We start from the raw sequence: 113,150 nt of genomic DNA, 5'->3' as shown, positions 1-113,150 counted from the left end.
GGTGCAGGGAGCTGGCGCTCCTGTGCGCCGCGCAGTTCATCGTCATCCTCAACAAATCGACATCGATGTCGCGCTTCCCGTCAGTCAGGCCGATCTCGGGTTCACCGATGACAGGCTGAGCTAGATCTAAATTGCCCATGTGAAAACTTTCGGCGATCTTCTTCTGCTCGTTGGCAAGCTTGCCGAGCCTTGTCTATCGCGAGTGGCCAATCCGGAGCGAAGGCTCAGCATTCGCTGCCCGCGCTGTGCCACAGTTCGCAACCAAGCGCTTTACGAAGAATTCCACTGGGCCTTGATGGGCATGAACTACCGGGCCGAGGAAGCAACGGTTACGCGGATTGTCGAAGTTGCAGGGCTTGATCTCGAGCAACTCCGAAGGGATATGAAAGAGTTGCAAATCGAGACGCTCATTGAAACGTCTGAGCGCTTTAGCCAAGCCTTGGGGTTCAACGGAACACCGTCTTTCGTGACCGGCGATGCGCATGTACCAGATTTCGTCGACGTGGAAGATTTGCGGGCCCTGGTCGCGAACGTGCGGGACGAAAATGAATGACGTTGGAAAATCGAACTACCGATATGAGATGGGCGCTATGCGGACGCGCGGCCATGTGGTCATATCTGCGGCTGAGGACCTGTTCGCTACAGGGGCAATAAACCCAAGGCTTTTTTGGCCGCACGCCGGTTCCGGCCAGTTAACGCTCGCATTCCTCGTTCCCATGAAAAGCTCGGTCTGCAGGACGACATCGTTCTTCAAAACGATGACAATCCAGATCCTGTGTGGCGTCATTGCGTAAACAGGCTGTTGTTTCGATGGCCTCACCACGCAAAACGATGGCTCGCCACGCAAAACTATATTGCTGACCTACACCCAATAATGTATCCAAAATTTATGAATAAGATGTGCAGAATAGCAGCTTGCTTGGTCGCGACTTTTTTCGCGGTCTTTGTGTTGCTTTATCCTGCGAAATTGGTTGCAGGAGTGGTGTGCCAAGAACCATCGTCGATGATCGCTTTGTCTTCGGCCGTTCTCGATCATCATGCAGTGCACACACACCTTACGGCAGGATCGCTCGATCATCATGCCGCAGGCGAACCCAAGCAGCATTCTGATAGCCACTGCGAGCTTCATTTCTGTGCGGTCACTTTCGTGGACCTGCAACATGGGACAGAGATTTCGACAGATTTCCGCATCTCGGATGGCAAAACGTACGCACGTTCCATGACGGAACAGGCCAGTCCCGAAGGCCTGCGTCGCCCGCCGCGTGCTTGATCGTTTCTCTCCTAGGGCAACGCGCTAGCGCGCCCTGAAACGATCAATCCAACGCGAGTCAAACTTCTATGAGAATTCTATTTGCGGCTCTCATGCCGCTGGCGATTGTGGCGTGTGCGCCGCTTGAGCCACTTCCACTGGGCTCAGAGCGTGACAGCTCTGCGGCCCCGTCTTCCCAGGTTACGTCAGGCCCGGCGGTCCGGTACGGCGGGTACAGTGTGGTCGAGCCCGCGGACTGGCGCGGCGTGAACGATGCGCAGACGGGAAACTGAGCATGAAGACCAAACTTGTTTCCTCTTTGGCGCTCGTCGGTGTTCTGGCGGCTTGCGCCGACATGGACACCATAAACGAGGTCAGCGCGCCACGTGCGGGTCTTGACGTGGTAGCCAACCGTACCCAGCAGGCTCAGGCCGGGACACCGGCATGGCACCTAAACGCTTCAGAAATCAATGCCGCCGAATCCAGAGCCTTATCCAAGATCCAGGGCAAGACCGTGAGTTCGGATACCGCTGTTCAGGTCGCCTTGCTGAATAATCGAGGGCTTCAGGCAACCTATTCCGATCTGGGTCTGTCTGCTGCCGACGTCTGGGAGACTGCAATCGGGCCTGTACCTTCAATCGGCGTATCGATCACGGGTCTTGCCGGAGACGTTACTCGAACCCTTGAAGCTGCCTTGATCACGGCCTTGGTGGAGGCAGCCACGGTGAAGCCCAGAACCAAGGTCGCCGAGCTTCGCTTCGAACAGGCGCAGCTTGCCGCTGCCGGTGAAACCATTGCGCTGGCCGTGGAAACGCGCCGTGCCTGGATCGAAGCCGTGGCGGCGTTTGAGGCAGCGGCCCTGATCGCCCGCACACAGAACGCCGCCGATGCGGCCTCTGAACTGGCAACAGAACTCGGCAGGACCGGTGCCCTGGGAGTAGCGGACCAGGCACGCGAACATGCGTTCAATGCCGAGCTCGCCGCGGAGCTTGCTGATGCCAGGCTGGAAGCCGAACTGGCCAAGGGGCGCCTGGCGCGGCTGATGGGCGTGTCCTTGGGACAGGCCAGGTTCTATGTGCCAGATGCGCTGCCCGGCTTGCCCGGGCAGCCGCGATCCAGCGCGGATATCGAGCGGCTGGCCTTGGAAAACCGGGTCGATCTCGCCGCTGGTCGGCTTGAGCTGGAGGCGATCGCGGCCGAGTATCGCCTAACCGGCCAGACACGGGTGTTTTCCGATCTCGAGATTGCGTTGGGCGCAGAGATCGAGCGTGACAGCGGCGATACGTCGGTCGTCCCGGTCATTGATTTTGAGATCCCACTTTATGACAGCAGCAAGTTAATCTCGCGCCGCGGCTCTCTTACCTATCTGAAGGCAGCGAACCTGCTGGCCGAAGCGGCTATCGGTGCCCGAACCGAGGCCCGCGCGGCCCATATGGCGGTAACGGGCAAACATTCGGTTGCGCGCCATTGGCGTGACACCGTTCTGCCACTCAGGCGAACGATCGATGAGGAGGCCCTGAAATCCTACAACGGCATGATCACCTCCACGTTCGAACTGTTGGAAGACGCCCGTGACGGGCTTGAAGCAGAGCTTGGCGCAGCCGAGGCGAAACGGGACTACTGGCTGGCCGAAACCGATGTGACTGCGGCGATCTGGGGTGGGTCCGCAAGCGCAGGTAGCCAAAAGGGAGATGACGAATGATAAACCGCAGACAACTTCTGGGTGCTGGCTTGACCGCAGGTGCCGGCGCTGTTCTGGCAAATGCGGGCGCCGCTCAGACCCGGTTCAGGGATCTGCCTGAGGCGGCGTTCACGGACAGCCCATATACCCAGGTACCGCCACGTCCGACCGACAGGTTCGACTACAACCCGGTCGTGACCCTGAATGGCTGGTCATTGCCATACCGGATGAACGGCGATGTGAAGGAGTTCCACCTTGTAGCCGAACCCGTCGAACGGATCATGGCTGATGGCATGATCGCCCGCCTCTGGGGATACAATGGCCAGTCGACCGGACCAACCATCGAGGCCGTCGAAGGTGAACGGGTGCGGATCTACGTCACCAACCGTTTGCCCGAGCACACTTCGGTCCATTGGCACGGCTTGATTCTGCCCTCGGGCATGGATGGCGTCGGCGGGCTGAGCCACCCCGGTATTCCGCCGGGAAAAACGTTTGTCTACGAGTTCGACCTCGTGAAATCCGGCACCTTCATGTACCACCCGCATGCCGACGAGATGGTGCAGATGGCGATGGGCATGATGGGTTTGTTCATCGTGCATCCCCGCGACCCGGCCTTCATGCCGGTGGACCGGGACTTTGCCTTTCTTCTGGCCGCATATGACATCGATCCGGGAACCTATATTCCTCGGATCATGGAGATGACGGATTTCAATCTGTGGACATGGAACAGCCGGATTTTCCCCGACATTGATCCGTTGGTGGTCAACAAGGGTGATCGGGTGCGGGTACGCTGCGGCAACCTGACGATGACCAACCACCCCATCCATATGCATGGTTACGACTTCCAGGTGACCTGCACTGACGGCGGTTGGGTCCCGGAAAGTGCGCGCTGGCCGGAAGTGTCAATCGACATTCCCGTTGGCGCCATGCGGGCTTACGAATTCGACGCGATCCATGAAGGCGACTGGGCGATCCATTGCCACAAGTCGCACCACACGATGAATGCCATGGGTCATGACATCCCGACCTTCATCGGCGCGAACAAGACACGGGTCACAGAGAAAATCCGCCGCCAGCAACCAGGTTATATGCCCATGGGCACGGCCGGCATGGCAGACATGGGCGAGATGTCGATGGAGATTCCTCACAACACAGTGCCGATGATGGCCGGTTGGGGGCCGCATGGCCCGTTGGAGATGGGCGGGATGTTCTCGGTCGTGAAGGTCCGCGAGGGCATAGCGCCGGACGACTACTCCGACCCGGGCTGGTACCAGAACCCTCCTGGCACCCAAGCCTATGAGTGGACGGGCGAACTGCCTGAGCATGCGAGCAACATCAACCCCCGGACGATCCTGACACCTCGCGGTGGCACCCGTTTGGGATGAAAGAAAAGATCACCAAAGGAGAACAACCCATGAAAACAGCCCTTACAGCCCTTGCAATTGTACTTGCGCCAACCTTGGCGCTGGCTGTTGGCACGCATTCCGGCGGCCACGGTCACGAAAAAGCCATGGCCGTTGGCAAACCCGCCGAAACTAATCCGACACGGACCGTGAAAGTTGTTATGAAAGAGGACTACGACGATGAGAACGTGTACGTCTTCGACCAGAAGGAACTGAGTTTTTCCGTCGGGGAAACCGTGCGCTTGCATATCGTGAACGAAGGAGAAGAAGTGCACGAGTTCGTCATGGATACGATGCATGCGAATGCCGAGCATAAAGAAATGATGGCACGGTTTCCTGAAATGGAGCACGACGATCCAAATGCCGTCAGACTGGAACCTGGCCAAGAGGCCGAAATCCTGTGGACCTTCGTCAATCCTGGCACCTTTGAATTCGCGTGCCTGCTGCCCGGGCACTACGAAGGCGGCATGCATGGCGCGCTTGTAGTCAACTGAACCTCGGAGAAACCCAACATGAAACTTCTGTCTTTTGCCGCCATTGCTGCAATCGCGGCTTCCGGCGCGCTTTCGGCCGGGGAACACCCGATGGCGACTGGTACCGTGACCAAGGTGGACACCCAGTGGAACAAGGTCACGATTGACCACGGGCCTCTCGAAAACCTCGATATGCCGGCAATGAAAATGGTGTTTGTCGTCGCAGATCCGTCCATGCTCGAAGGCCTGTCCGACGGAACTCAGATCCGGTTCACCGCAGATCGCGTGAATGGCAAGCTGACAGTGACCGAGATCGAGGTGCAGTAAGCCGAAGCCGCACGCCGATGTGTCGGCGTGCGGCTTTTTTTTGACGGAGGTTCATGATGCGCCCTTGGGTCTGGATTTCAGCTGTTTCCGCTGCTGTCGCTGCCGTGGCTCTGGCTTGGCCTCGAATGAAGGGGCCTGATCTGTCCCGTGGTGCCGCCGTCTACGCCGAGGCCTGCGCCTCGTGTCATGGCGCGAAGCTCGAGGGCCAACCAGACTGGCGCTCGCCCGGCCCCGACGGCCGTCTGCCCGCCCCGCCGCACGACGAGACCGGTCATACCTGGCATCATCCCGACGATGTGCTGTTCCGCCTCGTGAAGGAAGGCACGGCCGCAGTCGTCGGGGGCGGCTACAAGAGCGATATGCCGGGGTTCGGAGGCGATCTGAGCGACGCGGAAATTCGCGCGGTAATCGCCTACATTAAGAGCACTTGGCCGGAGCGCGAGCGGAGCTTTCAGGAACGCGTCTCAAAGGGAAACTAGAGCCTCCGAGCAGCCCTGATGCAGGGCGTGGCCGCTGAGTCAATGGTGGACGGAGGGTCTAGAAAAACGTTTCAAAACCAACAACTTAAGGTGGAGAGGGTTGTCTTTCAGGCCCATCCCCTCCGCCACCATTTTTTTATAAGTTATTGATTTATTGCGAAAATTTTACGAAATAATTGAGCGCGTCCCCCGCTAAATCCCCCACATTGACGCGGCTTACCTCGGATTTTCACGGAACTTACCTAACTAGCTATCCCAACAAACGCGCCTGCAAGTAACCAGCCATGAACGTTGAATGGCACGCAGTTGGAAGCTTTCATTCTCTAAAGTGGACGGAAAATCTTGTGCTTCCGACTGCACAGATGGAACCAATAGATCAATGTCTGTAGTCCAGCCCGAACCGGTCATCCGACAAAAAACATCAGATGACGGCTCGGAGCCCAAAGCGGACGCCCAACTGCGGCATACGTCCAGCCGGGGGAACTCATTCCTTGGAAGCGATCGCCTGTACTTTGATCTTGCCCCCGAAGGGTAGTCGGGCAGCTTGATAAATGGTGCGAGCAGGTCGGCGTCCGGCTTCAAACAGCGAAGCGTAGAGTTCATTGACTGCGCCGACGTCGCCGAGATCAGAGAACGCAATATCGACATAGACAATATCCGTAGGCTTGAACCCTGCCGCTTCGGCGATCCTGAACACGTGTGCGAACGCAGTTTCGGCTTCCTCACGTGCAGTGCCCTCTACGTAACCGTCTGGTCCAACAGAGAGTTGCCCACTTATCCAGCATGTGTTCCCGACAACTACGGCATTACTAATCGGCGAAGGAGACGCTGGCACGCCTTCCACGTCGACAATGTACTTCCTGGACATCGTCTTTCCTCAACAGCTGGGTCCGAAAGCGTCCGGACGAAGGTCATGCGACAGGCCAGACGCGCGACCTGAACCCTTGCCACGATACAGTTTGCGCCCAGAACTTCGCTTCCAATGCGACCGGCAAATGTCGATTTTGTCGGCCGAGCCAAAGTTCGCGTGTGAATATCGTCTGCTCAGCCTGAGCGAAGTCGCCAGCTTTCTGCTCTGAGCTCGAACCGGAACTAAGAGATACGTTAGCGAACAAAGAGAATCGTCGCAGAGAATTTCCGGTTTCGGTATCCTCATTCAAGTGAGGTACGCGGACGCTGATCATGTTCATAAAGACGGTAGAGCCGGAAGAGGCGACAGGAGAAATCGCAGGACTGTACAGCGCGGAAAACGCCTCAATGGGGATTGTTATGCAGGCCACGCAGTGCTGGTCTGCTCGACCAGATGTCATTCTTCCAATCGAGAACCTCCTGCACCAGATCCGCGACGGGTTCTCGCTCGGCATCCTCAATTTCCGACTGATAACATTCGTAGCCGCAAAATTTGTGCCATCGAGCTACTGCTCTCACGTGTATTTTCGGGCCTTGTCCCAAGCCCTGGGCCGGGACAAGACGCTCGCCATCATCAGAGATCACAGAAATGCCGGGCTTACAGACAAGGAAGTTGCGATGCTCGATTACGCCGCGCAAATCAGCCAAGACGCCTCACGGGTAACCGAGGTCGACATACAGCGACTGCGTGGATTTGGTTTCAGTGATCTCAACATCGCCGATATCGCGCTTGCCGCATCGTTTCGCGCTTTTGTGAGCCGATATTTCGATGCGGTTGGAGCGACCGTGGAACCCCAATTTCTAGACGACGACCCCGCGATTAGGGAAGAACTGTCAGTAGGACGAAAACTTGACGGTACGGAAGCTACAATATGAAGGGTCCCTGGATCGTCGCCTGACAGAGTCACACTGCGGGGAGGGAGCACCATATGCCCGCCTATCTCATCACGGACGAAACCATTACAGACCCTGAAGTCTTTCAAGAGTATAAGCGCGCGGTCCTTCCACTGATCACCAAGTACGGCGGGCGTTTCCTCTCTCGCGGAGGAGAACTGGAGGTGCTGGAGTCCGGCAAGGAATGGTCTCCGGGGCTTATGGTAGTCATTGAGTTTCCGAGCATGGCAGCGCTCACAGACTGGTATAACAGCGATGAATACGCGCCGGTTCGGGATATTAGACTTCGCTCCGCAAGAAGTACTTTGGTGGCCTTGGATGCAGGCTCTGCCGCGCGAGGGAGTTAAAGGCGAGAGCTTAGCGCCCCAATCGGACGCGCAGCGGCGATAGCCTGGATTGAAACCATTTGCGACTGCCGGATGCAGTCGGTGAACGATGCAAACTCCACTTCCGCACTGCCGTGGTTTCGTGTGAATAGAATTTGGAGTGTACGCGCAGAAACGGGGGAGAGCACAGGAGCACATGCGCATCAAGAGCATCTATCGGTATCCCGTGAAGGGTCTCAGCCCCGAGGGTCTTCGGCAGGTGATGCTGGAGCCACATGAGGTGCTTGCCTACGATCGCCGCTACGGCTTGGCGAGACCCGACTGCCAGTTCGACCCCGACATCCCGCAATACCTGCCAAAGACGCAGTTCTATATGCTGATGCGGGAAGAAAAACTTGCCGAGTTGCGTACGAAGTTCGATCCCGAAGAGGATCGGCTGGAAATCTGGCGCGAGGGCCTTCTGCTCGAAGCAGGTGTTCTGCACGACCCGGAAGAACGGGAGCGGTTGGAACGCTTTATCAGCGGCTTTCTGTCGGACACCGGGATGGTGGAGCTCCGCATCGTAGGAGGCAAGGGGCATGCCCTGACAAACGCCAGCGAGAAACCAGGGTCGACAACTTACAAATATGTCTCGCTGATGAACCTCGCGACGATCGGCGCGCTTGAAAGGGCCATGGGCATGACCCTGGACCCGATCAGGTTCCGGTCCAATTTCTATATCCAGGACATGCCGGAATGGGTCGAATTCGACTGGGTCGGCAAGCTGCTGCAAATCGGCGACGCGCGGCTAAAAGTCGTTGCGCGCACGGTTCGTTGCGCCGCCACGATGGTCAAACCGGCCACTGGCGAACGCGATCTCAATGTTCCTGTCGCATTGAAGAAGAATTTCGGCCACCTGGACCTTGGGGTTTACGCGGAAGTCCTGGAAGGCGGTGAGGTCACCGAAGGGGCGTCGGTTACTGTCATTGCCTGACCGGGACCTGCGCGATCTTACGGCTTCGCCGGGTGGCTGAATTGTCCGCATGTGAGACATCCGACGCCGGTGCGGCAAACGACCGGTTCCAATTCGGGCCATTTTGGCGGCGTTCAATGACCGCTTCGGGGAAGTTGTGCCGCGCCGCCGCGACGGGCACAGAGATGTGGTCGTCGTCTGTCGCGAAGTCTTGCTGCGCCGGCATCAGGCAGGTTTGTCCGCATATGAGACGTCGAAAGCAGCCGTGATGAATGACCGGTGCTGATAGGAACGGTCGTTCAGGCCCTAAAGCGGAGGTCGCCGCGCGGTCCCGTCATCTCGATTGGCTTCTGAACGCGGCTTTGCGGACATCTGACCGAAACGAGCAGATGTCGACGTCGAGCCCAAAGTGAAGGTGAATATGGCACCCTAAAAGCAGCGATCTACTCGTTCCAGCCAATCCAAAAAGAGCGAGTTGAAAACGTCAGGGCGCTCCCAAGCCAAACCGTGTCCAGCCGCGTCAAGAACCGCCAGCGTAGAGCGGGTGAACTGCGGTAGTATGTCGACTGCATCCAAGTATCCGGACATACTGTCCTGCCGTCCCGCGAGGATGAGACTTGGGCCATCAAATGTTGTCGTCTCGCCGTCGACATGAAACGAGAAGTCAAATGCACTGTTGATGCGAGAGGCCTGTTTCCGGTCCCATAAGGCTCTCGCGGGATATTTGCTGCGACGGGCTTTCTCAAGGATGTCTCGCCGCTGCACCACATAGAAGTTGTCGAAGCGTTCAACTTCTTCATCCGTCATATCGTCCCGAATAGACAGGTCGACTTCCAGCACCGAATGTGCAGGCAGTCTAGCAGGGTCTGCGGTTGGGCTGCCACCAGGAACAATCAAAGCAACACCGCTGACACGCTTTGGGTTCGTGTGAACCATACCACGGGCGATGTAGCTTCCTCTAGACTCACCGACAATCGCAAAGGTCTGGCCGGGAAGCACGTCTCGTGAAAACTCTAAGACCGCTGCAAGCAGATCATCTTGTGTGGCAATGTCATCTTTTGGCGGACTTTTGCCGTGCCCGGGCATATCCACATAAATGCGCCTCCATCCGTTCAGTTTCTCGAAAATCGGCTCCAAAGTCTCCATCACGTGTCGATGGTCCAAAGTTGAACCATGTAGCACCAAGACCGGTTTACCCACTCCGAAAATGACGTGGTTGAGCATTGCTGACGCCTCCTCCCTTAAAGGAACGCTAACTTTATTCGCAGAGACAAGCCACTCTTGGTGCAAAAAGATGCGAGAGGTCGCTGACAATACCAAGGCAGGATTAGCAGAGCCTGAGCCGAGCGGCTCGACTGTTTCCACCGCCACGCAGCGAACGGCTGAATTGTCCGCATCTGAGACGTCGGAGGCCTCAGTGCCGAATGGCAGGTGCTGGGAGAAGCGGTCGTTCGGGCGCCAAAGCGGACGTCGCCGGTCGGTTCGGTCGTCTCGAAAGGCTTCTGTAAGCGGCTTTGCGGACATCTGACAGAAGCGGTCAGATGTCTCAGAAGAGCCCGAAGGCGACTCTTTCAGATTTCGGCGCCGACATGTAGACTTCGGTCCATGAGTGGCTATCCCCAAAAGCGAACGGCCTTCCTGCGAGAGTATCTTGCCGGAGTTCAGTCTATGGACCCGGAACGCGCCATGCGTGCGGCTGCGCCTGGATACCTGTGGTACGACGGATTGGTTGCCGAGCCGATTACCAAGGATCGCTTCGCAAGCTACCTTTTGGGCTGGGAAGACAGAATGAAGGCGATTGGAGGTACCGGTCGCTACGAGGTTTCTGACGAGTTATCCGCAGATCAAGATGGGCATATACTCCGATGGGCATGGTGGCGGTTCGTCGGCACGGATGTGGGCGGATCAGCCCTACTTAAAGTCGGAGACGAAGGCGTGATCTACGAGAAGATCGCGTACTTCAAGCCGGTTGACCCAGCGAAGGTCTGATGACGCTACTCGGCGGTCAGTGAGGCTGATCGGCGTCATGCCCGCAAAGTTCGGCACTTGGGACATCTGACCAAAACGCTCAGATGACGGCATCGAGCCCATTGTGGCCGTTTGTTTGGAGAAAAAACCGCTGCACTAGCTTTCAAGAACTGATTGCAAATTGTTTTTGTGTACGGCCTCGTAGGCGTCGCAGTATATGAGCGAACCGCTCTCGAAGCTTTCTTTTGCAAATTCCAGCAATGTGAGCTTCGCTAACTCGGTGTCTGTCCTGCTCCGCAGAAGCTTCGTCACATAATGTTTGGTGGCCGTTATGAACGAAGGATCGTATCCGCCCCGCGCAATTCTGTCGGCGTCTCCGTGACAAGGTAATATGTGTGCTATGTCCCAGGTAAGCAATCGTTCAAGTTTGTTCAGATGGAACTCCAGCCTGTTAGGCTCTGCCACATAAGTCACACTGTCCTCCAGTGCATCACCGGCCAAGAGGAGCCGTTGTTCGGGAAGATAAAGAGCAACTCCGTCGTGACTGTGGATGTCCAACGGTCGAAGTTTGACAGTGACGGAACCCACTTGGATCGCCAAATCGCCGTCAAATACAGTTGTTGGCATGGTCAGAGGCGCGATTGGCGGATTACTCTTGCCATAGCTGTCCCTTTTTTGGGCCAAAGCCACAGCCTTTTTTCGTCCTGCGATGATTTGGCAATCTGCGAATACCTCAGTTCCCGCGACGTGGTCTTTATGATGATGGCTAAGTACCACTGTTATCGACGTTGCCCCACGGCGCATTAGTTCTTGTCGAACAAAGCGCGCATGATCGATCGAGATATTTGTGTCGTAGACCAAGGCATCGCTTCCGTCGAGGACCGCGTAACTGGCCACACCGAGAGCATAAGCTGCATCGTCGAGCCAATTCCACTCCGCAGAGTGTAGCCGAGTGCCGCTGATACGGCCGTCATAGAAAGCCAGTACGTTCGGCGCAGGTTCCAACACCCGCAAGGTTGAAGTGGAAACCATCGTTCCTTGCCCTCGTGTCTGGCAATAGACGATAGGGCGCGACGACGATTTCAGCAAGAAGAGGAAAAAACGACACCCTCGGCCTCATGACGGTTAGAATTCGTTTGACGCAAAGGCTTGCTTCGTCCGCATCTCAGTCGTCGGAAGCAACAGTCGTGAATGACCGGTGCTGATAGGAGCGGTCGTTCGGACACCGACGCGGACGTCGCCACGCGGTCCCGTCGTCTCGAAAGACTACTGAGCGCTGCTTTGCGGACATCTGACCGAAACGCTCAGATGTCTCAGAAGAGCCCAGAGCAGCCGTTCGTATGCGGTTTCCACGCTTTCCCGCAGCGAATGGCCTCTACGAGCCCGAATTTGCCCGTTTCGCCAGAGTCCTTAGCGTGAAACTTCCAGTTCTTGCGCCTTTGACAGGTAGGATGTGTATGCAAGATTGTAGCGCGAGTTGCAGGCCCGGAGAATTGCGTTGGAGAGAGGACGCGCGGCGGTTTTGGCAGCCGATATCGTAGGCTACAGCGCCATGATGGGAGCGGACGAAGAAGGCACCTTGCATCGGGTGCGGGGTTGGCACGAAGGCATCTTCACGCCGATCGTGAAGCAACATGGCGGTCGCATCTTCAAGACCATGGGCGACGGTGTCCTGGCGGAATTCACATCCGCTGCGCAGGCCGTAGCGTGTGCCATTGCCTCGCAACGGGCCATGGAAAAGCTCGAAGATGGCAATCCCGACTCCAACCTGCTGCAAATCCGCATCGGCATCAACCACGGAGACCTGATCTACCAGGACGGAGATGTCTTTGGTGATTGCGTCAACGTCGCCGCGCGCCTCGAGGGAATGGCTGTGCCGGGTGGGATCCTGGTTTCCGACGCAGTGATTGTGGGCCTGGCACAAGCAGAGGCGCAGGGGTTCCACGACAATGGGAACCGGAAATTCAAGAACATTGCGCGCCCGATCCGCGTCTGGTCGTGGCCGGACAAGCTGCCGTCGCTTCGTGCGGCGACCAAGCCGCGGCTGCTCATCAAAGGGTTTTCATTCCGCAGTTCAGTCGAAGACGAAGCAGGCGGCATTCTGATCGACGAACTTTACCGGCACCTGGCCCGTCTGACCGGGTTCGAGGTGGTGCAAGACGAAGAGTCGGCGCACTACTTCGTCGACGGGGCGGTGCGGTTAACCGGAGATCGGTGCCGGCTGAGCGTCAGACTTGTCCGGGTCGATGAGGGGCGCCAGATATGGGCCATCCGCTACGACGGCGCCGGGGACCCCTTCGATTTTGCCGACCGGTTTGCACCGCGTCTGGCCATGAGCCTACGCAGGCGCGTGGCCGCCGACTATGGCGAACGTCTGAGAGCGCAGCCGCTTGATGAAATGTCGTTGGAAGACCTTATGGCGCTGGCTGGTGCAAGCTTTTTCAACCCGACATACGAAGGCTGGCACGGCGCAGGTGTGATCGCCGAGCAGGCACTGGAACTTGATGCAAATGCATTCATGGCGCTCGCCATGGCGGCGGCGGGCCTGGGGCTTGCAAACGCGCTGTATGCCTTCGACCCTGTGCCCGGCCCAGTCCTTGAAAAAGCCATGGCGCGTATCAAGCAGGCGACCCGGCTAAACAACCGATCTGACATGATCCACACCGTCCATGCCGGCTTGTTGCTGCACGGATACCGCAGGCATTCCGAGGCCAGAGTGGCGGTAGCACAGGCGCTTCAGATCAATCCGGACTACAACATGGCGCTGTGGGTGCTGGGCGAGATACAGATCTTCTCGGGCGATCCGGACGCGGGAATTGAAAACGCGCGTCGGGCGATCGACATCGCCCCGGATGACCCCTACGTGCACCTTTACAGTCGCGCCGCGGGCTATGGCTACTTGATGGCTGGACGACCGGACAGCGCAATCGAATGGTTTCGTCAAGCCGACCACCTGGCGCCCGACCTGGCGCCCAACCTGCTCGGATTGGCGATCTGCGCGGGTATTGCCGTTGATGACGGTGAAGCGACGCAGGCGCGCGATGCCTTTCTTCGCCTGGCACCCGCGTTTCGCGTGTCGACGTTCGATGCACTGCCGTTCCGGGACGTTGCCCAACGAGACCGGCTAAGAACGCTTCTTATCGATGCAGGGCTGCCGATATAGTGCCGGCGAGGTCAGGCAGGACTACTCGGGCAGCATTTCTCCGGATCCGCCAATCTCTGCCGGTAGATCCCTGAACTTGGGCAGACCATCACGTATCGGGATCATCCTTGATCCATAGTGGACATGCATCGACGGCTGATACGCGAAGTCGCGCAAAAGCGCCGGATAGACGTCGATCAATTGAAACGTGGGGTGATCGGTCATGATTGATCCACCGCAAACCGAACATGATTTCCGGATGCTGTGTTCGCTTCGAGAATAACTCGTGACATAGTCCTCTCCAGTCGTGATCCGGACAGCTTCCGGCACCCAGAGACTGAAGGCATTCACCGGCGCGCCCATCCATTCCCTGCAATCGTTGCAATGACAAAAACCCATGACCTGCGGTGTTCCTGTCACCTCGAACTCCACCGCGCCGCAGAAACACTTTCCCTTGTAGCTGCTTGTCATCACGATATCCCCCAAGACATCCCAACCGGGAAACAGACTAGCACAGTTTGGATCTACCGTGACAGGGATCGGCAGGCGATCCGGTTTTCGGACGATGGCCGTTCCGTCTGCGGAGCGGTCGTTCAACTGGCGCCTGAGTGCCGCCCTGCAGTGATAGGCGGCTTCGTTCGCATGTGAGACGTCAGAAGTAGCAGTGGTGAATGACCGGTGCTGATAGGAACGGTCGTTCAGGCACAAAAGCGGACGTCGCCGAGCGGTCCCGTCGTCTCGAATGGCTACTGAGCGCTGCTTTGCGGACATCTGACCGAAACGCTCAGATGTCTAAGGAGAGCCCGAAGCGGTCTTCGAAGACAAGGGCTGACGGTATCGGCGCTCGCTCCAAGCCCAAAAATCGGTCCAAAGTGACGTTTGGCAAAAGACCGGACCAAGATCAGTTCAGTTTTTTGCGTTTCTGAAGTATTTTTCCGCCAAACTAGTGGGGCATGAAATGGTCAGCGTGCCGCTCGATTGCGTCATCATTGGTGCGGGCTGGGCAGGCCTTTCCGTAAGCGCGGAATTGAAGGCTCGCGGCATCGACCATGTCCTGTTCGAGCGCGCGCGTATCGGCGAGACCTGGCGAACGCAGCGCTGGGCGTCCTTCCTTCTCAATACACCTAGGTACCAGACGGTAATGCCGGGCGACGTCGACACCAGCGACGATCCCGACGGTGCGATGCAGATCTCCGAGTTCATCGAGATGCTGGAGAGATATGTCCGACGCAAGGAGCTTCCGGTTCAGTGTGGACGGACGGTTCACAGCGTTGAGCCGCACGAAACGGGCTTCCGGCTGGAGGTGGACAGCGAGGTTCTCGTCGCCCGAAGCGTGGTCGTAGCAACAGGGGACCAGAACGTGGCCGTCATCCCGCCTTTCGCTTCGGAGGTTTCGGCCGGCGTGGCGCAGTTCGACACGACGACCTACCGAGACCCCCAGTCGCTGCCGGAGGGTGCGGTGCTCGTCGTCGGATGCGCCCAGTCCGGCGGACAGATTGCCGAGGACCTCGCCCTCGGCGGCCGGACGGTCTATCTCTCGACCAGCCGGGTGGCGCGCCTGGTGAAGCAATACCGCGGGCGCCACGTCTTGGCGTGGATGGTCGATACAGGAATCCTCGACATTCCCAGGACAGAACTGCTGCAAGCCGGGCCTATTGCGACTCGCGGCCTTGTCGGTGCGGACCATACGATCAGCCTGCAGTCCCTCAGCGCCCTCGGCGTTGTGCTGCTCGGGCGTCTCCAAGGGATCGAGGGAGAGATCGCGCGGTTCGATGACGGCGTGCGGGAAAACATCCGCCATGGCGACAGGACGGCCTCGGACCTCAAGGCGCGGATCGACGCCTGGCTCGCGGCAAATGGCGTCAAGGCTCCACCAGCGCAACCGGACCCGGCCGAAACAGTTGAGCCGGTACTGCCGTCGGTGCCGATACGGGAGCTCGATCTGTCCCAGGGCTTCGGAGCGATTGTCTGGTGCACCGGTGTCCGCGGCGACTACCATTTCCTGCGCGTGCCGGGGGCGCTCAATGATCGCGGCGCGCCTGTCGAGACCGGAGGCGTAACCCGAGTGCCCGGTCTCTGCATAGCGGGCGTGCCCTATTCTATCTCACGGCGGTCGGGGACGATCCTTGCGGCCGAGATGGACGCCGTGCGCATGGCAGATCACATCGAGGAATTCCTTTCTCGCTCCAACGTTTCCACCGGCTGTAGAGCGTCTTGTGCGGACCATAGGCGGCAGGCGCGTCCCGCCAGCGCAACCCATTGCGATTGATGAAGATAATCCCACTCAGAACCAGCCTGTCATCAACCCGCGGCTTGCCGTGAGACTTCGGGAAGAAAGGGGCGAGCTTGGCCATCTGCTCGTCAGTCAGCCAGTAAAGGTCGCTCATGTCACCGCTCCATTTTCTGAGCCGTGAATCACGCCGTGCGACCGAAATCAATGCATCCTGACCCTAATTTGGGACGGATGGCGAGGGCCTGCTGGACGTACCGTTCCGCCGCACCGTAACGCCCGATGCTGACATTGGCGAGAGCGCCGCGTAGATCGGTGAGAACCAGTCGACATTTGCGGTGGCGGCGGCGACCTCCATCGGTTCACGGACGACATGTTCTTCGTATGCTTTCTTTTCGGCGAGTTGTACGGGGCGGAAGGCAGGCGATATCTTCATCCGCCGATTTACTCTACCATGCCAGCGGGGAGGGACCGCTATGGCGGACCGGTTACGTGACTGGCTCGACGCGCTCGATCTCGGCAAGTACGCGGACGCCTTTGCCGAGAACGAGATCGTGTTCGGCGATCTTGCGCATCTGACCGAGGACGATCTTAGAGAGATGAGCCTGCCGATCGGCCCGCGGCGACGGGTGCTGCAGGCGATCGCCATGCTCGGCGCGAACGACGCGCCGGCGGCCCCGAGCGAGGCAGCCGCCCCCGGTCCTGCCGCCGAGCGGCGTCAGCTCACGGTGATGTTCTGCGACCTCGTCGGCTCGACCGCGCTGTCCGAGAAGCTCGACCCCGAGGACCTGCGGCTGGTGATGCGGCGCTACCAGGACACGGTGACGGGCTCGGTCGCGCGCTATGGTGGGCATGTCGCCAAGTTCCTCGGCGACGGGGTGCTGGTCTATTTCGGCTGGCCGCGCGCCTTCGAGGACCAGGCCGAGCGGGCGGTGCGGGCCGCGCTCGACGCTATCGCCGCGGTCGCGGGCCTGAGGCACGACGACGGCGCGGCGCTGGCGGCGCGGATCGGCATCGCCACCGGGCTGGTCGTGGTCGGCGAGACCGAGGGCGACGACGCGCGCGATGTCGACGCGGTCGCCGGGGCGACGCCCAACCTGGCGGCGCGGCTGCAGGCACTGGCCGGGCCCGGCGAGGTGGTCATCGCCGCGGCGACGCACCGGCTGATTGGCGGCATTTTCCGCACCGAGAGCCTGGGGCCGCACACGCTCAAGGGCTTCGCCGAGCCGGTGGCAGTCTGGCGGCTTGTCGGCGAGGGCGAAGCGGTGAGCCGGTTCGAGGCGACGCACGGCGCCCAGCTCCCCCGGCTGGTCGGCCGTGACAGCGAGCTTGCTATGCTGACCGACCGCTGGCGGCTGGCGGCCGGTGGCGAGGGCCAGATCGTCGTGATCTCGGGCGAGCCCGGCATCGGCAAGTCGCGACTGATGCAGGCGCTCGGCGAACGGGTCGCCGAGGGCGAGGCGATCCGGCTGCGTTACCAGTGCTCGGCCTATCACGCGACGACCGCGCTCTACCCGCTGATCCGCCAGGTCGAGCACGCCGCCGGGTTCGAGGCCGGCGACGGCGAGGCGGCGCGGCTCGACAAGCTCGAGCGGCTGATCGGCCGGCCCGAGCGCTTCGCGGCCTTCGCCGACCTCATGTCGCTCGCCCATGCGGCAAGCTATGGCGAGGGCGAGATGACGCCGCAGCAGCGCAAGGCGCGCATCCACGAGGCGGTGACGGGTGAACTGATGGACCTGGCGGGCCTGCAGCCGGTGCTGTTCCTGTTCGAGGACGCGCACTGGATCGATCCGACGACTGAGGAGTTCCTCGAAACGGTGGCGCCAAAGATCGCCGGTGCGGCCGTGCTGATGGTGGTGACGCACCGGCCGGAATGGCAGGCGGGCTTCGTCACCCTGCCGCACGCGACCATGCTGACGCTGAACCGGCTGGGCCGCCGGCAGGGTGGCGACATCGTCCGCGAGATCGCCGGGCCGGCGCTGCCGGACGAGTTCGTCGCCCGCATCGTCGAGCGGGCCGACGGGGTGCCGCTGTTCATCGAAGAGCTGACGAAAACAGTGGCCGAGCGCGGCGCAGGGCTCGATGATCTTGACATCCCGGCAACTCTGCAGGCCTCGCTGATCGCCCGGCTGGACCGACTGGGGACTGAGGCGAAGGAGGCGGCCCAGGTTGCCTCGGCGATCGGGCGCGAGTTCGGGCATCGGTTGATGGCACGGGTCTGCGAAGGCAGCGGGTTCGACCTCGACGCAGCGCTCGACCGGCTGGCCGAGTCGGAGTTGGTTTTCCGGTACGGCAGTGGGACCGAGGCGCGTTATACCTTCAAGCACGCGCTGATCCAGGACACCGCCTATGACAGCCTGCTGCGCGAGCGGCGGCGCCATCTGCACGGGCGGATCGCCGACGCACTGGCGGTCGAGGCCGGCGAGGGCCGGCAGACCGCGCTGGCCGACCGGGCGATGCATCTGAGCCGGGCCGAGCGTCAGGCCGAGGCAGCCGGGGAGTGGTGCGCCGCAGGCGAGCAGGCAGCGCGGGTCTTCGCGCTGAAGGAGGCGGCGGCGCATTTCCGCAGCGGGCTGAGCGCGCTCGACGGAGTCGAACCGGGCGCCGAACGCGACGCGCTAGAGCTGAGGCTGCGCCGCGGCCTGAGCATGCCGCAGATGATGCTCGAAGGGATCGCCGCACCGATTGTCGAGGAGAACCTGCTGCGCGCGAGCCGGCTCAGTCACGAGGTCGACAGCAGCGCCGATTCGGTCCGGACCGGCTGGGGCCTCTTCCACATCTACGAGAACATGGGGCGCTGGCGCGAGGCCTGCGGCCATGCCGACGAAATCTGGAGTCTCGCCAACACCGATGGTGATGAGGACCTGATCTACCAGGCACGGCATGCGCAATGGAGCTATCGCGGACTGGTCGGCGATTTCGAGAATGCGCTGACGTTCGCCGAGACCGGCTGGGCGGCCTATGACAACCGCCGGCACCACGCGCAGGCCTACGAATTCGGCTGGCACGATCCGGGCTGCTGTGCAGGGAACTACATCGCTTGGTGCTCGGCTAATCTCGGCTTCGCCGACCGCTCGAAGCGGCAGATCGCCGAAAACGAGAGCTTCAATGCCAGCCTGAGCCACCCGGCGTCGGAGGCTTTCGGCCATGCCTTCGCGGCGATGTCGCACCTCGCTTTGCGCCGGTTCGAGGCGGCCGAGCGGCACGCGGCGACGGCCAGCGCGATCGCTGACGAGTACGACCTGCGAGCGATCGGCGCGATGTCGATGATTTTCCGGGCCCGTATCGGGCTCGACCGTGGCGAGGCTGAGGCGGCGATCGACACCATCGAGCGCCTGGTCGGGCGGCGGCGGCGCAGCGACCGGCCGTGCCTGTTCCTGCCGATGCATCTGAGCTTTGCGGCCGAGGCCCATCTGGCGCTGGGGCAGCACGGCGACGGGCTGGCGGCAATCGCCGATGCCCGGCGGTTTGCCGACATGGAGGACGAGCGGGCGTGGTGGTCGGAGATCCTGCGCACCGAGGCTGGGCTCGTGCTGGCGCGCGACGGCGCAGCCGATGGCAGGGCAGAGGCGCTGTTGCGCGAGGCGATGGCGTTCGCGGCCGGGCGGGGCATCCGGCTGCAGGAGCTGCGAGCGGCGCGCGATCTCGCCCGGCTGATCGGCGAGCGCGGCGACCGGGAGGGGGCACAGGCGGTGCTGGCGCCGGTCTGCGACTGGTTCACCGAAGGATTCGACACGGTCGACCTCGGCGAGGCGCGGGCGCTGCTGGACGATCTGGCGTGAGAGGCTGAAGCATAGGCGTGCCTTTGGATTGACGCTGTCAAGCCGGCATCGACTCTTCTGCGGCCATCTAGGCTCCAGACCCACTGATTTTGGTAATCTGCCGTGATTCAGGGTCCGCAAGGAGACCTGAACGATAAGCAACCTTTTTTGGCTGAGCGAGGCGCAGATGGAGCGTCTGAAGCCCTTCTTCCCGAAGTCGCACGGGAAGCCTCGCGTTGATGACCGGTGCGTTCTGAGTGGAATAATTTTCATCAATCGCAATGGCTTGCGATGGTGCGATGCACCGAGGGAATATGGCCCGACGAAGACGCTCTACAACCGCTGGAAGCGTTGGAGCGATCCCTCACAGGATTTGCGCAACAGAGCCGGTCTCCGAAAATGGTGATTGGCGAAATGGGTGCGACTCCGGATCAAGTCGGCAGCCCCCGCGCCTCGGCGAACGTCACGAGCCGCCCCGCGGATTCATCCCATAGAGCAAGGCGCACGCAGCCCAGGCTTTCCCGCAAGGTGACCCGGTTGGAATTCGCAAGCGCGTCATGGTCACGAAGCACTTCGGGCAGGCGATAGAACGGGATCCGGCTTGCCAGGTGGTGGACGTGGTGGACGCCGATATTTCCCGTGATCCAGCGCAGGATCGGCGGAAGATCGTAGTGGGAACTGCCCTCCAGCGCCGCGTCTTGGACATCCCAGTCCGCTTCGCTTTTCCAGCTGGTGTGCTCGAACTGGTGCTGGACGTAAAAGAACCACATCCCCGTGCTTGCCGCCAGGAGCATCGTCGGAAAGAAGATGAAGAGCACCACGTTCCATCCGCCGAACCAGACCAGCGCGGTCAGAACCGCGGCAATTGCGGCGTTCGTCGCCATGGCGCTCAGCCAGTATCTCCATCCCGACCGCATCAGACCGACAGGAAGCCGGTTCTGAAGGAAGAAGCTGTAGAAGGGCACGACGCCGAAGAGGAACAGCGGGTGCCGGACAAGGCGATAGAGTCCCCGCCCCACAGGCCCCTTCGCGCGATACTCGGCGACCGTCAGGGTGGGCATGTCGCCGATCCCGCGCCGGTCAAGGTTACCGGTGGTGGCGTGGTGGATGGCGTGCGTCTCGCGCCAGACATCGTATGGCGTCAGCGTTACCACGCCAATCGCGCGACCAAGCCAGTTGCACAGCCGCTTGCTGCGGAAGAACGATCCGTGGCCGCAATCATGCTGGATCATGAACAGGCGCACGAGAAACGCCGCATTGCCCAGCGCAAACAACATCGCGAGGGCTGTGCTGTAGGAGAGCAGCCACCAGGCTACGGCCCATGTCGCCAGGAAGGGCGCAAGCGTGACGATCAATTCCAGGACGCTGCGCGCAGGGTCCGGCGCACGGTAACGGGTAAGGACCCGCGACCAATCTCGGGCATTGGCCGGATGTTCGGCATTGGAACGGGGATCGGTCACGGTGATCGGGCGCTCCGTGGGGAGCGCCCGCGCGGCGCGGTCAGGCGAGTACGAGATTGGTCGCGCTTTCGCGGCCATCGCGGCCAGTTTCCACATCGAACGTCACCTTCTGCGCGTCCGAAAGGCCGGTCAGGCCGGCGCGTTCGACGGCGGAGATGTGGACGAAGACGTCCTTGCCGCCCGTATCCGTCTCGATGAAGCCGAAGCCTTTTTGGGTATTGAAAAACTTCACGGTGCCATTGGCCATATCCGTGGTCTCCTGTTCATGTGCTGCCCACAACATGCGGCAGCCCGGCAAAGTCAGACTGAATCGATCAACTGAGAGCCGGATGAACGGAAGCAGCGGTTTCGAAGCGAACAACGATGACTGGCCAGACATGCGCCTTCTGGACTCGACTTACAAGGGTTGTCGCGCCAGATTGCCAAATTGGCCCTTCGGGTGCAGTTGCTCACAGCGCCTCATTGACATGTGCCGGACGCGCCCCCATCTGTATTTGGTGTTATCGCTCTGCCGCGTGAGCAGGTGGGTTCACTCCCGCCCCCGGTCGTGACGCATCGTTTTCCCACATCACGAAGGGGGGACGCCGCCCAAGGCGGCTCCGGACACAATGCGGTGCCGGAGTGTTCGTCGCGGGTGCACCCCGACCGACTGCGCGCATTTGCGTTCGTCGGTGACGCCGGACGAAAGGTCCGGTCAAGGATTGACATGACTTTCAACGAACTCGGGCTCAATGCCCGCATGGTCTCGCGGCTCGACGCCCTGGGGCTGACGAAACCCACCCCCATTCAGCAAGAGGCCATCCCGCAGGCGCTGCACGGCCGTGACATTTTGGGCATCGCCCAGACCGGGACCGGCAAGACCGCCGCCTTCGGCATCCCGCTGGTCGTGTCGCTGTCGAAAAGGCAGGAGCGGCCCGCGCCGCATTCGGCCCGCGGTTTGGTGCTTGCGCCCACGCGGGAACTGGCCGGCCAGATCGTCCAGAGCCTTCAGGGGATGACGGCCGATCTGCGCATCACGCTTGTCGTCGGCGGCAAGTCGATCCACGTGCAGGCCGAGAAGCTTGCGCGCGGCACAGATATCCTCGTGGCGACGCCGGGCCGATTGATCGACCTGATGGATCGCCGGGCCATCGACCTCGGCCGGACACGATTTCTGGTTCTCGACGAAGCCGACCAGATGCTCGATATCGGCTTCATCCATGCGCTGCGCCGCATCGAGCCGAAGCTGAACCGCGACCGTCAGACCATGATGTTCTCGGCCACGATGCCGAAAGCGATGGCCGAGCTTTCCCGTGACTACCTGACGGATCCCGTGCGCGTCGAAGTTTCCCCGCCGGGCAAGGTTGCCGACAAGGTCACCCATTCGGTGCATTTCGTTGCCAAGGACCGGAAGCAGGAGCTTTTGATCGAGTTGCTGGACAGGCACCGGGATGATCGCACACTGGTTTTTTCCCGGACCAAGCACGGTGCCGAGCGGCTCATGAAGCAGCTTGACCGTGCCGGTTTCGCGGCCACATCGATCCACGGCAACAAGAGCCAGGGACAACGGGACCGGGCCATCGCCGCTTTCAGGGACGGATCGGTGCGGGTGCTCGTCGCGACCGATGTTGCAGCACGCGGGATCGACATTCCCGGCGTGGGCCATGTCTACAATTTCGATCTGCCGAACGTACCAGAAAACTACGTTCACCGGATCGGGCGCACCGCCCGTGCCGGGCATGACGGACGCGCGGTGGCGTTCTGCGCCGCCGACGAAATGTCGGAACTCAGGGCCATCGAAAAGGTGCTCGGCATGCCTGTGGATGTCGCCGGAGGCCTGGCCTGGGAAGGGATCGGAGACGCTCGGAAAGCGACGAAAGGGCGGCGGCCGCGCCGGCGGTCTTCACGACGCCCGGAACGGATCGCCGCTTGACGGCGCTCCTCGGGCGACTTCGGCCTGATGCGGAAGAAGGCGCTGGACCGGCAGCTGACTGCGGACCGGAAATGCTTTCACAGCGAGGCGGCGCTTTCTCCGCAGGAGGATACACCATGAACACTCCCGAATGGATCAAACCCGGCATCTATGGCGTCGCGATCGGCGCCGCCGTCGTCGGCATCGTCGGCATCGTCGGCTTCACCTGGGGCGGCTGGGTGACGGGCGGAACAGCACAAGACAGGGCAATGGCGATGTCCCAAAACGATGTCGTCGCGGCCATGGTGCCGGTCTGCCTCGACATGGCCCGGTCCGACCGCGACCGCACCGCAAAGCTTGCGACGATTCGGGACGCATCGACGTACCAGCGTCGAGATGCCCTGATGGACGCGGGCTGGGCGACGGTGCCCGGCGCCAAGGCGCCAGACCGTGACATTGCGCAGGCCTGTCTGACATCGCTCGATGTCGATGCCATACCCGAGCGCCCGGAAATCGCGGAGGATCAAGGATGAACGGCTTCATCTCCTGGACAGGCCCGAAATCCCTGAGCCGAGACCACCGCCTTGCCGTCTTCGGCATGGTCGGCTTGATCGCCTTTCTGGCGTTTCCGGTTCTCGCGCAGGACGGTACCGGGCCAATGCCGGAAAATGCAGAGGCGCGGAGCTATGGCGGTGGCTGGGACTGCACGCTTGGCTACCGCGTTGATAGCGAAAAGTGTGTTGCCATCGACATCCCCGACAACGCCTATGCAACTGGCCGGTCTTATGGCTCGGGCTGGGCGTGCAACCGTGGCTATGAAGAAGTGGGGGGCGCGTCCTGCGAGGCAATCCCCGTGCCTGAGAATGCCTTCCTTCAATCATTGGGCTATGACTGGCAATGTGATCGCGGATATCGGCAGGATCGAAAGACCTGCGTTCCGATTGTCCTTCCGGAAAACGCCTATCTTACCAACGATCCGTCCGGTTCCGGCTGGGAATGCGAACGCGGCTTCACGGCCTTGACCGATGCTTGCGTTCCGATTGCGGTTCCCGAAAACGGCTATCTCACCAATGCGGACTATGGTGCCGAATGGGCCTGCGAGAGGGGCTTCTTCGAGATCGAAGGCCGCTGTGATCCCGTGGCGCTTCCGGCGAACGCCTTTCTGGACCAGGATGCCTACGGTCCGGGATGGCGTTGCGAACGGGGTTTCGAGGCAGTGGACGACACCTGCGTCGCGATCGACCTGCCCGCAAATGCCCATCTCGATCGATCCGGAAACCGCTGGCGTTGCGACCGTAGCTTTCAGCTTTCTGACGGGGAGTGTCTTCTTGGACGATGATGCCCCCAGATCGCGCCCGGCCGAGACGGACGGCATACGGATGCGGATAGGCTGTCGCCTGCGTTACCGGCTGACCCAGCCGACGCCGCTCATTGCCATGCTGAACGTGCACTATTCGCGGTTCGGCGATCTCGAGCGCGCCGACTATCTCGTGACGCAGCCGAGCGTGCCGCTGGAAAGCTATCGCGACGGGTTCGGCAACTGGTGCACTCGGATGGTGGCCCCGTCGGGGGATTTCATCCTGTCCACCGACGGGATCTTCCGCGACACCGGACTGCCGGATCCGACAGCGCCAGAGGCCGAGCAACACGCCGTTCAGGACCTGCCCTTCGAAACCTTGGTCTATCTTCTCGGCAGTCGTTACTGCGATACCGATCTTCTGTCCGAGGAGGCCTGGCGCCTTTTCGAGACCACGTCGCCGGGCTGGGCGCGCGTCCAGGCGATATGCGACTTCGTGCACTCTGCCGTTTCGTTCGACTATATGCAGGCGAGCCCGACCCGCACGGCGTCCGAAACGCTGGCCGGACGGCAGGGCGTCTGCCGGGATTTCGCCCATCTCGCCATCGCCCTCTGCCGCTGCATGAACATCCCGGCCCGCTACTGCACCGGCTACCTGAGCGAATTTGGTCAACCAAAGCCCCATCCGCCTGACGATTTCGCGGCCTGGATGGAAGTCTTTCTGGGCGGCCGCTGGTGGGTCTTCGACCCAAGAAACAACGGCCCGCGCATGGGGCGGATTCTGATCGGGCGCGGTCGGGACGCCGCCGATGTGCCTCTGACGCAGACATTCGGGCCGAATACACTGACACAATTCGACGTCTGGACATGGGATGCCAAGGGCGATCCCGCCGAGGCGCGGTCCGGTTCTTGAGATTAGGCAGAGGCGTGTCAACGCCGGTTCTTGTCGGTCTGCCCTTCCTCGGCTCAGCGGCGGGATGGTTGGTCCGCCTGTCTGTCGGGGACTTCGCAGTATGAAACCATCCAGGAGCATTGAGATGACCACTTTGATCAAGACCACCGCCGTATTTCTCAAACCGTTTGAGCTTCCGAGTTTCAACGAGACCCTGCCGCCCGGCGAATACGTGATCGAGACCCAGCTGCTCGAGCCAGTGGACTGGATCGAACCGGGCACCTGGACGTCGTCCGTCCTCGTGCACCTTCATCCACGCGCCTCGCACCCCGGGCTCGACCGAACGCTCACCGTGCCGCTCGCCGAGCTGGAGAATGCAGCGGCCAAAGACAAGCTTACCGGCAAAGCACTGACGGACTACTTCCTCGAGGAGATGCTGGCCGACCCGATGATCCGTCTTGTCATGCAGGCAGACGGGGTGGGTGAGTCCGAGCTCCGAGACCTCTATTCCGTTCGGCCCCGAGCCAGCCAGAAAGGCGCACGGGAAACGCGCAACGCTTCCGTGCCACGCAAAGGGACCGAGACAGACGATACCGGACCGCGCGTCGGAAGCGCGCGCCCGGGCATCGGAGAATGACTTGCGAGGGCCCGTTGTACGGTACCACGTCCGACCGCAAGCGAGCCATGGTGGGGCTTTTTGGGAGCATTGCTGTGACGGATAACCCGATCGATCTTGACGGTCGCAGGACAGAGGCCGGCCGACATGAGACGGAAATGCGGCGGCGACCTGCGAGCGACGCCCCGTCTTGGGTACGCTCGGCACAACCGCACCTCGGTAGTCTCGAAGACCAGATGTTGGCGGAACCGGCGCGAACATGGGTCGAGGTGATGGAGAAGTGGCGGTTCCTTCTCGAACGGTATTCGGCAACACCGGCGGCCCACGATGAACGCATTCAAAAACTGATCAGGCGGGCCATTGGAGACATGGAGCGGCTGCGGAAGCGTGAGGAGCGCAAGTGACGATGAAATCAGAGGACGCGGAAATCCAGATTGTAAGGGCAGCGGCCGACATTGCCGCCGAACGCGTCTGCCTGAGATGCAGGTCGCCCTTCTGGAGCGAGGGGTTCGGCGAGCGAATATGTTCGCGCTGCAAGGCTTCTTCCGTCTGGCGAGCGGCGATCTCCGAGGGTGGCGGACATGGGCGCCGGCGTTCCGGCGGTCGAATGTCGTAGGCCTCGCCGATGCCATCGGTCACCCTCACGCACACGACAAGCTATCGGTATCGCACTGCAGTATCACTCGGGCCGCATCGGCTGATGCTGCGTCCGCGGGAGACCCGGGATCTCAGCCTGACGTCCTTCGATCTGGAGATCAGTCCCGCAGCCCGCATCGACTGGTCTCACGATGTTGCCGGTAACGCCGTCGCAACGGCGCAGTTCGACGCGATGACGGAAGCGCTTTCGATCCGGTCGCGTGCGCAGGTGGATCTGTGCGCGCCGGTCTGGCCCGTCTTCCCCATCGCGGCCAACGCGGCCTCGTATCCCTTCGTTTATGCACCCGACGACTGGACCGATCTCGGCGCCCTGGCCATGCCGCAATATGCCGATGACACCGGGCGGCTGCGGGGGTGGGTCGAGGGGTTTGTCATGGCGCGGCCGACGGACACGCTTTCGCTGCTGAAGGACATCAGCAACGGCATCACTGCAAGGATTTCCTACCAGACCCGTGAGACGGAGGGCACGCAGGGACCGCTGGAGACCCTGGACAGGGGATGGGGATCCTGCCGGGACTTCGCGGTGCTGTTCGCCGAGGCCACCCGGACACTTGGCTTCGGGGCCAGGCTTGTCTCCGGATACCTGTTCGACTCCTCCGGAGAGCAGGTCGGATCGGCGGATGCCGGCTCCACACACGCCTGGGTCGAAGTGTTCGTTCCCGGAGCGGGCTGGATCCCGTTCGACCCCACCAACAGATCGGTCGGCTCCACGAATCTCATTCCCGTCGCCGTCGCCAGGCGCATCGAGCAGGTCTCACCCGTGATGGGCAGTTTCCACGGCAGAACCACCGACGTGCTTTCCTTGGATGTGACAGTGGATGTCCGGGAAACCTGAAAGGTTGTCTTTTCCACGCTTCTCCGTTCAGGTGGGACCGCCCTGGACCTGCTACGGTAAATTATGGTCGTTGACTGTCGACCAAACGACGAGCATGCGCAGAGTGGAGGTCAGGCGTGCCGGACTGGCCCGATCTCCGGCAGGCCCCGAATTGAACGCAGCCGCAAGGGCGGCCGCGCGGCCGGCGAAAACTCAAGCCGGCCTCGTGGGCTCCGAGCGGGTTCGCCGCAATCCCCACCGCCGCGCTTGATCCGGCCCACAGTCCGGCGTCTCCCGCGGTCCCCGCGCTTATCCGTCCGGGACGTACGAGCCGCTACTCGGCCTCGGCGGCCTCGGCCGGCGTGATCTCGGTGATGGTCTGGAACGCGCCGAGGAACTCCGGATGGTTCAGCGCCAGGTAGCGCACGACCCGGGCGTTCCCGAGCAGCTTGCCGACATAGCCCTTGATCACCGTCAGATTCAGATGGTCCTGACCGTAGGTGTCCTGGATCGGGACGATGCCCTCCTGAAGGCGAGCCAGTTCCTGCTCCCTGCGCGCCATCGCCTCCGGCGTGATGCCTTTGATCTTCTTCGGCTTGGACGACTCGACCAGTTGGACCTTCGGCGTACCAGCCAGGATCGCGGTCACGCAGGCGAATGGGGCGGCAGCGCTCAAGCAGGCGGGGAAAGGCGGATCACCCCTGCGGGCGGCGGTGCAGGAGAACGCGAGCGCCTTTGCGTAGGAACTTGCGCCGGTGATTGAAGATACCCGCAGTGAAGGTCATGTCACATATGGCGCCATGGCTGCCGAGTTGAACGCCCGCGGGATGCCGAGACTGCCACGGAGCCGAGCAGCGATTCATTGAACTGGCGGCGGTTCAAGATCGCCATTGGAACTTTCCAGTTACGTGTGCGGCGGATTGCACCGACGTTGGTTTCGGTGATGCGCTCTTGGTCTGTTCGGAAGGAGGCGACGTCACCGTGGTGAGGGCAGCGGTCGTCGCGAGAATGGCCAGTACAAGCGCGCTTTCCACGGCGATGGACCTGCGGAGGCGTTGCGCGGCGCCGGGTACCGCCGCCTGCAGGTCCGGCGTCAGCCGCACCTTGTTCAGCGCAGCCAGACCGAGCACGCCGACGAAGAGCGCCAGCTTGATCAGGAACGCCTGCCCATAAGGCGCAGAAAGAGCCTCGAGTGTCGCCGAAACGAGTAGCACGAGCGTGACAGCACCGGCCGCGACCAGCGCAGCGACGACCCAGAAGGCCTTCGTTCCGAATTCATACGCGAGCGCCCCAGCTTTCGCCGGGGACTCTCGGCGGGTGGCGCGCGACAACGGCGCGAAGGCACCGAGCCAGAAGGCGAGGCCCGCGAGATGAACCGTCACCAGCGCGCCGAGCAGCAGGCGCGGGTCGCCAAGCGCATGACCGCGCAGCGCAAACGATGTGCAGGTCATGAGCGCTCCGGCAAGCGCGATCCACCTGGCACCCCGCACGGGCAGGAGAATGGTCAGTATGAGCGCAAGTCCGATCAGACGGACGGCCACACTCGTGCCCAGGGGGCTATCGACCACAATCCCCAGCATCATCGGATCGAAGGCACCGTCGATCGAACCACCCATCAGGAAACTGGCGCGAACCGGTAGGCGCAGCACGCTCAGCACAGCCGCTGCCAGCGCGCCGATCACCGCGATCCGGCGAAGCGCGCCGCGCGCATCCTCGGTGAGTTCACGAAGCCAAATCATTACCATGACGCTTCCGGCCGCGACCAGCGTCGCGGTGTAGGCCAGCGTCTTCACCAGGATGGAGATCCAGGTGACTGCATCGGCGGAGGCGAGCGCGGCAATCATGCCGGATCAGTTCGCGATCTCGAAAGAAAAACTGCCCTGCATCGGGTGGCCGTCTCCGGATAGACCGCGCCACTCGACGGTGTAAGCCCCGGGAAGAAGCGTCGCGGGAACCGCCTGGAATTGCGTCACGGGCGCCATGCCATCCGAGCGTTGCAGTTCGATATCGCCCCCCTCCGCGTCCGTAAGTCGGACCATCGTAAGCCGCATCGGACTGTCGAAAGTCATTTCGATATGCGTCGGCGCTCTCTCCAGAATGGCGCCGTCTGCCGGAATGGTCGACTCCTTGTCAGAGTGCGCCAAAAGCGGCATTGCAGCGAGAAAAACTGCTGAAAAAAAAGAAGAAAACTGGCGCATTCGCTTCATGCCTTGGTCCCTTTTTGATCTTGGAGGCGACCGGAGCAATGCTCCGGTCGCCTCCCGTTAGACTCAGTTTAGCATCATCGCGCCAATTGCATACATGCCGTCCGGTCCCTTTACGAGCATGAGCGTAACCTCGTCGCCCGCGGAAATCTCCCCCATCATTTCGGCGTTCTCGAGAAGCGGCAGATCCATCGTCATCGCAGGCCAGCCGATCTCCGGGATCGGGTCATGGCTCACATTCGCCGTGCCGTCACCGATCGAATTGACGATGGCCTTCGCATGGACGGCGCCCTCCATCTGTTCGGACGACATCGGCATGTTGGAATGATTCATCCCGTGAGTCATCTGAGCGAGGGCCGGCACGGTCGTGAAGGCAAGGAGGCCGAGGGTTGCAGTCAGTGTCTTCATTGGAAGCTCCATGAGTTCGGGTTGCGGTTTGGGATTATTCGGCAGGCACTGATTGTTCAGGCCGCAGAACGAGGGGGGCGATCTCGCGGTTGACACGGGCCAGGGCCAACATCTTCCAGATCACGAAGATCGACGGGATCACGAAGAGGGTCAGAAGGGTCGCCGTGACCATGCCTCCGATCATCGGGGCGGCGATCCGCTGCATGATCTCGGATCCGGTGCCGGTGCCGTACATGATCGGAATGAGCGCCGCGAAGATCGTGGCCACGGTCATGACCTTGGGTCGGACCCGCAGCACGGCGCCCTCGAAGACCGCCTCTTGGATGTCGTCGCGGGTGAGCATACGGTTCTCGGCCTGCGCGAGCTTGCGACGCTTTTCCCACGAGAGGTTGAGATAGAGAAGCATCACGATCGCGGTCTCGACCGCGACGCCCGCAAGCGCGATGAAGCCGACAAGCACGGCCACCGAGATGTCGAAGGCGAGATACCACAGGAACCAGACACCCCCGGCGAGAGCGACCGGCAAGGCCGCCAGGATGATCCCGACCTCGATGATCCGGTTGAAAGCCATGAAGAGCATCAGCGTGATGATCAGAAGCGTCGCGGGGGCGACGATGGTCAGCCGTTCCTGCATCCGTTCGATGTACTCGTATTGGCCGGACCAGGAGAGCGAATAGCCCGGCGGCAGGTTGACTTCTTCGGCGACCTGCGCGCGCGCCTCGGTGACATAGCTGCCAAGGTCGCGCCCCGCGATGTCGATGAAGACGAAGCCGGTGCGCCGTGCGTTTTCGGACCGGATCATGCCCGGGCCGTCGACGATCCGGATGTCCGCGAGCGCTGCGAGTGGGACATGGGCCCCCGAGGGTGTGACCACCGGCAAGGTTTCCAGCCGTTCAGGACTGTCTCGCCACGACTGCGGATATCGCAGGTTGATCGGGAAGCGTTCGAGCCCTTCGACGGATTCGGAGACCTGCATGCCGCCTATGGCCGTTTGCACGACGTCTTGCACGTCCCGCACGCTCATCATGTAGCGGGCAGCAGCATTACGTTTCACGTCGATCTCGATAAAGCGCCCGCCGACCGGGCGTTCGGCATAGGCCGAGGCGGTGCCGTCGATGCCGCGAACGGCGTCCTCCACCGCAATGCCGATCTGCTCGATCACATTCAGATCGGCACCGGAGATTTTCACGCCCACCGGCGTCTTGATCCCCGTGGCCAGCATGTCGATCCGGTTCTTGATCGGCTGGATCCAGACGTTGGTGACGCCCGGCACCTGCACGGCGCGGTCGAGTTCGTCACGGATCTTATCCATCGTCATGCCGGGGCGCCATTCCGCCTCCGGCTTCAACTGGATGGTGGTCTCGATCATCGTGAGGGGTGCCGGATCGGTCGCGGTATCGGCGCGACCGAGCTTGCCATGCACCGTCTGGACCTCGGGAATCGTTGCGATCAGCCGGTCGGTCTGCTGCAGGACCTCGCGCGCCTTGCCGATGGAGACGCCCGGGTAAAGCGTGGGCATGTAGAGAAAGTCGCCCTCGTTCAGTTCCGGCATGAACTCGGACCCGAGACGTTGGAGCGGGTACCACATCGAGGCTACGACGGCGCCTGCGAGCAACGTCGTTGCCCACGGCCACGCGACTGCCGCATCCAGGAAGGGTCGGTACATCCAGACCACGATCCGGTTCAGCGGATTCTTGCGTTCGGGCAGGATGCGGCCGCGAACGAAATAACCCATGAGGACCGGCACCAGCGTGATCGACAGGATCGCCGCTGCAGCCATCGCGTAAGTCTTCGTGTATGCCAATGGCTTGAAGAGCCGTCCTTCCTGGTTCTCGAGCACGAAAACAGGCAGGAAGCTCACGGTGATGATGGCCAGGGAATAGAAAAGCGCCGGCCCAACCTCTGAGGCGCATTCCTGCACTATCCTCCATCGGTTTTCGGCCGTCAGCTTCTCTTTCTCGAGGCGCCGGTGCATGGCTTCGATCATCACGATGGCGGCATCGACCATGGCGCCAATGGCGATGGCGATGCCACCGAGCGACATGATGTTGGCGTTTACGCCCTGCGCCTTCATCAGTATGAAGGCCGCAAAGATGCCAAGCGGAAGCGACAGCAGGATCACCAGCGACGAGCGCAGGTGCAGAAGGAATGCGGCGCAGACCAGCACCACGACAATGAATTCCTCGGTCAGTTTCTTCTGCAAGTTCTCGATCGCCCGTTCGATCACGCCGGAGCGGTCATAAGTCGTGACGATCTCGACGCCTTCGGGCAAGTTCGGACGCAGTTCCTCGATCCGGGCCTCGACCGCCTTGATCGTGGCGAGCGCGTTGCCGCCCCAGCGCAGGATCACCACGCCACCGACTGCGTCGCCCTCGCCGTCGAACTCGCCGACACCGCGCCGCATCTCCGGCCCCAGCCGGATCTCCGCCACGTCGCCTAGCGTCAGCGCCGCGCCACGCTCGTTGACCATCAAGGGGGCGCTGGCGAGGTCCGCAAGCTCGTCGATGTAACCCGACGAGCGGATCATGAACTCCGCTTCGCCCATCTCGATCACGCTGCCGCCGGTCTCGCGGTTCGCGGCCTGGATCGCGCCGCGCAGTTGCGCGAGCGTGATGTCGTAGGCGCGCAGTTTGTTGGGGTCGACGACGACCTGGTATTGCTTGACCATCCCGCCGACTGTGGCAACCTCCGAGACGCCTTCTACGGCTTGAAGCTCGTATTTCAGGAACCAGTCCTGAAGCGTGCGGAGTTGCGACAGATCGTGGTTTCCGGTGCGGTCGATCAGGGCATACTGATAGATCCATCCCACACCCGTCGCGTCGGGCCCCAGCTGCGGGGACACGCCTTCGGGCAGGCTTCCCGTGATCTGGCCGAGATATTCCAGCACGCGCGAGCGCGCCCAGTAGAGATCGGTACCATCCTCGAAGACGACGTAGACGAAACTGTCCCCGAAGAATGAAAAGCCGCGCACGTCCTGCGCCCCCGGCACCGCGAGCATCGCCGTGGCCAGCGGATAGGTGATCTGGTTCTCGACCACCTGTGGCGCCTGGCCGGGATAGGGCGTGCGCACGATCACCTGCACGTCCGACAGGTCCGGGATAGCGTCGACCGGTGTCTCGCGGATGGCCCAGACACCCACCGCCGCCATCATGAGTGCGAGCGCCACGATGATGAACCTGTTCGCGATCGAGGCGCGGATGATGGCGGGGATCATTGCGATACGCTCCGCGTAGCGGCGGTGCCCACAAGGGTCATCGAGAAATCGGAGTTGCGATGTAGAAGCAGGATGATTTCTTCCCCGGTGGGCAAGGCGGCCGGATCGATGTCACCCGAGATGGTAAAATCCATCGTCATTCCCGGCATGCCAATTTCGGTCATCGGTCCATGGGTGATGTTGGCCATCCGCGTGGCAGGATCGACCGCGTTGATGGTGCCCGAGACCTCCATCGGCGGCTGCATGGGCTCGACACCGGCCAACACCATCGTCATGCCGTCGGGGCGCGCGAAGGTGAGCGACATCTCCCGACCTATTTCGAGGCCAGCGAGGTCCAGCTCCGGGTGCACGGCGAACGCCATCGTCATGCCTGGCATGCCGATTTCGGTGATCGGTCCGTGGGTGATCGTTGCCTGTCCGGTTGCCGGGTCGATGGCGTCAATCGTTCCTGAAACGACGATTGGCGGGGTCGCCACGGTCGGTGTTTCGTCAACCTCCTCCGCAGGTCTTGGATCGTCGTCCTCGGCGCGCACCGCGATAATGGAGAACATGCCGTTCTCATCCTTGGCCAGATCGAATTCGATTGGCGTATCGAGTGGAACGCTCGCCGGATCGAGGCCCGCCACATCCAGGTCCATCTGCATCGCAGGCCAGCCCAGTTCTGGAATCGGGCCGTGGTCGAGCGTCAGTTTGCCCTCGGGTGTCACGGCCAGCGCCATTCCTGTTCCCGTCGCCGCGACACCGTCATCGGGACCCAGCTCGATCAGGCCGAGCAGACCGTCGGCGCCACGGGCGGCCCGAAACGACACGTCCTCTCCCACGCGGAGCCGGTCAAGCGGCACGTCCGCGCGCACCGGAAACTCGGACGTCATGGCCGGCCAGTCCAGGCTTTCGAGGGCACCATGGCGGAGCGTAGCGATCCGCCGGTCACGGTCGAGCGCGACAAGCGTGCCTGTCCCGCGGGCGGGCTCTGCATCGGTCGGCGCCATCCGCATGAAGCCGGCGCTGAGAGCGCTTTCGCTGTCGATCAGGAACTGCGCAGATGCGACAACCTCCTCGCCCGTCGCCAGTCCTTGCAGGATCTCCGTGCGGCCCCCTTCTCCAAAGCTGTCGCGCAGTCCGGTCGTGACAAGCCGCGGCCGGAACGTTCCCGCGCCCGTCTTCAGGATGACCCGCTCCGCCGATCCGGTCCGGATCACTGCCTCGGACGGCACCGTCAGAACCTGACGGCTCTCGTTGGGAATGAGGTTCACGTTGCCGAACATGCCCGGCCGAAGCAGGCCTTCCGAATTGTCGAACCGCAGGCGCACGGGAAGGGTACGCGTGCGCGGGTCGAGTTCGGGATAGACGTAGTCGATCCTGCCCTCGAAGACTCTCCCGGGAAGATGTTCGAAGCTGGCGACAGCGGCCATGTCTTCCGACAGGCGCGAGATGTCACGCTCGAACACATCCACGATCAGCCAGACCTGGCTCAGATCCGTGATCGACACCGCCTGCGTTCCGGGCTGCAGGAACATACCGTCTGCGGCCTGAAGTGCCACCACGATACCGTCCCTCGGGGCTTCGACCGTGATGCGACGCGCGACCTCGCCGGATGCCTCGATCGCAGCAATCTGCGCCTCGGTGGCGCCGTGGCTGCGCAACTTGTTGCGCGCCGCCTCGACCGAGAGCCCGGTTCCCCGTTCCAGCGCCCTGAGAAAGTCGAAGCTTGCGACGCCGAACTCCGGAGAGAAGAGCTCGAACAGCACGTCACCCTTTCGGACGGCGTCGCCAACGGCCCTGACATTCAGGACCTCAATCCATCCATCGACGCGCGTGTGGACATGGCTGGTGAGATGCTCGTCATAGCCGACAAATCCGACGGTTTCGATCTTCGGCGCCACGTCCGTCATCCGCGCCAGCGCGGTCCGTACCCCGATTGCGTTGATTTCAGCCGGGCTGAGCGAGACTTCCGCGGGATCGCCGGACGGTTCCTGACCGGCATAGACCGGGATCAGATCCATCCCCATGGGCGACTTGCCCGGGCCGGGTTGTCGGAAATTCGGGTCCATTGGCGCGACCCAATAGAGAATCTCCGGCCCGTCCGATCCGCCGGTGTTCGCCGGATTGAGGTAGAACCTCTCAAGTGTGATGCCGCCTGCGGTGCCGCCCGCCAAGGCAAGGATCGCGAGAGCCACGTAGCGTCCACGCATTGCAACCTCCTGACAGCCGATGCGCTGGGAATCGGCCCGAAATTCAAGATGGACCCGACCCGCACGAGGGCTCGGGCCGTAAAGAACCTGTCAGGAAAGTTGAGGCGGTCTTTCAGGAAGTGAGGTGTCGATCGAAGGTCCGACCACTTGCACCATTGACTGAGCACAGGCGCTTCGACCGTGATCCAAGGATGCCAAAATTTCCGAGTGTTGCAATTCGGATAGACAGCACGTCGACACATGGCAGCTTGACGCCGCGGTGGTATCGGGCTCACAGCATTCTGCATCGGAGTCACCCGGTGACATATGGTGCGATGCGTGCGCCATCGGTCCGGGATCGGATGCGGCCCAAGCAACGCTGCCATTGCTTTCGTGACCCGGATGTTCCATCGCGACAGCCGCAGCGACTCCAGTGATCATGAGCGCAAGGCACATGATCAGCGCCATCAGACGCTTCGCTGAAAAGCTGTACGCGAACTTTTTCATGGTTGTGAAATAGTTGCTGCGACGTCTCGAGACAACCAGATTTTGCGTGACCGCAATTGGACCAGCGTTCGCGCTGCCCGCCTTATCTTTCCACGGCAGGAATCTGGTTCTGCGACAAGTGGTTGTGAGTGGCGCGCGATAGGAGGTCATCGTTACTCTATCCCGTTCGCGCGCTGAAGCGCGCGGACATAATCGGTGATCTGCGGAACGTCCTTGTCGCTTAAACCTTCGACGGGCGGCATGTTTCCGAACCGCCAGTCATGTGCCCGGACACCCTGCCGCGCGGCGAGATCGAACGCCATTTTTCCATGATGGCTCGGCTCGTAGATGCGATGAACGAGCGGCGGTCCCCGGTCGGAGCCCGCCGCATTCGCCCCGTGACAGGCTGCGCAATTCGCTTCGAATAGAGCGGCCCGTCTTCCAGCTCCGGCGTCAGGTCCGGCAAGGTCAGAGAGGCGAGATCTGGCCCGCTCGCGTCGTGGTGCCCACGCCGTCATCCCGCCCCGCAAGAATGCAAAACCGTGGCAGACCACTACCGCCGGAGCCGCGTCGAAACGAAGATGCATTGTGTGAAACTTCCGGGCCAGCGGTTGACAGCGCGGGACTTCGACCGACAGGCGCCGCGCTTCAGGTCCGCATCGCCGTCCTGAACGGCTACAGCGCGCTCGGCATCCCCGTTACAGAACCCCTAGGATGAGTCCGTCCGGGGAAAGGGGAACCTCGGCGTTCAGCCAATTTGTGCCACAGAGCCGCCGTGGTTCAACACATTCGCCGGGTTCGTCCATATCGTCGTTGGGCTGGGCACGCGGTCAGCGCGTGAATGGGCCTTTCCCCAGGCACTTGCCGTCCTGAGGGCAAGCCTGCTCGACTTTGCCACCTTCGGTTTTCCCGTCATCCGCGCTGGAGCCTTCGAGATGCGCACGGTGACGGTGATGGCGCTACGCTGCGCGGTGCTGGCGATCATGGCCGTCGCGGGCCGTCATCTCCCGAGAGGGTGATAGACACAGTCTGCCAGCGAACTGCGGTTGAGTTCGGCGATGAAGGCAGTTTCAGCGCCGGCCAGCCGCGCTTTCAGGCGGCAGTTCGGTGTCAGCGTACAGGCGTTGCCGCCCGGCAGAAAGCATTCGACCAACGCTTGATCCCCCTCGAGATGGGCGACGACATCGCCAAGCCTTATGTCTTCGGGCGGCCGCGCAAGTACCGCGCCGCCCCCGCCGCCGCGGCGCGTTTCCAGATAGCCAGCGCTCGACAGCGCCGAGATCACCTTGGCCAGGTGATGGCGCGATACGCGGAACTCGTCCGCCAGTTCCGCGGTGGTGAACGGCCGCTCCGGGGCGCCGGCCATCCGCATCAGGACGCGCAGCCCGAAATCGGTAAACGTTGTAAGGCGCAAGATCGGACTCCTTGTTTGGTATTTACAATGCGCATTCCGCTGATGTAATTGGTATCCTGAATACCAAAACTTCGTCGTCACGCCAATGCCCCAGAGTCCCATGGAAGATATCGCTCCCAGTGCCGCGTCTCAGGACACCGATGCCCTCATCGCCCATATTCTGACCCGCTATCACGCGGTCCACCGGTCCGACCTCGCGTCCTTGCATCCACTCGCGCAAAAGGTCGAAACGGTCCACGCCAGCGATTCAGAGGCGCCGCACGGGCTTGCGCAGGCCCTGATGACGCTCTGGCGCGAGATGGAAGATCACATGGCCAAGGAGGAAAAGATCCTCTTTCCGGCTATGCGCGCAGGCGGCATGCCGGGGATCGAGCATCCCATCGCCGTGATGCGCGCCGACCACGACGATCACGCTGCGAACATTGCGCATGTGCGCGCGCTTACCGCGAACCTGACGCCGCCGGATCATGCCTGCGGTTCCTGGCGCGCGCTCTATGCAGGGACCGAAAAGCTGCTCGACGATCTGGCGGTGCATATCGCGCTGGAGAACGAGGTGCTTTTCCCAAGGTTCGAGAGGGGTTGAGACAATGGCAATAGCTTCTGTCATGGCACATGGCCGCGGCGCGACGGATCGCCTTTTGTCCGGGGTCGTCGCTCGGTTGACAGAGGACGGGGTTCGCGTTCTGGGCGCGTTGCGGCTCTCCGAACCGGGCAACGCGGGCGGGCATTGCGACAGTGATCTGTGGTTGTTGCCGGACGGGCCGGTCATGCGCATCACGCAGGACCTCGGGCCGGGGTCCGTCGCCTGCCGGATGGATGCCGGCGCGCTAGAGGATGCCGTAGGGCTTGCGACGGCACGCCTGATCGAACAGGGTGCGGACCTTGTCGTATTGAACAAGTTCGGTCTGAGCGAGGCCGAGGGGCGCGGCTTTCGGGCGATGATCGCCGAGGCGCTTGCACGGGGGATTCCGGTTTTGATCGGAGTGTCCGAGACGCACCGCCCCGCCTTCTGGCGGTTCGCGGACGGTCTGGCCACGGATCTGCCACCCGAGGTGGATGCGGTTCTGGGCTGGTGTCGAAACGTGACCCGCGCTGCATTCGCAGCACCCGGCGCCGATCCGGCCGAGATGGGAGAAGCCTCAACATGACATTGAACGCCACCGTGTCTCAAAAATCTCCGTTGCCCGGACGAGGTATCGCGGAACGACTGGCCTGTGCCGTGGTGCAACCGGTCCTGTCGCGGGTGGTGCGCCGGATCGCATCGCGTCATTCGTCGCTATTCGCACGACTCGGGCCTCACCAGAGTACTGATTTCCTGATCGACCCGATCGAGTTGCCTTTTGCCCTGCACCTGCGGCCCGATCCGCAGGATCTGGTGTTGCGTGCCGTGCCGCGCGATGCGGCCCCGAGGGCAGGCGCGACGATCAGGGGCCGATTCATGCTGCTGCTGGAACTGATCGATTCCGAGGAAGATGGCGACGCGGCCTTCTTTTCCCGCGATCTGGAGGTCTCGGGCGATACCGAAGCCGTGGTGCGGCTGCGCAATGCGCTTGACGATGTCGACGGTTCGATCGCCGAAGAAACCGCCGCGATGTTCGGACGGCCCGGGCGCGCGATCCTGTCCCGGCTGCGCCGTTCCTATATCCCATCCTGAAAGGGCCGAACCGCGATGAGCCTTGCCGAACTGATCTGCCCCGCCGGAACCCCGGCCGCCCTGCGAACCGCAGTCGATGCCGGAGCCGATGCCGTCTACTGCGGCTTCCAGGACGCCACCAATGCCCGCAACTTCCCCGGCCTGAACTTCACCCCCGCAGAGTTGGCCGAGGCCGTGGCCTATGCTCATGCACGCGGTACCAAGGTGCTTTTGGCGCTCAATACTTACCCGCCCGCGGGCAAGGTCGATCTGTGGCGGCAGGCCGCCGATACCGGGGCGCGGCTGGGTGTCGATGCCTTCATCGTCGCGGACATGGGTGTTGCCGATTACATCGCGCGCACCCATCCCGGCACGCGCCTGCACCTGTCGGTTCAGGCGGCGGCCTCCAGTCCCGAGGCGATCCGCTATTACTGTGCGCATTTCGGCGTGAAGCGGGTGGTGCTGCCGCGCATCCTGACGATCCCCGAGATCCGCCAGATCCGCAAGGAAATCCCCTGCGAAATCGAAACCTTCATCTTCGGCAACCATGGTCTTATGGTCGAGGGGCGTTGCAGCCTGACCAACTACCTCACCGGCCAATCGACCAACATGGATGGGGTCTGCTCGCCGGCCTCGGACGTAGAATACAAGCGCCACGAGGACGGGTCCATGTCATCTCAGCTTGCCGGGTTCACCATCGACTGTTTCGGGGCCGACGAAAAGGCGGGCTACCCGACGATCTGCAAGGGACGCTACACCGCACCGCATCGGCCCGAAGGGTATTATGCCTTCGAGGAACCGATCAGCCTCAATCTTTCAAAACTCTTGCCCGAACTGATCGACGCTGGCGTTCACGCCTTCAAGATCGAGGGACGGCAACGGTCGAAATCCTATGTGCGCGGGGTCGTAACGGCGTTTCGCAAGGCGGTCGATGACATCCGCGCCGGGCGCCCGGCCGACATGGCCGACCTCGTTGCCCTGACCGAGGGGCAGAAGCAGACCCAGGGCGCCTTCGAGACCAAGAAGTGGCGGTGAACGATATGACGAAACTGACCCTTGGCCCGATCGCCTACCACTGGCCTGCCGAGATGCGGCGGGACTTCTACACGCGCATCGCCGACGAAGCGCCGGTCGACGAGGTCTATCTCGGCGAAGTGATCTGCTCCAAACGCGCGCCTTTCCAAGAGGCAGATCTGCCGGCCACCATCGAACGGCTGGAGCGCGCCGGCAAGACGGTGATCCTGTCCTCGCTGGCCGAGGTCATGTTGACGCGCGAACGCAAGGCGACCGCCGATCTTGCCGCGCTGGAAGCCCCGGAGATCGAGATCAACAACGCGGCGGGGCTGTTCGCGCGCGGCAAGCGCCCGCACCGTATCGGCCCATTCATGAACGCCTATAACGAAGTGACAATCGCGTGGATGGCGTCGCAGGGCGCGACCCATGTCTCCCTGCCCGCCGAAATGCCCGCGCCCGCCATCGCCGCCGCAGCCGGCGCCGCGCGCGACCTCGGCCTTGGTGTCGAGGTGCAGGTTTTCGGCCGGGCCTCGCTGGCCGTATCGGCGCGCTGCTATCATGCCCGCGCCCATGGCCGGACCAAGGACAACTGCCAGTTCGTCTGCGAGAACGATGACGACGGCATGCCTTTGCGCACCACGGACAACCGCCCGATCCTGCGCGTCAACGGCATCCAGACCCAGTCGGAAAGCTATGTCGACCTGCTCCCCGAAACCGCTCGCCTGATCGAGGTCGGCGTCACCCATCTGCGGCTGATGCCGCAGGCGGCCGACATGGTGGCGGTGGCCTCTGCCTTTCGCGGCGTCGTGGACGGCACTCACGATCTTCTCGAGGCCGAAGCCGGGTTGCATCAGGCGTGTGGCGGGAATTCATTTTCCAACGGTTTCTATCACGGCGAGGCCGGGTATCGGCGTATTTCCAGAGCCGCGGCAGGCTGATCGCAGTTGGAGCAGCAATGGGAAACGTCGGACTGTCGCATTTTTGGGATGCGCCCTACAGGCCGTTGTTCCTAGCGGCGGCACTCTGGGCCCTCGTATCGATTGCGTGGTGGCCGCTCGGTGTTTCCCTCGGTCTGCCAAAACCAGGGTTTACCCCTCTGGTCCTCTGGCATGTACACGAACTGATCTTCGGCTTCTTCAGTGTCGCCATCGCGGGATATGTCCTGACGGCGCTGCCCCATTGGGTATGCCGGCCACCAGAGCATGGCCGCATCCTTAAGGTTCTTGTGGCGTTCTGGGTGCTGTCGCGCCTGTCGATGGCGATGGCAGACCGGGTTCCGCCTCTCCTGCTGCTAAGCATCAATTCATTGTTCTTCGTGCTGCTTGCTGCGCTTATCCTGTATCGCACCCTGTCAGGTCGAGCCTTTTCAAAGGCGCTGTTCGGAGTCGTGGTGGTCATGTTGGGCTTGGCGGATATAATTTTCCTGAAGGTTGCCAAGGCAGGAGATGTCTCCGGCAGCCTGGAGATCGCGCATGCCTGCCTGATCGGCATGGCGTTACTTGTAACGGTGGTGGGAGCGCGTCTTGTCCCCGCATTTACCGAAAGCTGGCGTCAGCACAGCGGGCGTTCAGCCGGTCATGCTCCGGCTTCACAACTACGGGCTGCAGCCATCTCGGCACAGATTCTTTCATTGATGGCAATCCTGATGGGTTGGAGTGATCTCGCTCATGCGGCTTTGGTCCTGTCGGCGAGTTTGCTGTGCCTGGTCATGGCGCGCTGGCAGAGCCTATCGACACTTGCGAACCCGCTGGTGGCTGGATTGCATTTTGCCTTTTTCTGGCTGCCTGTGGGCCTGGCGCTTAAGGGCGGCCTGTGGTTGCTCTCCGCGTCCTATCCTCTGGCCGATGCCATACACGCGCTGACTATCGGGGCAATCTCGGGGCTGATCATGGCGATTTCCGGCCGCGCCGCCTGTCACGGTTCCGGACCGCAACTGCAAGCAATTCCCTCGCTGAGCCTTGCCATGGCGCTGATCTGGATCGCGACCTGCCTGCGTCTGATGGCGCCGCTGGCTGCCGGGTACGGAACCGAAGTGGAAACAGCGGCAGCGACATTCTGGTGTGCGGCCTGGCTTTCGTTTCTTTTCGGATTTCGTCTCGCGTTGAAGGAACCTACGCGCCGCCCCGTCCTGAGCGGCAAGAAACCGACGCCCCGAGACCCGGAACGGAAACGGACAGCCTAGTTGTTCGGTCCCGGCATCTGGTGGATCGGGTGGACGATGAACCTATCGGGTTCTGAAGTCCGGATTTTACAGCTGTATTCGCAAGACGTGAGGCCAGTCGTTGTCCGGCGTCGGGCAGGTGACCAAGGATCTTGCGCGGTGATTGAGCCAGGCCGCGGTCGATGGTGGGGGCGTGTCCTGAACTCTGTGTACCTGGCCCGGCCCATGACCGGTATGATCGCCTCAATAGCGTCGGTTGCCTAATTCCTTATTTGGATTGTATTTCAGCAAACTATTTGAAAACGCTCGACGATAATGCCGAGAACTTCATCTGGCGGGCCGGTCCACCAGTTACCCCCCGAAAAGATTTCAACCTCGCAGGGAGCGTCATATCCGGCATCTTCCACCACCCGGCGGATCGCTTTCAAATCGGCTACGCCATCACCCATCATGCCACGGTCATCGCCGCGCAGAGCATTGCGTTTCACCGTTCAATCCCGGGCAACACCCCGGCTACCGCTTCCCCGCATCCTGATCATGACCGGGGCGAAGGCGGCGGTGTGGCTGCGCGCGACATGCGCCGCATTTCTTTTCGCACCCCTTTGTCACGAAGCTTTCCAGAACCTCGCCCTCGTGATGGGCGGCCCGCCAGAGGCAATGGCACTGTCCTTTGATCTGCACCAACATCCCGTCCGGATGGCGACACCAGCACAGCTCAACCCGAAGGCGCCAGTCACTGAAAAAAACGCCGGTCCGGCCGTCGATTGCTTGGTGAAATCAATCCGGCAACCCAGTCACAATTGTCTGTTCGGTAGAGTTTCTCAAGGACTCCGCCGGAGCAGTCATGCCCGCTCATGTGTCGCTACGCCGCGATTGCACTTTTGTGAGCGGACCCAGGTTCAGCCAATCGGTAAAAGCGCACCTCGCCCAGTTGTCGCCAAGAACCTCTATACGGTTGTCACCAATGGCATGCGCTGGCGAGATGTCTCCACGGACGATATGGATCGCATCCGGGAGCGTACAGGCCACATAAAGGTTGACCTCCCCGCCGGGGTCGTCGACGCACAACTCACACTTCCCTTTCTGGTTCAGGAACCACCAGAACCGCTTTGCATCGGTCTGATCGGTCAATTCCAACCGAATGAGGCATCGTCCGGGACCAAAGGCATCGGGGTTGGCGGAACTTTCCAAGCTCCAGACCAGCAGGCCAAGGTCAATTTCATGGGCTTGCAGGGTACGTCTTGTCCATCTTTGCCCCCAGATGCCGAGCCCCTCGACCAGGGGCACGAATTCCCGCCCCGCTTCGGTCAGGGCATAGCCGCGGCGTCTTTCGCCCATGTCGTGGCGCTCGATCACGCCTTCGTCGATCAGCCATTTCAGCCGCGAGGACAAAAGCGACGGTGACATCAGCGGAACGCCGCGCTGGAGATCCGTGAACCGACGTGGCCCGTGGGCAAGATCACGGATGATGAGGGCGTTCCAGCGCTCGCAAAACAGTTCGGCCGCTTTTGCAACCGGGCAGAACTGGCCGTAGGATTTTATTCGCCGTGCCTTTCTCGTTCCTACAGTTCTTGAACTATACCCGATGCATGGCTTCGGGTCACCCTTGGCGCGATGACATCCGAACCAATGGAGGAAAAGATGACAACGCGCACTGCAACCAGAGGGCAAGTCACAGGTTCCGCCGCAGAAATCTACGATGAATTCTTCGTGCCAGCCTTGTTCGGGCAATGGGCCGGACCGCTGTGCGATGCCGCAGGCTTGGAGGCAACAAGCGATGTCCTGGATGTTGCCTGTGGAACCGGTGCGACGACGCGCGCGGCCGCGTCGCGCACCGGGGCGGACAGGCGCGTCGTCGGACTGGACCGGAATGAGGGGATGCTCGAGGTTGCGCGGCGTCGTGCCGGCAACATCGATTGGGTCCAGGGCCTGGCCGAAGACCTGCCTTTTGCCGCGGCTTCATTCGATATCGTGCTTTGCCAGTTCGGCCTGATGTTCTTCGATGACCGGACCAAAGCCCTGGCTGAAATGCGGCGTGCGGTTCGTCCCGATGGCCGGATTGCGCTGAGCGTCTGGGACGACGTCGGCAATTCTCCCGGATATGCGGGCATGATCAAGCTGATTGACGCAATGTTTGGCCATGATGCTGCGGATGCCCTGCGCGCGCCCTTCGTGCTCGGCCACAAACCGACACTGCGGGGTCTATTGACGGACGGCGGGCTCGCCGACGCAACTGTGACCACGGTGACGGGCACCGCGCGATTTGCTTCGATCCGGGAATGGGTCCGAATGGATGTCCGTGGCTGGACCCTGTCCGACTTCATTGACGATGACGGGTTTGACGCTTTGGTCGCGGCGGCGGAAACGCGATTGGGTCACTTCGCTGCGGCGGACGGAACGGTCGAATTCCCCGCACCCGCCCATATCGCGGTCTGGTCCGGACGGGATCAAAGACCATGATGCGAAGGTCTTCGGGAACGTATCACTCCTGTTTCCAAGCCTGAAGGGCTGCATGTGCCACTTCGGCGCCGTGGGTCTCCTGCACGAAATGCCCTGCCTCCGGCAGCAGCAAAGGCGGTCTTTTGATGCCGAGGATCTCGTGCATTCGGTTCATCAGCCAAGGCGGTATCAAGACGTCGCGTTCCCCGACGGCCATGAAGCTCATGCCCCGCCATTCGGATGACCACCACGCAGCCGCACGGCGCGAAACATCCACGCCTTCCATTTCGGGATCGGTCATCACCAGAAACGGAAAGCGCCGCACACCCGCACGAAAACGCGCTTCGGGAAAGGGAGCCGCATATGCCGAAGCCACCGCGTCTGTCATGCCGGGAACATAGGTCTTGAACAGCGCCGCGATGTCGTAATCGGGGTTCTCGCCATGGAAACGGCGCCATGCGTCGAAACCCTCGGTGCTTCCGCCGCCGAGGCCGAGCACGGTGTTCATCACGAGGAGCCTTTCGAAACGGTTCGCCATTTCCGGCGGGATGGTGAGGCCGAGCAATCCGCCCCAATCCTGGCAAACTAGTGTAATGCCCGTAAGGTCCAGCGCCTCGATCAGTTCGACCAGGCTTTGGCGATGGAAATTGAAGGTGTAGATCGCGTCATCGACGGGCTTGTCCGACCGACCGAACCCGAAGAGATCGGGCGCAACAACCCTTGCTCCCGTCTCAAGGAACACGGGGATCATGTGACGATAAAGATAGCTCCATGAAGGCTGGCCATGGAGGCAAAGAAAGACCTGTTGTGCGTCTTCCGGGCCTTCGTCAATGAAGGCCATGCGCAGCCCCTCGTAGCCCGGTAGCCCGTCATGGTAGCGAGGCTGCCAATCGAAGTCGGACAGGCCAGCAAAACGGTCGTCGGGCGTGCGAACAGCACTGATTGGCGGCATGGGAACCTTCTCCAATTCGGTTAGTGATCAAGGCGAGCGTAACTGGCCGCCGGCTGTCAAGACCGCCTGTTGTGCCCGCATCCCCAGGACCGCTTCGTCCGCGACCTGGACACCAGGCACATGTTGGGCGAAGAACCGGTTCGGATTGCGGTGCAAAGCACCGGCCCGCGTCGGGTCTACCATAACTGGTCGAGCATCCGGGGCTTGTCTGCCATGTTCAGCGCGTTGAGCGCGCGGAGCCTTGCATGAGCCGCCTCAGCTAGGGCATGGCAGTCAGCGAGCGCCTCGGCCAGCCTGGCCTGGCTGAACTCGGTCAGCACCTGCGCGGCAAGCGCGTCCTCACCCAGGTCCAGCATGCGTTCGGCAGCGCGCAGCGTGTCGGGGATCCGGGCATTCACCTGGACTTCGACCGCGCGCCAGTGAACCCATACCTCTTCAAGGATCGGGTCAGGTTTCTGAAAGGCCAGGTGCATCAGCCGCTTGAAGGCCTGGAAGGCAGAGCCGCCTGTCTCGATCCCTTGCGGGACGAGAGACACCGTATCGGGGTCTCTGGCTTCCTTGCGGCGGTCAAGGAACCGGTGGCTTTCGCCCGCGGTCAAGTAGCGGTGCTGCCGCCATGCAGGAGGCACGGAGGTCTGTCCCAGGAACACCGGAAGCAGCGGCGCGGTCACCGGCCCGACAGCGGCGTGCCACATGAAGCGCAGGGCCTCGTGCGCGGGATGAGTCAACGGCACGACCTGCCCGTAACCCGCGGTATCCCCTGTCAGCCGTCCGGTGCTGATGGACCAGAACACGTCCTCCAGCCCGATCTTGCCTGGTCCTGCGGCCCGCTTGCGCATTTCATCCTCGATCCAGGCGACCCCGTCCCAGCGGTATTTGCCGTCGCCGTAGATGCGATTGACATGAAAGGGACCATCATCCGGCATCCACCAGCCCTCCTCTTTCGCGGTGTCGAAGAAATGCGGCGGGAACAGGTAATCCTCATCCGGTGCATAGGGGATTTCACCGATATATCCGGGGCGCGAGGCGCGGATACTGTCCGGGCCCAGGCGCTCGGCACACCACAGCCCCTTGCCCCCGGCGAATTCGATCACCACCCAGGCCTCGTCCGGATCGGCGATGATGTGGGAATTGCCGCCATAGGACGAATAGCCATGCTCCGCGATCAGCCTTGCGATCAGCTCCACCCCCTCGCGAGCGGTGCCGGCGCGCTCCAGAACGATCCGGGCCAGGTCGGAATAGTTCGGGCCAGTCTGGTCCTTTGGGGTCATCGCGATCAGTTCAGCCCGCGAAGTCGCCCAGATGTCGCGTACGGCGACGCCGCGCTCGTTCAGTCCGCCATTGGTCAGCGGTGCAGGCACGCCCAGGTAATAGCTATAACTCACCCGTATGTTTCGAAGCGTCTCGGGCGCCTGGGGGATCTTGCTGAGATGGCCGGGCATGTCAGCCTGAGGGGTCACGCCCACGGTGACGGTCGCCCCTTCGGGGTGCTTTGCACGCGGACAGATCTCAAGCCAATGGCTGCTGGGCTCATCGCCGTAGCCGGCCAGGTAGGCCACCCCGTCCGCCGTATGGTTCCGCCCGATGTATATACCGTAACTCATTTCGTCATACTCTTTCGATGATGTAAGCCGAGATTATCCAAGTGGAAAATGACAGGCGTGGCGCCGCCCGTCCGGCATGGTCACATGAGGTGGCTTCTCGGCCCTGCAAAGCTCTTGCGCAAAGGGGCAGCGCCCCGCGAAATCACAACCCTTCGGACGGTTGAGAAGGCTCGGCACCTCGCCCGAGATCGACACGTGCACGCGGCGGCGATCCGGGTCGGGCTGGGGCACGCCTTCGACAAGGGCCTTTGTGTAGGGATGAACCGGCCGCGCGAAGACCTCGTCCGTGCGGCCCTCTTCCACGATGCGGCCCAGATACATGATCGCCAAGCGGTCGGCGATATGGCGCACCACCGGCAGGTTATGCGTGATGATCAGGTAGCCCAGCCTGTGCTCGGCCTGCAAATCTGCCATCAGGTTGAGGATCTCGCCCTGCACCGAAACATCAAGCCCGGCGGTGGGTTCATCGGCGATGATCAGCTTGGGATTCAGCGCCAGGGCCCGCGCAACCCCCACGCGCCGCGCCTGACCGCCAGAAAGCTCATGCGGATAGCGTGACAGGAAGGGTTTGGGCAGACGCACCATGTCGGCCAGTCGTTCGGCCTCGGAATCCAGGTCAACTCCGGTAATCCCGTGGATCTGGAACGGCTCGGTGATCAGCGCCCGCACGGATTTGCGCGGGCTGAGCGAGCCGACCGGGTCCTGAAACATCATCGCCATGTCCCGTCGCAACGGCTTGAACCGGCTTTCGGGCATGTTTCGGATTTCCCTGCCTTCGAACCGCACGCTGCCGGTCTGCGCGGGTACAAGGTTGAGCACGCAGCGCCCCAGCGTCGTTTTGCCCGAACCGCTTTCACCGACCAACCCGACGGTTTCCCCCGGTGACACCGACAGGCTGACATCCAGCACCGCGTCCACATGTCGTTGCCCGACCCCTTTGAGCCATGCACGCAGCGGACCGACGGTTTTGAACTGAACATTCAGGTCCGCAACCTCAAGCAGGGGCGCATCGCCCTTGACGCGGGGCGGTTTGAACACGCTCTGCTCTCCCAGACCGACCGTCATGACATCAAGCGGCGGCGGCCAGTTTGCATCCCGGTGCGGCCCGTCCAGCAAGTGACAGCGCGCAAGGCTCATGCCGCCGCGCGCCACGTCCGGCGGTATCTGATCTCGGCAGACCGGCAGGGCCCGCTGGCAGCGTGGCGCGTAGATGCAGCCTCTGCGTGGCTTGGTCAAATCGGGGATATCCCCCGGAATGACCGGCAGCTTGCGGGACACATCGTTGATCCGGGCCGGATCGCATTCCAGCAGGGCGCGGGTATAGGGGTGCTGCGCGTTATGGAAGATTTCGCGCACTTCACCCGCCTCGATCACCTCGCCCGCATACATGACGACGACATCGTCACACAGCTCGGCGATAAGCCCAAGGTTGTGCGACACCACGACCACCGTGGCGTCCAGCTCTTTCTGTAGGTCTTGCAACAGGTGGATGATCTGCGCCTCCATCGTCACGTCCAGGGCAGTAGTCGGCTCGTCGGCCAGCAGCAACTGCGGCCCCGTCAATAGCGCCATGGCGATGCCCGCGCGCTGGCGCATGCCCCCGGAAAAATGGTGCGGATATTGGTCGATGCGCTTGTCCGGGTCAGGAATGCCCACCTTGCCCAGCATCTCGACCGCCATCCGCCGTTTCTCGGCACTGGAGAGTTCAGGGCGGCGATACAGGATATCGCGCATCTGCCGGCCATAGGTCAGAACCGGTATCTGACTGGTCATCGGGTCCTGGAAGACAACCGATATTTCCTCACCGCGCGTGGCGCGCAGCTGCGTCTCGCTGGCATGGAGCAGGTCACGATCGCCAAAGCGGACTTCGCCGCCCATGACCTCGGCGTTCTTGGCCAGAAGTCCCAGCAGCGCCCAGAGCACCGTCGATTTCCCCGAGCCGCTTTCGCCGACGATCCCGACGATCCGGTTCTTGCGGATCGGGAACGAGACATCGCGCAGCGCCTTGACCCGGCCACGAGGGGTGCGGAAATCCACCGACAGGTTGCGGATGTCCAGCAGCGTCCCGGGCGTTTGGATTGCATCTTTGGGCATCTCAGCGTCCTTTCCCCATGCGTGGATCGAAGATGTCGCGCAGCGCCTCGCCCAGGAAGGTAAAGCCCAGCGTGGTCAGGATCAGCGGGATCCCCCCGGCGATCACCATCCAGGGCGCGTCGCGGATCACCAGGTATCCTTCGTTCAGGATCGTGCCCCAGCTGGCTGTCGGGGGCAGAACGCCCAGCCCGAGAAAGCTCAGCCCCGCCTCGACGGTGACCACCACCGGCACATCCATCGCCGCCAGGATCAACAGCGGCCCCACCACGTTGGGCATCACGTGGTGCAACAGCGTCCGCCCCATGCTGGCCCCGAGCGAGCGCTCGGCCAGGATGAAATCGGTATTGCGCAGCGTAAGCGTGGCCGTGCGCGCCACCCGTGCATATTGCGGGATCGAGGTGATGATCACGATGGCCAGCACCATGCCGAGGCTGGGGCCGGTCAGCGCAACGGTGGCCAGCGCCAGCACGATGGTCGGAAAGGAGCGCACGGTGTCAAAGAGCAGAAGCAGCAAGCTGTCCAGCCAGCGCGGCCCAAACCCTGCAATCATGCCAAGGATCAAGCCGACAACCAACGAAACCGAGACGCCGATGGCCGCGATCTTCAGTGCCACGCGCCCACCATGGAGAATGCGCGAAAGCGTATCGCGCCCCAACTGGTCGGTGCCCGCCAGATGCTCCCATGTGGGACCCGAGAGCCGGTTCGGCACGTCCAGCGCGTTGGGCTCATAGGGCGCGATCCAGGACGCGAAAATCGCGCTTGCGAAGAACAGCGTAACCAGGATCAGCCCGGTGAGCCCCTGCCAGTTGGTCAGGAACATGCGCAGCTTCTCGCGGCGCTCGCGGGCGGCGGATTCGCGGATCTCGGCTTCGCTCATGTGATCGGGAAGCCCGGTCGCGTCGATGGCCGGAATGCCGGTTTCGGGTTCAGAGGGATTCTCGGACACGGGGATCGAACCAGGCTATGAGGATGTCGGAAAACAGGACGACGAGGATATAGAGGCCGGTGGCCACCAGAACCGCGCCCTGCACGATGGGGAAATTGCGCGCCATCACGGCGTCGAAGATCAGCTTGCCGATGCCGGGGCGGGCAAAGATGATCTCGGCGAAGACGGTCGAGGAGATCATGCCGCCAAAACCCATGCCGATCAGCGTGATGGTCGGCAGAATGGCGACCCGCAGCGCGTATCCGAAGATCACTCGTCTGGGGCGGAGCCCGAAGGCGCGCGCCGAGCGGATATAGTTCTCACCCATCACTTCGAGCATCGAAGCGCGCACCATCCGCGCCAGATAACCTACCCAGCTCAGCCCGATGGCAAAGGCCGGCAGCACCAGGTGCGCCAGCTGATCGCCAAGATCGCCGGGCTCGCCTGCGCCGATCGCCGGCAGCCAACGCAGGTGTACAGCAAAGATCAGCAGCGCCCAGATGGATACGAGGAACGAGGGCACCGCAATGGTTCCCACCGACAAGACGCCGGTGACGCGGTCCAGCCAGCTATTGGGTTTGACCGCAGCCAGACAGCCCAGCGGGATGCCCAGCAGCATGGCCCATCCCATGCCCGCCGCAACCAGCGCCAGGGTGAAACCGATCCGCTCAAGGATGATCGCCGTAACAGGCCGATCGGAGAACACGTCCAGCCCCAGGTCTCCGGTGGCCGCATTACCGATATAGATCAGAAACTGCCGCCAGACGGGCTCGTCCAGATGCATCTTCTCGGCATAGCGCGCGATCGCCTCAGGCGTGGCGCGCGGCCCCAGTGCGATCGTTGCCGGATCGCCGGGAATTAAGTGAAGCAGTGAAAACAGCAGGAGCACGACGAGGCAGATCACCACCACCGACAACCCTAGCCGTTTCGTAAGATAGTAGAGCACGGTTTACCCCCTACTTCGCAGACCGCATCGGGTTCCGGTCCGAGGCGCGGTTCGGCGCGCCCCGGACCGGTCGGTTCCAATAACGGGCGCTCAGGATTTGGTGAAGCGCCGGTAGTTCAACTCGCCCGACGGGGCCGCGTTGATCGTGATGCTGACATGATGCGCATAGGCTTCCGGCTCATGGTTGATCCAGACATAGGCGCCGGTGTCTTCCATGATCTGCTGCATCCGCAGATAGATGTCACGCCGCTTGGCCTCATCGGTTTCCTTGATGCCTTCCTGATAGAGCCGGTCGAATTCTTCGTCGGTCCAGCGCTCCCAGTTCCAGATGCCGACCTGGTCCGAAACGAACCATTGCGTCGCCTCGTAAGGGTCCGGCGTGGTGCCGTAGCGCATGATCCACAGCTCCAGTTCCTTCCATGTGTCGCCCTTGCTTTCCTGCCCCATCTCCCAGAACGGGCCGCTGTCCACGGGCAGGACGGTCACGGTGATGCCAACGGCAGCCAGATTGGCCTGGATGATCTGGGCGGCCAGCATGCGCTCCTGCACGTTCAACGTCCGCAAGGTGAGCGACAGCCCGGACACGCCCGCCTCGTCCAGAAGTGCCTTTGCCTTGGCCGGATCGTAGCTGAAACCGCTTTCCTGCCGTTGACCCAGCAGACCCGGGCAGATGATGCCATGAGACTTGGCGGTCGTGCCGGAATAGGCACCTTGCAGGATAGTGTCCACATCCACCGCATGCTGGATCGCGCGGCGCACCCGGATGTCCTGCAGCTTGGGATGCTCGGTATTCATGCCCATCCACATATATTGCAGTTCACCAGCGGTGGTCACGGCGGTATCGGCGGGCATCTCCTTGAGATAGCGCGCCAGCGTGTCGGAGCCCAACTCGGTGCAGTCCAGTTCACCGGCATCATAGGCCAGTTCCGCCGCCTTGACCTCGGTGATGACATTGCATTCCACGCGGTCAAAGGCCGGTTTCGGGCCGGTCCATTCGGGATTGGCGGTAAAGACGGCGCGCTGTCCCGGCGTCGCCTCGTAGGTATAGGGGCCGCAAACGGCGGGGAATTGCGTAGTGAAACGGCCGCCCGCATCCTTGACCGCCTGTTCGCAGACGATGGCCCCGGGACCATGGCAGAGCGTGACCATCTGGAATGGGGCAAAGGGCTTGTTGAGCACGATGGTGCCGGTCAGGTCGCCAGTCACCTCGACATGATCCAGCGCCTCGAAATAGCCGGACCAATCACTGTCCTTCATGCGCTCGAACGAGAATTTCACATCTGACGCCTTGAGCATGCCATAGCCGTTCGACCACATCAGCCCCTCGACCAGTTCGAAATCGATATGAGTGGGATCCCGCTGTTCGAGCTTTGTGACATAGTAGGTGGGTCGCCAGGTGAAGGTGTCACCTTCCTGGATGTACTCCGCCAAAAACGGCAGGCATTGCTTCTGCGCCTCAACCTCGGTGCCGCCGACCATGTAACCGGGATCGAGCACGTCATTGTCGCCGTCGATACGCAGACGCAGGGTACCACCAACCTGTGCAAAGGCCGCCGTGGTCCAGGCCGGGGTCAGGCTCAGCGCGCCAAATGCCGCGGTCGTGCCGAGAAACCCCCGGCGGGTTGTTCCAATCTGTTTCATCGTGATCTCCTCCCTCGATGATCCCTGGCCTAAGCATGACACGACGCCCGGTTTCGGCCAATTTCGCATGGGTTCGCGAATAGACGCGAAAATTGCGTCCACTGTCTCACACATGGTCACGCGCGATGCGCTCTTCCCAGTGCTTTTCCGTCACCAGTTCGCCGCCCTCCCAGGCGCGCAATTCGGCGCTGACGATGAACGACCGGGCATCCGCGCGCAGCGTGGTGCGCGTTTCGGACCGCACGGACCAATCTCCCCGGCTGAGACCATAATGCCATTCGGTGTGCCCCCAGGCCGAGGTGACATCGTCCAGCCTCACGCCATAGGTTTCATAACCTTGCTTGTGCATCGTGATGTCGTTCGTCAGAAGCCGCGTGTCGCCACCGCCATCGGCAATCTGCAATTGGATCTCGCCCTGGGCCGCATTCTCGACGATCCGGAAATAACTCTCCGGATCAGCCAGTTGCTCCATCGGTGGCGGCGATCCGGCCTCGGCAGGACCAAACGCCGGCAACCCGTCATCCAGACTCGACGCGGGGCGCAGGGGTAATTCCAGTGCGCTGCCTAGCGTATGAAGCGACAGCGTAACCGGCTGGGGCGCGGGCCAGATCATCGGGAAATAGCTGGTGGACAGGGCCAGCCGCAAACGGTGCCCGGCGGGCAGAGCCTGTGCGACGTGTTTCAGCGGAATCGTGATGTCATAGACCTTCCCTGGCTCCAGCGCCTCGGGGCGATCATGTCCATTACGGTGGGTCAGGTTGAACACGCCAAAGGATATCCGCGTCGCGCGCCCGTCGGGATGCACGTCAACCAGCCGCGCGGCAAGCTGCGCCACGGGGCGGTCGACGCTCAGGCGCAGATGCACCTTAGCATCGCCCGCAAAAGCCAGACCCTCTTCGGGCACGTCAATCTCGAAACACAGGCTGCCGGCGTCCTCGCGGCGTTGATCCACCGGCGCGTCGCCCGGTTTGCTGTAACCGCACCATTTGCCTGCGGCCATGCCCACATCCGCGGGGCTGTGGTGATGCAGAACTGCGCCTGCGGATGGTCGCTCTGGACTTAATCCGCCCTCGGGCGTCAGGTGGAACACGGTTCGCGCCACTTGCGGCGAGGGCCAGCTTGGCTCGGCAATCCAGCGGCCCGGGCGGTTCTCGTAATGACCCTTGGGCGCAACGCTGTCCTGCATGAACAGCCGCAGCATCGGCTCGTCCATGATGCCGGTATCACGTCCCTTGAGCCAATGATCCCACCAGCGCAATTCCTCCTGAAGAAACCCGATCGCCGGCCCGGGCTCACCCATATGCGGATAGCGATGGGCCCAAGGTCCAACCAAGCCCTTTTTCGGCCCCGGCAGGTTCTCCATCAGACGAAAGACGCTTCGGCAATACCCGTCGGCCCAGCCCGAGACCGCATAGACCGGGACTTGCACCTTCGACCAGTCCTCGCAGATCGAGCCATGCTTCCAAAAGGCGTCGCGGCGCTGATGTTCCAGCCAGTTCTTCAACCACAGCCCGCTGCCTTCCATCCGCTCCAGCCACATGTCGCGCCATTTCGCGCCCACATTTGCTGGGTCGGGTGGTAACGTATTGCGCCCGAACATGATCGAGGCCCAGCTCAACTGCTCGCCCAGAAGGCAGCCGCCCATGTAGTGTATGTCATCGGCATAACGATCATCGGTAGAGCAAAGCGTGATCACCGTTTTCAGCGCGGGCGGCTGCAGGGCGGCAATCTGCAAGCCATTGAAGCCGCCCCATGAGATCCCGATCATGCCAACATTGCCATCGCACCATGGCTGATCCGCGATCCAGGCAATCGCGTCGCAGCCATCCTGCAGTTCCTGCGGCAGGTATTCATCGACCATCAGCCCCTCGGAATCCCCTGCGCCGCGCAGGTCCAGACGGATGACCGCATAGCCGTGCCCGGCCAGATAGGGTTGCATCGAGGCGTCGCGTGCCGTCGTGAAATCGTTCTTGCGATACGGAAGATATTCGAGGATCGCGGGAACAGGCGCGGCTTCGGCCCCCTCCGGCATCCAGATGCGCGCCGCCAGCTTGCAGCCATCGGTCATCTCGATCTCGGTATGCCGGATTTCCCTGATCGGATGCGGGAACACGTCCACGTACTGCATTCTCTGTCTCTCCCTCGTCCGCTGGTCCGGCGCGCGGCATATGCGCCTTCAGACATGCCAACCGCACCAGATTACGGGAGCCGGGGGCGCAAGCAATTTCGCACGCATTCGCGGATTGACGCGAAAACAGCATCACTTTACACAAATTCCATGCAGGACTCCCTGAGCCAGAACCTTTCCCTTCTATGCAGCTATTACCCCTCCATCGCCGAGGTTTGCCGCAAGCTCGAATTCAACCGTCAGCAGTTCAACAAGTATCTGGCCGGCAGCGCGCGGCCGTCGCGTCACAACATGCGGCGCATCTGCGATTTCTTCGGCGTGTCCGAGGCCGAATTGCTGCTCGATGCGCCCCAGTTCGAGGATATCGTCGCAATCAAGCGCAAGCCGGTCCAGCAGGAGGCGTTGAGCAAACCGCTGCGCCACCTCGACCGACTTTATCAGCGCAGCCAGAGCCTGGAAAAATATCTTGGCTACTACTACCGCTATTTCTACTCGTTCGGAAATCCCGGCAAGGTTATCCGCTCGCTCGCGCTGGTCTACAAGGAAGGCGAGAAATACTACTGGAAAAACATCGAGGTGCTGCGCGACCCCGAGACGGACCGCTCTTGGGGGCTGAACAAATACGAAGGCGTCTTGTTCTTCCTCGCCGACCGCATCTACATCATGGAATACGAGTCGGTCGCAATGAACTCGATCACGCAGGCCACTCTTTACCCCAGCCACCGCAGCCGTCTGGACATTCTGATGGGCATCCAGACAGGCGGGCCCACCCGCCGCGGTCGCAAACCGGGGGCGTCGAAGGTCGCGCTGGAATATCTGGGGCGCGACATTAACGTGCGCGCGGCGCTGAAACGGACAGGGCTGTTCAATCCGGAAACCGGCCCGATCCGGCCCGAAATCCTGAGACTGATCGAAAACCGGATGGAAGAGCAAACTTTCGTGCTCGACGTGGACGAACCGTGATGTGAACGCGGAATATCATTCCGCGATCGCTCGTTGGAACGCCCGCTTCACTAGATGTGACTGAAGGCCCGTCGCGGGTGGCCAGCCTGGTTTCGCCAACAAGCCCCTGCAAAAGATGGAAAAACGAGCTTGACCCAATACCCCGACCAGGAAAGCGGCCGTTAATCTCCACGCAAGAAACAGATGTGATCAAAAGGGATGCCGATGTGGCGTCCAGAATAATGGGCCCTACAATTAATGCTGGAGAACTCTAGGGGGAGGCGAAGAGCTGTAATGAAGAAGATACTTCTGGCGGTCGGTGCAGCCTTCGCAGTCGGAGTTGCCATTTATTGGGTGCTGCCGATCCAGAGGCCGGAAGTGTCCTTGCGAAGTGGGTCCGGGGAACCTGATCTTGTTTCAGTCTTGGCGAACATCTCTGATGAAGGCTTTGAACGACCGCCCTCGGATTGGCAACTGAAGCTGCCAGAGGACCATGGGGCCCACGACATTTCACGCACAGAGACATGGCAGGTGCTGACCCATCTGACGGATGAGAATGGTGACGAACTTGGCTTCCAGTTCCTTTTCTTACGCATCGGCACTGTAGCCCCGACAGCATCACCGAAAGAGTCGATTTGGGATGTCAGAGAACTTGAGCGGGCGCACGTCGCCCTTCTCGACGCAAATTCGGCGAAGGTCACGCAAGAGGAACGTTTCGGACGGGGCATAACCAGACTTTCTGGTTTCGATCGGGATGCCGGGGAGCTTCGTCTCGACAACTGGTCTCTCAGGTTCGGGGATGACGGTGCCCAGGCGACACTGACGCTCTACGCAACAATTGGCGACAAGGCTGCCCTGGAGCTTGTGATGCGCCCCGCCAAGCCGGCTGTCGCCCTGGAGCCGAATGGCACAGACGCGCCCTTCGCGGGTTATTCCATGACCCGGCTCACGGTTGAAGGAACCCTCGATAAAGGACACGGAAAGAAAGCGGTCACGGGAACCGCATGGTTCGATCATCTATGGGGAGAACTTCCCCTGCCAGGTGCAGGTCCGGTCGCATTAGACCGGTTGCAGTTGCAACTTGAGGATGGAGCAGAGATTTCGGCAGTCCGCTCACACAGGATCGACGGCAGAGGCGCTGTGGCCGTGAACGGCGCCATATTTGAACCGGATGGCGAGGTCATTTCCCTAGACGACGAGACTATTCAAATGATTGCTTCCAGAACATGGCAGTCCCCCTCGACCGGGGCAGATTATCCGATCGCCTGGCAGATTCTGGGTCCCGAAATGGACATCTCGATCGAGCCCTTGTTCGACGCTCAATGGCTTGATTTTGCGGTCCCTCTCTGGAGCGGTATCGTACGGGTCAGGGGGAGTCGTGCCCAGATACCTGTATCCGGGTTTGGGACACTGCAACTGACGGGGTATGAACAGTGATGAAACGTGGCGTGCTGATCGGTGGGCTTGTCGTCTTGTTGTCCGCTTTGACCGGTGGAGCGATCTGGACCCTGATTTCACTCGGCGATCGAGAAACAGCGCCTGGCTCTGGCCAGTTCCGCTCCCCTACGGGACCAGTCTTGCCCTCTCAGCAGCGCTCGGGTGACGCCGAGGCTGGCCAGCACGCCCTTCTGAATGCGCCCTATGTCAGCTGTGGAATACCCTACAACGCCTATCGCCGCCTCAATCCTGATACAGCAGCAAGCGAACGTCTGATCGAGCGCGAGGGCCGTAACGCCGACCTGCCTTATGCGCTCACCTCCCACGTGAATGAAGATGGCGTCGAGATCATCTCCAACAACTGCCTGACCTGCCATGCCGGGCGTATCGATGATGAAATCATCATCGGCTTGGGAAACGAATTCGCGGATTTCACGCGTGATCCAAGCAGATTGGTTCTGCAAACGGGCAATTACGTTCGTGGAGCCGCCGAAACCAAAGCCTGGGAAAATTGGGCCGATCGCATCGACGCTATCGCTCCCTACGTCCAGACAAGAACGATCGGCGTGAACCCAGCGCCCAACCTCACTTGGGCCCTCATGTCCAGGCTCGACCCCGAAACGCTCAAGTGGTCGGATACACCTCTTATCGACCCGCCTCCGCGGGACCCACTGCCAATCAGTGTCCCGCCTTGGTGGGGCATGCGCAAGAAGAACGCGATGTTCTACACGACAATCGGCAGGGGCGAACACGCGCGTTTCATGCTCTTGGCATCAATGTTGTGCATTGATGGAACGGAGGATGTCGCAGAAATAGATGCCTATGCGCCTGACATTCATGCGTTCATTACCTCGTTGAAACCCCCTGAATTCCCGTATCCGGTCGATGGAGAGCTGGCAGCAGAGGGAGAAGACATCTTCCTCCGAGAATGCAGCGCTTGCCACGGCACCTATGGCGATAATGAAACTTTTCCCAATCGTGTCTATTCGGTTACCGAAGTCGGAACCGATCCTGCCTATGCGACCGAGGCAACGAATGGATCGCGGGACAGGTTCTACGCCTGGGTGGCGCGCTCTCCTTACGGAGACACCGAAAGCGCAAATCCGGCACCCGGCTACATAGCTCCGCCTCTCGATGGGATCTGGGCCACGGCACCCTATCTGCATAACGGTTCAGTGCCGGACATGAAGACGCTGCTCTCCAGCAACCTAAGGCCCAAGTACTGGCGCCACCTTCGCGAACCAAGGGAGTACGATCCCGAGGCGATGGGATGGCGCTTCGACGTCCTGTCCTCCGGGCAGGAAGAGGAAGCGGACCCAGAGGCGCGAAGACTGATCTATGACACCACGCTAAGAGGTTACGGGAACCAGGGTCACGTCTATAGCGACCGGTTGAGCGAGCGAGAGCGCTCTTCTCTGCTGGAATACCTCAAGACTCTCTAGGCTCAGGATCCATTGATTTCCGGCTGTCTGCATGGTCCGCAAGCTGCTCTGAGAAGCTGCCAACTCGATCCTGACGCGCAGTCGTGGCTACTCTGCCTTCAAGACCTTGGCCCAGAAGATCACCAAACGTCGAGGTCTGAGAAACGCGCGCACGGCGCTTGCCAGACGACTTTCCGTTTTCACGAACGCAATGCTGCGTGACAGCACTTTGTTCGAAGCGTGAGGCGAGATAGAAATCATTTGCCAGCGGTGTAGCCGGCGAGCTGATCCGAGGGCGGTGTCCCGAGAGGGAATGCAGGGACGAACGACACAGCAATCAGTGCGGACAGATCCTTGAAACCCTCAAGGGAAACACCGCCGAACTCCGCAAATTACAGATCCTCAGCCTGGCGCCCTTTGCGGACGTGAAGCCGGTTAGCATCACGGACCGCTCGGCGGACTTTTCAGCCATTCTATCTCAGAGCATGGAACAACCGTTTCCAGCGAGAAACGAACGATTGCCGGGCGCTCGTATCCGCCTTCTCGCGTCACAATTGGCATGGACGGGCGCGTGTTGATGGATTTATGTGAGGCAATGACCCAAAGCGCCTCTTCAATCCCCGCAAAGGACCGCACCCTTGCAGGCGTCGCCCTGATGCTGGGGTTTTGCCTAACTGCCCCCTTGCTTGATGTGGCCGCCAAGCTGGCATCGGAAAGCGTCCCGGTAGGGCAGATAACTGCCGCACGCTTTGTCGTCCAATGTGCGTTGATGGCACCGTTCGTGTGGCTGATGGGGCTGTCGTTGCGCGTGGCGCGCGCACAATGGCCTGCATTGCTGTTTCGTGCGATGCTTTTGCTGGTCTCGACCTTTTGCTTCATCGCCGCCATCCGCGTTATGCCGCTTGCAGACGCGCTGGCGATTGTCTTCGTGGCCCCGTTCATCGTGTTGCTGGTCGGCAAATTCTACCTTGGCGAAGATGTCGGCGCCCGCCGCGTGGGGGCGGCCATCGTCGGGTTCGTGGGAGTCCTGTTCGTCATCCAACCCAGTTTCGAAGCGTTTGGCGCCGTGGCACTGTTTCCACTTGGTACGGCAGTGGGGTTCGCGTTCTATATTCTTGTTACGCGCGGTCTGTCGCGGCAGGTTCACCCCGTGACCCTGCAATTCTACACGGGCCTGATCGCCGGCGTGTTTTGCGTGCCGGTGATGATGCTGGCCGAAGGTTCGGGCGATGAACTGCTGGATCCGGTTTGGCCAGCAGGGATTGCGTGGCTGTGGCTGCTGGGCGTTGGGTTCTTCGCCACGCTCAGTCACATGATGATGACCTATGCGCTGTCGCTGGCGCCTTCTGCCACCCTGGCGCCACTGCAATACCTGGAATTACCAGTCGCGGCCTTGCTGGGATATCTGGTGTTCCAGGATTTCCCCAACACGCTGACCCTGACCGGCATTGCCATCATCATCGGCGCGGGATTGTACATGATACATCGCGAAAGGGTTACTGCCAGGCAATTGATTACCGAGCGCGCAGCTCCACCGATCTAAGTCGGAATGCAATTCCGCAATAAATCGAACTCGGATGCAGAATTGGACGCTGGACGGCATGGGCGGCGCCGACGCAGTTCTGGCGCGCACCACCGAGGATTTTGACAAGGGCGAGTTCCGCCGGGTGGCGAGGTTCTGGGCAAGCTTGTCCATCCCGATCTCGACAATGCGGAGGCCTGAGAGCTGCTGGCCGATTTTTTCGAACAGCCGGGCTATCAGACAGGAAATGCGCCACATGGCGCATTTCCTGTCTCTATGTGGCCCAGGATTTGCGGCAGGGCGTCGATTTCCAAAACGCTGGGGCCGGACCTGATGCAGGCGATGGACGCCTCGATCATGCTGGATTTCATGGGGGTCCGATTGATCCGCGCGAAGGTTGCTCGCAAGGCATTCGTTATCAATCTCAGGATCAGCGACCGCGACCGGGTTCTGGCCCCGCGTCTTTCAAGGGGGTGCCTGACTCATCAGGCGCTGGCCATGGTCGCAGTCGGCGCAAGCGCGCTTGGCGAAGGAGAGGTCGCAATAGAGGGGGATCTATATGCAGTAGAGGCGCTGTTTGCGGCGCTGGACAGCTTCAGCCCGATGTTCGACGTGGCCACACCGGTCTGGACGGCGTGACATCGATCCATCATTCATCGTCGGACAAGCACGAATTCTGACAGTTTGCGGAACCGGACATTTTTGCCGCGGATGATGGCCAGCGCGGCCATCCGAGCGATCGTTGTGACCACCACGGTGGCAATCCCGGCAACGATGAGAGAAGTCTCAAGTGCCGTTATCAGTGCCTTGTTGTCGAGAGCGGATCCAGACCACCTAAAAGAAAACTCGGTTCAAACGCCGGTGATCGGGCTGGCGTTCAAGGAGTAGATGAATACCATCAACAACGGTGCATAGAGGTAGACGAAGAAGGCGACGCTTAGGGCACCAAGGCCGAGATAGTGTTTGACGTCGTATTGGATGCTCATGCCGTTGCCTCCTTGCGGGCGGCCCGCTGGGCCAGGATGATCATCCAGACATAGACACGGAAACCGCAGCCACGATGAGAATGGGCAGCGAGAGCGCAAAACCCATGATCAGCCAGGACGGCAGCAGACCCAGACAGGCAAGGTTCAGCAGCGCGCGGCGTGCGGGCGACCCGGCACACGCGGCGGGTGCAATATGGGCAGTGTCGCTCATGATGTCAGCACCCGCGCGGATTGTTCCACGAAGCCCACATCTGGCTATCCTCGTGCCGGCCGGGTCATCCGTTTTCAATTCGGGGATGGAAACCGGGTTTCGATCTTGCCGCAGGTCAACGACATGAAGGCCAGTTGGGTAAATGAGTAGTTGCGAAAGACCTGATTAGGCAGAGCCTAAACATGCACTTCTCGATGGCGGTAGTTTTTGTAAGTATATATAAATAAAACAAATATTGGCGGAAGTCTACGGCAGACTCGCAATCGATAATTGCGAAACCGACCGGTGAGGTGGTGGAGCGTTATATCTACTGGGCGTTCAACCGCATTGCTTAGGTTGCCTCGAAGCGCCGCCAAGCCAACCCCTTCTTTCGCGGGTGGCCGAAGCCATGCGAGAATGGTTTAGTTTCAGACGCAACGAGCAGGATCATGATACGTACAAGCAGCGACTATCGCGCCGCGATCCGCAAAGACCGAGATATATTTCTGGATGGTGAACGCATTAAGGACGTGACGACACACCCTGCGTTTGCTCCTGCAGTCGATCTGCGTGCACGCATCTATGATATGCAGGCAGACCCGCAACACCGGGATGTCCTGACCAGCACCGTCGGTGGACATTCCAGAACAATCATTGCGGCTGTTCCTTTTTCCCAAGCGCATTGGTGGGCGAAGCGGCGGGCAAACGAACGGGTGTTCTCGCAGCTTGGAGGGATCGCATCCCGCACAGGCGATGAGACCGTTGCCGAATTCTGGTCGCTTCGGGATTGTCGCGATGCGCTGGTGGACATGGACCCTCAATTCGCAGGAAACATCGACGCGCAGATACTTGCTTCGCAAACCGATGACCTGTTTCGCATCTCTGCGAACACTGACCCGAAGGGCAATCGTGCAGAGCAGCCGGGTCCAAAGAACCCCGACACATTGCTGCGTGTTGTCAAGGAAACCGATGCCGGCATCGTCGTGCGCGGCGCGAAGTTCGAAACAGCAGCCCCTTATGCGGATCTGGCTTACACCAAGCCCAACATCGCAAATTGGGGAGATACCCTGCCCGACGAATACGCCGTGGGATTCATCTGCGATCTGAATGCAAAGGGGCTGAAGTTCATATGCCGTTCCGGCTTTTCTCGTCCCGGCACGGAACGCGACTATCCGCTGTCCAACCGATTTGATGAAATCGAAGCGCTGGTCGTCTTCGATGATGTCCTGATCCCCTGGGAACACGTGCTGTTCCATCGCCAGCCGCGGGCGGCGACCCTGATCCGGTCCACGCTGCACAGATACTCTGCCTTCTTCTTTGTGCATCGCATCCTGGTCTTCGCCGACTTCCTGATCGGGGCGGCCTTGCTGAGTTGCCGTCAGACCGGGATAGATCGAGAACAGGCCGTCCGGGACAAACTGACCCGTCTGTCTGTCTGGCGCGAGGCAATCCACGCCCATCTGACTGCAGCGATTGTACTCGCCGAAAAATCACCGGCCGGACAGATGATGCCGAACCAATCGCTGCTCTTTGCGGGACGCGTTCATGCGGTCTCAGAATTGAATGCCATGATGCAAATTGTGCGCGAACTGAGCGGTGGTCAGCTGGCGCTGATGCCAAGTGCGGCCAGTTTCGACGACCCCGAAACTGCGGACTGGTTGAAAAACTACCTGAGCATCGGAGAAGATGTCGTCGCTGAGGACCGGCGCAAACTGATGGCCTTCACCCGGGATCTGATCAATTCCGAGCACGCCAGCCACAAACTGTCGTTTCAGCTTTTTGGCCAGTCGCCACCCCATGCGCATCTCGCATCGGTGTATCACACCTTCGATTGGGACGGCCCCCTGAGCCTGGTTCGCGATGCTGCCGGTCTGGATGACAAGACCTGCCACAAAGGCCCTACTGCACCCGAAACGGCGACCTACGGTGATTGGCACGCACCGGACATGCCCGAGCGTCAACACTCGCTCGCAGAGTTCGACGCACTCGAAGAAAACTTGTCCTGATACAGAATTTCATTCAGTATTAGAACCACTTAAATCAATGATCGCTGCCATTTCGCTGCACGTCGGAGAAGATGTCAGAACGAAGTTCGTGATCCGGAATTAAAGATGCCACTCCGCTATACGCTGCGTCAGCTTGAATACTTTGTTGCCGTTGGGGAAACAGGCAGTATCGCTGCGGCCTCGCAACAGGTGAATGTGTCGTCGCCGTCGATTTCGGCGAGCATCTCGCAGTTGGAAGAGGAACTGGGGGTCAAGCTTTTTGTCCGGCATCACGCGCAAGGCCTCACCCCGACCCCAGCTGGCCGCAACCTGCTGGATCATGCCCAGATGGTATTGCGTCAAGCCGCTGTACTCAACGATCTGGCGGCGTCTTTGTCGGGCTCAATCCGTGGCCCACTTGCCGTCGGTTGCCTGAGTACTTTTGCGCAAATCGTGCTGCCAGGTCTGCGCCGCAGTTTTACAGAGCAGTACAGCGACGTCCGTATCCGCCAGATCGAGGCGGATCAATCCGAACTCTTCGGACTGTTGCGGCAGGCCAAGATCGACCTTGCCCTAACCTATGACCTGGATCTTCCTCGCGATCTGAGTTTTCATCCGATAATCGAGCTTCCGCCGCTGGTTGCGCTGAGTGAAACGCATCCCCTCGCGCATCTGAAGGCGGTCTCGATCGAGGAACTCGCGCCACACCCCATGGTTCTGCTCGACCTGCCGCACAGCTCTGATTATTTCCTGTCCTTCTTTACCCGTGCCGGGCTGCGCGCAATCATTGCGGAACGCACACGGGACATGGCCGTGATGCGCGGACTTGTTGCCAACGGGTTCGGGTATTCGATCGTCAATGTCCGCCCGATGAACGATCTCGCGCCAGATGGGAAACCGATGCGGTTCATTCCGCTGACGGGCCAACCGCGTCCCATGAAGCTGGGACTCTTGATGATCTCGGACACCGACCAGACGCAATTGCACAAGGCATTTCTGAAGCATGCGGAAGAATGGATCGCGTCACAGACCGGCCGGCTTTTGGGCACGGGTTGAATACGCCGTCAATTCGACCAGGATCCGGTCCATCATGTTGTCGCACGCCGCGAGCTGAGACTTAGTGACATACTCATCCGCCTTATGTCCCTGCCCTTCCATGTCGCCCGGTCCGCAGACCACGGTCGGCATTCCGAGCTTCGCGAAAAAGCCAGCCTCGGTGCCGAATACGACCTTGATGACTTCCTCGGAACCGCAGAGCGCAGAGACACGCGCCACCTCCGGCGCGTCCGGCGCCACATCGAGCCCGGGATAGGTGTTTGTGCAGATGACATCCACACCGGCTTCGGGAGCCTCGGTCTGCCATCGCGCGCTCAGCGCCTCAACTTCCTGCTTCAGCCGTGCCTCGAAATCCTCAAGGCGGTCGGCGGCAAGGTGGCGCAATTCGAACTCGATCTCGGCCCGGTCGGGCACGATGTTGAGCGCGGTACCGCCCTGCATCCGACCCGCGTGAACGGTGGAATAGGGAATATCATAGGCCGTATCGCGGGTGTTCGAAGCGGCATAGCCCTCCTGCAATACTCGCAGCGTGGTCAGCACTTCTCCGGCAAGGTGAAGAGCGTTGACGAAGCGCGGCGCAAGCGCCGAGTGCCCCGCCGTGCCACGCAAGGTGGCCCGAAATGCCGCCTTGCCCTTGTGGCCAATGGCCGGACGCATCGAGGTGGGTTCCCCTACGATGCAGAGTTCAGGACGCCAGCCAAGCGCCTGTATCCCCGGCAGCATCTTGCGGATGCCCTGACAACCAACCTCTTCGTCATAGGATATGACCAGCATCAAAGGCTGCACGGGTAGCGCCTTGCCTGCCCGTTCCGCAAGCGACAGCATCGCGGCAAGATAGCCCTTCATGTCGGTGGCGCCACGCCCATAAAGCCGGTCTTCTTCGCGCGTTAATTCGAAGGGCGGGCGGGTCCAGTTCTGGCCTTCGACCGGGACCACGTCGCTATGGGCCGACAACATCACCCCGCCCGGCCCGTCTGGCCCGATGCGCGCAACCAGACCGGACTTGGGCAACTCCGGGTCGGCGATGCGTTGCGTCGTGAAACCCGCCGTGCGCAACAGGTCTTCGGCGTAGTCGATCAGCACCCGGTTGCTGGCTGCACTGACCGTGGGAAAGGCGATCAGACGCTCGAGAATTTCGCGCGTCCTGTCGTGGGGCGTGACAGTCGTCATTCCGTGGCCAACTCCGTGATTTCGCGGCGGAAGGGCAGATCGTCGCCAATGTCGTCGCCATCCAGTTCACGGGCATAGCGATGGCCGGCATAGGTGGCCCAGGCGATCGGGCCCGCGGCCTCGGCATCACCGAATAGCTTGACCGATCGGATGCCCGCATCGGCCCAATCATCCTGCCGCGCCATCAGATCGTGGTAGAGCCCGTCGTTACCGGTACGCGATGCGACCATGACAACCGCATCGGCCTCATAGGCGCGGGTTTTGCCGGTATAGACACAGTTCGACACCACGTGATCGGTGTGGATTTCGGTCACGCCGCGGTTCAGCACGATATCGACGCCCATTTCGTCCAGCCGTGCATGGATCGTCGCCTGTTCCAGCGTGTTGTTCGTCCAGTCGGACACGAAGGCGGACGGGGTGATCAGCGTGACCTTCGCGCCCTGCTTGGCCAGCAGTTCGGCCAGCACGCCGCCCATGTAGTAGTGATCGTCGTCGTAGATCACCACGTTGCCACCCGGAACCGTACCGTCCATCAGATCGTCGGGGGTGTAGACCTTGGCCTTCGCGTCGATGGGCATCGGCACCACGTGCTGACGTGACACACCGTCACGCCGCCAGGTGGCACCCGTAGCAATCGCCACGTTCTGGAAGCCGAATTCCATCACGTCTTCGGCAGTCAGGGGGCTTGCGCGATAGATCTCCACGTCCGGGCGCTGCGAAAGCTGGTAATCGCGGTAGTCAACGACCCGACCCCAGGCGCTGAGCCCCGGCAGGGTGCGTTCGCGTGTGACCCGGCCGCCGATGACGTCGCGCGCTTCGGCTACCGCCACGTTGTACCCCCGGCGGCACAAAGCCCAGGCCGCTTCCAGCCCGGCCGGGCCGGAGCCGATGACCAGCACATTGTCGCTGTCGCCCTTGGCGTTCATCTTCTCCGGATGCCAGCCCTTGCGCCATTCCTCCATGAAGGTGGGGTTCTGGGTGCAGCGGCTGATCGACATGGTCATGTCGCCGGTGATGCAGATGTTGCAGCCGATACATTCGCGGATGTCCTCGATCCGGCCTTCCTCGACCTTTTTCGGCAGGAACGGATCGGCGATCGAAGGGCGCGCGCAGCCGATGAAATCGAGCGTACCGGATTTGACCATCCTTGCCATCACGTCGGGCGAGGTGAAGCGCCCCACGCCAACGATGGGCTTGTCGGTCAGTTCGTGAATGCCGCGCACAAGCTGTTCCTGCGCCGCCTCTTCCTTGAAGCGCGACGGGCCAGAACAATCCTCCCACGTGCCCTGCGCCAGGTCCCAGAGATCGGGCAGGTCCTTGTTCATCTCGATGAAATCGCGCACCTCGGCATTGGAAAAACCGAGGTCTCCGATGGTTTCGTCAAGACTGACACGCAGCGTGATGCCCATCGTGTCGCCCACCGTGTCGCGCATGTCCGCGATGACTTCATTCACGAAACGCGAGCGGTTTTCGAGGCTACCACCATATTCGTCGCTGCGCTGGTTGGTGGCGCGGCTGAGAAAGTGCTGGAAGATGCCGAAGCCATGCGCGCCGTACAGGCAAATCAGGTCAAACCCGGCCTTCCTGGACCGCTTGGCAGCATTGACGAACCAGCGGCGCAGATCCTTGATTTCGGTCCTGGACAGGGCGCGGGCCTGCACCGGGTCATTGGTGAAGGTTCGGATCGGCAGGGCCGAAGGGGCGAGGGGTACTTCCTTGGTATAGAGGTTCGGGCCGTTGATGCCGGAATAGGCCAGCTGGATACCGGCCAGCGCGCCGTGTTCCTTCATCTTTTCCGACATGCGACGCAGTTGCGGAATGTCCTTGTCTTCCCAGAGCCGCAATTCGATGAACGGGGTGATTTCCGAGGTGTGGTGCATCTCGCACTGTTCGGTGAAAATAACGCCCCAACCGCCCTCTGCCTTGATGCCGCGCATCTCTGCCGCAGCCGACGGGTCTCGGTAGCCGCCCCCGTTGCAATGCGGCACCTGATAAAAGCGGTTCTTGGCGGTGACGGGACCGATCTGCATCGGCTCGAACAGAATGTCATAGTTGGGGTCGCGCATGGTCGTCTCCTTGGGTAGCTTGGCAGCGGGGCCGCATGGCGCCTTACGCGCGATATTTGATCCAGGTGGTTTTCAAAACGGTGTACTTGTCGAAGGAATGCAGCGACAGATCGCGGCCGAAACCGGACTGTTTCATGCCGCCAAACGGCGTTGGCTGTTCGATTCTTTTACAGAACAAGATGGGGTACACCAGCTTTGCCAAGGTGCTCGCTCATCACGATACCAGCCTGTCCGCCGCCGAAAATCAACGTATCTGTCTTTTCCACGGGCATTTCTGCTTCCCCTCTGTGATAAACCGTGACTCCCGCTGCGTGCGGGTCGCTGGACCGGGTCTAGTTGAGGGGAGAAGCAGCGAAAATTACGAAATCTCGCAGCATTGGTTAGGTTGTCCCTAAATCTCCGATTTGACGGGCGCAAAAACAGCGGGCAATGGTTCAGGGCTCAGGCGGGCCTCGAAAGGAAGATGTTTCCCCCGCCGTTTCACCGGTGTCAAACAGCTTAGAATTTGCCGCATCTCCGGATCGGTAAAGGCTTCTTTCTGGTAACTCGGTGTTCCGTCAGACAAGCGCCGCAAGTCTGACGCTCAAACAAAAGACCATGCACAAAGGCTCGCCGGCTATCAAGCCGGGTGCGGGTTTGTCCGCAATATTCGTATCAGGAAGCCGAGAGGCACACTGGTTCCGACCATGGAAAGGAGAACCAGATGGAAAAGTTTGTTGCAGTCGTCTTCGATACGGAAACCGAACCTCATGCCGGTGACATCACGGTCAGGCTGAACCCGACCGCCGCGATCTGCATGCCGTCCCGCAGCACTCCGTCGAGCGCTTCGGTGGCGTTGGCATAGACATTCTTCATGCCGCCTGTCCGTTCCTGTTGTCCTCGGGCAGGCGCAGTCCAAGAATGCGGCGTGCCTCTTGCCAGCTCGCCACGGGGCGGTTGTTCCTGTCACAGATGTCCGCGGCCCTACGGACCAGCGCGGCGTTGCTGGGGGCGAGCGTGTCGCGGTCAAGGCGGACATTGTCCTCGAGCCCGGTCCGGGCATGACCACCTGCGGCGATGGCCCATTCGTTGAGTTTGAGCTGATTGGCTCCGATGCCTGCGGCACACCAAGGCGCGTCTTCGCCGAAGAGGCGATGCACCGTGTGAATGTAGTATTCGAACACATCGCGATCGACCGGCATCGCGTTCTTCACACCCATAACGAACTGGATGTAAGGCGTCCCCGCAAGCTGACCCTTGTCGGCCATGTCCCTGGCTTTCAGGATATGGCTCAGGTCGAAAGCTTCGATCTCCGGTTTGACATCATAGGTCAGCATTTCGCTGGCCAGCCAGTCCACCAGATCAGGCGGGTTTTCGTAAACGCGTGTCGGGAAGTTGTTCGATCCGACGGACAGGGAGGCCATGTCCGGCGAAAGCGGCAACATCCCACCTCGTGTCCGACCGGCGCCTGACCGCCCCCCGGTCGAGAACTGGATAATCATGCCGGGGCAATGTTTCTCAATCCCCTCTTTCAGCGCGGCGAACTTCTCCGGATCGGAAGATGGAGTCTCATCATCGTTACGCACATGGGCATGAACAATGGTGGCTCCGGCCTCAAAGGCCTCCTGAGTCGATTCCACCTGTTCCGATACCGTGATCGGAACGGCCGGGTTATTGGCTTTCGTCGGCAAACTGCCCGTGATCGCCACGCAGATTATGCAAGGTTTGGTCATCGTCATGCAGCCTTTGCGCTGGCAACGGGCATCTTTTCCAGCGCCTCGACAAAGAATGGGCGGAAGCCCTCGGGATGCTCGCTCATCGGAAAGTGGCCGAGCTCGTCCATCACAGCCAAAGTGGCACCGGGAATGGCCTTGGCCGTACGCTCCGCGTCTTCAGGTGTGCAGGTCAGGTCATAGGCGCCGACGATGATGTGAACGGGCGTGGCACTCGTATCTATCTTGGACAGGCGCGGGATCAGGCTGTCGTCCTTGGTGTAAAAGCTCAGATCGCCCCGGAAAACACCCGGACCGCTTTGCATGAACATCCACAGCGTGTTCCAGCGTTCGGTATTCGGCGCATAGGGCGAAATATTCGCGGATACCAAGGCAGCGCCCATCTCGCCGCCATGGGCATCAGGGCGGTGGAACCAGTCGATATCGTACCAGGCGGGCTGGAAGTCAGAGGCCTCAATGGCAATGAACCCGCTGAACTTGTCCGGGTGAAGCGCCGCCAGTTGCAACGCGATACGTCCACCCATCGAACAGCCCGCGAGGACGGGTCGATCGAGGCCCAGCCCCTCGATCACCGCCAGTACGGTCTCGATATAGGCTTCGGTCGTCAGCAGGTATTCCTGCATCTCGAACCCTTCCGGCGGCAGCGACTTGCCGTGCCAGGGCATGTCAAAGGCGATCAGGCGGTTGGATGCGGTGATCTCGGCATCGTTCAAGAGATGGCGCCATTGGCGGGTATCGGCCCCGGCGGTGTGCAGGCAGATGACAGGACGCCCCTGCCCGGCCTCTTCGAAATAGATGCGGCGCAGGGCACCGCCCACGGTGACGGTGACATAACGGCCGGTGATCGGTTCGATGCTCATGCTGCCAACTCCTCTTTTGCGCGGGCGAGTGTCAGTACTTCCTTGACGAAGCGCAGGTTCTTGACGAGGCACAGGATGTCGCCGTCGATCCGGCCACGACCGATCTTCACCAGCCCGAAGATGTCATGGAAACCCGGCTCGGGCCGCGCCTGCCAGAACTTGTTCAGCGCCTCGGCATCGGTCCGCAACGCGAAACGCCAAGGTGTCTTGCGGCTGGGACCTTCGACCACCGAGACAATGCGCCCCTTCTCAAAGGACAGGTAGAATTCATCGCCACCCACTTCGATGAGCAAGGTTTCGGAAAACAACCGACCGAGGCGCAACAAGTGCGGTGTTGCCTCAAGGCGCGTTTGGATTTGCTTGAAGGTATCGATCACCTTGGCCTCCCATGCGTTCATAAGCTGGGGAATAGCTGCCACGATCATGGGCCCATGGGCTATGCCAGCGAGGGTATGGGTCAATACTCTGCCCTGAGATCTTTCGTGAGTCGCCATATGCGCTATAGTCGAGTCACCGTTGGTATCACCCGATACCCCCGCAGGCATTGGGTAAGGCCAGGGTTTCGGCAAAGTCTGGTTTTCGACGAGGGGCATTAACGCAACTCGCTACCGGATATTCAGACTGCCAGGAGGAGGAACTACCCATGGGCATCGTCAACCAAGACAACATCACCGACGTCGTGATCGCGAGCCTCGGCAAGCATGGCGACATCACAGACCGCCAGCGCGAACTCGCGACCGGCCTGGTCAAGCATCTGCACGCCTTCATCAAGGACGTGAAACTGCAGCACGACGAATTCCTGTTCGTCTGCGACTACCTCGCCCGCGCCGGCAAGCTCTGCAACGACAACCGCCAGGAATTCATCCTGCTGGGCGACATCCTCGGCGTCGAAGTTCTGGTCGACATGATGACCAACCCGGTCGAAGGAAATGAAAGCGAATCCACCGTTCTGGGGCCGTTCTACCGCGAGAATCCGCCGGTCCTGCCCAAGGGCGGCTCGACCATCCAGAAGCATTACGACAACGAAGAGACCGCCTACTACGAAGGTTACATCAAGGACGAGAACGGCAACGGCATCGCCGGTGTGACGCTGGACGTCTGGGAAGACGCACCGAACGGAATCTACGAGAACCTTGACCCCGATCAACCCGAATACAATCTGCGCGGCCGGTTCGAGACCGACGAGAACGGCCACTACGCATTTGTCGCCGTGCGTCCGGTGCCCTATCCGATCCCGGACGATGAAACCGCAGGCGAGTTGCTGCGCTTCATGGGTCACCACCCGAACCGCCCCGGACACATGCACTTCATCATCTCGAAAGATGGCTACCGCCCGCTGATCAGCCAGATCTACGACGCCGACAGCGAATGGCTGGAAAATGACAGCGTGTTCGCGGTCAAGGAAAGCCTGATCGGCAAGTTCAAGCCGGCTGCAGCCGAACTGGGCACCGACCTGCATTTCGAGTTTGACTTCGTTCTCAAGACCGCGGCCGAGGAAAAGGCCATCGCCGCTGAGTAATCCCCGATACCTTTCTGAACACTGGCCCCCGTTGATACGGGGGCCTTTTTTCGTGTGGAGGTATCGCCTAACGTAAGGCCTTGGGAGGACGGCAAAAATGAATTTCAAACAGCTGACCTATTTCATCGCGGTTGCCGAGGAAATGCATTTTGGCCGCGCGGCCGAGCGCCTCGACATGGCGCAACCGCCACTCAGCCGACAGATCAAGCAACTCGAGGAGGAGCTGGAAGCCGTTCTGTTCAACAGAGGCCGCAGCGCGATCACCCTGACACAGGCCGGTGAACGGTTGCTAAAGCGGGGCAAGTCAATCCTCGCAGAGCTCGAAGATACACAACTGGAAGTGCGCCGCCTCGGACAGGGGGCAGAAGGGCGGCTCAGGATCGGGTTCGTGGGCTCGGCGACATTCGGAATTCTGCCAAACATCATCCGGTCCTATCGCGCGAATTATCCGCAGGTGAACCTTAGCCTCGTTCCCATGAACAATGCAGAGCTGCACAGGGCGCTCGTCTCTCGCGAAATCGATGTGGCATTCGCCCGCCCGACGCTGAAAGATCCCGAATTCCTGTCGAAACATCTCATGGAAGAAAAGCTGATCCTGGCTTTACCCGACATCGTCGACACCGACTCGCGAACTGTTGCCAAGCTTGAACGGCTGATGACACACAATCTGATCCTGTATCCGGAACGACCTCGGCCCAGCTATGCCGACATGGTATTGAAAGCGATCGAAGACGCGGGGTTCAAGGCACCGCTTCGAATTTGGTGCATGGATCTGCAAACGGCACTGAGCCTGGTGGCCGTCGGGGAAGGTGTGTGTATCGTTCCAGAGTCTGTCGCCAACGCCCCGCGCAAGGGCATGAAGTTTCTCAATATCGAGCCGGAGATCGCGCGGACCGAACTCTCTGTGAACTACCGCCTCGACGAACAAGGCGTGCACGTCAAGAATTTCGTTACCGTGGCTCAGAAAGTGGCGCGAAAGAGCCCCATGAAAAAGTGACCTCCGTGCAGGGCGTGACTGCCCTGCACGTCGGCCTCACACCCCAAGCCAGGTGTGTTGCGCCTCTTCATCGGCCTTGATCTGATCCGCATTGCCGGTCCAGACGATCTGACCCTTGCTGACCACAACCACGTCATCGGCAAGAGAGGTGGCAAAGCCAAAGTTCTGTTCGACGATGATCATCGACAGCCCCGCCTCTTTCAGCTCCTGCAGTTTGTCGTGGATCAGCTTGACGATGATCGGGGCCAGACCTTCCGTCGGCTCATCCAGGATCAAGAGCTTGGGGTTCATCAAAAGGCCGCGCGCGATGGCCAGCATCTGCTGCTCGCCACCTGATAGTTGCGTCCCGCCGTTGTCCATGCGCTCGCTCAGTCTCGGGAACAGGTCCAGCACCCTGTCCATCGTCCACTCGGGGTTGGAACCGCCAAACCGCTTGGCCGCGATTTCAAGGTTTTCGCGAACGCTCAGCGACGGGAAGATATCGCGTGTCTCGGGCACATAGGCGATCCCGCTTCTGGCAATGTCGAAGGGTTGCGCCGCAATCGGCTTACCCTCGAAAAGGATCTCGCCGGATTTGCGCGGCAATAAGCCCATGATCGTTTTCAGCGTCGTGGATTTGCCGGCACCGTTGCGCCCGAGAATAGCGAGCACGCGCCCTGTCCGGGCTGTCAGAGTCAGTCCGTAGAGGACCTGCGTCTCTCCGTAGCCGGACTCGATTGAGTTCAGTTCAAGCATTTTCCCAGCTCCCCAGATAAATCTCCTTGAGCAGGCTCGACCCGCGCGCTTTTTCTGGCAGACCGTCAAAAACGACTTCGCCGTAGTTCAGCACCGTGATCGTGTCCGCCACATCGAAGGCAAGGTCCATGTCATGCTCGATGATCAGCATGGTCAGGTCGCGCGGCAGGTTGTTCAGCAGGTCGTGGAACCCTTTGGACATTTCCGGCCCGACGCCGCTTGTCGGTTCGTCCATCAGCAGGACCAAAGGCCGCGTCGCCAAAGCCACGCCAACCTCAAGCTGGCGGCGCACACCATAGCTGATCTCGGAAACCTTTGCATGAAGGAACGGCATCAGCTTGACCTGTTCGGCCACCTCTCCGACGATCTCACGCACCTCGGGTTTGGACAGGCTGTCCGACCAGAGCCGCGTTGCATGGCCGGTGTGGACTGCCGCCGCAAGCCCGAGGTTTTCCTCGACCGTGAGGCCATCGAAAAGCGTGTTCTTCTGATAGCTGCGCGACAACCCGCGCCGCGCGCGCTTGGCAACGGGCAGCGCGGTGACATCCTCACCAGCCAGATGGACCGACCCGCTGTCGGGCGTCAGTTCACCAACCAATTGGTTGAAGAGCGTGGTCTTGCCCGCACCATTCGGGCCCAGGATCACACGGCGCTCGCCACGTTCCAGTTTCAGCGACACGTTGCGTGTGACGTGAACGGCGCCAAAGCTTTTATCCAGGTTGCGTGTCTCAAGCATCGGTCAGAACCTCCTCGGTCTTGCGGGTGGCATCGGCTAGACGACGGTCGAGCCTGTCACCCCAGCGGGCCTCGATCCAGCCGAAAATGCCATTGGCGCGGCTCATCACGACGGCGATCAGGATGACGCCGACAACAAGGTGCCAATAGGTCGTCACGGAACTCAGCTCATGTTTCAGAACCACGAAAGCGGCCGCTCCGATCAACGGTCCGACAAGCGTTCCAAGTCCACCGAGGATCACAACCACAAGCGCCTCGCCAGAGACGGTCCAGCTGAGAAGCCCCGGCGAGATGTACATGATATGCTGGGCGGCCAGCGCACCTGCGAGACCGGCAATCATGCCGGACAAGCCGAAGACATCCGCCTTGACCCGCCAGACCGTCAGGCCAAGTGCCCGCATGCGCTGTTCGTTATGCATCACGCCGGTAAGCGAGCGGCCCAGGCCGGAGCGCAGGATGACCACCGATGTGCCATAGACAGTGCCGAGCACAGCCAGACAGAAAAGCGCAAAGCTGCGACTGTCGTTCAGATCGACACCAATGAAGCTCAGGTCCAGCCGGGATATGCCGCCCAGGCCGTCGTCACCGCCAAAGATCGGAGTCTCGAAAACGTAGGAATAGGCCATTTGCCCAAAAGCAAGAGTCGCCATGATGAAATAGATGCCGTGGCTGCGCGAGCCGATGGCACCGATTACCCAGGCGGCTGCCCCGGTCAGGGCGATAGCGCCAGCCATGGCCACGGGTGGTGCGATCCCGGCTTTGGTCGTGAAGATCGCATAGGCATAGGCCCCGCCCCCCATCAGAGCACCGTGGCAGAGCGATACCATGCCACCAAAGCCCGCCACGATGTCGAGCGCCAGAACCAGCATGGCGAGGATCAGGATTTCGGTCAGGATCTCCAATCCGAAGTACTCGGCTGTGAAAGCCTGAAAGAGGGCTCCGGCCGCCAGGAGGATCAGAGCGACGTAGCGAAGGGTGTTGTGACGAAACATCTGCTTATCCTTTCGCCGGGAAGAGGCCGACCGGCTTGATCACGAGGACCGCAGCCAACAGCGCGTAGATGAGAACGGAAGCCAGTTGCGGAGCCAATACGGCACCGAAGGTCTGAACGAAGCCGTAGATCAGCGAACCGGCAATCGCACCTTTGAGAGAACCGAGCCCCCCGATCACGATCACGATCAGTGTAGGGATCAGGATCTGCAGCCCCATGTCGGGCGTGACACTGAGCAGGGGTGCCGCGACGGCGCCTGCCAGTCCGGCAAGGGCACAGCCGACACAGAAGACGATGAAGAACAGTCGTTCAACGTTGATGCCAAGGCAGGCCGCCATCGCATCATTGTCGACACCGGCGCGGATCATCGCCCCGATCTGGGTGCGGCCCAACACGAATGCCAAAGCCCCGAAGATGGCAAGGCCCAAAGCAATGATGAACACGCGGTAGGTCGGGTACTCGACGCCGAGAAAGGCCAGTCGCCCATCCAGAAGCGCGGGCACCTCGATCGCCAGGGCAAGGTCGCCCCAGAAGATGCGCGTCAAATCCAGGAGGACAAAGATCAGCCCGAACGTGACCAGAACCTGCGCCATCGGGCCGGATTTGCGCATCCGCTTTATCAGGCCAGAATAGAGCAGGATACCCACCCCGGCAACGGCGACGGGCGCCAGGAAGAGACCCATCCAATAGCCTCCCACCGCGGCAAGGGATGCAGCGAAATACGCGCCAAGAGCATAGAGCGAGCCATGCGCGAGGTTGACGAAGTGCATCAGCCCGAAGATGACCGTCAGGCCGATGGAAAGTAGAAACAGAAGCATGGACAATTGCAGGGCATTCAGGGCCTGAAGCGTCCAAAATCCAAGATCGTGTGCCATTGTCGGGTCCTCCTCGGACGTTCTTGACCCGGCTGCAGGCAAGCAGCCGGGTCAGCTTGGTCAGTTGGAGACGGGTGCCATTTCGCAGCCATTGACTGGGTCGGCTTCCGCGGGAAGCTGCGCGAGGATCTTCTGCGTCAATCCACCTTCGCCTGCGACGGTTTCATAGACATAGACGGGCTGGATGATGTTGTTGGTCGCGGGATCGATCGCCAGCTTGCCGCGCGGCCCGTCGAAGCTGACCTGGCGCAGGGCATTTGCCAAAGATGCTCGGTCGTTTGCGCCGGTTTTTGTTGCCTCAATCAGCGCGCGAGCAGCATCATAACCTTGGACGGCGAATTCCGACGGAGCGCGGCCCGTTTCCTCGGTGAAGGCGGCCACGAAAACACCGTTGGCCTCGCTGTCGATGGTCGGCGCGTAGTGGAGCGCCGTGATGACGCCTTCGGCGGCCTCGCCTTGAGCATTCACATAAAGCGGCGAGGTCAGGAAGCCGGAGCCATAGAGCGGCAGTTCCGCTTTCAAACCGAAGCTGTCATATTGCTTGACGAAAGAAATCGCTTCGCCGCCTGCGTAGAAAACATAGACTGCATCAGCGCCGCTGGCCTTGGCCTGGGCGAGATAGGGACCGAAGTCTTGCGTCTTCTGGAACGGCGTGAATTCCTGCCCGACGATCTCGCCGCCTGCAGCGGTGAAGGTCTCGGTGAAGGCGTCGATCATCTGGCGACCAGCAGCGTAGTCAGGCGCAAGCGTGAACACCTTCTTGATGCCCTTCTCGGCCATCCAGGTGCCCATCGGACGGTTGATCTGACCGTTGGAAAACGACATCCGCGTGATGAAAGGCGAGCAGGAGGCGCCGGTAGCCTCGTCATTGCCGGCATTGGCAACGATCAGCGGAACACTTGCGCCGTGCACCATGTCGCGCACCGCGCCCAGAACACCGGAACTGACGATCCCGACCATGACATCGACCTGGTCCTGCAGGATCAGCTTCTTGGCCTTGCCAAGCGCGACAGGCGGCTTCACCTCGGTGTCTTCGCGGACGACTTCAAAGGTCACTCCGGTCTCTGCGCCAAACTGTTCCAGACCCAGGTTGAACCCGGTCTCGATCTCATTGCCAAGAGAGGCATAAACGCCCGAGAAGGGCAGCAGCAGGCCGACCTTGATGCCTTCGGCTGCGGCGGGCACAGCAAGGCTGGTGGCGAGCCCGAGGGCCGCCAGGATTGCACGTTTCATTTTGGATTTCCTCCAGTTGGTTTCCGACCCCTCCTCAGGGCCTATCCTAAGTCGCCCCCACCGACCGGGACGGTGACCCCGGTGATGTAGGCAGCATCGTCCGACGCCAGGAACAGGATCGGACCTGCCTGCTCGTCGAGCGTTCCGTAGCGTTTCATGAACGAAGACTGGATCGTCTGGTCGACGATGGTCTGATACCAGTCTTCGCGCTGTTCTTCGGCTGCATTGGGGTTGCGGGGCACGACACGGGGCGGTGCCTCAGTTCCGCCCGGGGCTGTTGCCACGACGCGGATGCCGCGTTCCGCCACTTCCCAGGCCAGGCTTGCCGTAATCGCGTTCACCCCTCCCTTGGCCGCCGCATAGGGCACGCGATTCAGGCCCCGCGTGGCAATGGACGACACGTTGACGATCACGCCCGACCCTTGAGGCAGCATGTGGTCGAGCGCAGCCCGGCAGCAGTATAGCGTCGGGAACAGCGACCTGCGCACCTCGGCGTCGATCTGCCGGGGCTCGTAATGCTCAAAGGGCTTGGCCCAGATCGTGCCGCCGACATTGTTGATCAGGATGTCGAGACGACCCCAGAGGTCCACGGCCTTTTGCATGGCCTTTTCGCAACCGCTCCAGGTCTCAAGGTTCACCGATATGGCCTCCGCATGGCCGCCCGCATCGCGGATCGCCTCGACGACCTCTTTGCGGGCGGGCGAGCGGTCTACGATCAGAACCCGCGCACCGTCGCTGGCCGCCCGTTCAGCGACGCGGCGGCCTATGCCCTGTGCCGCACCCGTGACGACCATCACCTTGTCATCGAAACGGCGCGTCATGCCGCTTCGGCCTTCTCTTCGGTGGGGTTGAATTTCTCGTAGTAGAAATTCACGGGTTCGACGCCCAGTTTGCCGAAATGCGCGCGAACGGCATCGACCATCGGCGGCGGGCCGCACAGGTAGACATCGCAATCGCCGGCGTTCAGATCCTCGGCCTTGACGTGATCGGTCACGAAGCCTTTGCGCTCATGGGTATCTTCCTCAGCGGCCAGGATCGTGATCACCGTGACATTGCCGATCTGTTCGGCCAGCGCGTTCACGCGGTCGAGTTCAACAAGGTCTGCGGCGCGCGTGACAGCGTAGAACAGCGTGATCGGGTGATCCGCGCCCTGCTCCGCCGCCTGTTCCAGCATCGACAGAAACGGTGCCAGACCAGTGCCGCCCGCCAGCCATACCTGCGCACGCTCGATGGGACGTAGATAGAAAGCCCCCATCGGACCGGTTGCAGTCAATGCGTCGCCCGGTTTGGCGTTCTCGCCAAGATAGGTACTCATGAAACCACCCGGCAGATTGCGGATCAGGAAAGTGGCTTCCTGTGCACCCGGCGCCGATGAAAAAGAATAGGAGCGATGCTTGTCGGTGCCCGGAACTGTCAGGTTCACGTATTGGCCCGGCAGGAAGTTGATCGGCTTGGCCAGTTTCACCCGAAGACCGAAGGACGTCTCGGACAGTTTGTCGACGCCTTGCACTTCCGCTTCTACGGCTTCAGGCGCGGTCTTGCAGATGGCGGACGAAGCCGGAACCCGCACGACGCAGTCGCTTTCCGGGATCATCTGACAGGTGAGCGCGTAGCCCTGTTCGGCTTCCTCCTCGCTCATCGACTCGTCCATATAGAATTCCAGCTCGTACTCGCCCTTTTCGACAAAGCACTTGCAGGTGCCGCAGACGCCGTCGCGACAGTCCATCGGCAGGTTGATCTTCTGGCGGAAGGCGGCGTCCGTCACCTTCTCGTCGTCGTCGCACTGGATGACGCGGGTAACGCCATCCTCGAAGTTCAGGGCGATGTTGTAGGTCGTCATGGCATGCTCCTCCCTTGGCCGCGCACCGGGGGTCGATGCGCGGAGGTTCGTTGCGGGGTCCGCAGGTGTGGGATCAGACGTGGTAGACGTCGATCACGTGGTGGATGTGATCGTTTTTCAGGATCACCTTCTTGTCGGTGATCAGCGGTTTCGGGCCGCTGGTGTCGATCGTGTAGAACGAGGTGCCCCAGTGGGTGTCGGTCTCGTGGTAACGATAGCTTAGCGTCTGCCAGTTGAAGCGGAGCTTGATCTCATTGCCTTCGCGGCTCAGCACCTCGATACCCGACAGGTAGTGATTGGTGCGCGGTTCCGGCAGCGAGGTGGCCGAGGACCGGTCGGTCTTGATCCGGAAAACGCGGTCTTCGATGCCCTGCTTGTTGGGATAGTACATCAACGACATTTCGTTCAGCGGGTCTTCGGTCAGCATGTCGAAGTCATCCCATGTGGGCATCCAGAACGGGCAGTCCTTGTGATAGAAGGTCAGCCAGGTGTCCCAGTCGCGGTCGTCCAGCGCACGCGCCTCGGCAAAGAGGAAAGCCTGGATGTCCTCGAAGGACATCACGTTGGCGGCGGGGCGTTCAAGCGTTGCGGTTGTCATTGTCGTTCCTCCTCACTCGGCTGCGACCGACGCCGCAGGCGCGGTTTCGCGTTCTTTCGCGATGGCTTCACCCATGCGCTCGGACCAGTTGGTGTGTTGAATGACGAACAGACCTTCGTCTTCGGTGCGCGCTCCGGACAGAACCGGGTTGATGCCCAGGGCCTTGGCGTCTTCGTCCGGCCCTTCGATCCATTGGGTCGCGCCGCGGGTCAGGTCGTTCCACTTGGCATGCGCCGCGCCGGCATAGCCGCGCTGCGTTGCCCGGAATTCTTCGGTGTCGTCCGGCGTCGCCATGCCGGAGGCGTTGAAGAAATCCTCGTACTGCCGGATGCGTCGGGTGCGCGCTTCTTGGCTCTCGCCCTTCGGCGCGATGCAGTAGATCGTGACCTCGGTCTTGTCGACGCTCACCGGGCGGAACACGCGGATCTGGCTGGAGAACTGGTCCATCAGGAAGACGTTGGGGTAGAGGCAGAGGTTGCGCAGAACGCCCACCATCCACTCGGCCTTTGTCTTGCCGTACTTCTCGGTCCATTCTGCCAGACGCGGATAGCCGGGGCGGTTGGTCGGGTCGGCCCATTCGGTCCACAGCAGAATGTGGCCGTTCTCGTAGGCATGGAAGCCGCCGCGCTGCTTGGCCCATTTCGAGGCGTCGGTCGCCTTGATGTTGTCTTCCTTGCCGTCGTCGGTCCGGTGCGCGGTCGTGGCAACATAATTCCAGTGCACGGCCGAAACGTGGTAGCCGTCCGCGCCGTTTTCGGCCTGAAGCTTCCAGTTACCGTCATAGGTATAGGTCGAGGAGCCGCGCAGCACCTCAAGGCCCTCATCGGCCTGGTCAACGATCATGTCGATCATCTTGCGGGCTTCGCCGAGGTATTCCTCCAGCGGCTTCACATCGGCGTTGAGCGAGCCAAACAGGAAACCCCGGTAATTCTCGAACCGGGCGACCTTGGTCAGGTCGTGGCTGCCGTCCTTGTTGAACTGCTCAGGGTAGCCGGCCCCCTTCGGGTCCTTGACCTTGAGCAGCTTACCGGTGTTCGAGAAGGTCCAGCCGTGGAACGGGCAGGTGAAGGTCTTCTGGTTGCGGCGCTTGAAGCGGCAGAGTTGCGCGCCCCGGTGCGAACAGGCATTGACCAGCGCGTGCAACTCGCCGTCCTTGTCACGGGTGATGACAACCGGCGTGCGGCCCATGGTCAGCGTGAAGTAGTCGCCCGGGTTCGGGATCTGGCTTTCATGCGCCATGTAGATCCAGTTGCCTTCGAAGATGTGCTTGATCTCGAGCTCGAACAATTCTTCGTCGGTGAAGATGTCCCGGCGGCAGCGGAAGACACCGTTTTCCGGATCGTCCTGGATTGCACCGTCGAGCCGCGCTTCGAATTCATCGAGATTGGATTGGGTGAACATTTTTGGTCCTCCTCCTGACGGCCTCAGCACCTGGTCGTGCGCCTTGGCTGGTTTTGTTGGGGTGTCGCGGGCTTATTCGCCAACGACGGCTTTCATTGTCCGCCCGCCATCACGGCGGAAGAATTCGATCTTGTCGGGATCAAGCGCAGCACCGATGCCAACGCCCTTGGGGATCTCGACGCAGAAATCGCGGTAGATGATCGGGTCAGCGAGAATGTCTTCGGTCAGCAGAAGCGGACCAAAGAGTTCGGTTCCCCAGGCCAGGTCTTCGACGGTTGAGAAGAGCTGCAGGGCTGCCGCCGTGCTAAGGCCGGTTTCCAGCATCGTGCCGCCGTAAAGGCCAAGACCCGCCGCCTGCCCGATGGCGATGACTTCCGATGCGCGCTTGAGTCCGCCCGACTGCCCGATCTTTACAGCGAACACATCTGCTGCGAGCGCCGCCGCGACTTCCAAAGCGTCCTCGGGGCCGTTCAGCGCCTCGTCCGCCATCACGGCGATCTCATAGCCTTTGGTCAGCTCCGCCATCGCGCGGCGATAGCGGGCGGGAACCGGTTGCTCGACGAGTTCGCAGCCTGCGTCCTGAAGGCCCTTGAGACCCCAGCGTGCGTCCTGCAGGGACCATGCCGTGTTCACGTCAACGCGCACACTTGCGGCGTCGCCGACGGCCTCCTTGATCCGCGCCACATGCGCCACGTCCTCGCGCACAGACCGCTTGCCGATCTTCAGTTTGAAGATGTTGTGGCGGCGGGTTTCGATCATCTTCAGCGCTTCGGCAATGTCGGTTTCCGAATTGCCCGAGGCCAGGGTCCACGCCACCGGCAGCCGGTCATGCACGGCACCGCCGAACAGTTGCGAAACCGGAAGGCCCAGCCGCTTGCCCAGCCCGTCCCAGAGGGCAATCTCGACAGCTGTCTTGGCGATGCGGTTGCCTTTGATCAGCTTGTCGATCAGCTGGATCGCGCCATTCACATCGTCACCGCTACGGCCAAGCAGTGCCGGGGCGATATAGGTCTCGATGGCGGACTGAATGCCTTCGGGGCTCTCGGCACCGTAGCTGAGACCGCCGATCGTCGTCCCCTCGCCGATGCCTTCGGAGCCGTCCGAGAACCTGACCTTCACGAGCACGGCGGTTTGCGTCCGCATCGTGGCCATGGACAACACGTGGCCGCGAATGGTCGGGATGTCGAGGATCATGGTCTCGATCTGGTCAATCTTGGTCACTGGGGCTCACCACATCTACAGGTTTCGTTTCCATGCAAATTGCCCGGACGACCCGGATTCTGTCGATGATTGGGCGGGTCTCGGGTGATACCCTGGCGAGACATATGGCGGGTGCCGTGCGCGCAAAAACAAAACAGGCGTCACGCGGGGTGACGCCTGAAAAAGTTCCGTTTCAAAAAGCTGTTGCGTCAGAAATCCACTTCGATCGCGATTCCGCGGTCCACTGCCAGATCGACCACCGCCGCGGCAACAGCGAGGTCCTGCAAACCAACGCCCGTACCGTCGAACAGCGTGATCTGATCTTCCGATGTGCGGCCCGGATGGGTCCCATTGATCACGGCACCCAGTTGCGCAATGTCGCTTTCCTTGATCAGTCCATCAGAGATGGCATGCTGCGCTTCGCCGATACTGATGGATTGCGCGACCTCGTCGGTGAAGACGGTGGCGCGGGCCAGAAGCCCCGCCTCGACTTCTTGCTTACCCCTGGTGTCGGTACCCATACAGGCAAGGTGCGTGCCTGGGCTGACATGATCGGCCATGAGCGAGGGCGCAAAGGCCGAAGTGATCGAGATGATGACATCCGCCCCGGCCATACCGGGCAGGTCCACGGCCTCGAAAGGCAGGCCTGCCTCGGCGGCCACTTTTTCGATATTGGGCAACATCTCGGGGTGGTAGTTCCAGCCTATGACCTTCTCAAAGGTGCGCTGCTCCAGCGCGGCGCGGAGCTGAAACGTTGCCTGATGGCCCGCGCCGATCATGCCGATCACCTTGGCATCGGCGCGGGCCAGATGCTTGATCGACACCGATGAGGCCGCCGCCGTGCGCAATGCGGTCAACAGGTTGCCGCCTACCATGGCAGAGGGCTTGCCCGTATCGGGATCGAACAGGAACACCGTGGACTGGTGGTTGATCAGGCCGCGCTTTTCCAGATTGTTCGGCCAATAGCCACCGGCCTTCAGTCCCAGAGTCAGGTCTGCCCGGTCAAACCCGCCCTTGAAGCCATAAAGCGCGCCCTCGTGGCCGATGGCCTCGCGCACCACAGGAAAGTTATAGGCATCGCCCGAGGCCATTGCGGCAAAGACCTTTTCAACGGCATCAAATGCCGCCTCGCGCGTCATCAGGTCGGCAATGTCCCGTTCAGGTACGATCAGCATGGTTTTTCCCCCGGCTCGAAAAGTGCGAAGGGCGCTCCCGCCCAAATAGGGCGGGCCGCCAGTGATTGAGATGTGCTGGTCAGTAGGCGCGGCCGCGGGCCGAGACCGGCCAGACGCATTCGACTTTGCCGTTCCGCACGCCGACATACCAATCATGGACATTGGCGGTCGGGTCGCAGTGGCCGGGAACGAGCTTGAGCTTCTCATTGACCTTCAAGACGCCGTTCGGATCAGAAATCACCCCGTGCTCGTCCGAGCACTTGATGTATTCGACGTCGTCGCGCCCGTAGATGAACGGCAGACCACTGTCGACGGATTGCGCCTTGAGACCCGCATCGCAAATCGCCTTGTCGGCTTTCGCATGGCTCATGACGCTGGTCAGGATGAAAAAGGCGTTCTCCCATTCGCCCGCGTCGATGCGTTTGCCGTCCTTGTTCAGGATGCGGCCGTAATCCGCGTCCATGAAGGCGTAAGACCCGCACTGCAACTCGTTATAGAGGCCGGAATTCGACTCGAAATAATACGAACCGGTGCCGCCACCCGAAACCAGGTCTGTCTCGATTCCTTCGGTTTTCAATGCATTCACGGCATCCCGAACCTGCGCAATCGCGGCGTCGATCTTGGCTTTGCGGTCCTCAAAGCTGTCCATGTGCTGCATCGCGCCCTGGTAGGCCTGGATGCCGCGATAGGTCAGATTTTCCGCCGCGACGACGGCCTTGGCGATCTCCACGACTGCGGGTGTGGAGGTCACGCCGCAGCGCCCTGCGCCGCAGTCGATTTCCACGAAGACGCCCAGCTGGGTGCCTGCCTTGACGGCGGCTGCAGACAGGTCCGCCACGTTGGCCACGTCATCTACACAGACGATCACTTCACCTTCGCTCAGCTTGGGCAGTTGCACCAAGCGCTCGATCTTGCCCAGATCGCGCACCTGGTTGGAAACGAGGATCTCCTTGATGCCGGCGCGGGCAAAGACCTCCGCCTCGGACACCTTCTGGCAACAAACCCCAACGGCGCCGCCCAGTTCCATCTGCAGTTTCAACACATCGACAGACTTGTGCATCTTGCCATGGGCGCGGTGGCGCATGCCATGTGCCTTGGCATAGTCGCCCATCTTGCGGATGTTACGTTCCAGCGCGTCCAGATCCAGAACCAGCGCCGGGGTCTGGATTTCGGCAGCATCCATTCCGGGTTTGGCGGGAATGTCGAAGCCAACCTCATAGGCGTCAAAATCAATCATGTCTTTCATGGGAATTCTCCTGTCTAGCCCAGTATCCAGGGCAGTTTGTCCAGATCGACGTTGCCGCCGGTGATGATCACGCCGACGCGCTTGCCCTTGAACGCTTCCGGGTGCTTGAGGATCGTGGCCAGAGGCACGGCGCTTGAAGGTTCCATGACCACGCGCAGGTGCTTCCAGACCAGCTTCATCGCATCGATGATCTCCTGTTCCGAGGCCGTGTAGATCTCGGACACATGGTTCGACACGAAATGCCAGGTCAGGTCCTTGAGCGGAACCAAGAGCCCGTCGGCGATGGTCTTGGGCGCGTCATCGGCGATGATGTGCCCGGCCTTGAAGCTGCGATAGGCGTCGTCCGCCTGTTCAGGCTCGGCTGCGATGACCTGGGTTTCAGGTGCCAGTGTCGAGAGCGTCAAGCAGGTGCCCGAGATCATGCCGCCCCCTCCGATCGGGGCCACAACCATGTCGAGCCCATCCGTTTGCTCCATGAACTCCTTCGAACAGGTTCCCTGGCCCGCGATCACGCGTGGATCGTTGTAGGGATGCACGAAATCGCCGCCCGTGGCCTCCTGCACTTTGGCAAAGGTCGCCTCGCGCGAGGTGGTTGAGGGCTCGCATTCGGTGATCATGCCACCATAGCGCCGGACCGTGTCTTTCTTGGCCTGCGGCGCGGTGCGCGGCATCACCACGTTGCAGGGAATGCCGCGCAGCATGGCGGCGTAACTCAGGCACGAGGCGTGGTTGCCCGAAGAATGCGTTGCCACACCTTTCGCGGCTTGAGCCTCATCCAGGCCAAATACCGCGTTGGTTGCCCCGCGGACCTTGAACGCGCCGGGTTCCTGAAAGTTCTCGCATTTGAAGAACAGCTGGCACCCGGCCAATTCGCTAAGGTAATCCGATGTCCGCACCGGGGTGCGGCGGATATACGGTGCGATCCGGACATGTGCGGCGAGCATGTCGTCGTAGGAAGGAATGTCCATCACATGGCCTCCTGTGCTCTCAGAGTGGCAGGGGCCCCTACCGATGCACCGTTGGACCCGTTGACCGTCCGGGATTTCGCGACGGTCTCCGCCACCATCTCTGCCGTTACCGCAGACAAGGTCCAGCCCAGGTGCCCATGCCCGGTATTGTAGAATACACGGTCCCGAACACCCTGCCCCACCTTGGGCATCATGTTCGGCATCATCGGCCGCAAACCGGCCCAGGGAATCGCGTGCTCGGTGCTGACGGAGGGGAAGAAACGCTCGCACCACTTGACCAGCGGGCGAATGCGATCATCCCGGATATCGAGGTTGCAGCCGTTGAATTCCGCCGTGCCGGCGATCCGGAAGCGATCTTTGCCAAGGCGGCTGGTCACGACCTTCGCCTCGTCGTCGAGCAGGCTGATCCAGGGGGCCGCGCGCTGGCTTTCCTCGTCATCGAGGCGCACGGTGATGGAATAGCCCTTGACCGGGTAAACGTTCACCCGGTCGCCAAGCCGCGCCGCGATAGCCCGGCTTTCGACACCGGCACAGACGACGATGGCGTCGAAGGTTTCGGTCTGGCTTTCGTTGTTTCGGCTCCAGGTCAGGCGCACCTCGTTCTGGTCCACATTCAGCGCGGCGACATCTGTTCCAAACCGCAGCACCGCACCGCCCCGTTCGATGGATTTGGCGAGACCCGTCGTGTAGCGGTGAATGTCGCCGGTGAAATCGCTCTCGGTATAGTACCCGCCGTAGAAATCCCCACTCAATGCCGGCTCGATCTGACGTACTTCGTCGGGTGCCACGGCGCGCCGGTCGAGACCGCCCTCAGCGAGCAGCTTGTTGACCTCCGTGGCATGGTCGAATTCCGCCTTGTTCGTATAGATGTGCAGTATGCCGCGGTCTTCGCAGTCGAAGTCGAACCCGTGGCGCTCGGCTTTCTCGCGCAGAAGCCCGCGCGCGGCGATGGCCATCCGGGTCGTCTCGACGGTATTGGCGCGATACTGCGGGATCGACGCCACGAACTCGGCCATCCAGCTGTACTTGTGCCAACTGGGTTTGGGGTTGACCAACAGCGGCGCGCCCCGCGTCATCATCCATTTCATGCCTTTGAAAACGGTGGACCACCGGTTCCAGGTTTCTGCATTCGATGCGGACAGCTGCCCGCCATTGGCGAATGACGTTTGCATCGCTGCATAACGGTTGCGATCGAACAAGGTGACCTCATAGCCCCTGTCCATCAGGCTCGAGGCAGTGGTCACGCCGGTGATTCCGGCGCCGATTACGGCTATTCTGGTCATGGCATCCTCCCGCGACCCAGGTTTCGTCCTGCCGGATGACAGGTCCAATCCCCTCTGTCGCGGGATACGGATACAGGTCCGCAGCGCGCTTCAGATCGCCGCGCCAGTCACAGTCCTTTTGCCTGAGAGGTTCCGGGGGGTTGCTCCTTCGGCGCCGAATGATCGGCCTCTCCTGTGATAGCTTGGTAGGCTACAAAAGGCTTAATGCGAGATTAGTTTCACGTCAAGACTATTTTATTTTGCGTCTTTTTGCGTCTCATGAGTCAGCGCATCTCGATATTCTTCCGAGGTCACCCAAGCGCCAAGACGGGCAAGGATTTCGTTGAAGGCTCGCATCTCCTGTGCAGACAGCGGGTCCGTCAGGATCACCTCCAGCCGATCCGACAAACGGCGCGCCACTTGTCGAACCTCCTTACCTTTTTGGGTCGTGGAAAGCAGGAATACCCGCGCATCTTCACTGGAGTTTTCGCGCTCGATCAGACCCGCGCCAATCAGGTTCTGAATGATTCTGGACGTCAAACTTCTATCAAAACCCGTTATTTTTGCGATTTCTGCAAACGTAGTGCCCGGCCAATCGTCAATCAGGCGCAACACACGCAGATCGCGAATCCGGCATCCCGTCTCACTCAGGAAGATCTGGTCATTGGCCTGGATCGCCTCTTGGGCAACGATGTTCAACCTGTAAGTCAGGCGTTCGTTTTTGAATGTCCTGTCGTTCTGCGCCATCTGCTGCTCCTGCCCTCGATACCCAAAAGGTATCACGTCTTACCCTGATTTTCACGCGAAATAGTCTTAACAAGAAACTATCTTGCCGGACAAGTATCGCCGCGCAATATTCTCACATTGCGATGAATTGGAGCCCACGCAGATGTTCACCACCTGGTACGAGACGCAACGCAAAACGTCGCAAGACTGGCTGGAGACCCTGCATCGCCACCCCGAAACCGGGTTCGAAGAAGTGCGAACCGCGGCCTTTGTCGCGGAACGGTTGACCGACCTCGGATATACCGTAGCGACTGGCATTGGCGGCACGGGTGTCGTCGGGACCTTGCATGGTCCAGGTGCGTCACTTGAGGCACCCGGCCGCTGTATCGCCTTCCGGGCAGAACTTGATGCGCTGCCGATGCAGGAAAAATCCACGGTCAGTTACGCGTCCGAAGTTCCCGCTCGGTTCCACGGCTGCGGGCATGACGGACACATGGTCACCGCGATCACGGCCGCCGCCTATCTCGCGGCGCATCGGGATTTCGACGGCACGATTCGCTTCATCTTTCAGCCCGCCGAGGAACTGCTGACCGGTGCACGTGCCATGATCGCAGATGGTCTCTTCGACCGGTTTCCCTGCGATGAAATCTACGCCCTGCACAACTCACCGGACCTGCCTGCCGGTCAGATCGGCGTACCAGCGACGGCAGCGCTGTCCTCTGCCGACAATATCGACATCACGATAAGAGCGCAGGGCGCACATGGGTCGATGCCGCATACAGGGCAAGACGCCATCGCGGCCGCCGCCCACCTGATCTCATCTGTCCAACAGGCCGCCACGCGCAGCTTTGACGCGCGCCATACCGGTGTCATCTCTTTTGGCTTGATGCAGGGCGGCACGGCACGGAACATCCTGCCCGACACCGTCCGGATCGAGGGGACCATGCGCACCACGGCCCCCGAGGTGCGCGACACGCTGGCCGATTTGCTGCAGGACGCGGTGCGCGCAACCGAACTGCTCTTTCGCGTCCTCATCGAGATCGATGTGGTCCGCATGGTGCCAGTCACGCTGAATGATTCTGCCTGCGTCGCTGCGGCCGTGGCTGCGGCAACCCGGGTCGTTGGACCAAACCGGGTGACCGAGAACGCTCGCAGCCTCATGGCCTCCGAGGATTTCTCGGAACTCTCGGCCATAGTGCCCGGCGCCTACTTCTTTATTGGTCAGGACGGCTACGCACCGCACCACCCCGAATTCGTCTTCGATCCGGAAATCATCCCGGTCGGAGCCGCTATCTTTGCCGATCTGGCAAAGCTCCGAACGAGCGCGACGCTCAACTCTCACCAACTGACATAAACCCATATCATCCAAGGGAGGATCCAGATGATCACCTTCACCAAATCCATGCTCAAGGGCGCCGTTGCTGCATCGGCCATGATGGCCGGCACGATGGCCAGTGCCGAGACGCTCACCATGTCGTCCTGGGTGCCGCCGACGCACTTCGTGCACACCGATTTCCTTGTCCCCTTCACCGAGAAGGTCGCAGAAGCCACAGAAGGTCGCGTCACGGTTACGATCCTGCCCGCGCCGCTGGCCAGCCCGCCGCAACACTGGGAACTGGCCCGCAACGGTGTCGCGGACATCACCTGGGGCAACTTCACTTATGAGCCCGAACGTTTCGTGTCGATGTGGTTCGCCGAGTTCCCGAATGCCGGCACCCATGCCGAAGCTCAAAGCCGGGCGCTGTGGCGGACCTATGAGGCGCATTTGGCCGGCAACGCGGCCTTTGAAGGTGTGAAGATGCTTGCCGTCGGCATGTTCGGTGGCGGCCAACTGCACCATGGGTCCAAGACAGTGACCGCACCCGAGGATTTGGCCAACGTCAAATTCCGCATGGGCGGACCGATCCAGGAAAAACTGTTGTCCTCGCTGGGCGCTGTTCCAGTCGCCGCACCTGCGACGAAAGCATATGAGATGCTGGAAAGCGGTGTCATCGACGGGTCGCTTCACACCATGGAATCCGTGGTAAACTTCCGCCTCGAAGACAGCCTTGAACACCACACCATTTTCCCCAATGGCTTCTATGACGCGACCTTCTTCGTCATCATGAACGGTGCCAAGTGGGATGGTCTTTCCGACCAGGACAAGGCTGCCATCGAAGGGATCATCGGCGAAGAGCTTTCGGCCGCCTGGGGCAAGAACTTCGATCTTCAAAACCCCGCCGCCATCGAAAAGCTGGGCGCGGCCGGTCATGAGATCGTGGACGCTTCGCCGGAACTGATCGCAGCAGTGGATACGATCTACGACACCATGGTTGCCGATTGGGTGGATGCCGCCAAAGCCGCGGGCGTCGCAGACCCTCAGGCGATGCTGAGGTTCTACAACGACACCTACAAGTCGCTCGCACCGCAATCCGCCGTGCCTGTGTCTCAGTAAGCAGCACAGCGGGGGCCGGTTTTCCGGCTCCCGCCTTTGGGAGGAGACAGGATCATGCTGTCCATGGCATGGAATATCCGCCGGGGAGTTGAAACAGTCATGGCACTGTTCCTCCTGGCAATGGTCGCGCTGACCTTCGCAGACGTCATAGGCCGCAGGATCGTCGGCAAGCCAATCTACGGGGCCAATGACATCACAGAGCATCTGATGGCGTTGGTTGTTTTTGCCGGCCTTCCGCTGGTGACGACCGCCGGTGCGCATCTGACGATCGACTTGGCCGACAAACTCGTGAACAAGCCCTGGATGGCGTGGTGGCGCGTTCTGATCAGCGTCCTCGTGACCGCAGTTCTGGCACTTATCGCCTGGCTCTTCGTCCAGCACGGACTGAACGCCTCGCGCATCTCGGAGGTCAGCCAGGCTCTCCGCGTACCAAGGGCGCCGCTCTATTTCTTCATGGCCGCGAGCTGTGCGTTGTCCGCTCTTGCCGCACTTGCCATCGCCTTTTCCGGCCCGATGGTCGATCCCGAAGACACCCATGAGGAGGAAGCACTATGATCGTCGGCTCCATTTCCATGCTTGCGGCCATCCTGCTGGCCTTTCTGCGGGTGCCCCTCGCCTTTTCGTTGTTGGCCGTTTCTGTTGCCGGGATCGGATTTGCCATCAACTGGAACATCGCCTTGCAGTTGCTGCCATTAACCATCTCCGATGCGGTTTTGTCCTATGACCTCGCGGTCGTGCCTATGTTCATCCTGATGGGCAACGTGATTTCCAAGACCGGCATCGCCCACGACCTTTTCCGCGCGGCTTACGCCTTTGTCGGCCACGTACGCGGCGGCCTCGCTCTGTCGACAATGGTGGCCTGTTCCGGGTTCTCGGCTGTCTGCGGGTCGAGTTACGCCACTGCGGCTACCATGGCCAAAGTCGCCTACCCCAGCATGAAGAAGTACCATTATTCCGATGAACTGGCCGCAGGCACGATCGCCGCAGGCGGTACGCTCGGGATACTTATCCCGCCGTCGATCATCATGGTGGTTTACGGCATCCTGACCCAAACCAATATTGGCGATCTGTTCATTGCAGGTGTGGTTCCCGGTCTGCTCGGGCTCGCACTCTACATGCTTGCCATCCGATTTGTCGCTGCCCGCAATCCCGACCACGCCCCCCAGGGTGAAAAGACACCCTGGCCGGAAAAGCTTAAGGCTCTATCGGGCATCTGGCCGTTCATCCTCCTGTTCGGCCTTATCATCGGCGGTCTATATGCCAAGCTTTTCACCCCGACCGAAGCGGCCGGCATGGGCGCGGGCCTCGCGATCCTGATTGCCACCTTCCACGGTCGGCTAACCTGGACGGTGTTACGCAGGGTCATCATCGACACAGCCTATACATCGGTGTCGCTCTACACGGTTCTGTTTGGTGCGCTCATGCTGTCCAAGCTCCTGACCTTGTCAGGTCTGGCCGCGGGGGTCCTCGCTCTTGTCCAGTCAACGGGCCTCGAAGGCTATGCGCTGATCTTCGCGATCATGCTCGTATTCCTCGTGCTGGGCTGCGTGATGGATTCGATGGCGATCATCCTGATCTTCGTACCGCTCTTTGCGCCCATCGTCGTCGCGCAAGGATTCGATCTGGTCTGGTTTGGGATCATCGTGATCGTCGTGACCGAGATCGCACTGGTCACGCCACCCGTCGGAATGAACGTGTTCGTCCTCAAGGCCGTCCTGCCCGACGTTCCGGTGGTTCGGATATTCAAAGGCCTCGTACCCTTTATCTCTGTTGATGTGCTTCGCCTTGCCGTGCTGGTTGCCTTTCCCGCGATCACGCTTTGGCTCGGAAGCACCGTCGGCTAGACGCACAGGTTGCACCGAAATGAAATGCGGCGGGCAGGAGAAATCCTCGTCCGCCGTCTTTTTCAGGTGATATCGGCGGAGGCGCAGCAGTTCCGCGATGTGATCGGGCGCTTTCGGCACGATCCCATCAGGATAGCCGATGGCATCGTTTCCGGCATCGGCGAAGGTGTCGGCTCGGTGACTACGCTTCCGGCCAATGCGACAGCCCGGCCGTCCCGGCGGGCGAGCACGACAGTGTCGCCGCGCTAAACATCTACGGCACGAACGGTATATCCGGCCTCCCCCTCGATCTGCCGCTGCCGCCAGTCGTCGATCTTGGCGTAGATCTTCTTGTTCAGATTGCTCACTGTATCTGGCTGATCCATAGGAGAGCAGACCGGGACAACTACGACACCATCAGCATTCTGATGCTGCCACAGTGAATTTCCCACGGTGAGACGCAAAGAAGCCCCACGCAGGGGACGGCCTGGCCGAATGTCGACTGAGCGTTGACGAGAATAAGGTGGACTTCTCGGAATGGTCTGCAGCAGATGCCGCAAACCGGGCGACACAGGCATACCTCGACACGCTCGATGATGCGGCCTTCGGCGCGGCGACACTGGTAAAGCCAAAGGCGATCTCGCCCGCCGATCCGGCCACGCGGTTGACCGGAGCCAATGGCGACAGGGCCTTCTTTGCCTACAGCACCAACTACCTGGTCGATCTGGACCATGCGATCATCGTCGATGTCGAAGCGACTGCGCCGATCCGGCAGGCGGAGGCGGGTGCCGTGCGCGACATGCTCGGCTGGCTTGTCGAAGAGCAAGATACCGAGCCGCACATCCCGGTCTTCGGACAAGTCCGAGCGCAAGGACGGCGCGTTTCCTGCCACTGGCTTCACCTACGATCCCGACACCGATGCATATAAATGTCCCGGCGAAAAGGAACTGAAGCCGTACTGGCGGACATCTCAAAGGGGCGCCCGCCAAAAAGCACGGGATATCGCGAAGACCGATGCCTATGTCGCCTCCAGCTACGCCAGAAAGAAGGTAGAGATGCTCTTCGCCCACCTCAAACGCATCATCGGCCTCGACCGCCTCCGCCTTGGAGGACCAAACGGCGCAAAGGATGAGTTCCACCTCGCAGCAACAGTCCAGAACCTCCGCAAACTTGCAAAGCTCACAGCAACCCCGGCGTGAAGAGCCGGAAAGGCAGCGCCTGGCCGTCATTCCCGCCGCCGTCAAACAACGACTTTTTCAACAGCATCCGGACATTGCTGCCATTTTCTGGCGTGGGGGCCACCCGGACATATTTAGGGGGAAGCAACGGAGGATTTCTGGTTCATCCAACCTATCATCGCACAAAGACGAGAGAAAATTTCGGACCACCGAAGGACGCTACTGACGATCCGGCCCGTGCGTGGGGCGGAACCAGCTATCGTTCGTGTCGGGAAGGAACGAGTTTTTGCACATACGGGGCAAGGCGCTGATCGTGCTCCCTTCGCGCAATTTCGACGATCTTGTTGATCAAGGTGTCGGTTGCCGAATGGAGGACCCGTCCGCGGCGTTTGGCGACGGCCCATTCGCCATCAATTCCCAAGTCGATCGGGATCTGCTTCAACACGCCGAGCGCCAAGGCATTCCGGACCGTCCCGGATGTCGTCAGCAAGATCAGATCACTTTCGGCAACCGCATCTCGTACTGCCGCGATATTGTGACTGTCGATCGAAATGACCGGACTGAGATCGCCGTCTTTACGGCCTAGGAAACGCGCGAATGCTCTGACGATGGCATCGGGGAAATGCGTTCCCGCGAAGCGATAGCGGGCGAGGTCAGCGGCAGTCGGATGGCGTAGATTCAGGATGGGGTGGCCCACGCGGCAAAAGGCGCCGCCGGGAATCGGGGGCAACGCGGTCATGTCCAGATCATCGACGTCGTACCGGAGATCTCGCGTGTCCCCTACGATAAGATCCAGATCACTGTCTCGCATCGCTCCGATGAGATCAGTGGTTTCCCCGATAATCAGTTCGAGCGTCACGTCAGGGTGTGCATTGTGCCACTCTGCGAGAATCGGGCCGCCGAGAGAGGTAGAAAAGACCGCGGTCATTCCAGCGCGGATGTGGCCATAATCGCCGGTGGACAGGTTCTCGAGCGTTTGATCCAGGTTGTGCGCTTCGCGTAGCGTCGCTTCGACCTGTCTCAGGATCGCTTGTGCTTCTGACGTAAGCCGGATCGGGCGCTCGGACCGTTCGAACAGCAGGAAGCCGAGGCGCTGCTCGAGGCTTTTGATGGCATTGCTGAGCGCGGGTTGAGTGATATGCGCCAGCTCTGCGGCCCGCGCAAAGCTTCCCTCCTGTGCGACGAGCCAGAAATAGTGCAACTGCGTCAGATTTTGCATTTCTCACCTCGGTTCCGGCGTTTCGTGTCTTTGTGACGGCACGTCGCCAAATTCGTGAGGCGGACTCACGCGCCTGTTTTCACGTTAGGATTCCACTTCATTCGAAGTGCGAATATTATCATTAAAAAAGTAAAGTGGACTGAATGCAAGCGTCTGTTGATGTTGGGCACAACTGCAGTCTGCTGTGGACAGGAGGAGAAACATGGCACTCTACAAAACACTTGCGGCCTATGGACTGATGGCAATGACGTTCGTCTCGGGCGCTCAGGCGGAAACGGTTCTCAAGCTAGCAACGGTGGCCCCAGAGAAAACCCCGTGGGGCGCACAGATCAACCGGCTGGCCGAGGCGGTTGCCGAAGAAAGCGAAGGGCGCCTCAAGGTCGAGCCCTACTTCAACTCGCAGCTTGGCACCGAGAACGACACTCTGGCGCAGCTGGCGCGCGGTCGCATCGAGATGGGTCTTTTCACCGTGAGTGCCGGCGCGCAGCAAGCCCCAGAAATTGGCTTGATGCAGCTTTACGGCCTCTATGACAGCAACGATCAGCGCGCCTGCGTGCAGGACAACTACCTGACGGACGAAATCCGCGAGCGCCTCGGCTCGAAAGGTGTGTATTTTGGCTCCTGGGCCGAGGTTGGCAATGGTTGGTTCACGGCCGATCGCCCGGTGCGCAGCGCGGACGAGCTGAAAGGGCTCAAGGTTGGCATTTCGGTCAACAAGATCAACTCAGCCTATTGGCGCGCGATGGGCGCCAACCCGGTGCCGGTCTCGCCCGGCGAAGCGGCCTCGGCCCTGTCCACTGGCCTGATCGACATGTACCCGACCGTCTATACCTTCTACATCCCGTCGGGCCTGAACAAGGTCGCGCCGATTGTGACCGAGTATAACTATTCCAACGGCCCCGGCATGTGGGCGGTAAGCCAACGCGTCATGGATCGCATGAGCGAAGAGGATCAGGCCGCAATGAAACGGGCGCTGGAGCGGTTCACATCCAAGGGGATCATGGACGAAGTGTTCGCCTTCGAGGACATGCTGCGCCAGATGCACATCAAGGGCGGCGGCCAGGTTGTCGAAGTCACCGACGAGGAAATCGTGAGATTCCGCGACAAGCTGCCCCCGTTCTGGGCGGAAATGACCGCCGAATACGGTGCCGACGGTGAACAGATCATGAAGCTGATCGAAGAAGGCAAGGCCAACTGCGCGCCATAACCTTCCTCGCAAAGGGCCGGGTCCTCCGATGTGATGCCCGGCCTTGCGCTTTTTGACGGGAGTCCCCTCATGACCGGTACCACTTTACCCGCTTTTATCACACGCTGCCTGCATGTCTGGCACCTGCTGGAGCGCTGGATTGCCGTTGTCGCCTTCAGCCTGATCGGTTTCCTGATCTTCGCCGATGTCGCTGGGCGTGAGTTTATCGGCCCGGTTGGACGGGCGCTTGGCATGGACATGGGAGCCACCGGTGTTTACGGCGCGGGCAAAATGGCGCTTTTCCTGCTGGTCATCGCCGCTTTTGCCGGGCTTGGGGTGAGCGTTGCAACCGGCGCGCAGATCGTGCCGCGCATCGCGTTCAAATGGATTCCGGCCAGCTGGGGGCCTGCGGTTGACCGTCTTGGCAACCTCGTCAGCGCCGCCGTGTTCTTTGCAACCGCCTATTACGGCGCGCTTTTCGTGATTTCATCGCGGTCCATCGGCACGGTGATGCCCGGCCTCGAATGGCCCGTCTGGATCATCCAGACCGCCATCCCCATCGGGTTTGCCTCGGCCGGGCTGCGGTATCTCGCCTTTGCGATCTGGCCGCAGAGCGCCCCTGTGCGCGAGGAGTTGCCGGAATGAGCGCGATACTTCTTCTTGGTCTGGTCCTGGCCCTGCTGATCCTGCGCCAGCCCCTCACCGTTATCCTGCTTGCGGCGATTGCCTATGTGCACATGGTCTGGGGGCATGGCTATCTCGATTACATCGTCGAGGACATGTGGACCTCGCTCAACAAGGAGCTGATCCTATCCGTTCCGCTCTTCCTGCTGTGCGGCGCGGTCATGACCGAGGGCACCGCGGCGCGGCGGCTGGTGCGGATCGTCAGGGCGATGACCGCGCCGACACGTGGCGGGCTGGGGGTAGCGGCGATCATCAGCTGCGCGGTGTTCGCGGCAATTTCCGGCTCCTCCATCGTCACGATGATCGCGGTGGGCTCGGTGCTTTATCCCGCCATGAAGGAAGCCGGGTATACGAACCGATTTGCGCTTGGAACGGTGGTATCTGGCGGCACGCTCGGGATTATCATTCCGCCCTCGATCCCGCTGATCCTCTATGGCCTGGTGACCGAGACCTCGATCGTCGATCTGTTCCTTGCCGGGATCATGCCGGGCATGGTGCTGATCGTGTTGATGACCGGCTACGCGATCTGGGCGAACCGCCACCAACCCGCGCAGAAAATGGATTGGGGCGAGTTGCGCATCGCATTGCGCGAAGGGATCTGGGCCGCGCTCTTTCCGGTGATCCTGCTGGGCGGTATCTATTCCGGCTACTATTCGCCCACCGAAAGCGCGGCTGTCGCGCTGGTTTATGCGCTGGTGATCGAATTCTTCGTCCACCGTGAGATGACACTGAAGAAATATTTCAACGTGGTCACCGAAACGGCGAAACTCGGCGGCGCGCTATTCCCGCTGATCGCGGTTGCCCTGTCGCTCAACCTCGTGCTGACGGAATACCGCGTTCCGGCCCAGATGGTTGACCTGGTCAGTGGGTGGATCGACAACCCGATCGCCTTCCTCGTGGTGATCAACCTGCTGCTTCTGGTGGTCGGTGCTTTCATGACAACGAACGAGGCGATCCTGATCCTCGGCCCGATCCTGATGCCCGTGGCGCAGGCCTATGGCTTTCACCCGGTTCACTTCGGGATCATCATGATCGTCAACCTCGAAATCGGCTATCTCACACCGCCCGTCGGCATGAACCTGATGGTCGCGCTGGTGACGTTCAAACAGAAGTTCAACGAACTGGTGACGTCGGTGCTGCCCTATATCGCGATCCTGGTGCTGGGCCTGATCATCATCTCTGCCATCCCCTGGCTTTCGCTGGGATTGCTGTGACCGGCCGGCTTGCTTGGAAAGGAAATACTCATGCGTACCATCTCTGCCGATAGCACCTATCGCCTGCGATCCCAGGTCAGCGTGCCGAAGCTGCTGGAATGCGGCGAGGTTTCGCATTGGTGGTGCACCCATATCGCGGAAACCATGCCGACCGCGATTGTGTCCAGTGCGCAAACCGCTGCCACGCTCGAACCCGCGCCGATTGCAGGCATCATGGATATCACCGCCGAAACCGAATTCGGCAATCTGCCGCTGCGCGATTTCCTGACCCACCCGCAGGGTGGGGCGCGCGCGATTGTCGTGGTCAAGAACGGCCAGATCGTCGCCGAAACCTATCCTGACCTGCGTCCCGAGCAATCCCATCTCTGGGCCTCCTGCGCCAAACCCATGGCCGGGCTGCTGATCGAGCACCTGATCGAGGCCGGCCAGATCGACGAGACCAAAGGCATCGGCACCTACATCCCGGCCCTGCGCGATACCGATTGGAGCGATGTCACCGTGCGCGACGTCATGGACATGACGCCAGGCATGGACTGCGAGGAGAACGATCAGACGCGTGCCGATCCGTCGTCAAACGCCATCCGTGCCTTTCTGGCCGAGTTCGGTGTGCCGCATAACGGCAAAGTAGAAACGCTGCTCGAGGTGCTTCAATCCAGCAAGCGCGTGAGCACTGCGGGCGAGAAATTCGAATATGGCTCGCCCTGCACGCAGGTGCTCGTCTACCTGGCCGAAGCCGTCTCGGGGCTGCCCTGGGCCGAGCTCTTCCGGCAGACTGTCTGGACCCATGTCGCAGCCGAAGGGCCACTTCAGGTGCACCAGTCGCCCGACGGGGTGGCGCTGGCGCATGGGCTAGTGTCATCGCGGCTGCGCGATATGGCCCGGTTCGGGATGCTGTTCACCCCGAGCTGGCGCATGATCTCTTCGAAACAGGTGGTCAGCGCGGCCACGCTGGCCCGCATCCAGTGCGGAACCCGCGACAAGGCTTTTTTCCTGAAAGGCTATGACGGCCCTGTTTTCACCGATCGTTTCGGAGACGACAGCATGCTTGGCAATGCCCGGCAGTGGGATTGCATCTGGCCCGATGGCGACTTCTACAAGGGCGGGTTCATGGATCAGGGCCTCTACGTCTCGCCTGGCCGCGATCTCGTGATCGCGTATTTTTCCACCACGCCGAACATGCAGATGACCCGTTATCTGCGCCCAATTGCAACCTCGGACCTGCTTGCCTGACCCTTTGAGACGGAGTTTTCCAATGACCCAGCACATGCCAACGAAACGCCTTGAAATGACGCTCGAAGACCGCCTGAACCAGGAGGAAGGCTGGGTCTACATGACGGGGATGCAAGCACTGGTGCGGCTGCCGCTGCAACAGCGCCAGCGCGATGCGGCGGCGGGGATGAACACCGGCGGCTATATCTCGGGCTATCGCGGCTCGCCGCTCGGCACGTATGACATGAACCTCTGGCAGGCGGAAAAGCAGCTCAAGGCGAACAACATCGTGTTCCAGCCGGGGATCAACGAGGACATGGCGGCCACCGCCGTCTGGGGCTCGCAGCAGGTGGGCCTTTTCCCCGGCGCGAAGGTCGATGGGGTGTTCTCGATCTGGTACGGCAAGGCGCCGGGGATGGACCGCTCGATGGACCCGCTTCGCCACGCCAACCTTGCCGGCACCAATGAAAAGGGCGGCTCGCTCTTGCTGGTGGGCGACGATCATGGCGCCAAATCCTCGACGCTGGCGTGCTATTCGGACGGCAATTTCGTCTCGGCCGGGATGCCGCTGCTGGCGCCGGCCAACGCGCAGGAGGTGCTGGACCTTGGCCTGCACGGCATCGCGCTCAGCCGCTATTCCAGCACACTTGTCGGGCTGAAACTGGTGACCGATGTGGTGGAAGGCGGCGGCTCTGTCTATGTCTCGCCCGACAGCCCGAAGATCACCCTGCCGGAGAAGAAGGTGCCGCATCCTGGCATCACGCATTTCCGGCCAATGATGGAGCAGGAGCGCCTGCTGTGGGACGTGAAGCTGGGCCTCGCGCTCGACTACGCCCGCGCCAACGGGCTGAACAGCATTTCGGGGAGCAAGAAGGCCCGCATCGGCATCGTGTCCTCGGGCAAGGCCTGGCAGGATCTGCAACAGTCGCTGGCCGGCATGGGCTATCGCGACGGCAAGATCGGCAACATGGACGTGCGCTTCCTCAAGGTGGGCATGGTCTGGCCGCTCGACGCCGACATCGTGCGCGAGTTTGCCGGAGGGCTCGACGTCGTTCTGGTGATCGAGGAGAAGCGCGCGCTGCTGGAAGACCAGATCCGCAGCGTGCTTTACGGCACCGATCATGCGCCGCGCATCGTCGGCAAAAGCTTTCAGGGCCACGGCTATGGCAGTGAGGCGGCGGAATGCGCCATTCCGGCGGTGGGCGAGATTGACCCGGGGCTGATCACCAAGGTGATCGCGCGGGTGGTCAACGAGACTGACCCGAATTGCGGCATCGCGCTGCCCAACGAGGGCGGGTTGCCGCCGGCGCTGGGCGGGGGCGCGATCCGGCCGCCTTCGTTCTGTGCCGGGTGTCCGCATGGCCGCTCGACCAAGGTGATTTCGGGGAGCCGCGCGCTGGCCGGGATCGGGTGTCATGCCATGGCGATGCTGAACGATCCGATGAAAACCAACTCGATGAGCCATATGGGCGGCGAGGGTGTGGGCTGGCTGGGCCAGTTCCCCTTCACCGACGAGGCACATGTTTTCGCCAACATGGGCGACGGCACCTATTTCCATTCCGGGCTGTTGGCCATTCGGGCCGCTATCGCCGCGAAGGCGACGATCACCTACAAGCTTCTCCACAATGGCTTCGTCTCGATGACGGGGGGGCAGCCGCATGACGGCGAAATCTCCCCTCCGATGATGGTCGAACAGTTGAAGGCCGAGGGCGTGGAGCGCATCGCACTGGTGACGGACGAGCCGGAGAAATACGATGGCCGCGATTTCGGCACGGGCGTTACCGTGCATCCGCGCACCGAGATGGAACTGGCGCAGCAGGAGATGCGGGGGCGCAAGGGCGTTACCGTCATCATCTACGACCAGCCCTGCGCCACCGAGCGGCGCCGCCTGCGCAAGCGCGGCAAATGGGTGGACCCGGACAAGCGCGTCTTCATCAACCCGGAGGTCTGCGAGGGCTGCGGCGATTGCTCGACCGTTTCCGGCTGCATGGCGATCGAGCCGCTGGAAACCGATCTGGGCCGCAAGCGGGTGATCAACCAGAGCGCCTGCAACAAGGATTTCTCCTGCGTCGAAGGTTTCTGCCCCTCGTTCGTGACTGTGAGCGGCGCGACACCGCGCAAGGCGCGCGTGGCGGATGCGACGATCGACGTGAGCCACCTGCCGCTGCCACCCAAGCGCGAGATCGACGGCTCGTGGTCGATCCTCGTGTCGGGGATCGGCGGCGCGGGCGTGGTGACCGTGGGCCAGACGCTGGCCGTGGCCGCCCATGCCGACGGCTATTTCAGTTCCAACCTCGATATCACCGGGCTGGCGCAGAAATACGGCGCGGTGCAATCGCATATCAAGCTGGCGATGAGCCCCGAGCAGATGCGCGCCACGCGGATCGCGAAGGGCGAGGCCGACGCGCTGATCGGCTGCGACCTGGTGGTCGCGGCGGGCGACGAGACACTTTCCAAGCTGACCGCAGGCTATACAGTTGGTGTGACCGACATGACCGTGGTGCCGACCGCCGAGTTCTCGAAGAACCCGGAGTGGCAACTGAACGGCGACGAGCAGTTTGAGCGGATCAAGCGCGTACTGGGCGAAGAGGCCCGCGGCATCGAAGCGCAGAAGCTGGCCGAGCGGGTGATGGGCGACCGTCTGTTCGCCAACATGCTGCTGACCGGCGCGGCCTGGCAGCAGGGCGGCATTCCGCTTTCGCTGGAAGCCATCCATCGCGCGATCGAACTCAATGGCGTGGCCGTGGAGCAAAACAAGCGCGCCTTCGATCTGGGTCGGCTCGCCATTGCCGATCCGGATGCCACCCGCAAGCTGAGCGGCGAAACCGAGCCGGTTTCGCTCGACCATCATCGCGAGCCGACACTCAAGGAAATCGTCGACCGGCGCGCGGGTGAACTGACCGCTTACCGCGATGCCGGCTTTGCCAAGCGTTACACCGACATGATCGACAAACTCGGCAAGGCCGGGCTGGACGATGCGGCGCTGAAGGCAGCGGCGCGCGGCTATTACAAGCTGATGGCAGTGAAGGACGAGTGGGAGGTGGCGCGACTCTATGCCAAACCCGGCTTCATGAAGGAGCTGTACGAGGCCTTCGAGGGGGACATGGAGCTGACCTTCTATTTCGGCGCATGGCCCTATGGCGGCAAGGATCCGAAAACCGGCAAGCCGGTGAAGGGCGCGGTAAAGGGGAAGACCGCGATGCGCTTCTTCGGCCTGATGAACCGGATGCGCTTCCTGCGCGGCAGCCTGCTCGACCCGTTCCGCAACAATGACGAGGCCAGGCTGGCGCGGAAACTGCTGGCGGACTACGAGGCCGATCTCGATTTCGCGATGGCCAATGCATCCTCGGGCCGGGCGGCGGAGATTGCCGAACTGCTCGACCTGCCCGAGCATATCCGCGGCTATGGCCATGTGCGGGTGCGCCATGCCGAGGCCGCCGGGAAACGCCGTGCGGAACTGCGCAACGCGATCCAGAACCCACAGGAGAAGGCCGCATGAGCCCGTTTTCCCATAGCGAATACGACAACCACCTGCGCGTCAGTTTCGTGGCGGACCCGGACAGCGGCCTGCGGGCGATCCACGCCATTCATCGCCCGGTTGACGGGCGCACCGGCGGCGGGATCCGGTTTCGCCCCTATGCCAGCGACGACGAGGCGCTCACTGATGTACTGCGCCTGTCCAAGGCGATGAGTTACAAGTTCGCGCTGGCGGGCCTGCCCGCCGGGGGCGCCAAAACGGTGATCATCGGCGATCCGGCCAAGTTGAAGACGCCCGAGCTTCTGACGGCCTATGCCCGTTATGTCGAAAGCCTTGGCGGCCTTTATATCGCCGGGCCGGACATCGGCACCAACGCTGATGACATGACCGAGTTGGCCAGGACCACCCGCTTTGTCGCGGGCCGGTCCGATTTGTCGGGCACCACCGCGATCCCCACGGCACAGGGCTGCTTTTCGGCGCTGAAGGCCACGATCAGGGCCGCGTTTGGCCGGGACGATTTCACGGGCCTGCGCATCGCCATTCAGGGCGTCGGCGGCGTCGGCGGCGTTCTCGTGCAGATGCTCGCCGATGCAGGGGCCGATCTGGTGGTGGCCGATATTGATCAAGCGGCGCTTGATGCGGCTGCTGCTCTGGGGGCCAAGGTTGTTTCGCCCGACAAAATCCTTGCCGCGGATGTCGATCTGTTATCGCCAAACGCGATGGGCGCGGTGCTGTCCAAGACCAGCATTTCCACGATCAAGGCCAGGGCGATTTGCGGCTGCGCCAACAATCAATTGGCGACGCCGGACTGTGCGCAAGCCCTGGTGGATCAGGGCATCCTTTGGGCGCCCGATTACGTGGTCAGCGCGGGTGGCGCCATCGACGGCAGCAAGGATGCCGGCCTGATCACCGCCCAGGAAAGCGCCGCAAAGATCGACGGCATCGGCGCAACGCTGGCCACGATCTTTGACAGCGCCAAACGCCAAAACATCACAACCGAGGCCGCAGCGCATGCGCTCGCGCAAGACCTCATCGGCCAATTCGAATAAGGAGTTACGACCATGAAACTCAGATCTGACCGTGTCACCAAGGGTGCGTTGAACACGGGTGTTCGTGCTCTGTGGCGGGCCACGGGCACGCAACCTGAAGAGTTTGGCCGCCCGATCATCGGCATTGCCAATTCGTTCACCGAAATGGTGCCGGGCCACGTTCACCTGCAAGCGCTCGGGCGCTTGGTGGCCAAGGAAATCCGCGCTGCCGGGGGCGTCCCGAAAGAGTTCAACACCATCGCGGTGGATGATGGTATCGCGATGAGCCACGAAGGCATGATGTATTCGCTGCCCTCGCGCGATCTGATCGCGGATGCCTGCGAATACATGGCCAACGCCCATGCCATCGACGCGATGATCTGCCTTTCGAATTGTGACAAGATCACCCCGGCCATGCTGATGGCCGCGAACCGGCTGAACATCCCGACGATCTTTGTCTCGGGCGGGCCGATGGAATCGGGCAAGTTCGACTATCGCGGCCAGACCCGACGGATCGACGCCATCGACACGATCTATGTCTCCAGCGCGCCGGATGCGACCCAGGCCGAGATGGACGCCGTGGAAGAGGCCGCCTGCCCGACCTGCGGGTCCTGCGCCCTGATGGGAACGGCCAACTCGATGAACTGCCTGACCGAGGCACTGGGAATGGCCTTGCCGGGCAACGGCACCATCGTCGCCACTCATACCGACCGCGAGGACCTGTTCAAGAAGGCGGCGCACCGGATCGTCGAGATGGCCAGGGCCTATTACCGCGACGGCGACGAAAGCCTGCTGCCGCGCTCGATCTGTTCGCGCGAGGGGCTGGAGAACGCCGTCCGCATGACCATGGCAATCGGTGGCTCGACCAACACGATCCTGCACCTGCTCGCCGTCGCCCGCGAGGCCGGGGCGGATTTCAGCATCGACGATTTCGACCGGATCAGCCGTGACACCCCCTGCCTGTGCAAGGTCTCGCCCTCGGCGCACGAGGTTTTCATCGAAGACATGCACCGCGCGGGCGGCGTGATGTCGGTGGCGCACGAATTGCTGAAGGCGGGCAAATATAACGGCAATGTGCCGACCGTTCTGGGCCAACCCGTGACCGAGTATTGCGCCGATTGGGATATCACCAATCCGGACAACGAAGACGCGCGCAAACTGTTCTCTGCCGGTCCGGGCGGCATCCGGTCGATCCGTGCGTTTTCGCAATCGAGCCGGTTCAAGGAGCTGGATACCGACCGCGAAAACGGCGTGATCCGCAGCGCCAAGCACGCCTTTACCGCCGATGGCGGCCTCGCCGTTCTGCGCGGCAATCTTGCACCTGACAGCTGCGTGGTGAAATCGGCCGGGGTGCCCGACAACCTCTGGCAATTCCGCGGCACGGCCATCGTTTCCGAAAGCATGGAAGAGGCGCTGGAGAAAATCCAGAATGGCACCGTGCAGGCCGGGAATGTCGTGGTGATCCGCTATGAAGGCCCGCGCGGCGGACCGGGCATGCGCGAGATGCTCACGCCCACCGGCGTGATGAAGGCGATGGGTCTGGGCGACAAGGCCGGTCTGATCACCGATGGGCGGTTTTCCGGTGCCACGTCGGGCCTGTCGGTCGGGCACGTCTCGCCCGAGGCGGCCTCGGGCGGCGTGATCGCACTGGTTCAGGATGGCGATGTGATCGAGTTTGACATCCCCAACCGCCGCGTGCATCTCGACGTGCCCGATGACGAGCTTGCCCGCCGCCGCGACGAGATGAACGCGCGCGGTGACAAGGCCTGGAAACCGACCACCCGTCAACGGCAGGTCTCGACCGCGCTGCGGGTCTTCGGGCTGATGGCCGGATCGGCCGACAAGGGCGGTGCGCGCGATACCGAGCGCCTGGCGCGGCTCGAACGGCTCTCGGCTGAAGGGTAAAACACCATGACCAAGATTGTCACCCTGTCCCGCCCCTTGCCCCTGCCTCAAATAGAGGCGGGCGGCGAGGCTGTGGAATTTGTTCCTGTGTCCTCCGCCGCCGACATCCCGGCCGAGGCGCTCGCGCATATCTCGACCGCGATTGATCCAGTCGATGGCGCGTTCATCGCCGGAATGCCGGAAGGCCAGCGCCTGATCGCGAATTTCGGCGTGGGTGTCGACAATATCGACCTGGCCGCAGCGGCGGCCCGCGGGATTGTGGTTTCGAATACCCCGGTAGTGGCCGAAGATACCGCCGATCTTGCCTTTGCGCTGATCCTTGGCGCGGCGCGGCGCGTGGGGGAGAATGAACGCTATCTGCGGGCTGGGAAATGGTCAGCCGGAGAGGCCCCGCCCGCGCTTGGCATCCGCGTGCATGGCCAGGCCCTCGGGCTGGTGGGCTTCGGCCCCATCGCGCAGGCCGTCGGGCGGAGGGCCAAGGGCTTCGGGATGGAGGTGCTCTACTGGAACCGCACCCGCCGCGAGGACGCGGAAACAGCTCTTGGTGCAACTTTCGTGCCCGACCTCGCGGCGCTGCTGGGCCAAAGCGATTTTGTCTCGGTGCATACCGCGCTCGTCCCGGCTACGCGCAATCTGATCAATGCCGAGCGGATCCGGCAGATGCGCAAGGGCGCCGTACTGGTCAACACCGCGCGCGGTGGCATCGTGGATGAAGAGGCCCTCTGCGACGCGCTGGAGGCCGGCCATCTCGGGGCTGCGGGGCTCGATGTTTTTGCCGGCGAGCCACAGGTGCTTCCCGCCCTCATGGAGCGGCAAGACGTGCTGTTGACGCCCCATATCGGCAGCGCAACGGCAGCCTGTCGGATGGATATGGCGCAATGTGTGCTCGGGAATGTCGTTTCGTTTCTGGAAAGTGGTAGCGTCCTCACACCGGTAAAAACCGGCTGACCCGTCGGCAAGAATTCTGAAGGAGCCCCCATGCCCACAATGAACCTTGTTCCCGTCTCGACCGACGACTATCGGCGCATCGCCGAGCGCAAGCTGCCGCGCTTCCTGTTCGACTATGTTGATGGCGGCGCTTTTGGTGAAACCACGCTGGCGAAAAACACCGCTGACTTCTCGAAAATCGTGCCCAAGCAACGCGTGATGCGGGATGTCTCGGAGGTTGAGACCGCCACCACGCTGGCAGGCCAGCAGAGCGCGATGCCTGTCGCCCTGGCCCCTGTCGGGATGGGGGGCATGCTGGCCCGCCGGGCCGAGGTGCAGGCCAAGCGCGCGGCGGATGCAGCCGGGGTGCCCTTTACGCTCTCGACGGTGTCGATCTGCTCGCTCGAGGAGATCGCCGCGGTTTCGGACAAACCGTTCTGGTTCCAGCTGTACATGCTGCGCGACCGCGGCATCGTGACGGAAATCCTCGACCGCGCCTGGGGCGTCGGTGTGCGTACGCTTGTCTTTACCGTCGATCTGGCCGTGGTTGGCGAACGCTACCGCGACGTGCGCAACGGGATCGCGGGCGGTGCAAGCGCCTGGGGAAAATTTCGCGCCGGACCGCTTTCCTATCTGTCGCATCCGGGCTGGGTTGTGGATGTCGGACTGAAGGGCAAGCCGCACACCTTCGGCAATCTCGCCTCTTATGTTCCCGCCGCCACGGACCCAACCCAGTATCGCGAATGGGTCGGCAGCCAGTTTGACGCCTCGGTGACGTGGAAGGACATCGAATGGCTACGCGGTGTCTGGAAGGGCAAACTGATCATCAAGGGCGTCCTCTCGGTCGAGGATGCCACCGCGGCCGTGACTGCCGGAGCGGATGCGGTGATCGTGTCGAACCATGGCGGACGGCAGCTCGACGGGGTGGCCTCCAGCATTTCGGTGCTTCCACAGGTCGTCGAGAGCGTCGGCGACAAGACCGAGGTTCTGATGGATAGCGGCGTGCGCAGCGGGCTGGATGTTTTCCGCGCCCGGGCGCTTGGAGCGAATGGTGTTCTGATCGGCAGGTCATGGGCCTTCGCGATGGCCGCACGGGGCGAGGCCGGCGTGGCCGGCCTGCTCAATGCCTATCGCAATGAATTCAAGAGTGCGATGGCCCTGTGTGGCGTGACCAAGGTGTCGGATATAGCAGGCGACTGCGTGACAACCTCCGATGCTGCGCAGTGCTGAATTGCGAGGCGGGAACCTTCTCGGGTGAGACGAATGCGACGTGGCATTAGGGCCAGAGGTCGCGCGCGCCGTGCAAACCGGCCGGATACACGCCCGCATCTGGCAGTTGTTCTACTCAACTCAGAAGAGCCTTGCGATTCACGAACCACCCACACAAGACAGCCGCTATCCCGAGACATTTTGGTCGGTTTGGGCTCGTTCCTGACTTTCTCCGCACACGCATATGAGCATGATATCCTACCTCCGCCGATGTCTGGTTGGCGCTGCGATGGATCGTGGCGGACAGGAGGAACCACCATGACCATTACAAACTTTCCGGCCATTCGCGCTTGTCGACCTGCCTGGAACAAAGGGCGCGTCGTCGGACAGAAACGTCCTTTGATGCCAAAGCATGTTCGGGCCATCCGCGTGCGTCTGGAAATCGCAGAGAACCATCGCGATTTGGCTTTGTTCAATCTTGCCATCGACAGCAAGCTTCGCGGTTGCGTTCTGGTGAAACTGAACGTCGCGGACCTCTACGCCTCGGGTCAGGTCAAGGAACGGGCTTCGATCATCCAAAACAAGACCCAGCGACCCGTGCGGTTTGAGATTACCGAGGGCACGCACAAATCAATTCTGCGATGGATGGAGGAACCGCTGATGATTGGTTCGGAGCACCTTTGGCCCGGTCGGTTTCACGAGCGACTGCATATTTCGACCCGGCAATATGCACGGCTTGTCCGTGAACGGGTTAAATCTATTGGGCTCGATCCCACATCGTTCGGAACCCATTCTATAAGACGAACCAAGGTTGCACACATTTATCGCAAGACGGGCAACCTGCGTGCGGTGCAACTTTTACTTGGCCATACGAAGAAGGATAGCACCGTTCGATACCTTGGCGTCGAACTCGAAGATGCGTTGGCGATCTCAGAGGCCGTTGAAATCTAAAGACATGGGCCGTCTTCGAGGACAGCCCACAGACGACCTCCGCTATGTTGTCTCGATGTTGCGGCGCGGCCCGTTGAACCTGTCGTTCGCTGCAAGCGCGAAATCGGGCACTTTGCGAACCGGAGGTCTGCGGACGGAACAGTAAATCGTGGAAAACGGGCGAAGGGTTGCTGTCCGCAAATTGGGTTAACAAAAACCGTCTCGGGTGTACCTTTTGCAGTCCCGTGGCTCCAGGTCAAACTGCCAATGAGCTCAGAAAGCGACTTTGGCCAACATGTCGACGAAGCCGTCAAGGTTGTCGAACATCTGGCCGTGCCCGGCACCGGGAACGACTTCAACATTGACGCCGTTCGCACGCAAAAGCTCCGGTAATGGCGTGTCCGGGCCGACGGCATCTGATGCGGCAGGCAGGGTCTTTTCACCGTAGACAAAGGTTCGTTTCATGGGCAGGGCCATGAGATGATCCAGCATGCTGTCGGGAACATTGTTCAAGGCCTGGGCATTGCGATAGAGCCCCATTGCGCTGATATGCTTCCAGACATTGTTGCGGCGGATGCCGATGACATCTCCGTCGCGGGCTCTGGCGAAAATCTCGGCCTGCATCTTCGGGAAAGCCTTCTCGACGAACGCCGCCTCGTCATGCGCGACGATCTGGCGGACCAGTCCTCCACCACCTGCGGTCACGTTGCCTTCGCCGACGATCAGGTTGCCAACCAGATCCGGACGGGTGGTGGCAAGGTGAATGGCAACCGATCCGCCCATGGAATGGCCCATAACGGTGGCCCCTCGGCACGCGGCGCCATCCAGCAGCGCGGCGATGCAAGCCGCGTGACCTTCAAGCGAATAGTCGAACCCGTTGGGGTGATCGCTAGCGCCCGAGCCGAGGTAGTCGACAAGCAGCGCCCGGTGCCGGGGCATGTCTGGATGTGTCACCACCTCGAAAAACGAGGCCACCGCCGAAAAGCTGATCGCCGGCAGGTAGACGATCACCGGCCCTTCCTGGGGTGTTTCCAGATAGCGCATGAAGGCATTGTGGTTTTCAAGGTAGAAGCTTTTCATGTTCGGTCCTCGCATCCAGATCACATGTTTTCTGACCGACGTTGGCATGCGGCTTGGATTGACGACAAACGACAAGAATTCATAGTATCGATAAGTTTTTCTAAAGCGATGCCATGACCAGACGCTTGCCAAATCTAAAACATCTGCGCGCCTTTGAGGCAGCATCGCGTCATCTGAGCTTCAAACGGGCTGCTGATGAATTGTCGGTCACGCAAGCCGCGATTAGCCATCAGATCAAAGCTCTGGAAGAGCATTTTGGTGCCCGTTTGTTTCACCGGATGAATCGGCAAGTCGCGCTGACCGACGAGGCAGCTGTTTTGGCGGCATCGCTGGGACAAGCGCTTGATCAGGTGGCGGCGGCCTCAGCGCGTTTCAGGGCGCAGGTGATGACCGGAACCATTCGGATATCGGTAACGCCATTCTATGCGAACCGGATGATACTGCCCTATGTGGACGAGTTTTATGCTGCTTGTCCCGGCCTAAACGTGGAACTGGACCTGAGCTATGACATCGCGGATTTCGCCGCGCGCGATCTGGATGGTGCGCTGCGCTATGGGCTGGGCGACCGCCCCGGCGCGCATATGCAACTGCTGCACCTGGACCGGGTAGCGCCGGTGGCTTCACCGGCAATGGTGCGCGATCTTGATTTGCCGATGACGCCGGCGCAGATCGCCCGCCTGCCGCTGGCCGCGGTGGCCGGGCAGGAACGTTATTGGAGCCAGTGGTTCAAGGCCGCGGGACAGGCCCTGCCCGACGATTGCAGCATGTCCCGGCACGACCAGCGCGCCCTGGCGCTGGATTTCGCCCTTGCCGGAAACGCGGTTGCGCTTGCCGATTTGCCGCTAATCCGCAACGAGCTTGCCAATGGCTCGCTCGTTTGCCTGTCCGAGACACAGATCACCCTGGATCGCGGCATTCATCTGGCCGTGCCCGAAGGCCCGTTTCGCGACCCGCGTCTGACCGCGTTCGGGGATTGGCTGAGGGGCCGCGTATCAGGATTGATTTGATTGGCTTCGCAGCCAGTTTACAAACTTCCGAACCGGGGGCCGCTTGTCGCCGGGTCGCGTATGGATAAAGAAAACCCCGGCCTTTTCTTCGGGAAACAACTCCACAAGTTCGCCTGACCGGATTTCCTCATGAACCCACTGCCGGGCCGTATAGGTGATGCCGTCACTTCTCTTGACTGCATCCATAATCAGATTGCCCGGCATCTGTGAAATCATCAGGGGACGGTCCAGTTTGACACCGTACCGGTCGAACCAGTCTGGAACCTCGCGCGTGCCAAGTTCCATAAGCCAGGGCTGATGCACAAGGTCGGCGGGGCTGGTTGCATTCACGCCGCTGACCAGCTCGGGTGTCCCGACGACCACCAGGTCGAGAACCAAAAGAATGTTGGCGTCCTTCGGCAGTGTCTCAAGCCGGCTATAGCGGATAGCCACATCCATTCCGTCCTTGTCCAGATCAACAATCTTTCCATTGGGATTGAGCAGCAATGTCACCTCGGGGTGATGGGCTTGGAAATCGTTCAGCCGAGGCATCAGCCACTTGACCGCAAAGACCGGGGACATCGTGACGTGCAAGGGGCGTGCATCTTGAAGATTGGTCAGCGCCTCCACCCCGTGGCCAATCTGGCGAAAGCCGGCCTCCAGATCACGCGCCAGCATCCGGCCTTCGTCCGTAAGCGCGATACCGCGCCCCGATCGTGCGGCCAGTTGCACATCAAAGAAGGCTTCGAGCGCCTTGATCTGCTGCATGACGGCGGCATGGGTGACATTCAGCATCTCGCCGGCCTTGGTGTAAGAGCCGGTTTCGGACAACGCCGAAAACGCCCTGAGTGCGTTGAGAGAGGGCATTGATCGCCAATCCACTGTTGACCCACCTAACGTTTTGGATGAATTTCTAAGTCGCATTTCTGGTTATTTGCGTCAATATCACAAGGGTAAACTTGATTGCAGCCGCGGTCGGTATGCAAGAAAAACTCAGAGGAGTGATACGGAATGGCTGTAACTGCACCAGTTCACGAAGGCGGATGCCGATGCGGTTCGGTCCGCTACAGGATGGTAGGGCACCACACATATTCCGGGATATGTCACTGCGACGACTGTCGCCGCGCGACCGGCGGCGCCTATGTTCCCTGGTTCGGTTCCGATCCGAAAAACTTCTCGGTAACCGAGGGAACGATCAGCGAGTATGAATCTTCCCCCGGCATCTGGCGGGGGTTCTGCGGGACCTGCGGTTCTCCCCTCACATTCCGCGGCGAAGGCTGGAACGATGTGGCGATAACCATCGCATCGCTGGATGACCCAAACTCGATCACGCCCGAGTCGAACGTATACCTGAAAGAGCGGCTTCACTGGGTGAGATTCAACGAGGACATGCGCAACTACGACGGTTTTCCCGACTAACTCCAAGGAAGACAGACAATGACAAAAGCCTATTCATACGCGTGCGGGGACTGCGAAGGCATGGAAGCCTGCCCCGCCAGTGTCACCGCCGAGACCAAAGATGAAGTCTGGCAATTGATGGGACACCACGCCCGGATCGCCCATGGCGAAAACCCTGTCGACTGGGATCAGGAGACCCGCGACTACCTCGATACGCTAATCCGCGAAGTCGACGTGTGAGCCGGGGCGATGATCGTCAAGACTCTTGAGGATGTGCTTGGCACCAAGGGAGAGACACACGGCGCCAAAAGGCATTCCATGCGCCTTTTGCATGCGGAAGATGGCATGGGCGTCACCGTGACCGACAGCATCTTGGAAGCCGGGTTCGAAATGATCCTTTGGCAAAAGAACCATCTTGAGGCCTGCTATTGCCTCGAAGGCAGCGGCACGGTGGAGGAACTGAACAGCGGCAAAGTGCACCAAATCCGGCCTGGAACGCTTTACGCCATGAACAACCACGACCGCCATCGCATCCGGATCACAGAACGCACGCGCGTCGTCTGCACCTTTTTCCCGGCCCTGACCGGCACTGAGGTGCATGACGAAGACGGCTCGTTGTGATCCGGTCCATAATTCACGCCGCCGACATATGGACGACTATCAAACGAAAGGAAGACCCATGGCTCAGACCTTTTTACAAATGGCCAAGGAGGCAATGGCGCAGGCACAATCCATCAGCGCCGAAAAAGCAATTGCTGAACTGGAGGCCAACCCCAACGCGTTGTTAGTGGATGTGCGTGACGAGTCCGAGGTCGCAGTCACCGGCCTTGGAACAAAGGCGTTCAACGCACCGGGCAGGTCGATTGCCTGGCTGGCTGACACCGACACCGACAACGATTATCGGACGCCCGAGCTACAGGATCGCGGCCGCCGCATCCTGACGACATGCGGAATGTCGCCCTGCTATCGCGGCGCCAAGGCCGCAAATCTGCTGATGAAGATGGGCTTCACCGACGTTGCTTATGTTGAAGGCGGCATGGCCGCCCTTCTGGCCGCAGGTTTAAAAACAGAAAGCCCAACCAGGCCAAGTCAAGCCATCGAGATCGGCGAGGCCCAATTGCCAGGTAGCTAAATCTCGATCTGTTTGCTTGCAGGCCATCCGGCCGAAGGATTGTGTCCGCTATGCCCGTTTTCCACCAGTTGGTGGTTACCCTGCATATTCTACTAAGTGAGAATGGTATGATCATCTGCTAGGGTCAGGATTCATAACCAATAGATGACGGTCGCGGCGAGGGCGATGGCCGATAGGAACACCTCGGGGCATCGGTCATAGCGGGTCGCCACACGCCGCCAATCCTTGAGCCTGCCGAACATGATCTCGATACGATTTCTCCGCTTGTAGCGGCGCTTGTCGTACTTGATCGGCGTCTTGCGTTGCTTCCGGCCGGGAATGCAGGCGCGTATGCCTTTGTCTTTCAACGCTTCCCTGAACCAGTCGGCGTCATAGCCGCGATCTCCGAGCAGCCATTTGACGTTTGGCAGGCTACCGAGAAGCGCCC

Annotated in this window: 106 protein-coding genes, 6 pseudogenes and 1 riboswitch; of the genes and pseudogenes, 59 read left to right on the top strand and 53 right to left on the bottom strand. The window is 61.2% G+C overall.

Features of this window, described 5'->3' with window-relative positions:
- Positions 1–139: 139 nt before the first annotated feature.
- From BLT75_RS15460 to BLT75_RS15430, 7 genes are all read left to right on the top strand, one after another.
- Positions 140–553 (top strand): DsbA family protein, encoded by a 414-nt coding sequence (locus tag BLT75_RS15460; RefSeq protein ID WP_245706550.1) that lies wholly within the window; start codon positions 140–142, stop codon positions 551–553.
- A 366-nt stretch (positions 554–919) separates the two neighbouring features.
- Entirely contained in the window at positions 920–1,270 is a 351-nt protein-coding gene (locus tag BLT75_RS15450) for a hypothetical protein (RefSeq protein ID WP_093033595.1), read from the top strand.
- 274 nt (positions 1,271–1,544) lie between these two features.
- Positions 1,545–2,951, top strand: coding sequence for a TolC family protein (locus BLT75_RS15445; protein WP_245706548.1), 1,407 nt, complete (start codon positions 1,545–1,547; stop codon positions 2,949–2,951).
- Positions 2,948–4,315 (top strand): multicopper oxidase family protein, encoded by a 1,368-nt coding sequence (locus BLT75_RS15440; protein WP_093033592.1) that lies wholly within the window; start codon positions 2,948–2,950, stop codon positions 4,313–4,315. The genes BLT75_RS15445 and BLT75_RS15440 overlap by 4 nt, the downstream gene beginning before the upstream one ends.
- A 29-nt stretch (positions 4,316–4,344) precedes the next feature.
- Entirely contained in the window at positions 4,345–4,827 is a 483-nt protein-coding gene (locus BLT75_RS24650; RefSeq protein ID WP_218128941.1) for a cupredoxin domain-containing protein, read from the top strand.
- A gap of 18 nt (positions 4,828–4,845) precedes the next feature.
- Positions 4,846–5,133: a copper-binding protein gene (locus BLT75_RS24645; protein WP_218128939.1), complete on the top strand. Its 288-nt coding sequence runs from the start codon at positions 4,846–4,848 to the stop codon at positions 5,131–5,133.
- A 56-nt stretch (positions 5,134–5,189) separates the two neighbouring features.
- Positions 5,190–5,612, top strand: coding sequence for a c-type cytochrome (locus BLT75_RS15430; protein ID WP_425441142.1), 423 nt, complete (start codon positions 5,190–5,192; stop codon positions 5,610–5,612).
- A gap of 484 nt (positions 5,613–6,096) precedes the next feature.
- Here BLT75_RS15430 and BLT75_RS15425 read toward each other — a convergent pair whose 3' ends face one another.
- On the bottom strand, positions 6,097–6,480 hold the full coding sequence (locus tag BLT75_RS15425) for a RidA family protein (RefSeq protein ID WP_093033585.1): 384 nt from the start codon (positions 6,478–6,480) through the stop codon (positions 6,097–6,099).
- Positions 6,481–6,794: 314 nt separating this feature from the next.
- Between BLT75_RS15425 and BLT75_RS15420 the strand changes: the two genes are divergently transcribed.
- The 3 genes from BLT75_RS15420 to BLT75_RS15410 all read left to right on the top strand — a co-directional run bounded on the left by BLT75_RS15420 (position 6,795) and on the right by BLT75_RS15410 (position 8,714).
- Positions 6,795–7,397, top strand: coding sequence for a carboxymuconolactone decarboxylase family protein (locus tag BLT75_RS15420; protein ID WP_093033582.1), 603 nt, complete (start codon positions 6,795–6,797; stop codon positions 7,395–7,397).
- 53 nt (positions 7,398–7,450) lie between these two features.
- Positions 7,451–7,762 (top strand): DUF1330 domain-containing protein, encoded by a 312-nt coding sequence (locus tag BLT75_RS15415; protein WP_093033580.1) that lies wholly within the window; start codon positions 7,451–7,453, stop codon positions 7,760–7,762.
- Positions 7,763–7,937: 175 nt separating this feature from the next.
- Complete coding sequence (locus BLT75_RS15410) at positions 7,938–8,714, top strand: MOSC domain-containing protein (RefSeq protein ID WP_093033577.1); 777 nt, start codon at positions 7,938–7,940, stop codon at positions 8,712–8,714.
- A gap of 408 nt (positions 8,715–9,122) precedes the next feature.
- Here BLT75_RS15410 and BLT75_RS15400 read toward each other — a convergent pair whose 3' ends face one another.
- Positions 9,123–9,917: an alpha/beta fold hydrolase gene (locus BLT75_RS15400; RefSeq protein WP_176828065.1), complete on the bottom strand. Its 795-nt coding sequence runs from the start codon at positions 9,915–9,917 to the stop codon at positions 9,123–9,125.
- A 444-nt stretch (positions 9,918–10,361) separates the two neighbouring features.
- Here BLT75_RS15400 and BLT75_RS15395 point away from each other — a divergent pair, with 444 nt between their 5' ends.
- Entirely contained in the window at positions 10,362–10,682 is a 321-nt protein-coding gene (locus BLT75_RS15395; RefSeq protein ID WP_143028576.1) for a hypothetical protein, read from the top strand.
- Positions 10,683–10,817: 135 nt separating this feature from the next.
- Here the strand turns inward: BLT75_RS15395 and BLT75_RS15390 are convergent, their stop codons facing one another.
- Positions 10,818–11,693, bottom strand: a complete 876-nt coding sequence (locus BLT75_RS15390; RefSeq protein WP_093033564.1) for an MBL fold metallo-hydrolase — start codon at positions 11,691–11,693, stop codon at positions 10,818–10,820.
- Between the two features lie 490 nt (positions 11,694–12,183).
- Between BLT75_RS15390 and BLT75_RS15385 the strand changes: the two genes are divergently transcribed.
- Positions 12,184–13,824, top strand: a complete 1,641-nt coding sequence (locus tag BLT75_RS15385) for an adenylate/guanylate cyclase domain-containing protein (RefSeq protein ID WP_143028575.1) — start codon at positions 12,184–12,186, stop codon at positions 13,822–13,824.
- 21 nt (positions 13,825–13,845) lie between these two features.
- Here BLT75_RS15385 and BLT75_RS15380 read toward each other — a convergent pair whose 3' ends face one another.
- Positions 13,846–14,400: a GFA family protein gene (locus BLT75_RS15380; RefSeq protein WP_218128937.1), complete on the bottom strand. Its 555-nt coding sequence runs from the start codon at positions 14,398–14,400 to the stop codon at positions 13,846–13,848.
- 361 nt (positions 14,401–14,761) lie between these two features.
- On the opposite strand from BLT75_RS15380, the gene BLT75_RS15375 reads away from it, so the two are divergent.
- Entirely contained in the window at positions 14,762–16,072 is a 1,311-nt protein-coding gene (locus BLT75_RS15375) for a flavin-containing monooxygenase (RefSeq protein WP_093033555.1), read from the top strand.
- On the opposite strand, the pseudogene BLT75_RS15370 reads toward BLT75_RS15375, so the two are convergent.
- A pseudogene (locus tag BLT75_RS15370) lies at positions 15,975–16,190 on the bottom strand (transposase); the annotation flags it as partial. The gene BLT75_RS15375 and the pseudogene BLT75_RS15370 overlap by 98 nt on opposite strands.
- 319 nt (positions 16,191–16,509) lie before the next feature.
- On the opposite strand from BLT75_RS15370, the gene BLT75_RS15365 reads away from it, so the two are divergent.
- Positions 16,510–19,815, top strand: coding sequence for an AAA family ATPase (locus tag BLT75_RS15365; protein ID WP_093033552.1), 3,306 nt, complete (start codon positions 16,510–16,512; stop codon positions 19,813–19,815).
- 133 nt (positions 19,816–19,948) lie between these two features.
- Positions 19,949–20,188 (top strand): annotated as a pseudogene (locus BLT75_RS15360) (transposase); the annotation flags it as partial.
- A gap of 37 nt (positions 20,189–20,225) precedes the next feature.
- On the opposite strand, the gene BLT75_RS15355 reads toward BLT75_RS15360, so the two are convergent.
- Together BLT75_RS15355 and BLT75_RS15350 are read right to left on the bottom strand one after the other, a co-directional pair.
- Positions 20,226–21,350 (bottom strand): fatty acid desaturase, encoded by a 1,125-nt coding sequence (locus tag BLT75_RS15355; RefSeq protein ID WP_245706547.1) that lies wholly within the window; start codon positions 21,348–21,350, stop codon positions 20,226–20,228.
- Entirely contained in the window at positions 21,295–21,501 is a 207-nt protein-coding gene (locus BLT75_RS15350; RefSeq protein WP_093033748.1) for a cold-shock protein, read from the bottom strand. The genes BLT75_RS15355 and BLT75_RS15350 overlap by 56 nt, the downstream gene beginning before the upstream one ends.
- A 459-nt stretch (positions 21,502–21,960) precedes the next feature.
- Between BLT75_RS15350 and BLT75_RS15345 the strand changes: the two genes are divergently transcribed.
- The 7 genes from BLT75_RS15345 to BLT75_RS15315 all read left to right on the top strand — a co-directional run bounded on the left by BLT75_RS15345 (position 21,961) and on the right by BLT75_RS15315 (position 27,442).
- Positions 21,961–23,166, top strand: coding sequence for a DEAD/DEAH box helicase (locus tag BLT75_RS15345; RefSeq protein ID WP_093033549.1), 1,206 nt, complete (start codon positions 21,961–21,963; stop codon positions 23,164–23,166).
- A gap of 116 nt (positions 23,167–23,282) precedes the next feature.
- Positions 23,283–23,678 (top strand): hypothetical protein, encoded by a 396-nt coding sequence (locus BLT75_RS15340; protein WP_093033546.1) that lies wholly within the window; start codon positions 23,283–23,285, stop codon positions 23,676–23,678.
- A complete protein-coding gene (locus BLT75_RS15335; protein ID WP_093033542.1) occupies positions 23,675–24,484 on the top strand; it encodes a hypothetical protein in 810 nt (269 codons plus the stop codon). Before BLT75_RS15340 ends, BLT75_RS15335 begins: the two co-directional genes overlap by 4 nt.
- Before the next feature lie 34 nt (positions 24,485–24,518).
- Positions 24,519–25,355 (top strand): transglutaminase-like domain-containing protein, encoded by an 837-nt coding sequence (locus tag BLT75_RS15330; RefSeq protein ID WP_093033745.1) that lies wholly within the window; start codon positions 24,519–24,521, stop codon positions 25,353–25,355.
- 124 nt (positions 25,356–25,479) lie between these two features.
- Complete coding sequence (locus BLT75_RS15325; protein WP_176828063.1) at positions 25,480–25,971, top strand: hypothetical protein; 492 nt, start codon at positions 25,480–25,482, stop codon at positions 25,969–25,971.
- Between the two features lie 14 nt (positions 25,972–25,985).
- Entirely contained in the window at positions 25,986–26,354 is a 369-nt protein-coding gene (locus BLT75_RS15320; RefSeq protein WP_143028574.1) for a hypothetical protein, read from the top strand.
- A gap of 221 nt (positions 26,355–26,575) precedes the next feature.
- On the top strand, positions 26,576–27,442 hold the full coding sequence (locus BLT75_RS15315; RefSeq protein ID WP_093033535.1) for a transglutaminase family protein: 867 nt from the start codon (positions 26,576–26,578) through the stop codon (positions 27,440–27,442).
- Positions 27,443–27,755: 313 nt separating this feature from the next.
- On the opposite strand, the gene BLT75_RS15310 is transcribed toward BLT75_RS15315, so the two are convergent.
- The 8 genes from BLT75_RS15310 to BLT75_RS15280 all read right to left on the bottom strand — a co-directional run bounded on the left by BLT75_RS15310 (position 27,756) and on the right by BLT75_RS15280 (position 36,422).
- Positions 27,756–28,070 (bottom strand): plasmid partitioning protein RepB C-terminal domain-containing protein, encoded by a 315-nt coding sequence (locus BLT75_RS15310; RefSeq protein ID WP_245706546.1) that lies wholly within the window; start codon positions 28,068–28,070, stop codon positions 27,756–27,758.
- A gap of 229 nt (positions 28,071–28,299) precedes the next feature.
- Positions 28,300–29,265 (bottom strand): CopD family protein, encoded by a 966-nt coding sequence (locus BLT75_RS15305; protein WP_093033532.1) that lies wholly within the window; start codon positions 29,263–29,265, stop codon positions 28,300–28,302.
- 6 nt (positions 29,266–29,271) lie between these two features.
- On the bottom strand, positions 29,272–29,628 hold the full coding sequence (locus tag BLT75_RS15300; protein ID WP_093033529.1) for a copper resistance CopC family protein: 357 nt from the start codon (positions 29,626–29,628) through the stop codon (positions 29,272–29,274).
- A 63-nt stretch (positions 29,629–29,691) separates the two neighbouring features.
- On the bottom strand, positions 29,692–30,033 hold the full coding sequence (locus BLT75_RS15295) for a copper-binding protein (protein WP_093033526.1): 342 nt from the start codon (positions 30,031–30,033) through the stop codon (positions 29,692–29,694).
- Positions 30,034–30,067: 34 nt separating this feature from the next.
- Positions 30,068–33,247: an efflux RND transporter permease subunit gene (locus BLT75_RS15290; RefSeq protein ID WP_093033522.1), complete on the bottom strand. Its 3,180-nt coding sequence runs from the start codon at positions 33,245–33,247 to the stop codon at positions 30,068–30,070.
- Complete coding sequence (locus BLT75_RS15285) at positions 33,244–35,439, bottom strand: efflux RND transporter periplasmic adaptor subunit (RefSeq protein WP_093033519.1); 2,196 nt, start codon at positions 35,437–35,439, stop codon at positions 33,244–33,246. The genes BLT75_RS15290 and BLT75_RS15285 overlap by 4 nt, the downstream gene beginning before the upstream one ends.
- Before the next feature lie 90 nt (positions 35,440–35,529).
- Positions 35,530–36,075, bottom strand: a complete 546-nt coding sequence (locus tag BLT75_RS24120) for a hypothetical protein (RefSeq protein WP_143028573.1) — start codon at positions 36,073–36,075, stop codon at positions 35,530–35,532.
- Positions 36,076–36,077: 2 nt separating this feature from the next.
- Complete coding sequence (locus tag BLT75_RS15280; protein WP_093033516.1) at positions 36,078–36,422, bottom strand: c-type cytochrome; 345 nt, start codon at positions 36,420–36,422, stop codon at positions 36,078–36,080.
- 36 nt (positions 36,423–36,458) lie between these two features.
- Between BLT75_RS15280 and BLT75_RS15275 the strand changes: the two are divergent.
- Positions 36,459–36,622: pseudogene (locus BLT75_RS15275) on the top strand (IS5/IS1182 family transposase); the annotation flags it as partial.
- Positions 36,623–36,904: 282 nt separating this feature from the next.
- Here the strand turns inward: BLT75_RS15275 and BLT75_RS15270 are convergent.
- The gene (locus tag BLT75_RS15270; protein ID WP_093033513.1) at positions 36,905–37,318 is read right to left on the bottom strand and encodes an RrF2 family transcriptional regulator; all 414 of its coding nucleotides are present in this window, start codon (positions 37,316–37,318) and stop codon (positions 36,905–36,907) included.
- A gap of 100 nt (positions 37,319–37,418) precedes the next feature.
- Between BLT75_RS15270 and BLT75_RS15265 the strand changes: the two genes are divergently transcribed.
- Genes BLT75_RS15265 through BLT75_RS15240 form a run of 6 tightly spaced genes read left to right on the top strand, consistent with a single transcriptional unit; the run spans position 37,419 to position 42,147 of the window.
- Entirely contained in the window at positions 37,419–37,901 is a 483-nt protein-coding gene (locus BLT75_RS15265) for a hemerythrin domain-containing protein (protein ID WP_218128935.1), read from the top strand.
- A gap of 4 nt (positions 37,902–37,905) precedes the next feature.
- A complete protein-coding gene (locus BLT75_RS15260; RefSeq protein ID WP_093033507.1) occupies positions 37,906–38,466 on the top strand; it encodes a DUF2478 domain-containing protein in 561 nt (186 codons plus the stop codon).
- Positions 38,463–38,972 (top strand): ubiquinone anaerobic biosynthesis accessory factor UbiT, encoded by a 510-nt coding sequence (gene ubiT / locus BLT75_RS15255; protein WP_093033504.1) that lies wholly within the window; start codon positions 38,463–38,465, stop codon positions 38,970–38,972. The genes BLT75_RS15260 and ubiT overlap by 4 nt, the downstream gene beginning before the upstream one ends.
- Positions 38,973–38,987: 15 nt before the next feature.
- Entirely contained in the window at positions 38,988–39,986 is a 999-nt protein-coding gene (ubiU, locus tag BLT75_RS15250; protein WP_093033501.1) for a ubiquinone anaerobic biosynthesis protein UbiU, read from the top strand.
- Between the two features lie 5 nt (positions 39,987–39,991).
- Positions 39,992–40,903, top strand: coding sequence for a ubiquinone anaerobic biosynthesis protein UbiV (gene ubiV / locus BLT75_RS15245; RefSeq protein ID WP_245706545.1), 912 nt, complete (start codon positions 39,992–39,994; stop codon positions 40,901–40,903).
- Positions 40,822–42,147: an NnrS family protein gene (locus BLT75_RS15240; RefSeq protein WP_143028572.1), complete on the top strand. Its 1,326-nt coding sequence runs from the start codon at positions 40,822–40,824 to the stop codon at positions 42,145–42,147. The genes ubiV and BLT75_RS15240 overlap by 82 nt, the downstream gene beginning before the upstream one ends.
- Here the strand turns inward: BLT75_RS15240 and BLT75_RS25300 are convergent.
- From BLT75_RS25300 to BLT75_RS15225, 3 genes and pseudogenes are all read right to left on the bottom strand, one after another.
- A pseudogene (locus BLT75_RS25300) lies at positions 42,144–42,260 on the bottom strand (IS481 family transposase); the annotation flags it as partial. The gene BLT75_RS15240 and the pseudogene BLT75_RS25300 overlap by 4 nt on opposite strands.
- Before the next feature lie 150 nt (positions 42,261–42,410).
- Complete coding sequence (locus BLT75_RS15230; protein WP_176828061.1) at positions 42,411–42,614, bottom strand: hypothetical protein; 204 nt, start codon at positions 42,612–42,614, stop codon at positions 42,411–42,413.
- Between the two features lie 364 nt (positions 42,615–42,978).
- A complete protein-coding gene (locus BLT75_RS15225; RefSeq protein WP_218128933.1) occupies positions 42,979–43,797 on the bottom strand; it encodes a winged helix-turn-helix transcriptional regulator in 819 nt (272 codons plus the stop codon).
- Between BLT75_RS15225 and BLT75_RS15220 the strand changes: the two genes are divergently transcribed.
- The gene (locus BLT75_RS15220; protein WP_218128931.1) at positions 43,768–44,586 is read left to right on the top strand and encodes a class I SAM-dependent methyltransferase; all 819 of its coding nucleotides are present in this window, start codon (positions 43,768–43,770) and stop codon (positions 44,584–44,586) included. The two genes, BLT75_RS15225 and BLT75_RS15220, sit on opposite strands and share 30 nt — an antisense overlap.
- 22 nt (positions 44,587–44,608) lie before the next feature.
- Here the strand turns inward: BLT75_RS15220 and BLT75_RS15215 are convergent, their stop codons facing one another.
- The 7 genes from BLT75_RS15215 to BLT75_RS15185 form a co-directional block, all read right to left on the bottom strand.
- The gene (locus tag BLT75_RS15215) at positions 44,609–45,517 is read right to left on the bottom strand and encodes a haloalkane dehalogenase (RefSeq protein WP_176828055.1); all 909 of its coding nucleotides are present in this window, start codon (positions 45,515–45,517) and stop codon (positions 44,609–44,611) included.
- A 176-nt stretch (positions 45,518–45,693) separates the two neighbouring features.
- Positions 45,694–47,121 carry a C69 family dipeptidase gene (locus BLT75_RS15210; protein ID WP_093033483.1) on the bottom strand — a complete coding sequence of 476 codons (1,428 nt, stop codon included), beginning with the start codon at positions 47,119–47,121 and terminating at the stop codon, positions 45,694–45,696.
- 33 nt (positions 47,122–47,154) lie between these two features.
- Positions 47,155–49,215 carry a dipeptide ABC transporter ATP-binding protein gene (locus tag BLT75_RS15205; protein ID WP_093033480.1) on the bottom strand — a complete coding sequence of 687 codons (2,061 nt, stop codon included), beginning with the start codon at positions 49,213–49,215 and terminating at the stop codon, positions 47,155–47,157.
- Between the two features lies 1 nt (position 49,216).
- The gene (locus BLT75_RS15200; protein ID WP_245706544.1) at positions 49,217–50,161 is read right to left on the bottom strand and encodes an ABC transporter permease; all 945 of its coding nucleotides are present in this window, start codon (positions 50,159–50,161) and stop codon (positions 49,217–49,219) included.
- Positions 50,142–51,086 carry an ABC transporter permease gene (locus BLT75_RS15195; RefSeq protein WP_093033477.1) on the bottom strand — a complete coding sequence of 315 codons (945 nt, stop codon included), beginning with the start codon at positions 51,084–51,086 and terminating at the stop codon, positions 50,142–50,144. The genes BLT75_RS15200 and BLT75_RS15195 overlap by 20 nt, the downstream gene beginning before the upstream one ends.
- A gap of 90 nt (positions 51,087–51,176) precedes the next feature.
- On the bottom strand, positions 51,177–52,727 hold the full coding sequence (locus BLT75_RS15190; protein WP_176828053.1) for an ABC transporter substrate-binding protein: 1,551 nt from the start codon (positions 52,725–52,727) through the stop codon (positions 51,177–51,179).
- A gap of 106 nt (positions 52,728–52,833) precedes the next feature.
- Positions 52,834–54,855: a CocE/NonD family hydrolase gene (locus BLT75_RS15185; protein ID WP_093033471.1), complete on the bottom strand. Its 2,022-nt coding sequence runs from the start codon at positions 54,853–54,855 to the stop codon at positions 52,834–52,836.
- Positions 54,856–55,005: 150 nt separating this feature from the next.
- On the opposite strand from BLT75_RS15185, the gene BLT75_RS15180 reads away from it, so the two are divergent.
- From BLT75_RS15180 to BLT75_RS15155, 5 genes are all read left to right on the top strand, one after another.
- A complete protein-coding gene (locus BLT75_RS15180) occupies positions 55,006–55,818 on the top strand; it encodes a helix-turn-helix domain-containing protein (protein ID WP_093033468.1) in 813 nt (270 codons plus the stop codon).
- A 273-nt stretch (positions 55,819–56,091) separates the two neighbouring features.
- Positions 56,092–57,234 carry a lipocalin-like domain-containing protein gene (locus BLT75_RS15175; protein ID WP_176828051.1) on the top strand — a complete coding sequence of 381 codons (1,143 nt, stop codon included), beginning with the start codon at positions 56,092–56,094 and terminating at the stop codon, positions 57,232–57,234.
- Positions 57,234–58,676: a c-type cytochrome gene (locus tag BLT75_RS15165; protein ID WP_143028571.1), complete on the top strand. Its 1,443-nt coding sequence runs from the start codon at positions 57,234–57,236 to the stop codon at positions 58,674–58,676. The genes BLT75_RS15175 and BLT75_RS15165 overlap by 1 nt, the downstream gene beginning before the upstream one ends.
- Before the next feature lie 574 nt (positions 58,677–59,250).
- Positions 59,251–60,198 (top strand): DMT family transporter, encoded by a 948-nt coding sequence (locus BLT75_RS15160; RefSeq protein ID WP_093033736.1) that lies wholly within the window; start codon positions 59,251–59,253, stop codon positions 60,196–60,198.
- 255 nt (positions 60,199–60,453) lie between these two features.
- Positions 60,454–60,816 (top strand): alkyl sulfatase C-terminal domain-containing protein, encoded by a 363-nt coding sequence (locus BLT75_RS15155; RefSeq protein WP_093033455.1) that lies wholly within the window; start codon positions 60,454–60,456, stop codon positions 60,814–60,816.
- A gap of 212 nt (positions 60,817–61,028) precedes the next feature.
- Here BLT75_RS15155 and BLT75_RS25090 read toward each other — a convergent pair whose 3' ends face one another.
- Both BLT75_RS25090 and BLT75_RS24410 read right to left on the bottom strand, forming a co-directional pair.
- The gene (locus BLT75_RS25090) at positions 61,029–61,163 is read right to left on the bottom strand and encodes a hypothetical protein (protein WP_281243168.1); all 135 of its coding nucleotides are present in this window, start codon (positions 61,161–61,163) and stop codon (positions 61,029–61,031) included.
- Between the two features lie 40 nt (positions 61,164–61,203).
- Complete coding sequence (locus BLT75_RS24410; RefSeq protein WP_176828049.1) at positions 61,204–61,374, bottom strand: hypothetical protein; 171 nt, start codon at positions 61,372–61,374, stop codon at positions 61,204–61,206.
- Between the two features lie 428 nt (positions 61,375–61,802).
- Between BLT75_RS24410 and BLT75_RS15150 the strand changes: the two genes are divergently transcribed.
- Both BLT75_RS15150 and BLT75_RS15145 read left to right on the top strand, forming a co-directional pair.
- Positions 61,803–63,359, top strand: coding sequence for a 4-hydroxyphenylacetate 3-hydroxylase family protein (locus BLT75_RS15150; RefSeq protein WP_093033452.1), 1,557 nt, complete (start codon positions 61,803–61,805; stop codon positions 63,357–63,359).
- Between the two features lie 105 nt (positions 63,360–63,464).
- Positions 63,465–64,394, top strand: coding sequence for a LysR family transcriptional regulator (locus tag BLT75_RS15145; RefSeq protein WP_093033449.1), 930 nt, complete (start codon positions 63,465–63,467; stop codon positions 64,392–64,394).
- Here the strand turns inward: BLT75_RS15145 and argE are convergent.
- From argE to BLT75_RS15120, 6 genes and pseudogenes are all read right to left on the bottom strand, one after another.
- A complete protein-coding gene (argE, locus tag BLT75_RS15140; RefSeq protein ID WP_093033446.1) occupies positions 64,362–65,564 on the bottom strand; it encodes an acetylornithine deacetylase in 1,203 nt (400 codons plus the stop codon). The genes BLT75_RS15145 and argE overlap by 33 nt on opposite strands.
- On the bottom strand, positions 65,561–67,630 hold the full coding sequence (locus tag BLT75_RS15135) for an oxidoreductase (protein WP_093033443.1): 2,070 nt from the start codon (positions 67,628–67,630) through the stop codon (positions 65,561–65,563). The genes argE and BLT75_RS15135 overlap by 4 nt, the downstream gene beginning before the upstream one ends.
- A gap of 43 nt (positions 67,631–67,673) precedes the next feature.
- Positions 67,674–67,781 (bottom strand): annotated as a pseudogene (locus BLT75_RS24110) (aldehyde dehydrogenase family protein); the annotation flags it as partial.
- Positions 67,782–68,481: 700 nt separating this feature from the next.
- Positions 68,482–69,342: a 3-oxoadipate:acetyl-CoA acetyltransferase gene (locus BLT75_RS15130; protein WP_093033734.1), complete on the bottom strand. Its 861-nt coding sequence runs from the start codon at positions 69,340–69,342 to the stop codon at positions 68,482–68,484.
- A 2-nt stretch (positions 69,343–69,344) separates the two neighbouring features.
- The gene (locus BLT75_RS15125; RefSeq protein ID WP_093033440.1) at positions 69,345–70,202 is read right to left on the bottom strand and encodes an alpha/beta fold hydrolase; all 858 of its coding nucleotides are present in this window, start codon (positions 70,200–70,202) and stop codon (positions 69,345–69,347) included.
- Entirely contained in the window at positions 70,199–70,795 is a 597-nt protein-coding gene (locus BLT75_RS15120; protein ID WP_342727665.1) for a hypothetical protein, read from the bottom strand. Before BLT75_RS15120 ends, BLT75_RS15125 begins: the two co-directional genes overlap by 4 nt.
- Positions 70,796–70,845: 50 nt before the next feature.
- Here BLT75_RS15120 and BLT75_RS15115 point away from each other — a divergent pair, with 50 nt between their 5' ends.
- Positions 70,846–71,721: a dioxygenase family protein gene (locus tag BLT75_RS15115; protein ID WP_093033433.1), complete on the top strand. Its 876-nt coding sequence runs from the start codon at positions 70,846–70,848 to the stop codon at positions 71,719–71,721.
- A 97-nt stretch (positions 71,722–71,818) separates the two neighbouring features.
- Positions 71,819–72,718, top strand: coding sequence for a LysR family transcriptional regulator (locus BLT75_RS15110; protein ID WP_093033430.1), 900 nt, complete (start codon positions 71,819–71,821; stop codon positions 72,716–72,718).
- 36 nt (positions 72,719–72,754) lie between these two features.
- On the opposite strand, the gene BLT75_RS15105 is transcribed toward BLT75_RS15110, so the two are convergent.
- From BLT75_RS15105 to BLT75_RS15035, 15 genes are all read right to left on the bottom strand, one after another.
- The gene (locus tag BLT75_RS15105; protein ID WP_093033427.1) at positions 72,755–73,453 is read right to left on the bottom strand and encodes an ABC transporter ATP-binding protein; all 699 of its coding nucleotides are present in this window, start codon (positions 73,451–73,453) and stop codon (positions 72,755–72,757) included.
- Positions 73,446–74,189, bottom strand: coding sequence for an ABC transporter ATP-binding protein (locus BLT75_RS15100; protein ID WP_093033424.1), 744 nt, complete (start codon positions 74,187–74,189; stop codon positions 73,446–73,448). The genes BLT75_RS15105 and BLT75_RS15100 overlap by 8 nt, the downstream gene beginning before the upstream one ends.
- Positions 74,182–75,180: a branched-chain amino acid ABC transporter permease gene (locus BLT75_RS15095; protein ID WP_093033421.1), complete on the bottom strand. Its 999-nt coding sequence runs from the start codon at positions 75,178–75,180 to the stop codon at positions 74,182–74,184. The genes BLT75_RS15100 and BLT75_RS15095 overlap by 8 nt, the downstream gene beginning before the upstream one ends.
- A 4-nt stretch (positions 75,181–75,184) precedes the next feature.
- The gene (locus tag BLT75_RS15090; protein ID WP_093033418.1) at positions 75,185–76,054 is read right to left on the bottom strand and encodes a branched-chain amino acid ABC transporter permease; all 870 of its coding nucleotides are present in this window, start codon (positions 76,052–76,054) and stop codon (positions 75,185–75,187) included.
- Between the two features lie 60 nt (positions 76,055–76,114).
- Positions 76,115–77,287, bottom strand: coding sequence for an ABC transporter substrate-binding protein (locus BLT75_RS15085; protein ID WP_093033415.1), 1,173 nt, complete (start codon positions 77,285–77,287; stop codon positions 76,115–76,117).
- Positions 77,288–77,328: 41 nt separating this feature from the next.
- Positions 77,329–78,108 (bottom strand): benzoate diol dehydrogenase BenD, encoded by a 780-nt coding sequence (benD, locus tag BLT75_RS15080; protein ID WP_093033413.1) that lies wholly within the window; start codon positions 78,106–78,108, stop codon positions 77,329–77,331.
- A complete protein-coding gene (gene benC / locus BLT75_RS15075) occupies positions 78,105–79,127 on the bottom strand; it encodes a benzoate 1,2-dioxygenase electron transfer component BenC (protein WP_093033410.1) in 1,023 nt (340 codons plus the stop codon). The genes benD and benC overlap by 4 nt, the downstream gene beginning before the upstream one ends.
- A gap of 73 nt (positions 79,128–79,200) precedes the next feature.
- The gene (gene benB / locus BLT75_RS15070) at positions 79,201–79,725 is read right to left on the bottom strand and encodes a benzoate 1,2-dioxygenase small subunit (protein WP_093033407.1); all 525 of its coding nucleotides are present in this window, start codon (positions 79,723–79,725) and stop codon (positions 79,201–79,203) included.
- Between the two features lie 12 nt (positions 79,726–79,737).
- The gene (benA, locus tag BLT75_RS15065) at positions 79,738–81,126 is read right to left on the bottom strand and encodes a benzoate 1,2-dioxygenase large subunit (protein ID WP_093033404.1); all 1,389 of its coding nucleotides are present in this window, start codon (positions 81,124–81,126) and stop codon (positions 79,738–79,740) included.
- A gap of 72 nt (positions 81,127–81,198) precedes the next feature.
- Positions 81,199–82,347: a muconate/chloromuconate family cycloisomerase gene (locus BLT75_RS15060; protein ID WP_093033401.1), complete on the bottom strand. Its 1,149-nt coding sequence runs from the start codon at positions 82,345–82,347 to the stop codon at positions 81,199–81,201.
- A 188-nt stretch (positions 82,348–82,535) separates the two neighbouring features.
- Positions 82,536–83,501, bottom strand: coding sequence for an iminosuccinate reductase BhcD (gene bhcD, locus BLT75_RS15055; RefSeq protein ID WP_093033398.1), 966 nt, complete (start codon positions 83,499–83,501; stop codon positions 82,536–82,538).
- Positions 83,502–83,580: 79 nt separating this feature from the next.
- Positions 83,581–84,747 carry a 3-hydroxy-D-aspartate aldolase BhcC gene (gene bhcC, locus BLT75_RS15050; RefSeq protein WP_093033394.1) on the bottom strand — a complete coding sequence of 389 codons (1,167 nt, stop codon included), beginning with the start codon at positions 84,745–84,747 and terminating at the stop codon, positions 83,581–83,583.
- A 14-nt stretch (positions 84,748–84,761) separates the two neighbouring features.
- A complete protein-coding gene (gene bhcB / locus BLT75_RS15045) occupies positions 84,762–85,715 on the bottom strand; it encodes a beta-hydroxyaspartate dehydratase BhcB (RefSeq protein ID WP_093033391.1) in 954 nt (317 codons plus the stop codon).
- Positions 85,715–86,998: a D-amino acid dehydrogenase gene (locus tag BLT75_RS15040; RefSeq protein ID WP_093033388.1), complete on the bottom strand. Its 1,284-nt coding sequence runs from the start codon at positions 86,996–86,998 to the stop codon at positions 85,715–85,717. Before BLT75_RS15040 ends, bhcB begins: the two co-directional genes overlap by 1 nt.
- A gap of 100 nt (positions 86,999–87,098) precedes the next feature.
- A riboswitch (glycine riboswitch) is annotated at positions 87,099–87,183 on the bottom strand.
- Between the two features lie 49 nt (positions 87,184–87,232).
- Complete coding sequence (locus BLT75_RS15035) at positions 87,233–87,724, bottom strand: MarR family winged helix-turn-helix transcriptional regulator (protein WP_093033385.1); 492 nt, start codon at positions 87,722–87,724, stop codon at positions 87,233–87,235.
- Between the two features lie 142 nt (positions 87,725–87,866).
- Here BLT75_RS15035 and BLT75_RS15030 point away from each other — a divergent pair, with 142 nt between their 5' ends.
- From BLT75_RS15030 to BLT75_RS24865, 5 genes and pseudogenes are all read left to right on the top strand, one after another.
- Positions 87,867–89,057, top strand: a complete 1,191-nt coding sequence (locus BLT75_RS15030) for a M20 metallopeptidase family protein (RefSeq protein ID WP_093033382.1) — start codon at positions 87,867–87,869, stop codon at positions 89,055–89,057.
- A gap of 27 nt (positions 89,058–89,084) precedes the next feature.
- A complete protein-coding gene (locus tag BLT75_RS15025) occupies positions 89,085–90,137 on the top strand; it encodes a TRAP transporter substrate-binding protein (protein ID WP_093033379.1) in 1,053 nt (350 codons plus the stop codon).
- 99 nt (positions 90,138–90,236) lie between these two features.
- Entirely contained in the window at positions 90,237–90,692 is a 456-nt protein-coding gene (locus tag BLT75_RS15020) for a TRAP transporter small permease (RefSeq protein ID WP_245706543.1), read from the top strand.
- On the top strand, positions 90,689–91,981 hold the full coding sequence (locus tag BLT75_RS15015; RefSeq protein ID WP_093033373.1) for a TRAP transporter large permease: 1,293 nt from the start codon (positions 90,689–90,691) through the stop codon (positions 91,979–91,981). Before BLT75_RS15020 ends, BLT75_RS15015 begins: the two co-directional genes overlap by 4 nt.
- 535 nt (positions 91,982–92,516) lie before the next feature.
- Positions 92,517–93,159: pseudogene (locus BLT75_RS24865) on the top strand (transposase); the annotation flags it as partial.
- A gap of 235 nt (positions 93,160–93,394) precedes the next feature.
- Here BLT75_RS24865 and BLT75_RS15000 read toward each other — a convergent pair.
- Positions 93,395–94,357 carry a LysR family transcriptional regulator gene (locus tag BLT75_RS15000; protein ID WP_093033367.1) on the bottom strand — a complete coding sequence of 321 codons (963 nt, stop codon included), beginning with the start codon at positions 94,355–94,357 and terminating at the stop codon, positions 93,395–93,397.
- Between the two features lie 202 nt (positions 94,358–94,559).
- On the opposite strand from BLT75_RS15000, the gene BLT75_RS14995 reads away from it, so the two are divergent.
- The 10 genes from BLT75_RS14995 (at position 94,560) to BLT75_RS14950 (ending at position 108,148) form a co-directional block, all read left to right on the top strand.
- Entirely contained in the window at positions 94,560–95,564 is a 1,005-nt protein-coding gene (locus BLT75_RS14995) for a TRAP transporter substrate-binding protein (protein WP_093033364.1), read from the top strand.
- A 69-nt stretch (positions 95,565–95,633) separates the two neighbouring features.
- Positions 95,634–96,188, top strand: a complete 555-nt coding sequence (locus tag BLT75_RS14990) for a TRAP transporter small permease (protein WP_176828043.1) — start codon at positions 95,634–95,636, stop codon at positions 96,186–96,188.
- Positions 96,185–97,441, top strand: a complete 1,257-nt coding sequence (locus BLT75_RS14985; RefSeq protein ID WP_093033359.1) for a TRAP transporter large permease — start codon at positions 96,185–96,187, stop codon at positions 97,439–97,441. Before BLT75_RS14990 ends, BLT75_RS14985 begins: the two co-directional genes overlap by 4 nt.
- Before the next feature lie 30 nt (positions 97,442–97,471).
- Positions 97,472–98,671, top strand: a complete 1,200-nt coding sequence (locus BLT75_RS14980) for a serine hydrolase domain-containing protein (protein ID WP_093033357.1) — start codon at positions 97,472–97,474, stop codon at positions 98,669–98,671.
- Positions 98,672–98,693: 22 nt separating this feature from the next.
- Positions 98,694–102,149 (top strand): indolepyruvate ferredoxin oxidoreductase family protein, encoded by a 3,456-nt coding sequence (locus BLT75_RS14975; RefSeq protein ID WP_218128930.1) that lies wholly within the window; start codon positions 98,694–98,696, stop codon positions 102,147–102,149.
- The gene (locus BLT75_RS14970) at positions 102,146–103,177 is read left to right on the top strand and encodes a Glu/Leu/Phe/Val dehydrogenase dimerization domain-containing protein (RefSeq protein WP_093033354.1); all 1,032 of its coding nucleotides are present in this window, start codon (positions 102,146–102,148) and stop codon (positions 103,175–103,177) included. The genes BLT75_RS14975 and BLT75_RS14970 overlap by 4 nt, the downstream gene beginning before the upstream one ends.
- 12 nt (positions 103,178–103,189) lie before the next feature.
- Positions 103,190–105,061, top strand: coding sequence for a dihydroxy-acid dehydratase (ilvD, locus tag BLT75_RS14965; RefSeq protein WP_093033351.1), 1,872 nt, complete (start codon positions 103,190–103,192; stop codon positions 105,059–105,061).
- Between the two features lie 6 nt (positions 105,062–105,067).
- Positions 105,068–106,009, top strand: coding sequence for a 2-hydroxyacid dehydrogenase (locus BLT75_RS14960; RefSeq protein WP_093033349.1), 942 nt, complete (start codon positions 105,068–105,070; stop codon positions 106,007–106,009).
- Positions 106,010–106,039: 30 nt separating this feature from the next.
- Entirely contained in the window at positions 106,040–107,218 is a 1,179-nt protein-coding gene (locus BLT75_RS14955) for an L-lactate dehydrogenase (protein WP_218128928.1), read from the top strand.
- A gap of 297 nt (positions 107,219–107,515) precedes the next feature.
- Complete coding sequence (locus tag BLT75_RS14950; RefSeq protein WP_093033343.1) at positions 107,516–108,148, top strand: tyrosine-type recombinase/integrase; 633 nt, start codon at positions 107,516–107,518, stop codon at positions 108,146–108,148.
- Positions 108,149–108,400: 252 nt separating this feature from the next.
- Here BLT75_RS14950 and BLT75_RS14945 read toward each other — a convergent pair whose 3' ends face one another.
- Entirely contained in the window at positions 108,401–109,207 is an 807-nt protein-coding gene (locus BLT75_RS14945; RefSeq protein WP_176828041.1) for an alpha/beta fold hydrolase, read from the bottom strand.
- Positions 109,208–109,320: 113 nt separating this feature from the next.
- On the opposite strand from BLT75_RS14945, the gene BLT75_RS14940 reads away from it, so the two are divergent.
- Entirely contained in the window at positions 109,321–110,214 is an 894-nt protein-coding gene (locus BLT75_RS14940; RefSeq protein WP_093033340.1) for a LysR substrate-binding domain-containing protein, read from the top strand.
- On the opposite strand, the gene BLT75_RS14935 is transcribed toward BLT75_RS14940, so the two are convergent.
- On the bottom strand, positions 110,200–111,060 hold the full coding sequence (locus BLT75_RS14935; RefSeq protein WP_245706558.1) for a LysR family transcriptional regulator: 861 nt from the start codon (positions 111,058–111,060) through the stop codon (positions 110,200–110,202). The genes BLT75_RS14940 and BLT75_RS14935 overlap by 15 nt on opposite strands.
- A gap of 144 nt (positions 111,061–111,204) precedes the next feature.
- On the opposite strand from BLT75_RS14935, the gene BLT75_RS14930 reads away from it, so the two are divergent.
- The 4 genes from BLT75_RS14930 to BLT75_RS14915 are packed head-to-tail and all read left to right on the top strand — an operon-like array spanning position 111,205 to position 112,723.
- On the top strand, positions 111,205–111,612 hold the full coding sequence (locus BLT75_RS14930; protein ID WP_093033334.1) for a GFA family protein: 408 nt from the start codon (positions 111,205–111,207) through the stop codon (positions 111,610–111,612).
- A gap of 18 nt (positions 111,613–111,630) precedes the next feature.
- A complete protein-coding gene (locus BLT75_RS14925; protein ID WP_093033331.1) occupies positions 111,631–111,831 on the top strand; it encodes a DUF1059 domain-containing protein in 201 nt (66 codons plus the stop codon).
- Between the two features lie 9 nt (positions 111,832–111,840).
- Entirely contained in the window at positions 111,841–112,212 is a 372-nt protein-coding gene (locus tag BLT75_RS14920; RefSeq protein WP_093033328.1) for an ectoine synthase, read from the top strand.
- Positions 112,213–112,270: 58 nt separating this feature from the next.
- Positions 112,271–112,723: a rhodanese-like domain-containing protein gene (locus BLT75_RS14915; protein WP_143028569.1), complete on the top strand. Its 453-nt coding sequence runs from the start codon at positions 112,271–112,273 to the stop codon at positions 112,721–112,723.
- Between the two features lie 131 nt (positions 112,724–112,854).
- Here the strand turns inward: BLT75_RS14915 and BLT75_RS14910 are convergent.
- On the bottom strand, positions 112,855–113,150 hold a 296-nt coding region (locus tag BLT75_RS14910), incomplete at its 5' end, for a transposase (protein WP_143028568.1).

This window comes from Ruegeria marina (assembly GCF_900101475.1).
Taxonomy (GTDB): domain Bacteria; phylum Pseudomonadota; class Alphaproteobacteria; order Rhodobacterales; family Rhodobacteraceae; genus Ruegeria_B; species Ruegeria_B marina.
This window is presented reverse-complemented; position numbering and strand designations above follow the sequence as displayed.

What these genes read in the sequence shown, in the direction of transcription:
- BLT75_RS24410 (WP_176828049.1), bottom strand. Translation starts at nt 61,374, where the DNA reads ATGAGCGACACTGCCCATATTGCACCCGCCGCGTGTGCCGGGTCGCCC.
- BLT75_RS15000 (WP_093033367.1), bottom strand. Translation starts at nt 94,357, where the DNA reads ATGCAAAATCTGACGCAGTTGCACTATTTCTGGCTCGTCGCACAGGAG.
- BLT75_RS15325 (WP_176828063.1), top strand. Translation starts at nt 25,480, where the DNA reads ATGACCACTTTGATCAAGACCACCGCCGTATTTCTCAAACCGTTTGAG.
- ubiU (WP_093033501.1), top strand. Translation starts at nt 38,988, where the DNA reads ATGAGCCTTGCCGAACTGATCTGCCCCGCCGGAACCCCGGCCGCCCTG.
- BLT75_RS14960 (WP_093033349.1), top strand. Translation starts at nt 105,068, where the DNA reads ATGACCAAGATTGTCACCCTGTCCCGCCCCTTGCCCCTGCCTCAAATA.
- BLT75_RS15085 (WP_093033415.1), bottom strand. Translation starts at nt 77,287, where the DNA reads ATGAAACGTGCAATCCTGGCGGCCCTCGGGCTCGCCACCAGCCTTGCT.
- BLT75_RS14985 (WP_093033359.1), top strand. Translation starts at nt 96,185, where the DNA reads ATGAGCGCGATACTTCTTCTTGGTCTGGTCCTGGCCCTGCTGATCCTG.
- BLT75_RS14915 (WP_143028569.1), top strand. Translation starts at nt 112,271, where the DNA reads ATGGCTCAGACCTTTTTACAAATGGCCAAGGAGGCAATGGCGCAGGCA.
- BLT75_RS15130 (WP_093033734.1), bottom strand. Translation starts at nt 69,342, where the DNA reads ATGACCAAACCTTGCATAATCTGCGTGGCGATCACGGGCAGTTTGCCG.
- BLT75_RS24120 (WP_143028573.1), bottom strand. Translation starts at nt 36,075, where the DNA reads ATGACCTCCTATCGCGCGCCACTCACAACCACTTGTCGCAGAACCAGA.
- BLT75_RS15165 (WP_143028571.1), top strand. Translation starts at nt 57,234, where the DNA reads ATGAAACGTGGCGTGCTGATCGGTGGGCTTGTCGTCTTGTTGTCCGCT.
- BLT75_RS14940 (WP_093033340.1), top strand. Translation starts at nt 109,321, where the DNA reads ATGACCAGACGCTTGCCAAATCTAAAACATCTGCGCGCCTTTGAGGCA.
- BLT75_RS15305 (WP_093033532.1), bottom strand. Translation starts at nt 29,265, where the DNA reads ATGATTGCCGCGCTCGCCTCCGCCGATGCAGTCACCTGGATCTCCATC.
- BLT75_RS15105 (WP_093033427.1), bottom strand. Translation starts at nt 73,453, where the DNA reads ATGCTTGAACTGAACTCAATCGAGTCCGGCTACGGAGAGACGCAGGTC.
- BLT75_RS15100 (WP_093033424.1), bottom strand. Translation starts at nt 74,189, where the DNA reads ATGCTTGAGACACGCAACCTGGATAAAAGCTTTGGCGCCGTTCACGTC.
- BLT75_RS15155 (WP_093033455.1), top strand. Translation starts at nt 60,454, where the DNA reads ATGTGGCCCAGGATTTGCGGCAGGGCGTCGATTTCCAAAACGCTGGGG.
- BLT75_RS15415 (WP_093033580.1), top strand. Translation starts at nt 7,451, where the DNA reads ATGCCCGCCTATCTCATCACGGACGAAACCATTACAGACCCTGAAGTC.
- BLT75_RS15410 (WP_093033577.1), top strand. Translation starts at nt 7,938, where the DNA reads ATGCGCATCAAGAGCATCTATCGGTATCCCGTGAAGGGTCTCAGCCCC.
- BLT75_RS15295 (WP_093033526.1), bottom strand. Translation starts at nt 30,033, where the DNA reads ATGAAGACACTGACTGCAACCCTCGGCCTCCTTGCCTTCACGACCGTG.
- BLT75_RS15185 (WP_093033471.1), bottom strand. Translation starts at nt 54,855, where the DNA reads ATGCAGTACGTGGACGTGTTCCCGCATCCGATCAGGGAAATCCGGCAT.
- BLT75_RS14970 (WP_093033354.1), top strand. Translation starts at nt 102,146, where the DNA reads ATGAGCCCGTTTTCCCATAGCGAATACGACAACCACCTGCGCGTCAGT.
- BLT75_RS14920 (WP_093033328.1), top strand. Translation starts at nt 111,841, where the DNA reads ATGATCGTCAAGACTCTTGAGGATGTGCTTGGCACCAAGGGAGAGACA.
- bhcB (WP_093033391.1), bottom strand. Translation starts at nt 85,715, where the DNA reads ATGGACATTCCTTCCTACGACGACATGCTCGCCGCACATGTCCGGATC.
- BLT75_RS15440 (WP_093033592.1), top strand. Translation starts at nt 2,948, where the DNA reads ATGATAAACCGCAGACAACTTCTGGGTGCTGGCTTGACCGCAGGTGCC.
- BLT75_RS15135 (WP_093033443.1), bottom strand. Translation starts at nt 67,630, where the DNA reads ATGCGCGACCCCAACTATGACATTCTGTTCGAGCCGATGCAGATCGGT.
- BLT75_RS14995 (WP_093033364.1), top strand. Translation starts at nt 94,560, where the DNA reads ATGGCACTCTACAAAACACTTGCGGCCTATGGACTGATGGCAATGACG.
- BLT75_RS15175 (WP_176828051.1), top strand. Translation starts at nt 56,092, where the DNA reads ATGAAGAAGATACTTCTGGCGGTCGGTGCAGCCTTCGCAGTCGGAGTT.
- BLT75_RS14935 (WP_245706558.1), bottom strand. Translation starts at nt 111,060, where the DNA reads ATGCCCTCTCTCAACGCACTCAGGGCGTTTTCGGCGTTGTCCGAAACC.
- benD (WP_093033413.1), bottom strand. Translation starts at nt 78,108, where the DNA reads ATGACGCGCCGTTTCGATGACAAGGTGATGGTCGTCACGGGTGCGGCA.
- BLT75_RS15340 (WP_093033546.1), top strand. Translation starts at nt 23,283, where the DNA reads ATGAACACTCCCGAATGGATCAAACCCGGCATCTATGGCGTCGCGATC.
- BLT75_RS15365 (WP_093033552.1), top strand. Translation starts at nt 16,510, where the DNA reads ATGGCGGACCGGTTACGTGACTGGCTCGACGCGCTCGATCTCGGCAAG.
- BLT75_RS15430 (WP_425441142.1), top strand. Translation starts at nt 5,190, where the DNA reads ATGCGCCCTTGGGTCTGGATTTCAGCTGTTTCCGCTGCTGTCGCTGCC.
- BLT75_RS14975 (WP_218128930.1), top strand. Translation starts at nt 98,694, where the DNA reads ATGACCCAGCACATGCCAACGAAACGCCTTGAAATGACGCTCGAAGAC.
- bhcD (WP_093033398.1), bottom strand. Translation starts at nt 83,501, where the DNA reads ATGCTGATCGTACCTGAACGGGACATTGCCGACCTGATGACGCGCGAG.
- BLT75_RS14990 (WP_176828043.1), top strand. Translation starts at nt 95,634, where the DNA reads ATGACCGGTACCACTTTACCCGCTTTTATCACACGCTGCCTGCATGTC.
- BLT75_RS15160 (WP_093033736.1), top strand. Translation starts at nt 59,251, where the DNA reads ATGACCCAAAGCGCCTCTTCAATCCCCGCAAAGGACCGCACCCTTGCA.
- BLT75_RS15015 (WP_093033373.1), top strand. Translation starts at nt 90,689, where the DNA reads ATGATCGTCGGCTCCATTTCCATGCTTGCGGCCATCCTGCTGGCCTTT.
- BLT75_RS14980 (WP_093033357.1), top strand. Translation starts at nt 97,472, where the DNA reads ATGCGTACCATCTCTGCCGATAGCACCTATCGCCTGCGATCCCAGGTC.
- BLT75_RS15420 (WP_093033582.1), top strand. Translation starts at nt 6,795, where the DNA reads ATGTTCATAAAGACGGTAGAGCCGGAAGAGGCGACAGGAGAAATCGCA.
- BLT75_RS15120 (WP_342727665.1), bottom strand. Translation starts at nt 70,795, where the DNA reads ATGCCCCTCGTCGAAAACCAGACTTTGCCGAAACCCTGGCCTTACCCA.
- benC (WP_093033410.1), bottom strand. Translation starts at nt 79,127, where the DNA reads ATGACGACCTACAACATCGCCCTGAACTTCGAGGATGGCGTTACCCGC.
- BLT75_RS15210 (WP_093033483.1), bottom strand. Translation starts at nt 47,121, where the DNA reads ATGAGTTACGGTATATACATCGGGCGGAACCATACGGCGGACGGGGTG.
- BLT75_RS15375 (WP_093033555.1), top strand. Translation starts at nt 14,762, where the DNA reads ATGGTCAGCGTGCCGCTCGATTGCGTCATCATTGGTGCGGGCTGGGCA.
- BLT75_RS25090 (WP_281243168.1), bottom strand. Translation starts at nt 61,163, where the DNA reads ATGAGCATCCAATACGACGTCAAACACTATCTCGGCCTTGGTGCCCTA.
- BLT75_RS15040 (WP_093033388.1), bottom strand. Translation starts at nt 86,998, where the DNA reads ATGACCAGAATAGCCGTAATCGGCGCCGGAATCACCGGCGTGACCACT.
- BLT75_RS15145 (WP_093033449.1), top strand. Translation starts at nt 63,465, where the DNA reads ATGCCACTCCGCTATACGCTGCGTCAGCTTGAATACTTTGTTGCCGTT.
- BLT75_RS15205 (WP_093033480.1), bottom strand. Translation starts at nt 49,215, where the DNA reads ATGCCCAAAGATGCAATCCAAACGCCCGGGACGCTGCTGGACATCCGC.
- BLT75_RS24650 (WP_218128941.1), top strand. Translation starts at nt 4,345, where the DNA reads ATGAAAACAGCCCTTACAGCCCTTGCAATTGTACTTGCGCCAACCTTG.
- ilvD (WP_093033351.1), top strand. Translation starts at nt 103,190, where the DNA reads ATGAAACTCAGATCTGACCGTGTCACCAAGGGTGCGTTGAACACGGGT.
- BLT75_RS15315 (WP_093033535.1), top strand. Translation starts at nt 26,576, where the DNA reads ATGCCATCGGTCACCCTCACGCACACGACAAGCTATCGGTATCGCACT.
- BLT75_RS15425 (WP_093033585.1), bottom strand. Translation starts at nt 6,480, where the DNA reads ATGTCCAGGAAGTACATTGTCGACGTGGAAGGCGTGCCAGCGTCTCCT.
- BLT75_RS15220 (WP_218128931.1), top strand. Translation starts at nt 43,768, where the DNA reads ATGACAACGCGCACTGCAACCAGAGGGCAAGTCACAGGTTCCGCCGCA.
- ubiT (WP_093033504.1), top strand. Translation starts at nt 38,463, where the DNA reads ATGACATTGAACGCCACCGTGTCTCAAAAATCTCCGTTGCCCGGACGA.
- BLT75_RS15030 (WP_093033382.1), top strand. Translation starts at nt 87,867, where the DNA reads ATGTTCACCACCTGGTACGAGACGCAACGCAAAACGTCGCAAGACTGG.
- BLT75_RS15265 (WP_218128935.1), top strand. Translation starts at nt 37,419, where the DNA reads ATGGAAGATATCGCTCCCAGTGCCGCGTCTCAGGACACCGATGCCCTC.
- BLT75_RS15350 (WP_093033748.1), bottom strand. Translation starts at nt 21,501, where the DNA reads ATGGCCAATGGCACCGTGAAGTTTTTCAATACCCAAAAAGGCTTCGGC.
- BLT75_RS15335 (WP_093033542.1), top strand. Translation starts at nt 23,675, where the DNA reads ATGAACGGCTTCATCTCCTGGACAGGCCCGAAATCCCTGAGCCGAGAC.
- BLT75_RS15190 (WP_176828053.1), bottom strand. Translation starts at nt 52,727, where the DNA reads ATGAAACAGATTGGAACAACCCGCCGGGGGTTTCTCGGCACGACCGCG.
- BLT75_RS15180 (WP_093033468.1), top strand. Translation starts at nt 55,006, where the DNA reads ATGCAGGACTCCCTGAGCCAGAACCTTTCCCTTCTATGCAGCTATTAC.
- benB (WP_093033407.1), bottom strand. Translation starts at nt 79,725, where the DNA reads ATGACAACCGCAACGCTTGAACGCCCCGCCGCCAACGTGATGTCCTTC.
- argE (WP_093033446.1), bottom strand. Translation starts at nt 65,564, where the DNA reads ATGACGACTGTCACGCCCCACGACAGGACGCGCGAAATTCTCGAGCGT.
- benA (WP_093033404.1), bottom strand. Translation starts at nt 81,126, where the DNA reads ATGTTCACCCAATCCAATCTCGATGAATTCGAAGCGCGGCTCGACGGT.
- bhcC (WP_093033394.1), bottom strand. Translation starts at nt 84,747, where the DNA reads ATGAAAGACATGATTGATTTTGACGCCTATGAGGTTGGCTTCGACATT.
- BLT75_RS15345 (WP_093033549.1), top strand. Translation starts at nt 21,961, where the DNA reads ATGACTTTCAACGAACTCGGGCTCAATGCCCGCATGGTCTCGCGGCTC.
- BLT75_RS15110 (WP_093033430.1), top strand. Translation starts at nt 71,819, where the DNA reads ATGAATTTCAAACAGCTGACCTATTTCATCGCGGTTGCCGAGGAAATG.
- BLT75_RS15280 (WP_093033516.1), bottom strand. Translation starts at nt 36,422, where the DNA reads ATGACGGCGTGGGCACCACGACGCGAGCGGGCCAGATCTCGCCTCTCT.
- BLT75_RS15095 (WP_093033421.1), bottom strand. Translation starts at nt 75,180, where the DNA reads ATGTTTCGTCACAACACCCTTCGCTACGTCGCTCTGATCCTCCTGGCG.
- BLT75_RS15400 (WP_176828065.1), bottom strand. Translation starts at nt 9,917, where the DNA reads ATGCTCAACCACGTCATTTTCGGAGTGGGTAAACCGGTCTTGGTGCTA.
- ubiV (WP_245706545.1), top strand. Translation starts at nt 39,992, where the DNA reads ATGACGAAACTGACCCTTGGCCCGATCGCCTACCACTGGCCTGCCGAG.
- BLT75_RS15115 (WP_093033433.1), top strand. Translation starts at nt 70,846, where the DNA reads ATGGGCATCGTCAACCAAGACAACATCACCGACGTCGTGATCGCGAGC.
- BLT75_RS14950 (WP_093033343.1), top strand. Translation starts at nt 107,516, where the DNA reads ATGACCATTACAAACTTTCCGGCCATTCGCGCTTGTCGACCTGCCTGG.
- BLT75_RS14955 (WP_218128928.1), top strand. Translation starts at nt 106,040, where the DNA reads ATGCCCACAATGAACCTTGTTCCCGTCTCGACCGACGACTATCGGCGC.
- BLT75_RS15445 (WP_245706548.1), top strand. Translation starts at nt 1,545, where the DNA reads ATGAAGACCAAACTTGTTTCCTCTTTGGCGCTCGTCGGTGTTCTGGCG.
- BLT75_RS15260 (WP_093033507.1), top strand. Translation starts at nt 37,906, where the DNA reads ATGGCAATAGCTTCTGTCATGGCACATGGCCGCGGCGCGACGGATCGC.
- BLT75_RS15285 (WP_093033519.1), bottom strand. Translation starts at nt 35,439, where the DNA reads ATGCGTGGACGCTACGTGGCTCTCGCGATCCTTGCCTTGGCGGGCGGC.
- BLT75_RS15125 (WP_093033440.1), bottom strand. Translation starts at nt 70,202, where the DNA reads ATGAGCATCGAACCGATCACCGGCCGTTATGTCACCGTCACCGTGGGC.
- BLT75_RS15215 (WP_176828055.1), bottom strand. Translation starts at nt 45,517, where the DNA reads ATGCCGCCAATCAGTGCTGTTCGCACGCCCGACGACCGTTTTGCTGGC.
- BLT75_RS14945 (WP_176828041.1), bottom strand. Translation starts at nt 109,207, where the DNA reads ATGAAAAGCTTCTACCTTGAAAACCACAATGCCTTCATGCGCTATCTG.
- BLT75_RS15035 (WP_093033385.1), bottom strand. Translation starts at nt 87,724, where the DNA reads ATGGCGCAGAACGACAGGACATTCAAAAACGAACGCCTGACTTACAGG.
- BLT75_RS14930 (WP_093033334.1), top strand. Translation starts at nt 111,205, where the DNA reads ATGGCTGTAACTGCACCAGTTCACGAAGGCGGATGCCGATGCGGTTCG.
- BLT75_RS15290 (WP_093033522.1), bottom strand. Translation starts at nt 33,247, where the DNA reads ATGATCCCCGCCATCATCCGCGCCTCGATCGCGAACAGGTTCATCATC.
- BLT75_RS15090 (WP_093033418.1), bottom strand. Translation starts at nt 76,054, where the DNA reads ATGGCACACGATCTTGGATTTTGGACGCTTCAGGCCCTGAATGCCCTG.
- BLT75_RS15025 (WP_093033379.1), top strand. Translation starts at nt 89,085, where the DNA reads ATGATCACCTTCACCAAATCCATGCTCAAGGGCGCCGTTGCTGCATCG.
- BLT75_RS15395 (WP_143028576.1), top strand. Translation starts at nt 10,362, where the DNA reads ATGGACCCGGAACGCGCCATGCGTGCGGCTGCGCCTGGATACCTGTGG.
- BLT75_RS15020 (WP_245706543.1), top strand. Translation starts at nt 90,237, where the DNA reads ATGGCACTGTTCCTCCTGGCAATGGTCGCGCTGACCTTCGCAGACGTC.
- BLT75_RS14925 (WP_093033331.1), top strand. Translation starts at nt 111,631, where the DNA reads ATGACAAAAGCCTATTCATACGCGTGCGGGGACTGCGAAGGCATGGAA.
- BLT75_RS24645 (WP_218128939.1), top strand. Translation starts at nt 4,846, where the DNA reads ATGAAACTTCTGTCTTTTGCCGCCATTGCTGCAATCGCGGCTTCCGGC.
- BLT75_RS15390 (WP_093033564.1), bottom strand. Translation starts at nt 11,693, where the DNA reads ATGGTTTCCACTTCAACCTTGCGGGTGTTGGAACCTGCGCCGAACGTA.
- BLT75_RS15150 (WP_093033452.1), top strand. Translation starts at nt 61,803, where the DNA reads ATGATACGTACAAGCAGCGACTATCGCGCCGCGATCCGCAAAGACCGA.
- BLT75_RS15300 (WP_093033529.1), bottom strand. Translation starts at nt 29,628, where the DNA reads ATGAAGCGAATGCGCCAGTTTTCTTCTTTTTTTTCAGCAGTTTTTCTC.
- BLT75_RS15355 (WP_245706547.1), bottom strand. Translation starts at nt 21,350, where the DNA reads ATGTGGAAACTGGCCGCGATGGCCGCGAAAGCGCGACCAATCTCGTAC.